Raw genomic sequence first — 115,343 nt, 5'->3', positions numbered from 1 at the left:
AGAGGAGATAGGTAGAGGCCGGATAAGAACCAGGCCCACATCGCAAGCTATTACCAGGGGTCGTCCTGGTGACGAGTCGGGGCCGCCAACAGAATATGCACCACCCGCTGCGACCTGCCCAGACGCCGCTAGCAGCACCTTCTGTTCATAAACAGAACCCCGAAAAGAAGATCGAAAAGAACCCCGAAAAGAAGTCCGAGAAGGCGGGACCCCTACGAGGCCGAGCATTCACCGCGCTCGAGCCGGTTCAGAATCGCGTCGACCCCGTCCCGTAGACCCGCTCATGCGGGCCTGCGGGACGGGGGCTCCGGTACGAGGAGCGTCTTCTACGCTGTCCCTGAGGGGCCAGCCTGCTACCGACAGGCTGGGCCCTCCCTACGACGCCAGCGTCACCTGCTGGCCCGGGCCGTTCTGGGCGGGGCGGCGCAGGTCCATGTCGGCCCACACGGTGAAGCCGTCCTCGGAGCTGCCGTGCACCCCCGTTGCCAGGGCCAGCTTGGAGACGGTGAGCAGGCCGTAGCCGCCCACCCGCGGCTCGCACCCCGGCGTCTCCGACCGGATCGTGGGCACGCAGCCCCCGCCCAGGTCGGTCACCGCGATGTAGGCGATCTCGGACAGCGTGACCTCCAGGCCGAACCAGCCCCGGTCGGTGCCCGACCGCGAGTGCCGGACCGCGTTCGTGGACAGTTCGGCCACCACCACGGCCACGTCCTCCTCTCGCCCGGTCCCCTCGAACAGCGTCGCCGCGAACACCCGCGCCACACGCACCTGATCGAGCCGACCGGGGTAGACACGACGCCACCGCATCGGCTCCGAACCCCGCAGCCATTCACCGGGAGAACGCAAGCCCCAGGTTCCGTTTTCCACTTTCCCCGTTCCCTTCTTCAGCTGCGCCGAATACGGCACGCAACCGAATGACGTGATTGACAGCGCCATTAATGAGCACCTCTCACGCCAGGTCAAGTGTCGACTACCGCCGTTAGTCAGGCGGGGAACAGGGTTCAGTGAAGAAGGGGCGCCTCTTTAGAGGAGCTGGGCAGCTTCGCTCTATGGAGAATTTCTGTCGTAGCGCGCCTACTCTCTTCGGCCGCTGCGGAGAGTTCGGTACTCAGTGGTTCTGGTATGACACCTCGGCCAAGGCCAGCAGACTGCACAGTTGAGGCAAGGTGTGCCTGTTGAGCTGCGGTGAGCCTTCCCTTGAGATCGTGATGCCGTAGGAGGTCTCGCGCAACGTAGCCGTCCTCGACGTCCAGAACCTCACTCACGATCCGACTGACTATTGGTTCACCATGAGTGGGCGCTTCACCGCCACAGAGGCAGACCGCATTAAGGGCCATGCGGACACGGAAGGTCGCAAGTGCCGGATTCGGCTCCAGGTCCAGGTATTCCTCAACCGGAGTCGTGTCTGCGGCCCTCGGCGGGTGTCCGGCAGCATGCAAGCAGAACATGGTCAGGCACGCCGCCACGGCCTGTTCCCACGCCTCGGGGGCCGTGCTTTGTTCGAGGGTCGCCAACGCTGCCTCCGGGTCTCCGCCGAGCGCCTGAGTGATGATGGCGGCCTGCCGTCCGTCTAGGAGTCGACGGCCTACACCCCGATGCTGCTGCGCGAATGCGGCCGCCTGTTCCCACCTGCCCGCCGTGACCAGGGCGCGGATGCCGTCGGCGAGCACGACGCCCCATAACCATTGGCACAGATCGCGGTGCTCGTCCCCCGAACCGGTCAGCTCACCGAGCGGAAGCTCCCGGCCGTCGATCCTTGCGGGTTCCCTCATCCGGACGGCTCGATACAACTCTCCGAGCTGGTTACAGGCCGCCTCCGGATTTCCAGCACGCATCCGGAGCCGTGAGAGATTGACGAGGGGTTCCAGCGCGTATCTTGCCGTTCGTGCGGTCAACGGCCGAGCGCACATGAACAGCTCGAACTGCTGTCGGCACAGGGAGCCGGCCAGTTCGGGCATGCCGCAGTCGCTGGCGATCAAGGCCGCACGGTTCTGTGCTGCCGCAGCCGCCGCGAGCCGATCAGCGGCGTCAGCCGCTCCGGTTGCGGTTCGCGCGAAGCCCGTGACCTCACAGATTCGTTCCTCAAGCGGCTGGCACGCTGGCCTGGGGCGAGCGACGAGAGGGAACGCACGTGCAGCCCGACTCAGCGCGGGTGTCATTGCCAAGTGATGGTGAGGCGCGTGTTCGGACGCTCGAAAACGAACCGGCCCGGTACCGGCTCCACCGCCTGCGCCGCCGCTTCGACCGGCGCGATCTCGAACTCGACGGGACGGGATCGGTAGTCCTGGTTCCAAGTACCGATGGCATCCGCCACACGGTCGGTCAGAGCGCCTCCGGTCGGGCCGTGACCGATGACCCCGACCTCGTACATCCGGCGGTTGCCGCTCGGGGCGTCCGGATCCTGCGGACGGAGGGTGAGATACGCGAGGTCGCCCTTGTCGACCACCGCCATAGCGCCCCAGCCGAACTGGGGGCGAACCAGGCCTTCGTCGATCGCCACCTGCTCGACTGGCATCCGGCTCAACGCGTTGTCCATGACGCAGGTGAGCCAAAGGTCGAGCCACTCGAATGATTCGTCTGCCCTGAACAGCACTCCTGTCCATGCCTCGCTGCGCGAGGTCTCCAGGACGCCGCTCAGCAACGACTCGTCCACGGCCTGCTCACGGTTGGTGTGAAGGCACACCGTTCCGTCAGCGGTCAGCCGAATGATGCGGCGCGCATCGTCGGCGATGCCCCGCAGGGGCATGAACGTGCACAACAGGCTGTTGCGGCTCAGCCAGCGCCCGTCGTCGCTGCCATGATCGAAGGCGATCGAACGGGATACGCCTCCGCGCAGTCGCAGCGGGACGACGAGCCGGCCGCCGGGGGCGAGTTGGTCCAGCCACGGCAGGGGCAGGTCACCCGCTCCGACTGTGGCGATGATCCGCTCGTAGGGTGCCCCTTCGGGATGGCCGAGCGCGCCGTCGGCGAGGAGGACCTGGACGTTCTTGGTTCCGGCGGCGGCGAGGCCGTTCCGGGCGCCAGTGACGATGTCGTCGTCAACGTCGATCGTGGTGACCCGGCCTTCGTCACCTACCAGGTGCGCCAGGAGAGCCGCGTTGTATCCCGTACCGGCTCCGAGCTCGAGGACGCGCTGACCGGGTGCCGGCTGGAGCTGCTCGAGCATCATCGCGACGACCGTCGGCTGGGACGCGGCGCTGATCGAGACGCCGGCGCCGTCCTGCTTGGTGTAGACGGCATCGTCGGCGTAGGCCTGCTCAAGCGGAACGCCGGGAACGAACGCGTGCCGGGGAACGGCGCGGAGAGCGGCCTCGACCCGCTCGCTGCGCACCGTCCCCTCGTCGCGCAGCTTGTCGACGAGGGCGTTCCGCAGACGGGTCGCGGTTTCCTCGCTGAGGTCGGGCGTTCGGCGGGTCTGGGTGTCCACCTCGGGGACACTAGGGTCGCCGCCGTCCGCGCCTGGCGTTGACGCGCCGTCGTGCAGGGTTCCCATGACTACCTCGCTTGTCAGTAGGGCCAGTGTGTGCTGATCGGTGTAGGGCAGGCCAAGGCGGTTCCACTGGAAGATCACGTGGTGGGCCAGGACGGCTCGCAGCCCACGTTCGAGTGCTCCACGCCCGGCGAGTTCGGCCAGCCGTCGTCCTGCCTGCTCGAAGACCGAGATCCAGGGGGCGATGTCGGCGAGAGGACCTCCGCTAACGAGGTCGCTGCCTGGCCCGACGTCGACGGTCATGAGCTTGCGCACGGCTGTCCTCAACTGCGGGGACGGGGAGCGGTCGAGCCGGATGGGACGTTGCCGGGCGACGCGTCTCCAGACGTCTCCTTGCTCGTACCAGTCTTGTCCAGCGGCGCGCATCAGCACGCTGCACAGCAGGACGCCCAACTCCCGGCAGCCCAAGGTCCGGCTGGCCGGCGGTCGCGCCAGGTGCGTGAGGACATGGCGGCTGTCGTGATGGAACAGCTCGTGAGCGACTCGCATGCCGGCCTCGCCGCCGAACGCGACTGATTCAGGCTCGTAGATGCCCGTCCTCCAGCCGGAGAGCCGGCTCTCCGATGTCGCACGATTCAGAACGTCCGTGAAGTAGGTCCGGACGGAATCGTCGGCGGGGAGGTAGCGAACTCGCCAGGACGGTGCTTTGCGGATGAAGAACCAGCGGCGGATCAGGCCGTGTTCTTCTGCACCGGTCAATGCGGGGAGCAGGACGTTCACCGCGGTGTTCTCGGCCGTACGCCAGTCGGGGAAGTCGATGACGACCTGCGGCCAGTCGCCGGTGTCCATGGTCATTCCTTCCTCAATGGTCCTGCTCAGGCGATCAGTAGGCATGAGTCCCAGCCTGAGACGGGCGGCGAGCCGGACGATGCTGCGTGGAGGGCGAGAGCAACGCCTGCGGCCCCTTCGAGGAATCCGAAGCATCCACCTGGTGGCCGGAGGAGTTCCGCGGCGAGTTGTTCCGCATCGGTGTCGCCCTCGATCAGCGCTTGCAGCGGCGACGGTTGGGATCTCGACATGGGGATACTCGCGTCGGCTGCACAACGGCTCGCGATATGTGACAGGCCCGCATGGCCATGGCACAGCGATGCATCGGTTATCGCGGCGAGCTGTAGTGGATCCATTAGGGCGCCGACAATGGCGCGTTCAGCCATCTCCCGGCGCTCCTGGTCACCGACGGCGAGGGCAGCCAACTGCTGTGCACGCGCTACGCCTGCGGTTCCGTAGCACCAGGATGGACGCGACGGCCTCGACGGAGTCGGCTGAGCGCCGCTCAGCTGCGCACGAGTGACCCAGTAGGGCCACCAGGGGCGGGAGGCGTCGTCCTGTCGCCATCGGTCGAGCCAGGTGCAGATGCGGATGATGGCTTCGGCCTGACCGTCCACGGCGTTGCCGTCTCTCATCGTCAGCGCGAGTAACGCGAGTGGGCCGGCGATCCCGTGCGCCATGCCGGTGTTCGCGTGCCCGCCCGGGAACTCGGCGGAGAGGCGTCCCGAGGGCGCGAGGGTGGTCCACCAGCCGGGCAGCGGCTCGGCGGGATCGTGAACGGGTTCCGTGAGCCGAACGAGGTAGGTCAGGATCTCGCCGAGTAGCTGGCCGTTCGTATCGCGCTGTCGCAGGTACCCGCCGATACCTGTCAGACCACGGATGGCGTCGAATTCGGCCAAGGCGGGAAGCTGGCCGGCGTCCATGCGCGCGTGCGCGGCGTCCAGGCGGCGACGCGTCTCAGCGGCGATGTGGCGGTCGAGGGTCTCCAGGGCGCGGGCATACCTGCCGAGTTCACTGCTGGCCGCGTGCAGGGCGAACGCGACCGCCGGTGCTCCGTAGTGCAGGTGGGAGCCGTTGCCCCCGTCGACACCGTCGACCGCCGCGGCGTCGAGCCACTCGTGGGCCCGCTGCCACGGTCCCAGCCCCGCGTAGGCGCGTTCGATGTGCAGCAGCGCGATACCGGCCGCACCGACCGCAAGGGACTGGGGCCACCACCCGCCACGCAGTCCCATAGAGCGGACGACGGAAGGTGAGGAGAGCCGCTCAGCGATGCCGTCGGCTGCGGCTTGGGCCGCCTCCCTATTCAGCGGCGTCATCCTTGTCCCCTCACACGGCGAGCCGTCCACGCTTGGGCGGCAGCGCGGGCAAGCCGAAGGGAAGCGCGTTCATCGTCGGGATCGAGCCCAACAGCCCGCATGTGGTGAGCGTGCAGCAGCGACGCAAGGACGGTGTCAGGATCGACGCTTTCGGTCTCGTGGAGAAGAGCGCCGTACGCCGCCAACGCCCGTTCCCGAGATCTCCATGCGTCCACGATGGCTCGGCCGCCGGGAAGCGCACGCAACCTCGCCCAGTCGTCCGTCGGGTCGGCCAGGCACACGGCTTCGTTCAGGACGTCGCGAGGTATCGGCATAGGGGCCTTGGCCGTCGCGTGCCGCGCCGCCCATGACGCCCCAAGTTCCGCACTGCCCGTGAAAGCGATGGCTATCGCCAGGAACTGGGCAGCCGTGAGGGCTTGAGGGTGGGCTCCGGACCGTTCGGTGAGCTGGGTTATGACAGCGTGCGAGTCGGCGCTGAACACGGCCTCTGCCGCCGCCATCAACGGTCCGGCTCCCCAACGTCCGGTCTCGGGATAGTAGGTGGCGAACTCGACGTCACGCAGAAGGCCAAGGCGTCGAAGTTGCTGCGCCCACGTACCTACGCGGGCGGCAGCCTGCCCGAACTCCGACGCGTCGGACAAGGTGATCCGGAGGCGTACGTGCGGCTCAGGGGCGTGGTAGCGGATGAACCACCAGCCGGGCTGCTCATCCCAAGCGGCAAGAAGGGCGGGAAAGTGCCGGGCTATCAGTTCCGACTGGTGGTCTGGAGACCCGTACAACTTGGCGAGCAGCCAGGCCGATGCTCCAGGCACATGCCCATCGCCGCGTCCGGCCACCTGAACGCCGATGGGCTGGCGCGCCTCCGCGGCGCGGGTGGTCGTCAGTTGGACGACGATTTCGTGGGCGCGTCCGTCGCACCATCCGTAGGCATCGGATTCTGCGGCTTCTTCGAGGACCACCCTCCTCGCCGTCCGCAGGCTGGCACGGAGCAGCGCGAGTTGGCCTCCGTCAGCGAAGTCCAGCGGCAGCCGGCGATCCCCTTGCACCAGCAGAACCGCGCGAGGAAGCCGCCGACGGGCGCTCCACCGCTGGAAGGCGGCTCTCCACTGTGGCCACGGGACGTCTTCCGCAGGGAGATCCGCCGCATCGAGGGTCCAGCGCGCCGGCGAGAGGATCGTGCGTCGGTATCGAATCCGTGGCAGGAACGGCAGGCAACCGGCCGAGCCCCAGTCGAATCCTGTGACCACGGCGGTCTGTGCTCTGCTGATCTCCGCGAGGAAACGGGCGATCGGTGGTGTGTGCGCTCGTAGGTCGAGAGCATGCGGCACCACCGGTTCAACACGCCGCCCCAGACTCCTGGAGGTCAAGTAGAGCCGTTTACCGTCGCAGCCGACCGCAAGGTCGTCCAAGGGAACGTGTGTGCTGGCTCCCGTCGGGTGCTCGGCCAGGCTGACGACGTACGGCAGCAACTCGGGGACGCGGCTGACGTTTCCAGCGCTTTCGTTGAGCGGGGCGAACGAGAGCTGGACAGGCAGCGCATCGGCCTCTTGCGTTGGAAGCTTCTCGAACGCGCGCCTGACAGGTGCTCGGTCGGCGTAGCAGAGCGTGCCGATGAACCGGCCAGTCATGGTGGCCGCGCCTCGGGAGATTCCGGTGACGGCGAGGGAGAAGTCACCGTCGTTTGCCGCTATCACCGATGCCGCACGCAACTGAAAGGACATCTCCAGGTGGGCCGGCCATTGAGGCGTTTCGTCCGACGCAAGCTGTTCGAGCGCCCGCTCGTCGAGGACGACCTCGTCATGTCCGTCGAGGACGGCGGCCTGCGCCAGCGCCACCATTCGCTCATCCCGCTCGGACACTCGCGGACGAGGCTGGGTCGCAGCGCCCAGATATCCGGCCGGGAGCCCGAGCCCGACGTCGGGATTCACCAATTCCAGGACGGGCACGAGCGTGCCGATGCCATAACGCTCGAAGAAGCGGGTGTGGTAGGTCTGCCATGCCCGTGTTCCGTGCGGATGGGCGGTCAACCGGGCGAGCACGGAAGCTGCGGCTTCAGCCTCGCGTGCGACGTGGCGAGGCAGAACGAGGCGGCTGTCGAGATGCAGGTCCAAGGCAATCGGCGGGGCGGGCTCGGCGCTGAGATCCCTCATCCGGGACGTGACATCGGTCCGCGTGCGTCGCCTGGTCGCAGGTTCGGCAGTGGCGTTGTGCCGCGTGAGTTCATCCTGGATTTGGCGTAGCCGAGCCAGTTGGTCCCTTGCCTGCGGAATGTCGTCCACCGGGGCGGCGTCGAGCTGTCCGATCACATGCCCGAGCACGTCGACGACCGTGGAAGCCGGACGGAGGCTGGTGATCAGGACGCGCTGTTTCACAAGGTCAGCCAGCATCCCGGCGATCGACGGCAACGACACCGAAGGAAACTCCGCGGCGAGTTTCGCGGCGAGTTCGTCGCACCGAATCGGCGACCGGGCAGCTTCGACGGCCAACTGGACTGCTGTCGTGTGTCGAACTGAGACCTCGGCTGTAGGAGGGCGATCCCGGTCATGGTTCCCAGACGGATAAGGCACGATCAATCGATCGCCGCGTTGAACGCAAGGGGCGTTGGTCACTAAGTGGAGTCGTAGGAAGAGTTCCGGGCACGATTCCAACTGCATGATCACGTCCGCCAGCCAGGCCCCGGTGGGGCGCGCGACAACGCGGTGGTGATCGCCCCAGCGCCAGGTCAGCCTCTTGCCGAACGATGCCGGGGCCACCCCGGCGAACAGGCCGAAGGGGGTGGCCCGGCCCGTCATCCGCAGGAGATATCGAGCCACAGACGACGCTGCCCGCCGTATCCGTCGGGCATCGGGGGCCTCCGCTGCAAATATCGTTTGCACTTCCTGTGCGAGCGCGGGGCTGGCATGGCCGATCGCGTCGGTGACCGCGTCGATCGTCCAGACATTCCGCAGCCACGTGAGCCAGTGGGCGACGTGTTTCGGAGAGTCCACGGAGAGATCAGGGCACGCTGGCACCGGTAGTTCCGTCAACGCGGCGGCACGCAGGAACGCAGAGTCGTCGCATCGATACAACCGGCCATCCACGGTGCCCCTCCTCGCCCGAACATCCATGCCTTCGCCCAGGTATCGCCGAGAGCCTGAACTCCCCGGCGCCGGTGCGCCGGCTTCAGCCGACGTTGGTGGCGCAGGCCTTGGGGCACGAGCTGCCGCAGTTGTCGTCCGTCAGGTTGATCAGGGAGGCGGCGGCGTCGCTGGACTCGAGGATCCGGATGTCCAGGTCGAACGGGTCCTCGTGCGCCGTCTGCCCGGCGGACGGGAGGGGCTCCATCGTGCTGTGGCTCATCTGCTGGTCCTTCCGTTCGGTGGAACGCTCGGTAGTTACACGCGCCCGATGCCGCTGACGACCGGTGACGGCCGCTGCTCAGTAGCCGCTGGGCAACGCAGTGCGACGTTAAGCGCGGTGGATCCGGCGAGGCGATGAGTGTGACCAGATGTGACAGGTCACTTTTCGTCATCCAGGAATTCGACGGCGTCTTGGAGGAGCCTCCGGGCGTGTGCCCCGTAGACGGCTTCGTCCGCCAGCGAGCCGAAGACCTGCCCGTACATAGCGATCTCGCGCGGGTTGGTGATGCTCAGGTAGCCGGAGACGAGCTCGACGCTGACCTGCTCGCCGTCGTAGATCCAGAAGTCCTCGACCGGGCGGGTCTCGCGGCCCGGCCTCATCGGGACGATCCCCAGCGACACCGCCGGTTGGGAGGCCGCTTCAGCGAGGTGGGCAAGCTGTTCCCGCATCACGTCCATGCCGCCGTTCCCCGTCCGCAGAACCGACTCCTCGACCAGGAACGCGAACGTACGTCCGGGCCGGTGGAGGAGCTGCTTGCGTTCCATGCGGACGGCGACAGCGGCCTCGACATCGTCAATCAGCCCGCGGCGCCGCCGCACCGCCCGCAACACGGCCCGGGTGTAGTCCTCGGTCTGGAGGAGGCCGGGAAGCAACCACGACGAGTAAGACCGGAAGGCGCGGGTCCGCTCGAACAACGGGAGGACGGACTCCTGCGCCCGCTTCAGCCCGCTGCGCTCCATACGACGCCACTCGACCCACATGCCCTCGGCGGTCCGCAGCGACGCGACCAGGTCGGCGGCCTGGTCGTCGACCCGGCACACGCGACACCACGTCCTGATGTCCTCGGCGGACGGCGGGCGGCGAGCGTGCTCGATCTGGGAGACCTTCGTCCGATCCCACCCGGCTTCCGCGGCGAGCGCCTTTGCGGTCAGCCGGGCATCGGTGCGGATCTCCTTCAGCTGATCGGCGAGCACTTGCCGGGCGGCCTGTGCTGACGACGAAGGCGAGCTGGGCACGATGGCGGGTCCAGTGGTATCGGTCAGGCCGGCCTGTAGTCCTCGTGTGGGATCGCCCGTTCCCACACGGCTTCGAACGCCGTCAGGCACAGCGACACCAGCGCCGGCTCGTCGCGATTCTCAGGCTGCTTCAGCGACGAGCCGTCCCCGGCGAAATGGTTGAACTGCACCACCCGGTCGTCGAACACCCAGTAGTCGTTCAGCGGCACGGCCAGATCGAGCGCCCGGCGGCGGGGCAGCCACCGCACCTGCTCACCGGCGGCCACGTTCATCGGCGTGACGCCGTGCTCGAACCAGATGTAGTCGGTGACCGGCTCGGAGACAATCCGGGCACGGCGAACAGACACGCCACGCGCAACCAGCGGCGCCACGAGGTCGATCCAGTCTCGTCCCCACTCGATCGGGTCGAAGCGATCGCCGTCCCGCCACCTCAGGAAGTCGGGATTGGCCGGGGTGTAGACATCCCGCTGTTCCAAGTGCACGGCGGAGAACCGGCACCCGGTCAGCAGGGAGGTGAACGACTCGGGAACCGGCGCCCCGGTCTCCTCATTCGCCGTGGCGGCCTGGCCCGCGCCTCCCTCGCTCGTACGTGCCATTGATCGCCTCCAGGATGATGTCCTTCATCACCGGCGGCAGCTTCACCACCACCTCGTGCTCGCCGATCGGGCTGTGCCCGTCGACTTCGGCCAGCGCCTGCGGGTCGGTGACCTGCTCGCCCTGGAACCAGACGTCGCCGGTGTCCTCATCGACGTAGACGGCCGGGCACTCATTGGTCGGGGTGTCCGGCGTGATACCAACGAAACTTAGTCGCACGACAGCCTCCAGCGTCGCGAGTGTGACCAAGGGTGACGCCCGCCTGCTCGACTTTCACCCGCACCCCGAACACCGTCAAGTCTCGAGACGGACGGACTCTGCAACCGTCGTGGAACACTCGTAAGGCAATCGGGCAGTGCGGAAGATGAGGTCTTCGAGCCACGTAACCCCAGGTCGTATGGACTATTACGGCGAGAGATCGGGGACAAGGCGAACGGCTGCGATGAGATGCGCAGCAGCCCCCGGGATGTCAGCGATGGGGCACAACGGCTCGCACCAACCGCCGACTACGACGCCACCACGGGACGCTGTTCGCCTCCACTGCCAGTACAGGACGTGCCGTCCAGGCCACGGCAGGCACCAGACGGTCCGGTTAGACCGCGGATCGGCGCCGACGAGGCGGGCCGACACCGAAACGGTGGGCGGCGCCCATTCCCATGTGCTGGCCGCGCACAGGCCCGCATCGCTGAGGTTGTCGACGAGATCGCGCGCCAAGTCGAACCGGTCGGGCGGACCGTACCGTGGCTCGCGGACCGGCGGCGCACCACCGGCTCCCAGGTCGTAATGCCTTCCCACAGCGGTCAACTCCCCGGCAGCGCGAAGGCCACGGCCTTGCCCGGTTGCCCGGTTGAGGAGACGACCGTGGGATACGCCTTGCACCGGCCGCCTGAAATCCGGTGGACGATGGCCAGGCCATGGCCGCTCTCCTGCGGCACCTCGTCGGGAACGCAGTCCGACGTCTCGGTCCGGTGGAGCTTCTCGAAGATCTCCGGAATGCCGAACAGTCCGGCATCACCATCAACGACCTCGCACCAGGCCGGACGTCCGGCGATGAGCACAAAGCGGATCTCGTAAGGCCCGCCGGCGTAGGAGACAGCGTTGGCGGCGAGCTCACCAACGGCCAGCTCGGCGTCACCGACATCGCCTTCGTCCGCGCCGACCTTCCGCAGGACCTCCCGGACCGCCGCCCTAGCGTGACGCGCGGTCCGTTCGTCCGGAAGACCATGGGTCTCCAGACGGAGACCGGCGCACTCCGTCTCTTCGATGACGGGCTCGTCGGCCTGTTCGGATATCACCTCCCGCTCGGGCCCGGGGGACTCCGCCACAACCACACCTCCTGAACGGTTCTGGCTGCGCCTCGCAGCCCGCTGACCATGTCTGAGTGCCAGAACAGTGACGCAGAGTCAGCAGGCCGCCAATCGCGGGTAATCCACGAATCCGCAGAAACCGTGGAGCAAACACGGAAACCGACTTCGAACCCGTGGAGGATCCGCCGGACCACGATGCGGGCCGGTCAGGCAGCAGTTCGGGTCGATCAGCGCGGTCTACGCTGAGGGCACTGGCACCCGGGCCTCAGCGGAACAGCATGGGGAGAAGCGAATGGCGCGAGGAGAGCATGCACCGTCCTGCGCACGCCGGTGGCGCGAACGGGCCCAGGCCGAGGAATGGCGGACGTGGGAACTGGTGCAGGCCATCCACCGCTGCTGTGGAGTGAGCCTGCTCAAGGCCCATCGCCTCGCCCATGGCTGGACGGCCCAAGCCGCCATCGACCACCTGACCGAGCTGTGCGAACACGAGCACCTCGGGGAGCCGCACGCCAACATCGACCTGCTGAACGTGTGGGAGAACGGCCGAGGCCGTCCACGGCCGGACACCGTCGACCGGCTCTCCAGGCTGTACCGGGCCAACCCCATCCGCCTCGGCCTGGCCGCCGACTATTCAGACGATGCCGTCACCGACGCGGCCGCGATCGTCCCTGCCCCACGCACTCCACCTCCCTCACCTCTCACCCCGCACGTGCCGGTGCTCACGCCCAGCGCCCTGCACAATCCCTGGCCGGCACACGAGTCCAAAGACGAGACCACCAGGCGAGCTCTGTTCAACGACGTCATGATCGGGAACGCCCGGATCTCCCGCGGTCGCCTGATGGCGGAAGTGGACACGCTTCGGCAGCAGATGGACCGGACCCTGGCTTCCGGCACGGTCACCGAGGACCAGATGGACCGTCTGGAGCAGACGGTCTTGCACTGCCGCCGCGACTACCTGGCCACACCGCCCTTGCCGATGCTGTGCCAGCTCATGCTGGAGTTCAGTGATGTCCGCAGCCTCGCCTCCCAGCGGCAATCGGGCCCGATCCAATGTCGGCTCTCACGAGTCGCCGCCACATTGGCGATCCTCAGCGCGGACGCCCTGATGAAGCTCGGAGACATCCGCCAAGCACGCGCCTGGTACGGGACCGCCAAAACGGCCGCCGACGACACCGGCGACCCCCAGCTCCGCGCGTTAGTCCGTGCGCAGGAGGCGATGCTGCCTTACTACTACGGCGATCCAGCCGAGACGGTGAGCCTCGCGCGAGAGGCCCAAGCCTTCGGCCGCGCCAAGCCCTCGTCGCCCACGGCACTCGCCGCAGCCGCCGAAGGGCGTGCCCTGGCCCGCATCGGCGACCGACAGGGCGCCATCGCCGCGCTCACCCAAGCCCAACGGCTCTTCTCCCAAATCAAAGGCCGCAACACCGGGGCGCTGGCTTTCGACTTCACCGAGCAGCGCCTCTACCTGTACATGAGCGGCGCTCACGCGCACCTACCAGACCTGCAGCGCGCTCAAGCAGTACACGACACGGCCTCGGCACTGTGCCGTCCGACCAGCCCGGGCATCGACCCCGCACTGATCAGACTCGACCGGGCGACGACGCTCGCCCGTAGTGCTCGGGAGGCCGAGGCATGCGAACTCGCAACGCAGACCCTCCTGGCACTGCCGCCGGAACAGCGAACGACCATAGTGTTCGTCCGTGCCCGAGACGTCCGCTCCGCCATCCCCGCCAGCCGCCGACGCGACAAGGCCCTGCACACCTTTGAAGAGGCCCTGGCCCTGGACACTGCCACGGGCCCCGGTCACTGAGATGCCGAACCAACTCACCGGCGCGACCAACCTCCGCCAACGCGCCCACCAGATACTCGACGACGCCTGCAACCGAGCCGACCTCGACCCGACCGGCGCCGAACTCCTACGGCTGCGCAGCAACGCGGTATTCAAACTCCGCGCGCCGATCATCGCTCGGATCGCCACGGCCCCCACCGCCAGCGAGCGGCTCCCCACCGTCCTAGCGGTCACCCGCTGGCTCGCCGACCGCGGATTCCCGACCGTACGGCCAGCCGACGGAATCACCGGTCAACCGATGAAGGTCGACGGCGCCACCGTCACCTTCTGGCACTACATCCCCACCGCACCGGCCCCCGCCACCACAACCGACCTCGGCCGACTACTCCGTACCCTCCACACCGGCCCAACGCCACCGTTTCCGCTCCGGGAACTGACAGATCCGCTGGCGAGCATCCGCACAACAGTCCAGCACCAACCCGGCGTCCTCGACCACGACGATCGAGCCTGGCTCACCGACCGCATAACCGACCTCACCAACGCCTGGCTCGCCCTGCCGTTCCGCGAGCCTCCGGCACTCCTCCACGGCGATGCATGGATAGACAACCTGCTCCGCCACGAGGACGGCCACGTAATCCTCGGCGACTGGGACAGCGTCGCCCTCGGCCCCCGCGAGTGGGACCTGATCCACAGCTACCACGGCGAACGCCGTTTCGGCCTCTCACCCGCAGACGTGAACGACTTCGCCGCCGCCTACGGCGACGACCTCCGCGAATGGGACGGCTACGAAACCCTCATGCAGATCCGCGACACCTACGCCATCGGCATCCACATCCGCAACGCCCCCGGCGACCCCTTCTCCCGCCAAGAGCTAACCCACCGCCTCACTTGCCTAAGAGCCAGCGACACCCGCACCCGCTGGCACATGAAAGACAGCAGCAACCTGTGAAGCACAAGGGACTGTGTGAGCCTCGATGGTCGGCGTACAAGCCGAACAGCGCTCGCCTACGATGGCAGGTCAAGCCCGCGCATCCTCATATGAGACGAGTTAGTTCGGCCGCACCCGGACACTTGGGGAGCCGTGATCACGGTGTGTGGGTCGCTACGCTTAAGCGGTAAGGGGACGTAGTTCAGCCGCCGCAGCCGGAGGTGACGACGTGGGACTGTTCGGAAAGCCCCCAGCACCACTTGATCCAGACTTCGAAGCCTCCCTACGCGAGCCCACTAAGTACATGCGGAAGATAATCTCGAAGTCACAGGATATCATTCGCGCTAACCTAGAGTCCGGCGAAGAGCTTCGACTCATAGTTCCCAGCGACCTCCTCAGTAGCGACCATACGTTCGTGGTGACCACTCGACGGCTCCTTATCTTCGAGAGCCCACCGTTCAAAGGTGCCTGCACCAAGTTGAAGTACGTCATTCGAGTGACCGACTCCTATCACCTCACGGTCGACGAAGTGAACAGAGAGCGCTATTACATAAGGCTGGAAGGACCGGACTTCACCGCCACCATGGAGACCAGCAACGGCGCAAGTGCTTCGGTGCTCGCATCGGCCGTTGAAGCTATGGGCAAATAGGGCCAAGCCGTATGACCTAAAAGCTGAGGCGCGGCTGAACCGGATCTCCCGGTGTCACGCAGATGCGAGAAGTGCCCTACTCTGCATTTTATTAACCATGCGGCAAACCACCGCTACTTATCCTATTCCGAATCCAACTCAACGGCGCGTTCACTGCACTGTAGGGTTGCTCGAACTCCACTGGTTCGCCGATGTTCTTGAGGGCCCTGCTGACCTGAACAGGCTCAGTGGCCATGCCAGGGCCCCGGTCCCCGGCCGCGAAAGTCAGCCAGTCGATGAGCCAACGTGCATGATGATCCGCCGCCCCTCACCGAGCCGGAACAGGTGCATGAGCAGCACCGACGAGTAGTCGTGCACGAGCCTTCTGCCGACGAGCAGATCCTCTCCGGGCAGCGCGGCAGCGTAGGTGACGTCGTCGAATGGGTAGGTGCTGTCCGCGATCGCCTCAGCCGCATCCATCCGGGTGCATCTGCCGGACAAGGTTCTCGCCAGCAGTCCGGTCCGAGCGCGATGCTCCAGCCTGAGAACTCTGTGGAGATCCCCCGTCATCGCCCGTCGGCGGGAGGGCTTGGAGTAGGCGGGACGGGTGTCCGCCGCTCCTCACCCGCCTCTCAGCCAGGTTTGCCATGCCCATAACGAGGTTCCGACACCGGGAGAGTGACCAGGTCAGGCGGCTTTTGAGCACGGAGGGTGGCTTTACCTTCGAAGCTGCAACTGAAGCTCGATCCGGAGCTTTCGCAGGTCAGGGCGATTCTGAGCAGTCCATGAGCACTCCGTAAGCACGCTCGGGTGCATACGAAGTGCTCGTGAAGTGCTCATGGCGAGGCGGACAACTGACGCCATCGATCCGTCACGGCCTTCGGGGGCGTCATGAACAACCACCAGAGCAACCACCAGCGTCCGATCCGCGCGACCGCCGGCGAGTACGGCCAGAACGCGCTGAGCATCGCCGAGCGATCCTTCCAGTTGCTGACCACCGGTCCGAGTCCGTTGGCAGTCGACGGAGAAGCCGTCGGACACGGCCTGCCCGCTCGGGCCATCGATCTGAGCGAACTCCGCGTGCTGCTGCTAGAGAAGTCCGCATCGGACGAACTCAAGGACGCCGCGTGGCGGGAGCTCGTTCGCAGGGCGCGGGCCGGTGATCCCGCGTGGGTGGTGGGCTGCGTCGGTGTGGCGATGCCGGGTCTGAAGAGCACCGCCGCGCGGGTGATCCGGTCGAGCCCGAGCCGGCTCGTCGACGACATCGTGTCGGAGCTGCTGACGGAGTTCGTCGCGCAGCTGGCGCGCATCGACATCGACCGTCCGCACATCGCAGCGCGGCTGATGCTGTGGGCTCGCAAGGGAGCGCTGCGGGCTCGCGGACGGGACGCCCGCCAGGTCCCGTGCGACCCGAGCGAGTTGCCCGCTCGTCCACTGGTCTCCGACGTCGACCCGGTCGTCCTGCTGCTGGAAGCCGCGCGGCAGGAGATCATCACCTCGGCCGCCGCTGAGCTCATCATCGCGACGCGGCTGGACGGCCTGTCCGTCCAGTGCCTGGCCAAGGACAGCGGGGTGCCGGCGAGCCGCTTGTACAAGCAGCGGCAGGTTGCAGAGGACCGTCTCTTGGCTGCAATTCGGGATGGTCGAATCTCGGCGATGTCCGTCGCTCCTGACGCGAACATGTGAACTCCAACGAGGACCTGTTCCGGTGCCGGTTCGTTGGCACACGGATCGCATTTCGGCCATATGGGGCAGATAGTCAAGCCGACCAATGTCTCTTGGCCTCGCATGTGCGGGGATTTACCCTCATCGCGGCGTGACTCGGAGTCAGAATGCTTCGCTTGCGCCTACGATCGCTCGACGTCGCCTTGCCGGTGCTGTCGCTATGAAGATCGCGGCAGCGTCGGCGGGTGACCCAAATCATGGAGGTGTGACGTTGACCGGGATCGATCGACAGGCAGCACATCGGCTCTGCTGGATCGGCGCCGCATGCGCTGTGCTGGTGCTGGCCGGTTGTAAGAGCGGTAGCGAGGCCGTCGCCCTGCCATCGCCGAGCAACGTGCCCACCTCGCCGCAGTCTTCCGTTTCGGAAGACGAGGTGGTCAGGCGCGTCTACACATCATTCATCGCCATGCTCGACCATGCCGACTCCCTTCCCGAGAGCTCCCGGAAGCAGCAATTGTCCACGCTGATGGTCGAGCCTCAGCTTTCGCGCGTTCTGAAGCGAGCCGAGGAACTGGAAAGCAAGAACCTCACCTCATACGGGAAGGTCGTCGTTCACATCACGAGCGTGGATGTCGCCGGGAATGACGCGACCCTGCGCGACTGCCAGGACTCCAGCAAGGCCGGCGTCATGAACAGGAACACGCACAAGAAGAGCAACCGAGGCGTCGAGAAGGGGAACACCAAGGCGTACCTGGTCAAGTCCGCCGATGGGAAGTGGCGCGTCAGCAAGTACGTTGTCCTGGGCGAGGGCTGCTGACATGGCATCCGTTTCCTCTGTCGTGCTGACCAGTGGCGCACTCCTGATGCAGCCTATTTCGGCTCCCCCTCCCCGCGACCCGATTCCTCCTGAGGCCAACCTGAACGGATATGGCTTCGGGGCGCAGGATGACGGGCGCCCTGGGAGCGTCAAACCCGGCTCGCAGCCGACCGGGGCAAGTGCTCCCGTCGACGATTCGCACGACATCGGTCCGCACGATTGTCGGACGTTGAGCGATGACGTGGAGGTATGCACACCGGTCCGCAAGAAGTCCGCAAAGGTGTCCCCGGCGGAGTTGGCATTGAGCAGATGGACACGGATGCCGATCCCCACGCCGGTGGTACGGACGGCGCCACCTCGCCGATCGGCCGGTCTCGTGGGTCTGCCGGAGTGGTTCTGGGTGACGAATTCCCGGCCGATCAGCGGCCGGACCACAGCGCGCGATGTATGGGTTGAAGTGACGGCCAGGCCGCAGGGCCTGACGATCGATCCCGGCTACGGACATCGCGTCGTGCGCTGCGCAGGAGTGGGCACCGCGTATGACAAGTCTCGTCCGGCATCAGCGCAGCGCACCGATTGCTCGTACACGTTCCAGCGGTCATCGGCGCATGAGCCGGGTGGCGCGTATCGGGTGCGGGTGACGGTGACGTGGGGTGGTACGTGGCGGGGTTCCGACGGGTCCGGCGGGGCGCTGCCGCCGTTGACGCGTTCAACCAGTTTCCGGTTGCGGGTGGCCGAGGCGCAGGGCCTGTACGGATGAGGAGCGCGATGAGATTCAGCGGCGGCACGCTGCCCAAACCGGCGGTTCCGAAGCTGACCGGCGGACCACTGCCCGCGTCGTCGAAGCGGCTGGCGCGGCAACGGAGGTCCGGCTGGATCGCGACCGGGGTGATGCTGCTGGTGTTCGCCATGGCGGCGAATGTCTACCTGTTCCGTTCAGCCGGAGAGCGGATGCCGGTGGTACGGGTGGCACGCGACGTCCCGGTAGGGCACAGGATCGTCCAAGCCGATCTGGACGTGGTACGGGTGGCGACGGATTCGCCCGGCGCGACGATTCCGCAGCGTCAACTGCGCGAGGTGATCGGGCAGCACGCCGCCGTGGGGTTGCGGAAGGGGACGTTCCTCGCGGCCTCACAGCTGACAGCCCAGCAGAGTCCGCAGCGCGGGCAGGCGCTGGTGACGGTGCCGCTGAAGGCCGGCGCCGTACCGCCGGGCCTGGCGCCTGGGTGGCGTGTCCGCGTGGTCTTCGCCTCCGGCGAGCAGAGCGCTGATGCCGGTTCGGTGCGGAGCCGTGCCCAGGCCGGTGTGCTGCGGGACGTCACGGGCGTTGTCGACCAGGTGGAGAGCCCGGACGCCGAGGGGGCCGTGGCGGTATCGCTGCTGGTGGCCGATTCGGACAGCAGCACGGTGGCTCGGCAGGCAGCGGCCGGATCGGTCGTGCTCGTGGTGACTGAAAGGAGAGGTTGAGCCGATGGGGCTGTGCTGCCTGATCTCTCCCGGTGGTGCTCCCGGGGTATCCACCACGGCCCTCGGTCTGTCGTTGCTGTGGCCGGGGCGGGTGCTGTTGGCCGAATGCGACCCGATGGGACGCCGTGTACTTCCGGGATTCATGGCGGACCGTATGCGTGGCTCAGCCGGTCCGGGGCTGCTCGGGCTGGCGATGGCGGTGGAAGCCGGCCAAGAAGCGGCGGTACCGCTGAAGGAGTACGTGGTGCCGATCGTGGACGACGGGCACGTGGAGCTGCTGCATGGTGTCCGTGATCCGCGGCATGGAACGCGGTTGGCTCCGGTGTGGCCCAAGCTGGCCGAGGCGCTGACGGCTTGGGACGGCGATGTGATCGCCGACCTGGGCCGAGTCGGCGGCGCTGACACCCCCACCGAGCTGCTGAAGGCGGCTGACGCCGTGGTCATGATCCTCAAGCCGACGTTGCCGCAGGTTGATGCTGCCAAACCGCGGCTGGACACGCTCAAGGGGTTGGTCGGTGAGCACGCGACACTCGGGTTGGGTCTGATCGTCGATGGGCCCTACAGGGCAGCCGAGGTCGAACGTGCCCTGGACGTCCGGGTACTGGCCGAGCTTCCGTCCTCGCCGGTGGACGCCAGGGTGCTGTCGGATGGTGCGCGTCCTCGGCTGACGTTCAGAACCTCGCTGCTGGTCCGTTCGCTCGAACACCTGGGACGACGACTCCACACGGCAGTCGTCTCCTCGGACTCGACGGGCTCCTCTAGGAGCCGAGCAGCGCGGTCGAAGCCGCTGGCAAAAGCGGGAGCTCACGAGTGACCGCGCCCGGCTGGAACCCCACCGGAATGGACACCCCGGCACCGTTCGCCCTTCCTCTGCAGCGGAACGGCGAAGCGAACGTGTGGGCCGCGGTCCGGGAGGTATCGGCGCAGCTCGTCGACGTCCTGGGCGACGGGGTCGACCGGGTTCGATCGCGGCAGTTGATTGATACCCAAGTCCAGGCATGGGCCCATGAGCAGATGACCGCCGGGCGGGTCATATCGGCGTCCGAGCAGCAGCAGGTTGCGCGACTGGTGTTCGACCGCCGTTTCGGGCTCGGCGCCCTGCAGCCCTACCTGGAACGTTCCGACGTAGAGAACATCGTGGTCAACGGCTGCCGCCAGACCTGGATCAGCTACACCAACGGCGCGAAAGAGCCGGGCCCGCCAGTCGCGGAAACCGACGAGGACCTGATCGAGTGGGTGCAGTTGCTGGCGCGGCGCGGCAACACCGGCCGCGAGTTCTCCCATGCGTCCCCCTTGCTGGACGTCGCACTCAACGACGGGCTTCGGCTTGCCGTGGTCGGTTGGGTCTCTCGGCAGCCGCATCTGGCGATCCGAGTGCACCGCCTCGTCGACATTGCCTTGCGGCAGCTCACCGAACTCGGCACCCTCACACCGCCGCTGGAGCAATTTCTGCGAGCCGCGATCGCCGCGCGCCGCAACATCATCGTGTGCGGAGAGGTCAACACCGGCAAGACCACCCTGGTCCGGGCTCTGGCCGGCGAGATCGCCCCGCGGGAGCGAATCATCACCCTGGAAAGCGACTTCGAGTTGTTCCTGGACGACCCGAGACTGGCCCACCGGCACCACGACGTAGTCGCCCTGGAAGCGCGCCAGGCCAACTCCGAAGGCGCGGGCGAGGTGCGATTGCAGGACCTTGTGCCGGCTTGCCTACGTCTCAACCCGGACCGCGTCATCGTCGGTGAAGCCCGGCACGGGGAACTCGCTCCGATGCTGGAGGTGATGTACTCCGGGGCGCGCGGCTCCATGTGCACGCTGCACGTCCACCGCCCAGAGCACGTCTTCAGCCGCGTCATCCAGCTCGGCCGCCGCGCCGACCTCGGCTTGAGCGCTGACGACGTGCATCTGATGTTCGGACTGGCTGAACCCCTCATCGTGTACCTGGAGCGCGACCAAGCCACCAACGGCAGGTACGTGTCCCAGGTGATGGAGATCGGGCCGCCCGCGGACTCCGCCGAACCCACTCGCAACTTCGTGTTCACTCCCGGCCCGGACGGACGTGCCGCACCAGCAGGCGGGCACATCAGCTCCCGCTTGCTGGACGAACTCCTCGAGCAAGGCTTCGACCCCGAGCTCCTGACACCCTCACCAGCGGATGGGGGTTGGGCATGACGGGGCTGCTGGCCGCATTCGCCGGCCTGTGCACCGCTGGAAGCGTCCTTGTGCTCGTGGGTGCAGTCCGGGGCGTCGGGTTCGGCGAGCGAGACGATCGTCCGCCGTCCCGGTTTCACACGATGCTGCGGTCACCGGCATGGCCTGGGCGTCGCAACCGGCTGCTCGGCGCTATCGCCGGTGCAGCGGCGGTCCTGCTGCTGTCGGGATGGCCGGTGGCGGCGCTGGCGGTCGGAGCCGCGGTGTACGCGCTACCGCCGATGCTGTCGGGCCGCGCGCCGCAGCGACGCATCGCGCGGCTGGAAGCCCTCGCACAGTGGTCACGGCGGCTGGCGGAGATGATCGGGGCCAGCCGGGGCCTGGAGCAGGCATTGGCCGACAGCGCGCGAGTCGCCCCCGCCGCGATCCGCGAACCGGTCGCGCTGCTGGCCGGACGCCTGAACAACCACGCCAACACCGAGCAGGCGCTGCGGGCGTTCGCCGATCAGCTCGACGACCCCATTGCCGACCTGATCGCCTGTGCTCTGCTTCTGGCCACCCGCCGCCGTGGCCCAGGGACGCGGGAGGCGTTGGGGTTGCTGGCCGACGCGGTCGAGCACGAGGTGATCGTGCGCCGCGACGTCGAGGCCGAACGGGCCGGACTGCGGACGACGCTGTCCGTGATCGTCGCCTCTGTCGGGGCGCTGAGTGTGCTGTTCGCGTCCTCGCAAACACTTGCCGGCCCCTATGACACCCCGCTGGGTCAGACCGTCCTGGCGGTCGTCGCCGGCATCTACGCGGCCGGGCTGTGGTGGATGCGGCGGCTGGCCGTCCTGTCGACCGGCTCCAGATTCCTGCACGTCACCCGCCGCACCGTCGAACAGGGGGCGGCACGGTGACGCTCCTAGCCGCTTTCGCCGCATGCCTGGGCGCCACCGGACTCATCGTGCTCGCCCGGGAGTTGCGGCCTGCGCCCCCGCGCCTAGACACGGCGTTGGCCCGTCTCCAGGCCGTATCGCTCCCGCCTTCCGCTGCCTCGGCCGGCACCGCGACGCCGGGCGAGCGGGTGGGACGGTGGCTGGCCGAACGGGTTGCGCGGCCGACCGGCATGGTGGCCGTCCCCAGAGCCGATCTCGCCCTGCTGGGACGGTCGGTCGAGCGGTTCATGCTCGACAAACTGGCTCTGTTCATCACCGGTCTGGCCGCCCCTGCGGTGCTCGGCGCCCTGGTAGCTCTCAGCGGAAGTTCGTTGCCATGGTCATTCCCGATGCTGGCCGGGCTGATGCTTGCGGCGGTGCTGTCCTTGATCCCGGACTGGAGCGTTCGGTCCCAGGCCCGGCAGCGGCGCCGGGACTTCCGCTACGCCTTCACCTCCTACCTGCAACTGGTCGTCCTGGAACGGCAGGCGGGCGCCGCCCTCAACTCCGCCCTGGAGAACCCCGCGAAGATCACTGACGGGTGGCCGTTCCAGCGCATCCACCAGGCCCTTACCCGTGCTCGGCACGCGCAGCAGCAGCCCTGGCGTGCGCTCGCTGACCTCGGCGCCGACATCGACGTCCGGGACCTGACCGACCTGGCCCACACCGCCGAGATCGCCGGAGCCGAGGGCGCCAAGATGCACGATGTGCTCATCGCCAAGATCACTTCGATGCGGCATGAGGCGTCCGCCGCCGCGCGGTCCGAGGCCAACGCCCGCACCACTGCGATGTGGGTGCCGACCTCTCTGCTGATGCTCGGCTTCGTGATCCTGATCGGCTTCCCGTTCTTCTCCAAGCTCCTTTCATCTGGCTGAGGCCCACTTCGCATCATCGACTCGGGGGACCATGAACGCGCTCAACACCGCTGCAGCACGCTTGGCGATCGCCCTTCTCAACCGACTCGCAGATCTCGACGTCCGGCGCGACCGGGGGTCGGGTGTGGTGGAGACGATCATCATCGTGGCTGGATTCGCCGGCCTGGCCTTCACCGTCTACCTCGCCGTCGCCGGGAAGGTGAACGGCTGGATCAGCAAGATCCCCGGTTCCAGCGGCCCATGACCCGGCGCAACCCGACCAAGGGCGCCGGGCGGGACACGGGATCGGCGACCGTCACGGCCGCCATTGTCTTCCCCGCCGTCGGCGTGCTGTTCCTAGCGCTGCTGCAGACGGTCATGGTCTCGGTCGCCCGAGACGTTGCCTTGTCGTCCGCTGAGGAAGGACTTCGTGCAGCTCGCGCCCGTCATGGCAGCGCGGCCGACGGCCGATCCGCCGCCATCGCCTTCGCCCGTGCCGAGCCTGTTCTGCGTGCACCGGAGGTGACCGTGTCCGGGGGGACGACCATCGCCGTCCAGGTGTCCGGACGCGCCCCCTCGATTCTGCCCGGCGTCGACATCGCCGTCAGCCGCACGGCGCGGGGGGCCAGAGAACGCTTCACCACCGAGCAGCCATGAGGAACCGCCTCAGACGGAGGACGCTGCTGCGCACCGAGGACGGGGGGAACGCAGCCGTGGAGGTGGCGATCCTCGCCCCAGTGTTCATCACGTTCCTGGCCGGATTACTGCTGGTGATGCGCGTCCAGCACGGCAGCGCCGTCGTCGCCCAGGCCGCCGCCGACGCGGCCAGGCATGCCTCCATCGCACGCACCGCCACCCAAGCCCGCGCGGACGCAACAGCCAGCGTCATGGCAACGCTGGGTGACCGCGGACTGCACTGCCGCCCGACCATCCAGCTCGACCTATCCGGCTTCCGCCGCCCGGTGGGTCAGGTCGGGACGGTATCGGCGCGGGTCACCTGCGTCATCAGGCTCGCCGACGTGGCGCTACCGGGCATGCCCGGAACACGCACCGTGACCAAGACTCACCGGTCTCCCATCGATCCCTACCGAGGAAAAGGCCAGTGACCGGCTTGGGCTCATGGATCGGCCGCCGCCGGCAGTGCCTCACCGACGCGGGCAGCGTGAGCATCTTCGCCGTCATCCTCACCCTGGTCGTGGTGGTGCTCTTCGGTGCCGTCGTCGATTTCGAGCAGAAGCTCGAAGCCCGCCAGGACGCCAACACCGCGGCCCAAGAAGCCGCCCGCGCCGGAGCCGGACGTGTTGACCTCAACCGCGCCTACAGCGACGGCAAGTTCACCGTTGACCGCCGTGCCGCGGTCCGCGCTGCTCGGGACTACCTGCGGGCGGGCGGTTACACCGGCACGGTGACGACGTCCGGAACGCACGCCATCCACGTCCACGTCACCATCACCCGGCCCGCAGTGTTCCTGCCCGTCATCGGCATCAGCCACTTGCGCGCGGACGGCGACGCGACCGCGAACCTGACCACCGGAGTGGAAGGACCTAACCAGCCGTGATCTACACCGGTCGCAGCCGCCTCGACGACTTCGTGCGAGGGCTCATCGCTCTCGTGATCTTCCTGTTCTTCCTGGTCGGGTGCCCGGTCGCGATGTACGCCATGGGCGGCTCGCCCATCCCGGACCGGATTCCGTCGTGGGAGGAGATCAGCGCGACCTTGATGCGGCAGGACAGCGACCAGAGCGTGTTCCTGGCCACGATCTTCCTGATCGGCTGGGGCGCGTGGTGCCTGTTCATGATCACCGTCTGCTCCGAGGCGGTGAACTATCTGACCGGACGATCCAGGTCCGCCGCGCCGCGTCCGGTCCGTCCGCTCCAAGAACTGGTCCGAACCCTGGTCGCCACAGCCACCCTCACCTTCAGCGCCGCCGCTTCTCTGGCCAGTTCGGCCTCCGCCGCGACCACCATGCACGCCGCGACCGGAGTCCATGCCGCTGCCGGTCCCGAATCCGGCGAACAAGGGCATCTATCTCCCGCGCAAGACGCACCACCGCAGGGGTCAGCCGAATCCGAGTGGACTCCGCTCCTTGCCGACGAGCCCCCGGCTCGGCCGAAGTCCGATCATCACGAGGCGCGAACTCACGTCGTCAAGCGAGGCGAAACCCTCTGGGGCCTCGCCCGCCGTACCTACGGCTCCGGCGACCGCTACCCCGAGATCTTCGAGAACAGCCGGAACATCGACCAACCCAACGGAATCCCCGCCCTCACCGATCCCGACGTTATCCACCCCGGCCAGTTCGTCCGGCTTCCGCGCCTCAGCACGCCGGAGGAGGCGTCTTCACCGTCGCCAGCAGCCTCACCGCGGCCGAAGGCGCACAAAGCCCCGCCCGAACAAGAGACGCAAAGCAGTACTCGCACGCCCGCTCCGCCCAGCTCGACGTCCGGCAGAACGACCACGTCGCCGGTGCCTAGCCCAGTCGTGGCACCGCCCGCCGACCACTCCGCCAGCCCGGCGCCCTCAGCCCCGAACGACCAGGACGATGCGGGCTCACCCCTGGCAATCTCCCTGCCGTCCGGCTCGCTCATCGGCCTCGGTCTCGCCGCCGCGCTCAGCGTGGCCGTAGCCGCCACCCGCCTGCACCGACGCCGCCGGCGTCCGCTGCCAAGCGATCCCGATGCCGCCGAGTACGTTCCCGAGCCCCCGATCCCGACCCCCGTCCTCAAAGCCCACAAGGCGCACCTGGACATCTACGCCGACCGTGAGGCGTCTGTCCCATCCGACCCGGAACTCGTCCGCAAGGACCTGCTCACTCCTGAACCCGACCACCTAGTCGTAGGCACCCGCGACGGCCAAGCCGTCACCATCCCACTGGCAGGACTCAGCCTTGGCCTATCCGGAGATGGCGCGCACGCTGCCGCCCGAGCCATCACCACCGAACTCCTGCCCAAGTCCCGCCGCTACCGCGCCGAGATCGTCATCCCCGGGGCTGACGCCGATGCACTCTTCCCTGGCACCGACATCACCGGCTTGGCCCGGGCAGTTGAGGGCCTGATCATCACGCCGTCCCCGAACGAAGCCGTCGAACACCTCGAAGCCGAACTCCTGCGCCGCAGCCGAATGCGCCAGACGGCCGAATTGCCCGACGTAGCCGCTCTACGCATCGACGACCCCGCCGAACCGCTGCCGACGATGCTTCTGGTCGCAGCAGCCCCCACGCACGACGCGACGGCGGTGTACAACTCCGCTACCGTGCACGCCCTCGCCATGCTCGGCCGCCGCTACAGCATCGGCGTACTACTCCTCGGCACCTGGGAAGTCGGTACCGGCCTGGCACTCGCCGACGACGGAACCGTCACCGTCGCCAACGGCCCCTGCGCCGACCAGTTCACCGGAGCGCGCCTGTTCCACCTGACTGTCGACGACGCCTCCGACATGCTGCAGACCATTCAGACCGCCACCGGTAGCGAACCCATCATTCCCGCGCCCGTAGGGAGCGCCAGCACCACGCCTGAACCCGCCCCAGAGAGTGCTCACTCCCTCGTCCCGCCGCCCCGCCCCTCCACCGAAGGCCGACAGGCTCCCGCCCGACTTCAGGTACTCGGACCGGTCCTCCTCCATACCGCGGACGGCCCCATCACTTCTGGCATGCGCAAGTGCGCCAAACAGTTGCTCGCCTACCTTGCGTTGCATCCCAAGGGCGCCACCCGCGACCAAGCCATCGGCGCTCTATGGCCCGATCTCGTCCCCGAGTCCGCGGTCATCCAGTTCAACACCGCCACCACCAACATCCGCAAAGCCCTGCGCACCGCAACCGGGCTCACCGAACCCAAGTACGTTCTCCACACCGCCGGCCACTACCGCATCGACCCCGACCTCATCGATGTCGACCTCTGGCAACTGACCACCACCCTCATGGACGCCGAACAGGCCGACGACGAATCCGAGCGCGTCAACGCTCTCGCGCCGGTCAGCGACCTCTACACCGGGGAGTTCGCCAGTGGTCTCGAGTACGAGTGGGCCAATGCCCACCGCGAATATCTTCGCCGCGCCGTCATCGACGCCCTCGGGCACTTCGTCCAACTCACGCAGCAAGAGCAGCCGGGCCGAGCGCTCGCCACCCTTGAACGAGCAATCACTTACGACCCGTACTCCGAGCCTCTTTACCGTGAGGTCATGCGCCTCCAAGCCCGGCTCGGCCGCCCTGACGCCGTTCGGCGCACCTACCAACTCCTGGAAAGCCGCCTCGACGAGATCGACGCGGAGCCCGGCGGGGACACCCACCAACTCATGGCCACTCTCAGCCGCCCAAAGCCCAACGCCCGGATTGTCGGGACGCCACCGCGACGGCAGCAGTGAAGGGCAGCCCTCCCGGGAGGTGATCATGCGATCATTCCCTAGGCGCCACACGGTGGACGGATCGATCCAGACGAGGTCAAGAGTGCCTCACCGACGGTCCATGTTGATCGTGGTGCTGGCGCGGGCGACAACCAACCCGACGGGTCGATGCAGTGCGAGCTAAAGCCCTCGAAGTCTGCTAATCAGGGTACGTTTGCAACGTGCCGAAGAGTTTCAGCTACAGCAAGCCGTTCTTTTTCTCTGAAGACGATGAACCGCCGGTGTGCCCACACTGCAAAGAGCCCATTCAGGTGGGTGACAACGTCCACTGGTATGAAGACAAGCTCTGGCATACCAAGCCCTGCCCCAGTTAATTGGACTCCATGGTCGGTCGTGGGGACGGGCCTACGGGGGTGGTCGGCTTGTTGGTCGTCACTCACGTGGAGCGGGACCGCTCGTCCACCAAGGCCGTGATGAGCAGAGTGGTGGGGTGACCGGTGGGCAGCCGGTCGGCGAGCCTGATGGCGGCCGCCAGGGCCTGGTGGGCGGCCTGGTGGTCGCCGGTGCGGCCGTGCAGGTCGGCGCGCAAGTATTGAAGGTAGGCGTCGTGGGGAGCTGGCCTTTGAGGGAGAATCTCTTCAGCCCGGTCCAGGTGGGCCAGTGCTTCGGCCAAGCGACCGGTTCTGGCTGCTGCTTCGGCACGGTTGATGGCGAGGCGCGAGCGGGGGTAGGGCTCGCCGAGGTCGTTGAAGACGGCTTCGGCTGCGGAGAATTCGGTTTCGGCTTCGTCGTGGTGTCCGAGTTGGCTTAGGGCAATACCGAGCTGGCGCCGCAGCAGGGCCTCCCCTCGCGGGTGAGACGGGACGGCTTGGTAAAGGGCCAACCCGTCCCGCAGGACCTGGAGGGCATCTTCGTTGTGTCCCATCCGCATCAGGGTGGCGCCGTGGTGCTCAGCAGCGGACGCCTCGGTCAGGGTGTCACCGGCCTGCCGGGCCAGGCGTGCGGTCTCGGCGTGATGGCGCGCCGCGTCATCGAAGCGTCCTAGCCATCGGTCCAGCAGCCCGACCAGGCAATGCACGCGCGCCATGGCGCCAGGGTCATCGGCGCGGGTCGCGGAGTCCAGCGCGACGTTACAGAGTTGCCGCCAAGCGGCGTAGTCCTGGCGGTGGGTCACATAGCCCCAGAGCGCCTCGGCGTACTGCCAGGCCAGGCCGTGCAGACCCGCTTGAGCAGCCGCCGCCTGGGCCGCGAGCAGCGTCGGGACCCAGGTCTGCATCAAGGCGATCGCGTCCTGAGGCCCGGAGACCGCGGCAGAGCGCTCAGGGAGCCACCCGAAGACGGCGGCGTAGCGCCGACGGCCGGGCACGATGATGGTGTCGAGATGTGCAGCCCACATCAGGTAGTGGCGCGCGATACGGGCCACCGCGGCGATCCGCTCGTTGGTGGGCAGGTCTTCGGTGAGGTTGGTGGCGTGGGTGAGGACCGGGGTAGGCATCTGCCACTGGTCATGCTCTCGTTCGTACCGCAGCATGTGCGCCTGACGGAGATCAGCCAGCACCGTGTCGGTGGCCTCGTCGCCGAGTTGGAGGAGTGTGGCTGCTGCGGCGGTGCTGAACGGGCTCGGCATCAGCGCCAGGCGCCGGTAAGCATCCCGTAGGTCCGGCGGGAACCCGCTGTAGACGGCACCGAGTGTTGTGTTCACGATGGTCTCCTCGTCGGTGGTGACGGCCGGGTGCTGGCTGGTGGTGGAGGGGCGGAGCAGCTGCCGTGCTGGGGGCCGGGTCAGCCGGGAGGCCAGTTCGTGGATCGGACGGTGAGGGCGGGCGGCCACGTAGGCCGCGCCGGCGACGACCGCACCGGGGAGCGCGCCGCATGCGGCCACCAGCGCGCGTACTCCACCGGGCTCGTCGGACGCGCGCTCACCGATCACGTCGGCGGCCAGGTCCATCGCCGCCTCCTCGGGCAGCGGCGGAACATCGAGGTGTTCCGCGCCGTCGGCTATCAGGTCCACGAGCCGGAACCTGCTGGTCACCACGACCAGACCTGCAGCGGGCAGCAGCGCCCGCACCTGCACGGCCGTGGCGGCGCACTCGATCACCGCGACAACCGGCCGGGACGCCGTCACCGACCGCAGCAGCGCGGCGGCCTCGTCAGGATGATCGGGCACCCAGGGCGCCCCCAGGGCCCGCAGCCAGCACGACAGCACAGCGGCGACACGGCTACAGCGCTCGTCGGCCTGGCCCCGGTTCCGGCCGGTGGCTGGGCCCTGGGTCAGGTCCGCCCACAATGCGCCGCCTGGAGCGGCACCGGCACGCATGGCGCGGTGCGCGGTATCCAGTGCCAGTGCGGTGGCTCCTGCACCGGCCGGGCCGCTGATGACCAGCAGGCTCGGCCGTGCCGATCGACGCTGGGAGCCGACGATCCGGTTCAGCACGGCGCGTTCTGCCACCCGGTCAATGATCCGGTGGGGCGGCGCGGGCAGCATCATCACCGGCCGTCCTACGCTGAGCACGGGGGCGTGCAGGTGTACGTCGCCGTGCACGGCGGCGGCCTGCACGACGGTTCCTATCTGCCCGGGGCTGTCGACCCGGTTCCCGATCCGCTCGGCATTCTCGTTCATCCGGCGTCCGGGCAAGGCTGGGACCGCAGTGACGCGACGGTGGGATGGGGCTGGCAAAACGGCCCGCCCAAACTCGCTACAGGACCTTGCTGGCCTCGGCGGTAGCGAGACGTGACAGTGCTGGGACGGTGTGGGGTCACGGCCGTTCACCGCCGAACTCGCGTCTGCGGGGCAGCAGGGTGTCGAAGGCGGGAGTGTGGGCAGCGCGTTCGAGAAGACGCGGGGCCGTGGCCAGGCATTGCTGATGCCCAGCACGGTTGGGGAACGTCAGGTAGACGCTGGGGACGACGACTTGAACGTGGTCCTCGGCCAGCCAGTCGACCAGCGGGACGTAGTCGGGATCGCCGGTGATCAGTACCGCCATGTCGAGCGGTACCTCGGCGGCCGCTTCGTGACACGTGAGCGCGAGCTCCACGGCCAGGCCCTCGGGTCCGCCACCGTTCTTGCCGTGGTCGAAGGGCAGTTCGTGGCGTTGGATCTTCAGCCGGTCCAGCACGGCGGTGAACGCGGCCGGGGCGGGCTGGCCAAGCCCTTGGAAGTGGTGGGCTTCGGTGACCTCTATCTCATCGATGTGCCGGCGGAACACCGTGGACGCGTATCGGCAGAGTTGTTCGTGGAATCCCTCCAACTCGATGCGCCGACGCGTCTGGTGGTGTTGCTGGTAGTAGTGCGCCAGCGGAGCAAAGAATGCGCCGTCGTAGAAGACACCGATACGGATTGGGGCCTGGGGCATGCGTGGAACGTCTTCCTCACGGAGGGCTCCGGCGGGTGTGGCACCGGACGGATGGGCCGAGTGGTTGGACGGGGTCAGCACGTTCTAGCCACTGCGCATCGTGCGTCGGTGTTGACGCTCTTCGACGGGGGCTGGCCCGGCCTCCAGAGTGCGGGTGGCACCAGGCCCGGTTGGACGGGGTTCAGGCCGGCGAAGAATTCGGCTATCTGGGTGGGGGTGCGGAGCCGGTAGGGCGCAGCGCCGGTGCCGTTGTAGGTCTCTTGTGCCCAGGTGAGTGCGGTTCTTGTGGTGGTGGCGTCGCTGAGTGCCAAGTAGCTGCCCGGTGCCAGGCCGTCCACCAAGCGGCGCACCATCGCGTACGCGTCGTCGGTGTCGTCGATGTGGCCCATCACGCCGATGAGCAGGACTGCGACGGGTTGATTGAGGTCCAGGTGGCGGGCGGCGCCTGCCAGGACGGTTTCGGTGTCGGCGACGTCAGCGTGGACGAGGGCAGCCCGGCAGCCCGGCTCGCCGTTCAGCAACTCCTGGATGCGGATGGTCACGAGCGGGTCGTTGTCGACGTAGACGGTCCGGGTGTCGGAGGCTCCCGATCTCGCGACGATGTGGGTGTCGGTGAGGACTTTCGGGGACGGGAGGCCGGGGCCGATTTCGATGAACTGCCGCACGTCCTGCTTGGCGAGGTATTCGATCGCCTGGCGCTTGAAGCCGCGCTGACTCACCACCAGGTGTGCAAGGTCGGGATAGACCTCCTGGAAGGTGTCGGCGGCCTGCCGGTCGGCCTCGTAGTGGTCGCTGCCGCCCAGGATGTAGTTCCAGACCCGAGCCGACTGGGGCACCAGCCGGTCGACATCGTCCAACATGAGGGCCGGTACGCCAGCGGCCAACAAGTCTTGCTCCGCGTGCGCTGTGGTGCCGGACGTTGCGCTAAGCACCGCGACGCTGCCCTCGGTGGCCTGGCTCTCTCGGTCTGCAATTGCCGGTGACGGTAGTTCGAGGCCGGTCATGTCCGGAAGGGGGATGCCTGCGGCGCCCAACACCTTGGAGGCGTAGTCGAGCAGTTGGCCGGCGCAGGCCTGATGAAGCTCGCGGCTGAAGTCACCGAGTTGTGCAGCGATTTGTTTCCACTCGAGGTCGGTGAGGTCACGTTGCGTGAAGCGGGTGAACCAGGCGCGGTCCAGGACGGTGACGGCGAGGCCGTACCGGTCTGCCAGGTCCAGCAGCACGCCGGTGGGGTCGGCGCCGTAGTAGTCGTCGACCAGCGTCTCCAGTTGGGTGTACCGGTTGGAGCGGCGCTCGGCGTTCAGCAGTTCGTAGACCTCGGAGGCCCCGTAGCGGCGGTGACCACCCATCGTCCGGATCGAAGAGAGCTTGTTTCCCTTTGCCCATCGGGTGACCGTTTTCGGGTCGACGCGGAACAGCGCCGCCACCTCGGCCGGCGTGAGCAGATCAGGTGCAGTCATAGGAGCTATTGGTTTTCGACGGAGGGAAGGGGGATGCGGTGCGGCCTCGGGAACGGGGCCTTCGACAGTCCCAGAGGCCGCATCGCAGGTCAGGCAGCAGGCTCTTGCGCAGCTTCGGAGGGGACGGGCAAAGAGGACAGGGCTGTCACGTGGACCAGGCGACGCGACCACTGGCCCTTGCCCTGGCCCAGCGCGGACTCGCCCAAGCGGCGCAACTGGATGTCACCGGTACCGGCGGGTGCATCGATGTGGAAGGCGTCCCGGACCAGACGCTCGATGCAGCGGTCGCGCCGGAGTCCGGCCGCCGCGTGGATCTTCATCGTGGCCAGAACGGACTCCATCAGCGATTCCACGCCCCGGTACTTGGCGCTGATCAGCTCGTCGTCGCAGGCCTGGCCGTGGTCGAGCATGTGCGCGGCCTGGTAGGCCAGCGTGCGGGCGGTCATCAACCGCTCGTTGATCTGCCCGATCCGCTGCTCGATGGTGGGCAGCTTGGCCAGCGGCTCGTCCCGGCGACGGCGCTCTTTGGCGAACCGAACGGTCTCCTCCAGCAAGGTCTGGTGGATGCCCAGCGCGACGGCGGTCAGGTTGGGGCGGCCGTACAGGATGGACGAACTGTAGGCGACGGCGAGTCCGTCGCCCTCTCTGCCGATCATGTTGTCGGCCGGGATCCGTACGTCGTCCATGACCAGGTCACCGAAGCTGAAACCGTGCAGCCCCAGCGACGGCTGATGCGGAACCACCTGGAAGCCGACCCGATTGTCCTCGACCAGGAACGCCGACAGCGAGCGGGACCCCGCCGCCTCGGCCCCGGTGTGAACGACTACGCCATGCGGACCCCCGAGGTGGGAGTTGCCGACGTACTTCTTGCGGCCGTTCAGGACCCAGTAGTCGCCGTCGCGGCGGGCGCTGGCCTGCATGTCCAGCACATTGCCGCCCGACTCCTCCTCGGTCACCGCGATCGTCGGCAGGCAGTCACCCGACGCGATTCGCGGCAGCCACAGGCGTTTCTGCTCCTCGGTCCCGTAGTGGATGATCTTGGCGGCGCCGAGTTGGGACGCCTGGACCATGGCGCCCATCGCGCCCGACACTCTCGCCAGCTCCTCGATCACGATCGTCTTGGCGAGGTGGCCGGCGCCCATGCCGCCGTACTCGGAAGGGATGGTCACCCCGAGCCACCCCTGCCGGGCGATCAGGGCGGAGGATTGGACATCAACGGTTTGCGCGGACTCCATCCAGGCCACGCGGGGAGCGATCTCTCCCTCGGCGAAGGTGCGAACCCTTTCCCGCAGGCTCTTGTGGTCGTCGGTCTCGAACACGAACACCATCCCTTCCACTTGGACCCACCACTGCCGGACGGTCGGGTCCGGCAGAAGTCATCGCCGCGGGCTGATATCAGCCGTTTCTGTCACCGGGGCTGTGGCGGCCGCTGGTGTCGGCTCGCTGCGCGAGCGCGTCCATGAGTGCGTCGCGGTGCCGCTTGATGAGCGTGAGCGAGGTTTGCCCGGTCTCCCTGGGGAGCGGGTCGGTGCCGATGACGCACACGGTGCCCAACACGGTCCCGGTGGGCTCGTGGACGAGCGGCGCGCCAGCGTAGGTGCGGACGCCCAACTTGTCGACCACCGGGTTGGACGCGAAGTGCGGGTTGGCGCACACGTCAGACAGAACGAGCGCCTTGGTGCGGTCGAGCATCTCGGGACAGAACCCGTGATCGGGCCGCATGGTCCGGTCCACCGCCCGCATGCCGGGCGGTATGTGCAGCCCGACGAACGTCTGCTCCTGCTCGGTGAACAGGTTCACCATCGCGTACAGGTTCTGACCGTGTTCGCCGAGTTCGGCGGCGAAGGTGCCGGAGATCCGGGCGGCGAGCCGGTCGAACTCGGCGTCCGGGGTCACGCCGAGGCCGAGTTCGGCGAGCAGTTTCATGCGTTGCTCGGCGGTGTCGTGCCAGGTGGGCACCTGCAGGCCGGAGTCGGGGTCGTACTTCATGCGGAGGCTCCCTGGACGATGGGCTGGTGCGGCTGCTCAGGTTGGTGCGGGCGGGAGAGCGCGCGGTCGACCAGGGTCAGCTGCACGGTGATGGCCGAGCGCGCGTCGCGGGCGTCGCAGTGCACGATCGGCACGTCGTCGGGGATGTCGAGAGCGTGGCGGACCTCGGCCGGGGTGTAGCGGTGCGGGGCGTCGGCGAACTCGTTGATCGCGACCACGAACGGGATGCCGCGCTGCTCGAAGTAGCCGACCGGGCCGAAGCTGTCGGTCAGCCGGCGGGTGTCGATCAGCACCACGGCGCCGACCGCGCCGTAGGTGAGGTCGTCCCAGGTGAACCAGTAGCGGTCCTGGCCGGGTGTGCCGAACAGGTACAGCACCATCTGCTGCTGGTCGAAGGTCAGGCGGCCGAAGTCCAATGCGACGGTGGTGGTGGTCTTGTCCTCCACCCCCGCTAGGGAGTCGACGCCGTCGCTGACCACCGTGAGATGTTCCTCCGTGGTCAGCGGGTCGATTTCGCTGACGGCGCCGATCATGGTGGTCTTACCGACACCGAACCCGCCACTGACGATGATCTTCGTGGTTAAGGGTGCGAGATCGCATCGACCAGGTCCGGTCGTCTCAAGGCGGTCAGGCGACATCGGACAGCCTCGTTTCCAGGCCGGAACGCAGCGCCTCTAGAACTTGCAGGTGATCGGAAACTCCGGGGTCGGGCAGAGCGATGACCAGTGCGCCGCAGTCGATCAGGTCGCTGATGATGATCTTGGCTGCCTGGACGGGGAGACCAAGGCGAGCTGCGATTTCGGCGACCGGGCACGGCTGCTTGCGGCATAGCTCGACCACTTGGGACGACTCGGGGCCGAGCCCTTGGACAGGTGCACTGTCCGCGGTCTCCAGCAGGGTCACCAGCCGCATCGTGTGCTGCGGGCGGGTCCGGCCGCCGGTGATCGCGTAGGGACGCACGTGTTCGGCGTCGTAGGTCTCCCACGCCTGGTCCCACTCGACAGCGCCGGCCGGTCCGGTTACGGCCGCCATGGTGTAGGGGCCCGGAGGGCGGCGCGAGCCGTGGCCTGCTAGTCCGGGCATGGTCACTGCCCTCCTGCGGTGTGCCGGCCACCGCGGGTCGGGGTGGTCATGTGCTCGGCCACGCTCTTGACCAGCAGAGTTATCTCGTAGCCGACCACGCCGGGGTCTGCGTCCGGCTCGGCCAGGACGCCGAGCACGCAGCCGACCAGGCCGGGTTCGGCACCCGGCGTGCTTGTGATGGCGAAATCGGCACTCACGACGAACACCAAGACGCTGGCGTCCTCGATGATGACCTGCCGAAATCCGCTGTCCCGGGCTCCGATCAGGGTGGCTGCAGACCGTGCCAGGGAGTGCAGGCTGGACATCCATGCGGCTGCTCGGTCCGCCCCGGCGGTCTCCAAGCCCGATACCGCCATCTTCAGCCCGTCCCGTGAGACCAGCAACGCGCCGGTGACACCCGCAACCCGGCCGACGAACTCCTGCAGAAGCCAACTCGAGCCATCAGCCGCCGGTATCGATGAAACCTGAAGGGGTGAGGCTGCGGTCGCAGTGGTGGGTGGAGGCGTGGGGGGTGTCATTCGCGAATCTCTCCGTAGGTGTGAGGCGGCCGATGTCCCGCGAGGGGAATCAGCCGATCTCCGGCTGTTGGAGGTGGCGATGCTGCTGCTCGCCCTGGCCGCGCCGGACCCCTGTGGCGAAGCGCGCCATCAGCTCCGGTGATGGAGGCTGCGCAGCTTCCGGCGCCCGAGTGGGGTCGGTGGAAGGCTGTGGCAGGGCACCCAAAGCGGGACGGTTCTTGCGACGTCGCGGAAGTGGGGGGCGGCCATTCGGCGTCGCTGGCTGGGCGGATGGCACAGGACGCTCCCTCGCCGGTGACGCCTGCTTGACGGCCCCGGGCGGGGCGGGGCCGGCCGGTGGCGGGTGTGCCGGCAGGGATGCCGGGGGGTTGGCCGGGGCGGGGATGCGGTGGCGGAGGGACACCCGCGGCAGCCCGGCGGCGCGGGTTGAGGAGGTCAGCAGGGTGTGAGGCAGGAGCACCAGTGCGTGCATTCCGGGCGACTGCGGACGCAGTTCGATCCGGATGCCGTGCCGGGCTGCCAGCCGGGCCGCGACCAGAAGACCGACCTGCCCTTGCCGGACCTGCTCACGCAGGCTGACCTGGAACGGGGCGTCCAGAATCCGACGCAGTCCAGCAAGTCGCTCGGGCGACAACGCCAGCTCGCCCTCGTCGCGGACCTCCACGCCCATGCCAGCCGGCGTCTGCTCCGTCGTCATCCGTACCGTGGCGCTAGAGAACCGGGTGGCGTTCTCCACCAGCTCCGCCAGAATGTGAATTACGTCTGGGCCCGCGTACCCAGGAATCTCCATATCGTCGTCGGGCAGCGTCAGCCGGACTCGTTGGAACGCCTCAACCTCGGCCATCGCCTGACGGAGCACCGTCGAGATCGGCATCGGCGCGGAAGCGCGCCGTGCGGTCCTGCCTCCCAGCACCGCCGACCGCGCGGCGGCGCGGCGTAGCTGGGTCGCCAGGTGATCGATCCCGTACAGATCCGCGAGGAGATCGGGATCCTCCAGATCGTTCTCGATGGCCTTGAGGCGCTCCAGCATCCGGCTCACCAGTGCGTGTACGCGATGCCCGACGTAGACCAGAACCTCGCCGTCAGGTTCCTCCGCCGCATCCAGCCGCGCGGCCGACGCGTGGAGCAGACGGGCACGGGCACGCAGATCAGCTGCGATCACCGCGGCGATCCGGTCCGCCGTTTCGTCGTAGGCGCCAGCCGGGCTGAACGGCTGGAACCAGCGAGCCCCCACCTGCGGATGGCTGGAGAAGGGCCGCTGCCAATGCCAGTACAAGTCGCCGAAATCGCCGGGGCCGGGCAGCAGCACCACCAGCCGGCCCACGTACGGATGGACGTCCACACGCTGCGCGGCGACCGTCATCGCGCCCGCGGGGCTGCCCACGAGCGGCGCCACCGAAGCGCACAACCCCCGCAAGGTGAGGCGATCGGCCAGTTCGCGGGCATGCTTGCGCGCCTGCTCAGACGGTCCCGCGGGCACCTGGCTGTTGCTGGCCTGGGCACGGAAGTCCACGTCACCGATCACCGGACTTTCCTTCCGACTCCGGCGCGGGCCTCTACGTCGATCACGCGCTCGACGGAGGCGAGCTCCGGGCGCCAAAGGTGCGGGGCCACCATGCCGGTGCCGTGCTCGCCGGGGTCGACCAACTCCAGCCCGTCCAGGAACCTGGCGATCTGGTTGGAGGTGCGCAGTGTGTAAGGGGCGGCACCAGACTCGTTGTAGAGGCCGTGCGCCTGTGCCCGCGCGGCACTGGTGACGATGCCGTCGCAGACAGCCAGATAGGAACCGGGCACTAGCGGTGCCATCGCGCGCTGCACCAGCAGGTGGGCCTCGTCATCGCCGATGTGTCCCAAGATGCCCAGCATCAGGACCGCGACCGGCCGCTGCAGGTCCAGCAGTGTGGCCGCTGCCTGTTCCACGATGACGTCCGGGGCGCAGACGTCGGCGTCGATGAAGTCGGTGGCCCCCTCCGGCATCGAGGTCAGGAGGGCGCGTCCATGGGCTAGGACGAGCGGGTCGTTGTCGACATAGACCACCCGCGCATCCGGGGCGACCCGCTGGGCTACTTCATGAGTGTTGTCGGAGGCGGGCAAGCCGGTGCCGATGTCCAGGAACTGACGCACGCCCATCTCGCCGGCCAAGAACCGCACGACACGGCAGAGGAAAAGCCTCTGGGCACGAGCGATGTCGACGATGCCTGGGAAGACCTTCCGGTAAGCGTCGCCAACGGCCCGGTCCACCACATAGTTGTCCTTGCCACCCAGCCAGTAGTCCCAGATCCTGGCCGAATGGGGCGCGGCGGTGTCGATCTGCGGGGATGCGACGTACGCACGCGAGGCGGTCATATCAGCCTCGGCTCCGCCGTCGGGCCCAGGCCGCCGCGGAACACGTCGTACATGACCGCTGGCGCCACGACGCCGAGCCGAGGCTTTAGGAGCGTGCTCACGAGACCACCGCCGCCAACTCCTCGAGCCTGCAGCGCAGTTGCTCAGCGGTGTCGGCCTCGACCGTGTCCACGTCGTTGATCCGCTCTGGAGGCATCGGTCCGCGCAGGGCCCACCAGCGGCGCTGATCGGTCACAAGAATCCGCCACGGCGGAAAGGCCTTCTCCAGCTCGGACTTGACGGCGTCCACGCGCCGCGGACTCGATGCGGACATGGCGATGATGTTCGCCATTCGCGAGAGGCACGATTGCCACATCTCGTGGCACCCCGGTTGGGGCGGGCTAGATCGCGCGCGCCCACTCCGCGAACGCCACCAGCGCGTGCGGTGGCGAAGCATGGAGGCGCAGCAGCCTCACCAGCACATCCCGCACGTAAGGATGCTCACGGGTGTGCTGAGGAGCGATGCGCCTGGCCGCCTGCAACGACCGGAACGCCTCGTCCCGCCGTCCCAGCCACAACTGCGCCCGCGCCACGTCGATGTAGTAGTGGGACCGCCGTTCCTCCGGCACCCTCTCCAAGGAGCTTGACAGCCCAGCCCCGCCTCCGGCGATCTCCACAGCACGCGCCGCATCACCGCGCTCCACTGAGAGCGCGACCTCGTGCACATGCAGAGACACCGGGCCGAACGCGGTCCCGTTGTAGACGCCCTCGGGCACAGCCTCCGCAAGCCGGCGAGCATCCTGGAAGTGCTCGTCTGCTGCCGCCAAGTCCTTGGTCATCCGGGCGGCGACCACCGCAGCTCGCATGTGCAGAGCGCCCACGGCTGCTCGCAGCTCCGAGCTGTTGAGTGTCGGTGCGTCATCCAGTGCCTTCTCCAGCAATCGAAGGCCTGGCGCAAGGTTGTCGCTGGCGAAGAACACCTCGGTCCGCACGTAGGCGGCCGTCGCGAGTAATGCCGGGTCCTCCACTGCCTCGGCGGATGCCCGCATCAGCTCTACCAACCGAGCCGATAGGTCGTAGTACCCGTACTTGTAGGCAACAGCGTCAGCCGCCCGGTACGCCGAGACCAGAAGCCGTGCTGCGGCCACCTGCTGGTCAACGTCCTCGGCGAGCCGACAACGCGTCAGCTCCACCAGCAGCGCGGGCAACGATTCCGCCAGCCGCGTGTACTGCGACGATAACCGCCACCGAGTCGCCTCACCGGCCGCCCGCCGAAGCTGCGTCAACGGCCGGACAGGCCCATCCTCGGGAAGGTCATAGGCGTTGATCGCCGTCCGGAGATCCGGCACCGCCGCATGTACCCGGCTGTCGGTCGAGCGCCTCTGGCCCGCCAAGACGTCCGGCTCCGTACCAAGCGCTTCAGCAATCGCGGTCATCGTCCGATCGGTCACCGGACGATCACCCTGCTCGACCTTCCGCAGCAGGCTCAACGACACATGCGCCGCCTCGGCCAGTTGGCGCTGCGTAAACCGCCGCGCCGTACGGGAAGCGGCGATACGGTCGCCGACCGAGTTCTCCGGCCTCATTAGCGCTCTCCGACGGTCCATCGTGTCGGCACGGTAACCCGAGACCGTCGAGGAGCGCGGCCTTCAGGACGAAGTCAACAACCTTGGAAGCTCAGCCAGGCCATCCACAACCCAGTCCGCGACACCACGGAACTCGTCCGCCCACAGGTGCCCCCATGGCCCCCGCCTCACCAGCGCCGTCCGCAGCCCGGCGGCCCGCGCCGGCACCACATCGTTGGCGGGGTGGTCACCCACGTAGACGATCTCGTCCGGCTCCCCCGGAGCCCACTCGATCAGCTGACCGAAGAAACCCCGATCCGGCTTCGCAACACCCCACTCCTCCGACGTGGCAATCTCGTCCGCAGGAAGTTCAAGCTCACGCAGTCGAGCTCCGACACGTGCCGTCTGATTCCCCGCAACACCGACCCACAGCCCAAGCCCCCGAAGCTCCGCCAAAACCAATCGGACATCCGGATAGAGATCAGCCTCAACCAACTCCAGGGCCTGTCCAGCCGCAACGCGGGCCCGGCGCTCCTCAACGACGTCCAACCCGGGCCGTACCAACCGCAGCGCATCAGCGTTGTCACGCCCCTGCGCCGTCACCGCACCCACAAGCGCCGACATCGTGTGCGCCGAGACCCCCAACCAGTCCGCCCACCCCCGCCACTCACGAGTGTCATCCACCAGCGTCTCGCCCACATCGAACACCACACACCGGATCACCTGCCCAGCGTACGTAGTTGGAACTAGGCATCCGAGACACTCCCCCGATCAGTGACCTTTGCAGTGAAGGGTTCCCCAGTGATTTCAGTGCTGCCGTAAACCGGTGCCTACGGGGGTCTGAGGCAACCGCTTCCCCATCCGGGATGCCCATCACTACGCTGTGTCGGAGGTTTCTACGGCGCACGATACGTGGGCCGGGCGAGGCCGTGGTGTCGTTGGGGGAGCAAGGGGGTATTTGGTGAGCGACGCGGCCCTACCTTCGCGCATCGGTCCGTATCTCGTCGAACGGCGGCTCGGCGCGGGCGGGATGGGGGAGGTGTATCTCGCGTACTCCGTCGCGGGTGAGCCGGTCGCCGTAAAAGTGATCCGACCTGATCGCACGGATCCGCATACCCGCGCCCGGTTCGAACGTGAGGCTGCGATCGCACGGACGATCTCGGGAACGGGCCGTGTAGCCCGCTTTATTGACGCCGACCCGTTCGCTGAGCAGCCCTGGTTGGCGATGGACTATATCCCAGGCCGTCCCCTCTCCGACGTGGTGAAGGGCGAGGGTCCGTTGCCCACGCCGCTTGTGGCGAGCCTTGGTGCTCTGCTGGCCGAGGGACTTGCCGCAGTGCACGCCGCAGGCTTGGTGCACCGTGACCTCAAGGCACAGAACGTCATCCTCGGCGATTTCGGCCCCGTCATCATCGACTTTGGCCTCGGGGCTTTCGTTGGCGCGTCTAAGGGGTCACTCACAAAGGCCGGCATGGTCATCGGGACGATCCGCTGCATGCCGCCCGAGCAGGCGCTCGGCGAGTTGGACGTGACCCAGGCCGCCGACGTGTACGGCCTGGGCACCGTTCTCCTGTACGCGGCGACCGGGCACTACCCGTACGACGGTGCCCGGTGGGAGGCAATTGCCGCACAGGTGGCCAACCCCGAGATCGGTCCCGACTTGTCAGGGCTGCCCATTGAGTTGACCCCCGTCGTGTCGGCGATGCTGGCGCACAGCGCAACTGACCGTCCCTTTCTGAAAGAGGTGACCTCGCAGTGCGCCGATGTCATGCGCCTGCTGGGTACGAGTCCGGCCCGTGCACGGCGTGCTCTGATAGAGAAGACGACGGCCGAGGACCATCCCTCAATGGTGCTGCCCCAGCCTGATGCGCCGATGCTGGACCGGCTCGACTCGCTAGAGAGGTTGCTGCGCGACGAGGCGGCGACCGCGACCGAGCTCATCCCTAAGACGCCGTCGGAGACGGAATCGGCTCCAGCCGGTCAGCCTGGGAGCAGCAGCCCGGCCGAGCCCGTCCCGCAGGGGACCCGTCCGTCCGCTTCCGGACGGGTCGCCGAGGAACTGCGCAGGCGCTACGCGGTGGCGCCAACGCTCGCGTGGTCGAAGCGCTGAACCGCTTCTATCCTTTCGGCGAGGTGGGCGGCGCAGAAGGGCAGGATGATCACCTGCCCTGTGGTCGTCGGCTTCTCCCACTACCGATCAGCTGCCTTAGGCCCCCGACGAGCCCGGCACACCACGAGCACAGTCCGCGGAGGAACACCAGGTGAACACGGCGATGCAGCCCGAGGCTCCCGATGCGCGCGACGCGGATGCGGACCAGCCGGCGCCCCCGGCCGGCGCCAGGCCTGCCTTCGCCCCTGGCTCCCAGGTGCTCATTCGCGACGAACAGTGGCTCGTCAGGTCGGTCGCGCAGTCCTGTGACGGCCTCATGGTCGAGGTCAGCGGGGTTTCCTCGTTCGTCCGCGGCACGGACGCGGTGTTCTACGAGAACCTGGACCAGATCGACGTGCTCGATCCGCGCAAGACCCGGCTCGTGCCCGACGACACCCCCAAGCACGCCAAGGCCCGCCTCTACCTGGAAGCGGTCATTCGCAAGACCGCGCTGCCGCAGACCGAGCATGGCATCGCGCTCGCCGACTCCTTCCTCATGGAGCGGCAGGAGCATCAGTTGCGTCCGGCCGAACTGGCGTTGTCCATGCGCAACCCGCAGCCCCGCCTCCTGATCGGGGACGTGGTCGGTCTCGGCAAGACGCTGGAGATCGGCATCATCCTCGCTGAGCTGATCCGGCGAGGGCGCGGCGAACGCATCCTTGTGGTCACGCCCGCTCACGTGCTGGAGCAGTTTCAGCGTGAGCTGTGGACTCGCTTCGGTCTGCCGCTTGTGCGTCTGGACTCCACAGGCATCCAGCGCATCCAGCAGGAGATCCCGGCGGGCCGCAATCCGTTCGCTCATTTCAAGCGTGTCGTCGTTTCGGTCGACACCCTCAAATCGGCGACCTACGCGCACCACCTGCAGAACATCACCTGGGACGCGGTGGTCATCGATGAATCGCACAACCTCGTGAACAAGGGCACCCGTAATAACCGCCTTGCCCGCCGCCTTGCCGAGCAGACCGATGCCCTGATCCTGGCCTCTGCCACGCCGCACAACGGCGACGCCCAATCGTTCGCCGAGCTGATCGGGATGCTCGATCCGGCGGCGATCGCCGACCCCACGAACTACAAGGTCTCCGACCTCGACCACCTTTACATCAGACGCACCAAGACCGACCGCGAGGTGCGCGATGGTCTCAAGGGCAGGCCCTGGGCCGAACGCGGAGCCTCGCTGCCGGTGGCCGCTCCGGCGACGCCGAAGGAGGTGGCCGTCCTGAGGAAGCTGGCGAGCGAATGGACCCCGGGCGACCCCGGCCGTTCGTCGGTCTGTGCCGACCCACTGGTGGGCTACAACTTCCTCAAGGCGTTTCTCTCCTCTCATGTCGCCCTGCGCAAGTCCCTCGCCAATCGCCGTACCTACCTGGACGGCCGGAAGGGCGGATCGGTGCAGGGCAAGGCGAAGGCCGCGGCGAACACGCCCGAGCGGCGCGCCGCTCTCGCCGCCGAGCGCGATGCCCTTGCGGAGCTGGAGACGCTGGTCGCGGACTTCACCGACGACGACTCCGCCAAGCTCGACACGTTGATCCGCACCTTGCGGGACGATCTGCACGTCGGCCCGCGCTCCGAGCGCCGCGTCGTGATCTTCTCCGAGCGGGTCGAGACCCTGAACTGGCTGGCCGAGCAGGTCCCGGCACGGCTCGGCTTTACGAAGAAGCGGCAGGACGAACCGGACAAGACGCGCCCGTGGAAGGTCTACGGCGGCGTCGTCGAGGTCATGCACGGCGACACGACCAATGACCAGCAGCAGCAGGAGATCGTCGACCGCTTCGGCCGGCTCGAAGAACCGGTGCGGATCCTGTTCACCGGTGACATCGCCTCGGAGGGTGTCAACCTACACCATCAGTGCCACGACCTCATCCACTATGACCTGCCCTGGTCGCTCATCCGCATCGAGCAGCGCAACGGACGTATCGACCGCTACGGACAGGCGGTCAGCCCCGAGTTCCGTGCCCTAATCCTCACCGCCGACGTGCCCTGGCGGCACGACGAGGAGAGCGGTGAAACGCTCACGCTCGATGACCGGCTCGTCGGCACCCGCCTGCTGCGCCGCGAGGCTCAAGCACACGAGATCGAGACCGGAGAAGGCAGCGCCGACGCCGTCACCGGCCTCTACAACCACGACAGGGAAGAAGACCGCCTCACTCGCGACCTCATCAAGGGCGGCACCGTCGAACGCTCCATCAAGCAGTCCCGGAAGGAGTCGGGCGGGGTCCTCGCCGGGCTCCTCGCCAATGCCAACGCCCGGCTCGCCGATCCGTCGGCGGCTCCCGTCGCTGTTGGTGCGCCCGCGGTGCGCGAGGCCGACGTCCCCCACGTGTTCGCCGACACCAAGGCGTATTTCCACGCCGCAGTGGACCTGATCTACCCGCAGGCCGACCGCGAAGCCCTCAACTGGCGGCCCGAAACGGATCATGGCCGCATCGAGTTCACTCCGCCCGACGACCTGCAATACCGCTTCCGGGAGCTACCGAAGTCGTACCTGGAGCAAGAGAAGGTCCTCACGACCCCCAGGTACGACGGCACGCTGAGCATCACCTTCAACAAGCAGTACGCGGCCGACCGTCTGGAGGCGGCCCGCAACGCCAGGCAGGGCAAGACCGGTCAGGCCACCTCCCAGTGGCCCAACGTCTCCTACGTCTCCGACATCCATCCCGTGCTCGACTGGGTGACGGACAAGGTCCTGGCCAAGCTCCGGTACGACGAGGCTTTCGTTCTCGCCTACCGGCCCGACACCGCCAAGGCCGAACGGATCGACGCCGCACTGCCCAAGGCCCTCACCGGCCCGGTCTACCTCCTCCAGGGCGCCTACTCCAACAAGGCGGGCCGGCCGACGATCGTGGAGTGGATGGCCGTCACCGGCCTGGCGACGGACGCTCCTCGCGTTTGGTGCATGGACTCGGCATTCCTCGCCGCCTGCGGTGTTGACCCCGACATGCCCGGACGCGCCCAGCCCGTCGCGCTCGACCTGCTCCAAGGGCTCGTCCCCGCAGCCGTCGACGCCGCCCAGGCCCATCTGCATGGCCGCCGCGCCGACTACGACAAGCAGGTCGACTCCTACCTGGCCCCGTATGAGAACCGGGTGCAGACGTGGGAGCAGGACGCCCTGATCGCCGCCGGCAGCCAGCAGCGCCGCCTTCAGGTGAACAACACCGCCGACCGCCGCCGCAAACTGGTAGATCGCCTTCGGACCGATGGCGACCCGATGCTGCGACTTCTCGCCGTCCTCGAACCCCTGCACGCCACCACCGCGCACGATGAGGAGTCCGCACGATGAGCTACACCTACGACTCCTTCGCCAACCGCGGCGAATACCTCTCCGCCCACTACTTCAGCGAGGAACTGGAGAACACCCTCAAGAAGAAGAAAGCGGGCGACGAGGGCCTGTTCACTCTGTGGACCGACCGCGAGACCGATCCCCACGACCCCCGCCCCACCCCGCGCGAACTCCTGCCACGGCTCCGCGGCGAGTACCTGGCCACCGCGCGCCCTTTCCTGGCCTCCCGCGCCCAGCAGGAAGGACTCGGCAGCACCTACGACGACCCCACAGGCGAGTGGCCCGAACGCATCGCGGCATGGCACGCAACCGTCCTTGAAGCCCTCGGCTACGGTGAGCGGTCCGGCCCAATCACCGTGCACAATGCAGGCGCAAAGTACGAACTCCAGGTCGCCTGGCACGGAGACGGCATCGTCGCGATCGACTGCGGCTGGACCGCCACCCTCGACGACGCCCTGGAACCCGATGGCGCAGGACGTCTCCTGCACCGCCTCAAGACAACGGGTGGCCGCCTCGAGATCGGCGAGAAGCTGGCGGGTTGGCTCTTCCAGAGCGAACTACACGAGCCCGACGGCGACGCGCCCCGCTTCGTCCTGCTGCTCTGCGGCGGCGTGCTCGTCCTCGCCGACCGCAACGCCTGGGCTGAAGGCCGTTACCTCGCCGCGAACCTGGACACGGCTCTGGCCCGCAACGACACGGCGAAGGCTGGCGAGCTCTCCCTCCTCGCCGCCCTGTTCTCCCATGACATGCTCGCGCCCCGCCCCGACGGCAAGGGCCGCCGCATCGACGACCTGCTGAAGGCGTCACGTGACAACGCCGTCGGTGTCAACTCCGAACTCCGCACGGGGCTCCAGCACTCGGTTGAGATCATCGCGAACGAGGTACTGGCCCGGCTGCGGGAGGCGCGGGTCGAGCCACGGGAGATCGAGGACCTCAAGAAGGGCCCGTTCGCCAGGCAGCTCACCCGCGAGTCGCTGCGCTACCTCTACCGCATCTTGTTCCTCCTGTACGCGGAGGCCCGCCCGGAGTTGGGCATCCTGCCCGCCGACGACTCCACCTACGAGGCCGGCTACTCGGTCGCCCGGCTGCGCGAACTGGTGGCGCGCGACCGAAAGCTGGTCGACGAGGAGAGCCGAAACGGCTTCCACCTCTACGCCTCACTCGACGTCCTGTTCAACAAGGTCAACTTCGGCAACCGTCCGTACGGCACCGAAGCGTGCGACGACAAGCCCGCCGAGGAGCGCAGCGAGCAGCGCGGCCTGCGCTTCGAGCGGCTCCGCAGTGAGCTGTTCGCCCCGGACGCGGTCAACCTCATCGGTAGACGCGTCAGGGATCCCCGGTGGGACGAGGACGCGAACGAATGTCCACGGTGGCTGGATCTGCGGCTGCGCAACGAGGCGTTGCACCAGGTGCTGCGCCTGCTCACGATGAAGGAAGCCGGCCAGAAGGGCCGGCAAGGGGGCTTCATTTCCTACCGCAACCTCGGCATCAACCAGCTCGGCGCCGTCTATGAGGGCCTGATGTCCTACACCGGCATCATCGCCGAGGAAGAACTCGCCGAGGTCGCCAAGCCGGGTGACAAGAAGGGCGGCAAGCAGTACGGCAACCCGGAGAAGGGGTCGTGGCTCATCCCCGTCGACCGACTGAACGACTACCCGGAGAACACGCACGTTGTCTACTCCGCGCAGGACGCCGAACAGCACGGTCTGCGGGGCCCCAAGAAGTACGCGCCGGGCACGTTCGTCTACCGGCTGGCCGGCCGCGACCGCCAGACGTCCGCCTCGTACTACACCCCCGAATCCCTCACCAAGGTCACCGTCGAGCTAGCCCTCAAGCACCGCCTCGACCAGCAGAAGGACGCCGACGGCAACACGGTCCCAACCCGCGCGAGCGAACTTCTGCGCTACACGATCTGCGAACCGGCCCTGGGCTCGGGTGCGTTCCTCAACGAGGCGATCAACCAGGTCGCCGAGGAGTACCTCAAGCGCCGCCAGGAGGAGTTGAGGGTCAGCCTCGAAACATCGAAGGCACTCGAGGCCAAGCAGAGGGTGAAGGCCTACATCGCCCTCCACAACGCCTACGGGATCGACCTGAACGCGACCGGTGTGGAGCTCGCCGAGGTATCGCTGTGGCTCAACACCATGCACCCCGGCATGCGCGCACCATGGTTCGGCTTGCACCTGCGACGCGGCAACTCCCTGATCGGCGCCCGGCGCTGGGTCTACGAGGCCGACCGCATCAAGAAGGAACGGACCATCGGCGCGCAAATCCCGACCAAGCTGCCTTTCCGGGCGGCAGCCGACGGCGCGGAGCAACCGTTGCCGGCGGGGGCCGTTCACCAATTCCTCCTGCCTACGCCTGGTTGGGGTGCAATCGCAGCGGCGAAGGGCGACGCGAAGAAGCTGGTCGAACGGCTCGCCGAGCCACAGATGGAGCAGTTGAAGGCGTGGAAAAAGCTCGTCCAGACCAAGCCCAAGACGACGGGCGGCAAGCACAGCCAACTCGCACGGCTACAGGCAGCGGCTCGCCGTGTCGAGTATCTGTGGACACTGGTCGCCAATCGCATGGAACTGAGCGAGCAAGAGATCGCCCGCACCATCGACGTTTGGGGCACCGATCGTAAGGAGGACGCCAAGGAATACGCCTTCCTCCGCCACGACAAACAGAACCCGGATCAACGCCTGCCGCTGACCAAGGAAAAGGTCTTCCAGGACCTCTTCGAGGCCGAAGGATCCCCGTACTGGCGGCTCAAGCAGATCATGGACGCATGGTGTGCGCTGTGGTTCTGGCCTCTAGACAAGGTAGGGCTCCTGGACGGCACGGATCCCGAGTACGCCACACCACCGGTGGTGACGGCGCAGACCGGAGCCGATCTGGATGCCCTGTTGTCGTCGGCGGCCGGCCAGACCGCCGTGATCAAGATGCGTGTTCCCGATCCGACCCCGGCGCCGCAGTTCATCGAAAGCCGGCCGCTGTTCTCGATGGACGGCGACCAGTTGTCTTTGGGCGCGGACGGGGATGCGCCCAGAAAGAAGAAGAAGGAGGTCAAGAAGGCGCGCACCTCCTCCGCCCCCAAGAAGACCAGCGGACCGGTACGCCGCCGCGGCATAATTCCGCTCGCGAACCTCGACGATTGGATCGACTTCCTTGAATCCATGGTGGGCATAGGTTCAGTCCCGGAGAACACCCTCGCTGCGTCTTTCGACTCCCTTGATGAATTGAAGGAACTCGAGGAATGGGTCGAGCGCGAGATGGGCATGGACGATGCCCGTAAGGCGGTCGAGACGCGGTATCCCTGGATGCGAACGGTCCGCGACATCGCAGCTGAACAAGGCTTCCTGCACTGGGAACTGGACTTCGCAGGTGTCTTCACCAGCGAGGCGGGAGGCTTCGACCTCCAGGTGGGCAACCCCCCGTGGGTGCGGCCGGAGTGGAAAGAGGACCCGGTCCTCGCGGAATTCGAGCCGTGGTTCATGCTTACGGAGAAGCCGAAGGCCAAAGACAAGAACCGCCGACGGGAGCGGGAACTCGCACGGGAGGAAGTACAAGATTACCTGCTCCGCGAGGTGACGAATACGGTCACGACGGCCACCTACCTCTCGACAGCGCCCATCTATCCGCTGATTTCGGGAAGCCAGCCAGATCTGTACCGCGCCTTCATGTGTGAGATCTGGGACCACGCTCGGCACGGTGGGACCGCTGGGATGGTGCACCCCGATACTCACTTCGCCGGGGACAAGGAGGCCGCGCTGCGAGCAGCGGCGTACCGCCGGCTGCGCGTGCACGGCGACTTCGTCAACGCGGGCAACCGCTTCTTCCCTCCCCCGGTGGGGAGGTCCAGCCACTTCGGCGTACACATCTACGGGGACGAAGGGGAGATTTCCTTCAACTCGTTGTCATGGCTCTTCACTGTCGACTCGCTCCGGCTTTCTGCCTCCGCTGAAAACGCGGGTGCGGATCCCGGCGTCAGGTACGACGGCGGCTGGGACGAGCGCCCTCACCCGAAACGGATCGTGCGTGTGACCGCCCCCACCCTTAAGCGGTGGCGTCGATTGGCAGGCGATGAAGGCCCCCTAGAACACACGCGTCTACTCACCCCGGTGAGCACAGCAGAAGACCCGGCAATTGATGCGCTGGGCACCTATGCCTTGCACCTCAGTGCCCTGGATCCGGATATCACCCGTGGATACGACGAGAGCGGAGCCAAGAAGGCGCAGTACGGCCCGGACGGTGATCAGCGGCTCATCGACTACAACACCGGGGTCGATGGTCAGGAGGACTACTACACTCAGGCGTGGGGTGACGTCATCCTCAAGAATCCGCAGATCGGCGTTGCTAACCCGATGTTCAAGCAGCCCAGTCAGGGCAGCGGCGAGATTCACGGCCTTGACCCGAGGTCGCTTCCGGACGACGCGGTGCCCGAGTCCGAGTATCGGTGCGTGGCTCCGCGCGACGTGTTCCTAGGTGAGCAGAAGAGGTGGATCGACTGGGAGAAGTACGAGACTCTGCTCGCTTCGCGGGAGGAGCGACTGCAAGCGCAGATCCGGATTGCGGAGAAGCGCAAGATGAAGCCCGAAAAGGTCGATGACGGGCAGGTCAAGAAATTCCTGCTTGCCAAGGCGAGCCGTCCGTACAGCGATTACTATCGCGTTGCATGGCGCGAAAGAGTTGCGCCTGATACCGAGCGTGCGCTCTATGCCGCGCTGTTCCCGCCTGAAGCAACTCACGTTCACGCAGTACGTTCCGCACGCCTGGCAACGAGGAGTCTCACTGCTCTGACTGCGGGCTTTCTAGCCTCGCTACCTATCGACTACCTGCTCCGCACCGCAGGCGTCGGTCACCTCGACGTTGCCCAAGCGAAGCGACTTCCGGCGCCACAGAGCGAACACCCTCTCGCTTCTGCCCTCCTCCTGCGCACGCTCCGCTTGAACGCCCTGACCACTGCCTACGCCGACCTCTGGGCGGAGCTCTACGACCCCAAGTGGCAGGCCTACGAGCCTTGGGCGATCAAGTGGCCCAACCTCAAGACCGAACTGCACAACGTCGCCCCCACCTGGCAGCGCAACACCCCGCTCCGGACCGAGTACGCCCGCCGTGCCGCCCTCGTCGAGATCGACGCACTCGTGGCCGTATGGCTCGGCATCGACGCCAAGACGCTCATCGCCATGTACCGGGCCCGTTTCCCGATCATGCAGGACTTCGACCGGGTGACGTGGTTTGACGCCAACGAGCGGAAAATCGCCGGCGACCGGTACACCTACGGCTTCGATCAGACCAAAGAGCACTGGTTGCAGTTCGAGGCCCACCTGCAGGACCCTAAGACCGCCCCTGTCCCGGACGGCTACACCGCTCCCTTCTACAAGGCCGATCGCGAGCGCGAGATGAGCGAGGCGCACGCCTACTTCAAAAAGCGCCTCGGCGAGGCCGTGGACAAGGGTCTGTGGGACCCGGAGAAGATGGAGGTCCCGACCTCGTGAGGCCGACCCTCGAAGCACAGGGGCTCAAGGAGAGCCTGCTCCAGTACCTGTCCACGACATATGGCCTCGCGGACGAGGGAGCCCGTAAGGCGCTGCATGCCTTTCTCGGGGACGAGATGACGGGCATGTTCCGGGGTCCGTTCCTGCGGTTGCGCACTCCCTTCACCCCGGCCCAGGACGGCTGGCGGCAGCATCTGGACTGGGTGCGCGCCGACGACTGGACGCCGCACGCGCACCAAGCCCGCGCGTTCACGCGGCTCACCTCCAAGGACGGGCATGCACCTCAGCCCACGTTGATCACGACGGGCACGGGCTCCGGCAAGACCGAGGCGTTCCTGTACCCCGTCCTCGATCACTGTGCTCGGGAGCGCGCGGCCGGGAACCTTGGGGTCAAGGCCGTCCTGCTCTATCCCATGAACGCCCTGGCCACCGACCAGGCAGGTCGTATCAGCGAGTTGCTGACTGATCACGCCGAATTGCTCGGCGTCCGCGCCGGCCTGTACATCGGAGACAAGGCGGCGACCCACTACGACCGGGTCTACACGCGCCGCCAGGACATGCAACTGTCCCCGCCGGACATTTTGATCACCAACTACAAGATGCTCGACCTGCTCCTGCAACGTGCGGCCGACGCGGCGCTGTGGGACGGCAGCGACATCCGCTACGTCGTCGTCGACGAGTTCCACACCTACGACGGTGCGCAGGGCACCGACGTCGCCATGCTGCTGCGCCGCCTTTCCATCGCTGTTGGTGCTGACCGGCCTGGCGAGCCGCTCGGCTCGATCACTCCCGTCGCGACCTCTGCGACGCTCGCCTCCGGCACCGGCGCCGACGAAGTGCGACAACTTCTCTCCGTGGCCACCAGAGTCTTCGGCACCGAGTTCACCGAGGACGCGATCATCGGAGAGGACCGGCAGAGCGTCGACGAGTTCATGCTGACCGAGTCGACCCCCGATCCGAGGTTTCTTCCCGGCCAGGCCACGCCGCCCGAGACGCTGGCCGCTCTGCGAGACCCGGCTTCCAGTCTCGAGGCGCTCGCGGACCTCGCCGAGGCCGTCACCGGAAGCCGCACCACCGACCCGTTCGCTCTGGGCGCCGCGCTCAAGCGCAACCGCCTGACGTATGCGGTCCTGAAGGCGTTCGACGGTACGGCGCGCACCTACGACGAGGTGCTCGACGTGATGCGCCGCAGCGGGGCGAAGAGCTGGGACGAGGCGATCACGACCCGGCCGCAGATCGCCGCGTCGGCACTCACCCGCTTCGTCGGGCTGCTGTCGGTGGCGCGTGACCCGGAATCCCCGGCCGCGCGCGAGCGTCCCCTCGTCCAGGTCGAGGTACATCAGTGGGCGCGGTCCGTCACGCGCATGCTGCGCGGTGTGCTGCCCTGGCCGAAGGCGGAGTTCGCCTGGGACACGGCCGGCGCGCAGAACCAGCTGCGCACGACGCCGGACACCACCGCATCCCGCGAAGCCACGGTCTTCTTGCCCGCGGTGTACTGCCGTGACTGCGGGCGATCCGGCTGGTCCATCCTGGCCCCTGAGTCGGATCACGAGGAGCTGAACTTCGAGGCTCACAAGATCCGCAGGGCCACGGTCACCGCCGACAAGGCCAAGGTGCGCACCCTGGTGGCGGCCACCGACAACGAGGCCCGTGAAGGCAATGGCCGCACCGCCATCAATCGGGTGGCGCAGAGGTCGCTGACCACCGGCGGCGCGGGCGTGCTCATGGTGCTCGACGGTCTTTCCCGGCGCCTTCGCCCGCCGAGCCCCCAGGACGACTACGACGACGAGGGCGCCCCTCAACCCGCGAGCCCGGGTTCGGTCTTCGTCCTCGTCCAGCTCGGCGACACCGCGGAACGCGCCGCCAAGGACGACTGGTGCCCCGCGTGCGGCACGCACAACGCGATCCGCTTCCTCGGTACGGGTTCCGCCGCGCTCACCGCCGCGTCCATCACCCAGCTGTTCACCGGCGGGGAGATGGACAAGAAGCAGCGCGAGACCAAGACGCTGATGTTCAACGACTCGGTTCAGGACGCCGCGCACCGGGCCGGTTTCGTCGCCTCCCGCTCCTACACCTTCTCCCTACGGGCCCTGTTCACCAAACATCTGAACGAGCAGCGGCCCAGCGCACTCAACGACCTCGTCGCCGACGTCGTCGCGGCCACCACCGACCGCGAGACGCTCGCCGCCGTCGTCCCGCCGGATCTGCATGACGACACGGGCGTAGCGCGCCTGCTGTCTGGCAGGGGGCGCGGCGGGGACAGGAAGACCTGGGACCTGATCGGTGAACGGTTCGCATTCGAGGCCGTGATGGAGTTCGGCCACCGTTCCCGCAACGGTCGTACCCTGGAGCTGACTCGCACCGTGGCCGCCTGGGTGGGCATCCCCGACGAGCGGGACGCCGTGGCGATCGTGCGTGCGGCCCATGAGGAGGCCACCTACCGCGGGCTCGCACTCACCGAACACGGCGACGCCCGCTACCTGGCGTTCCTCCGCGGTCTCTTGGAGCGGCTGCGCAGGCGCGGGGCGGTCGGGCACCGGTGGCTGGCGAACTTCCTGGACGAGGCGGGCACCAGCCGCTATTTCATCTGGGGCGGCCGGCCGCGCGGCATGAAGGCCTTCCCCAAGGGCGTGTCCGCGCCGAGCTTTCTGCTCGCCCGGCCCAAACCGGGGAGCGAGTTCGACTTTGCCGCCGGGCGTCTGTCCTGGTACCAGGCGTGGGCCCAGCGCTGCTTCGACATGACTCGCGAGCAGGCCGACGAATTCTGGGGGCGGCTGCTGCCCCGGCTCACCGATGCCGGGCTGCTTGCAGCGCGGACACCGCGCGATACCGCCATCCGCGTCTACGGCCTCCAGCCGGGCGCCGTCCTCCTCCAGCGGCTTCCCGACGCCCAGGTCAACGAGTCGTATGTGCGTTGCCCGAAGTGCTTCTGGGAGCAGACCGTCCACCCCTCCCTGCTGGCGCAGTATCACGGACAGCCCTGCCAGGCGTATCGCTGCACGTCCGGGCGCGTTGTCGCAGGCGACCGGTGGTTGGACACTGTCGACCGGCACGACCGCGACCGCGACTACCGCGACGACTACTACCGCACGCTGTACCGGCGGGCCGGCACCTACCAGGTCATCACGGCCGAGCACACCGGCCTGCTCTCCCGCGGAAAGCGCGAGCGCGTCGAGGCGGCGTTCCGCGACGGCAAGGGGTTCAACGACCCCAACGTGCTGTCCTGCACACCCACCCTGGAGATGGGTATCGATATCGGTGATCTGTCCGCCGTCGTCCTCGGCGCCCTTCCGCGCCGGCCGGCCAACTATGCCCAGCAGGCGGGCCGGGCCGGGCGCCGTACTGGGAACGCCTTCCTGCTGACGATCCCCGACCGTTCCCGCCGTGACCTGTACTTCCTCGACCGGCCACGCGACATGATCGACGGGCGGATCGTGCCGCCGGGTTCGTACCTGTCGGCCATCGAGATCCTGCGCCGGCAGTACACCGCCCACCTCCTCGATCTCGCGGCCCGCGGCCGGCTGCTGCGCGAGGACGGCAGGCCGCTGGCCGCCCTGCCGCGCCGGGTCGACGAGCTCTTCGGCCCCTCCGGCTATCTCGCCGACCTCATCGAAGCCGCCTTGGCGCATGGTGCGAAGCTCGTCGCCGACTTCCTCGCGCTGTTCCCGACCGGCGTCAGCGGCACCGCTCAGGACGAGCTGAAACGGTACGCAGTGCGCGGTATCCGCAGCGCGATCGAGAAGGCCGAGCGGGAATGGGAGCGCGAGAACCAGAAGCTGCGCACCCGCATCCGCACGATCCGCTCAGCAATCGACGAGCTCAAAGACGGCGACGATGAACAGGCCCGCACGAAGGCGGAACTGGAAGCCGAACTGGGCGCCACCTCCAAGCGGGGCGCCGCGCGTCAGCGCCAGCCCGCACAAACCGTGCTGTGCGATCTGGGCTTGCTGCCCAACTACGCCCTCATCGACGCCGCAACCACACTCGACGCCACCATCGTCTGGCCCGAGGGCACCACACCCGACGGCCGGGTCCGCTACAAGTCGAAGTCGTTCTCCTATCCACGGCCCCGCAGCTTCGCCCTGTCCGAACTCGCCCCCGGCAACACCTTCTACGCCGAGGGCTACAAGCACCGGATCACCGGCATCGACATCGTTACTGGCAAGGACGAGGACTGGCGCTACTGGCGCTTCTGCCCCTCCTGCGGCTACGTCCGCACCGACAACGCCGAAAACGACATCACGCCCTGCCCCCGCTGCGGGTCAGATGGCATCGCAGACTCCGGCAGCCTACGGAAGATCGTCCAACCCACCGTCGTCACAGCCCGCGACATGCGGGAGGATGCCAGAATCGGCGACGAGAGCGACGACCGCGATCGCCGCTTCTACACCATCGTGGACATGGTCGACATCGACCCCAAGGACTTCGCCGCGGGCAAATCTTGGCGGCACACCAAGGAGATCTTCGGCGTCGACTACACCCGCCGGGCCGTCATCCGACGCGTCAACGTCGGACCACTCAGCATCGGTGCCCAGGAGAACGACCGGATCGCCGGACAGCAGGTGCGCATCGCCCCCTTCCACGTGTGCACCGCTTGCGGGGCCGCGAGCGCCGACGGACGCCCGGTCTTCGACGACGACCGCGACTCCCTCGGCAACTCCGCCAACCGCCGGCGCGAACTCAAGCACCACACCCCCTGGTGCCCGCTGCGGCGCGGCAAGAAGGACGTGCCACAGGAACCCGTCCTGCTCGCTCACGAGCTGGAGACCGAAGCCCTGCGCATTCTGCTGCCCGCCGCGACCGTACTCGTCGAGGAGAAGATCCACTCCTTCCAGGCGGTCTTGCGTCTTGGTGTCGACGAGGCCTTCGGAGGTGACCCGCAGCACCTCGACACCACGCTGGCTACCATGCCGGACCGCGGCACTGCGGAGAAGCGGCACTTCCTGGTCCTGTACGACCGCCTCCCGCATGGGACACGCTACCTCGACCGGCTCACCAAACCCGCGAAGTTCCGTCAGGTACTCGAGGACGCGCGCCGGTTGATCATGGACTGTCCATGCAACGCGGAGGGCAGGCAGGCCTGCCATCTCTGCCTGTACCGCTACGCCGACGACCAGCACATCGAACGCGTCTCCCGCCAAGCCGCCCTGGAGATCCTCGACCAGCTCCTAGGGACCGACGACGCCGTCGCCTGGGAGACCAGGCCGGTCGGCAATACCGACGAGATCGGCTTGGGTCGTCAGGTCGAGTCCGACCTTGAGGCGCGCTTCCTCAAGGCGTTGCGCGGGTGGGCCGGGCAGCGCGGCGATGCCGTTCTGGAAGAGAGCGGCGACAACAGCGCCTACCTGCGTCTCGACGAGGCCGGCACGGTGCACGGTTGGCGTCTGACCGCCCAGCGCAACGAGAGCTACACCCGTACCGACTTCACTTTCGAACGTGTCGACGGCCCCAAGCAGAAGATCACCATCTATCTCGACGGACATCGCTACCACGCGACTCGGCAGCACAACCGGCTCGCCGGCGATGCCGATAAGCGCAACCGACTCCGGGCCGATGGACGCACCGTCTTCCAACTCACCTGGGACGACCTCAACGACTTCGAGCGGCAGACGAATACGGCGGAATCCGTGCAGCGGGATGCCGCCGAGCCGGTGTGGCCGCCCTACCCGCGCAGTGCCCAGGACTTCGCCGCGCAGCTCTACACCGAGCATGGTGGCGATGGCGACAACGGTGGCGACCTTGCCGCCACCGCCTTCACCGACCCGATGACCATGCTCCTCGCCTACCTGCGCAGCCCGGACAACGCAGCCTGGGGCAGGCGGGCATCGGCCGTGGTCGGCGGACTTCTCGGGACCGAGAACGACATCCTCGTCGGGCAGGGCGACCCTGATCAAACCCGCCAGATGCTCGCCCATCTCCTCGACGCCTGGGGCGCCATCGACGGCGGGGATAGGGCTCCCGTCCAGGGCAGCGGCACGCTCAACCTGTTCCAGAGCTGCGACCAGTCCGGTCTCCCCATCGCCGTCCTCGTCGACGGAGCCGTCGGCCACTGGTCCGCCCTGGCCTGCCTCGACGACACCGCACCCGACCAACTCGGCACGCCAGAACACAAGGCACGCTGGCGCTCCTGGCTCCAGTGGTCCAACATTCTGCAGTTCCTCACCCACGACGGCGGCGACGGTGTTCAGCTGACCACTGCCACCGCAGCGGGGTTCGACATCTCGGTTCTCAAGGCCTTCGGCGGCCCCGGCGAACTCGAATCCCTCGTCGAGAGGTACGGCACCGCAGTACCCGCGCCGCGACCTGCGCCCACCGGAACGTCCAACGACTCTCCACTCGAAACTGCGCTGCGGGACCTGTTGTGGGACGAGGACATTCTCAAGTACCTCGACGAAGACGAACCCGACACCCCCCTCACCCGCCTCGCCCACATCGTGGCCGACGAAGGCAAGGCAGCACCCGCCTACGGCTACGAACTCGGCGACCGCGGCTGGATCGCCGACTTCGTCTGGGAACACGGCGACCAGCGGATCGCCGTCATGGCCAAGCCCCACGATCAAGCGGACGTCGAAAGCGACAAGACCTGGCGCGCCTACCGCGAGGCAGGTTTTACCGTACGCTCGGCCGACGAGTGGCTCGCCGACCTCGACGCCCTGCTGGCCGCGCTCCCCGACGCCAACGCCCTTCCCGACTCCGAAGAACAGGGGGTCGCGCGATGACCGCACGCCTCAGCCTGTACCAGAAGGCCGAAAACGAGCTCTACAAGATGGACTCGTCGGTCAAGACGAAGTTCTACGACTTCTGTCACCAGTTCCGCCTCGATCCCGATCACCCCAGCCTCGACCTCAAGCCGCTCAAGGGCGACGGCCGGATCTACCGCGCCAAGATCGACCGTTCGTACCGGGCGCTTCTCGCCCGGGCAGGTGTCGGCCCCGACGGCATCCCGCAGTGGCTGATCGTCGCCATCCGCCACCGCAAGGACGTCTACGACGAACTCACCGTCGCCATCAACCGCATCACCGGCGAGATCGAGTTCGTCGACCTCAGCACCGTCGGCCAGAGCGTCCTCCAGCGTGCGGGCCTCCAGCTCACCCCGGCCCCCGACGAGCAGACCGTGCCGGCCGAGCCCGCACCCACCCCCGCCCCGGAACCGCAACCGGCGGTCCCCACCGAACCGCTCCTCGCCGCCTGCACCCCCGAGGACCTGCGCCGGCTTGGAGTCGCCGAAGCGCTCATCGACCTCGCCCTCACGGTCACGACCGACGAGGAACTCGACCAACTCATCGCCGGTGCCCCACGCCTGACCGCCGAGATCCTCACTGGCCTCGGCTCCGGCATGCCCGTGGACGAGGTCGAACGTGAGATCACCCAGCCCGCCGCCGCCCCGCTCGAGCCGGGATTCGAAGACGACATGGCGGCAGCCCTCACCCGAACCGCGGTCACGACCATCGACGACGACATCCGCAACATCCTGGCCGAGGGCGACTTCCGTGCTTGGAAGGTCTACCTCCACCCGACCCAGCGCAAGATCGTCGAACGAAACTACAACGGCCCCGCCCGTGTCAGTGGCGGCCCCGGCACCGGCAAGACCATCGTCGCCCTGCACCGCGTCGCCCGTCTCGCCGCCACGCTGCCGCCCGGCACCGGCAGGCCGATCCTGCTGACCACCTATACCAAGAACCTCACAGCCGACCTGCGCTCCCGGCTCACCTCGCTCATCGACCCGGAACTGCTCAGCCGAATCGACATCAAGCACATCGACCAACTCGCCCAGAGCGTTCTCAATGAGAACACCACGCCCGGCTCACAGCGCAGCCTGATCACCGACGACCAGGCCCTGGATGTACTCCGCGAAGTGCTCTTCGAACACGACGAGCAGCGCTGGGACGCCGAGTTCCTCTTCGATGAATGGGAACAGATCATCTTGGGCCAGTCTCTCGCCACCCGCCAGGACTACTTCAAAGCCCGCCGCGCTGGCATGGGCCGCGCCCTCACGCGACCCGAACGCGCCGCCATCTGGAAGCTGCTCGACCAGTTCACCCTGCGCCTCAACGGCCTCGGCCGGGAAACCTGGGCCCAGGCCGCCGAACGCGCAGCCCGCTACGAGATGGAGCGCGCCCGCAAGATCCAGCTCCGGAACGAGCACAAGAACGACATCGACGGCGACGCAGCCCACCTTGACGACAACAGCTCCGGAACGCGCTACCTACATCACCGCTACCAGCACATCGTCGTCGACGAAGCCCAGGACCTCAGCCCCGCCCACTGGAAGATGCTGCGCGCCATGGTCGCTCCTGGCCCAAGCGACCTGTTCATCGCGGGTGACACCCACCAGCGGATCTACGACCGGCAGGTCACTCTCTCCACCGTCGGGGTCAACATCCGCGGCCGCTCCTCGAAGCTGACCCTCAGCTACCGCACCACACAGGAGATCCTCGACCAGGCCGCCAAGGTCGTCCGCGGCGGCACCTATGACGACCTCGACGACGGCACCGACACCCTCCACGGCTACCACTCCCTGCTGCACGGCCCAACCCCCGAGTACGTCGCATGCGCCGACTGGACCGACGAGGTCGCCCAGCTCGCCGAAACCCTCAAGCAGTGGCGCGCGGAGATCACCGAGCCTGGCGCGGACGGCACCGTACGCGACCCGAGCGGCACCATCGCCGTCTGCGTCGCCGATGGTGAGATGGCCGGCCGCGTCGCCGCCGACCTGGAGACCAAGCACGGAATCAGCACAGCCACCCTCACCAAGGAGGGGCCGCAGGGAAGCGGCGAGGTCCACATCGGCACGATGCACCGGTTCAAGGGGCTCGAGTACCAGAAACTAGCGATCATCGGCGCAAGCGACGGTATCCTCCCACGCACCGCCCTCATCGAGAAGTACGCAACAACCGACCCCAAGCGGTACGAACGCGAACTCAAGAAGAGCCGCAGCCAACTCTTCGTCGCCGCCACCCGAGCCCGCGACGCGCTGCACATCTCCTGGCACGGCAAGCCCAGCCCATTCCTACCCTCGTAGCTGACGGCTCCGCGCCGCTGCGACCACCGCCACGGTCAGGGTGGCCGACGGCCAGGTTCCCCCGTTCCACGACCAACTCGGCCAGGTAGCCGCGGAACAGGGGAAGATCGACTCAGAGCGTCGACGGTCGCCGCCATGCTCAGAGCCTGTGCACTGCGGAGTCGGAAGGCCTTTCGACTCCGGCTCGATCCCCGTGCCCGGCACGGGCGAGACAGTCCACGTGCAACACTATCTACGTCTTAAAGATCACTTTTCCGCGGTCCGGACCGGCCGCGATCTCCAAGATCAAATCATCTGGATCATCGACTCCGAAGCCAATACTCCAGGCAACTTCGCGTCCCGGCAGCAGCGAGGTATTCGGACTACCGGAAAGCATGTACTTATCCGGTTGACCGGAGTCGAATATTTCTTGCATTTCTCGATTTGCACTCTGCAGTGTAGCAAAGAACGATGACGGACTGAACGGCTTCGAAGTTCGATTGGTCACCGTGATCGCGAACATTACATAATACTTGGTCTTTATGGGCACCGCCGCGAAGGCGGTCGGAGTTATGCGCTCAGGCTTACCTATACGTACACTCAGCTTATCCGGGTATACATAGGTTTCACCGAAGTCAAGGATGAGCCCACTGCTGCTCAAAGGACTGGGTTCCGGCCGGTTCTCGATGTCGGCACCATTGGGGACTATCCCCCTGACTTCCTTGGCGTCCCCATCGGACGCCTTGGCGCTGGCGTCTTTGCCGCTGCCCGCAGGATCAATCACGAAAGCCAGTGGAACGCTCACGGCCGCAACGGCCGCTGCTGCCGTTGCGAGCAAGGCGCGCCGTGACCACCGGCGTCCGGGGTGTTCATTGGCTTGGTCGCCTGCCAAAGAGGGTGATGCCTGAGGAAGTAGTTGGACTGTCGCGCCCATCTGAGCGGACCGGATGGAACTGCGGACCTGCTCCTGCGAAGTTGGCGTATGAAGTCCGATCATTCGATGCAGGCTGGAAAGGACGTCAGCGGCTCGCTCAGGACGCTGGCTCGCCTCCTTTGCCAGTAGGCCCAAGACGAGTTGGTCCATGGCGGCAGGTATTTCCGGCCGGATCGCACTTGGCGGGATTGGCGTCATGTTGAGATGCTGGCCCATCAACGCTGGTGTTGATGGGCCGGGGAAAGGAGGTCGTCCGGTGAGGAGAGCGTATAGAAGGCCACCGAATGCGTACAGGTCCGTGCGTTGGTCGACGGCCTGGCCCAGCCATTGCTCGGGAGCCATGTAGGTGGGGGTGCCGGCAGCCTGTCCGCTGATGGTGTGGGTGGCCGATGCATCGGCGATGTGAGCTATCCCGAAGTCGCAGATCTTGACGCGGTCCCCGTCCAGAAGCATAACGTTAGAGGGTTTGAGGTCTCGATGGACGATTCCGCGCTCATGGGCGGTCGCCAGACCGTCGGCGACCTGCGCTCCCAGCGCGTGCGCTCGCGCGAGCATAAGTCCCCCTGGGTTTTCGGCGATTTCCTGTTCCAGGCTCACGCCTTCTAGGAACTCCATCACCATGTACCATTGGCCTCCGTATTCTCCAAAGTCATCGACGGTGGTTATGCTCGGATGCTTCAACCGGACCGCAATCCGTGCTTCCTGTCGGAATTTGCTCAGCCATACAGGACTGGTAGCCGCGACCTCTGCATGCAGCACCTTGACCGCTACTGGACGATCCCGCAGCAGGTCGACGGCCCGCCACACCCTCCCGAAACCACCTCCACCGAGAACGTGTTCCAGCCGATACCGTCCGGCGATCTCCACTCCAGACTCCACCCGGGCCCCTTCACATGCCACCCCAAGAAGGTGGACGACCAGCGCAAACGATGCGGTTGCGACGAATCGTATCGAAGCTGTTGTTCAATCAAGAAGCCAGGAGCCTCGCATCCCTGGCTCGGCGGCGAACCCGCCTGCAAGCCACACCTCTTCTCCATGTCGCGGTGGACCAAGTACAGTAAGTCACCTCGTGATGTTGTGGTCCGGCCCCCGGCACCCAACTCCATTTCGACACTGTGCTTTCCGATGACGCCGACGCCGCAGTCATGCGCCACGCCGGCCACAAGTCAGCAAAGCGAATCGCTTGGCCCTGCGCATCAACGCCGAACTGGCGTCGGCCCCTGAACTACCGGTGCCCCGGGCGGCAGCGCGTCATGCTCAAGGCGGAAGACCGCTCAGTCCGCCGGTGAGATCTTGCCCTGGCACCGCTCCAGGCGTTTGCGGAGACGCTCCTGCACGCTCGCCTTTTCGGGCGGAACGCGCAAGGCTTGGGTGAGTGCTGCAGCCGCTTCAGAGTAAAGACCTTGCTTGACGAGCCATATACTGAGCCGATCTACAACCTTCGGGGCAGTGCTCCCTGCAGCGACGGCTCTCCGGTAGGAAACAATCGCCTCGTCAATATTTCCAGCCTTCTCCGCCCGAAGCCCGTTGTCAGCTGCCAAGACGGCAACTGTCCCATCGTCGCCCTGGTTTACCGCCAACCTCTCCAACGCCACCCGTAGAGCCGATCCGCTGAACGCGCGAAGCTTGCCGTGGCGGTCTTCTCCGTAGGAGACGCGAAGGAGATGCGCCGCTACGGCCGGTCGGGCAAGAACTGGAACACGCGCGTAAAGATCAAGAAGCATGGGAGCATACGGTGCCGCGCATACATACTCAAACAACTCCACCCAGGCATCGGCGATGCCGCGCTCAACATGCAGGGCGCTCACGTAAGCCCTCAGCGTGTCATCACGCCGACCCTTCTGATAGCGGGTGCAGCGTGCCAGCGCCAGCCACGCACGCGCCACCCACGGGTCCGCCGCCGAACCCAGGCGAGTGACCAGATCGCTTGCCCTGCGTTCGAGGCCGGGCCATACATGAGGAGTCCGCTCCTCAAAACGCTTGTTGGTCTCGGTAGCGCACTCGGCCTCGACGGTTTCAAGGCGCCCCCGCGCTACCCGATCACAACCGGCAAGGACCGGGGTCGGCTGGTCCAGCCAACCGAACAGGCCCGCCACACTCCTGGCTATCTCCGGAACAATGGCCAGCAACTCATGCGGCAGCCCCAACGGCTGGAGGTCGAGCAAGAGCACCACCTGCTGACCGTGTCCGAAGTCGTAGAACTCGGCCGGACACGACGGCAACCGCCCACCGTGAGCACCGGCGAATCCCAGCACCGCCCGATGCACCTGCGCGCTCGCCTCAGCTGACAGATATCCGACCAGGTACGTCTGCACGTATACAACCACCGCCGTCGGATAGCGCGAATGCGAGGGCGCCGGAACCAGTACCGCCATCCGTACCCCATCGCCCCCTGGATCGGTCGCGGCGGCCCGCACCGCCTCCTGATGAAACGACTCCCCGACAACCTCGACCTCAACATGCCCCGGCATCCAGGCCGGAGCGGTGACCAGTCGAGGCAACCGTGCGGGCATCTCAGCAGGCGGATCTACAACTGGCCATCCGTACACGGCACCACCCCACGCACCTCTCACAACCCTGAACCCTTGCCCGGTGAAGACGCGCCACCAGTCCCACCGGTTGTCACACGGACCGCCGGATGACCTGCGCAGATGAAATCTCATCGCGTACCGCCTCGAGGAGGACGGCGTGCAACCGTGTGTCGATCCGGGCTAACAGCCCGCGGCCATCCACCGCGACATACGGAACGGCCCGCGTCTCCACGGACGATTGCGCCCGGCCCAGCTATGGGAGGGACTTGCGTCGCGCCCATGGATATACGACCAGGGCACCAGTGGGCGACCGCCTGGTGGGTCGCGGCCCCGGCCACGGCGCCGTTCGCAACGAACGTGCCTTTTCGCAGGCGCTCAGTGCACGTCCACGTAGTCGGTGGGCTTGTTGGAGGCGAGGTAGGTGGAGCTGCCCTTGTAGACGGCCGTCCAGGTGCCGTCCTCGGACGCCTTGAACGTCTTGCTGAACCACCCGTTGCTCGCGGTCTTCACTACGGCCATCTGCGTCCAGGTGCTGGAGCTCTTCGGCTGGAAGTACAGGTAGACCGACGCGCCCGGCCCGGCAGCATCTTGGCCATGTACCGGAACAGCTTCCCCTTGACCGTGATGATCTTCCCTTTTACCACCGGCTCCGGAGAAGCGTTGAAGCCGGCGATGGACGTCCCAGCCCCGCCGCCGAAGAGGTCCACGCTCAGCACGCCCGTGTCGTCGCCTCGCTGGAGGCCAAGCACCCCAACGCGGCCGAGCATCTGGACGCAGCCCGCGACGACCTTGCCCCTGTCGAAACCTCATCCGTGCAGGTCAAGCGGCCGGTTCGTACTCATTAAGGATCCCGCCCAGAGGTTGCCTTCTTCGGATGTTCAGGTGGGCGATCTGTTCGGAATCGGCGATCAGTGGAGGCAACGGCCCTAACGGGCGGGCGTTGGCTATGCCCTGATGAGGCCGATGCTCGTTGTAGAAGGTCTCGAACTCGCGGAGAGAGTGGAGCACATGCCGCTGGTTCCAGATCAACGTGCGGTCTAGGAGCTCACGGCGGCAGGTCTGCACCCACCGCTCCATCACCGCGTTCATTCTCGGCATCCGCACGCCGGTCAGCACCGTCTGGATGCCGGTATCGGCCAGGACGGTGTCGAACAGCTCAGGGAACTTGCCGTCCCGGTCGCGGATCAAGAACCGTGCCCGGCAACCCGCGTCCTCCAAGTCCATGACCAGATTCCGGGCCGCCTGGGTCACCCACGCTGCGTTCGGGTGGGCGGTGGCGCCCAGAACCCGGACACGGCGGGTGCGATGTTCGATGACCGCCAGCACGTACATGCGGGCGCCGGTGAGCGTTACGGTCTCCAGGAAGTCACACGCCAGCAGCGCCTCGGCCTGCGAGCGCAGGACAGTAGGGGGAGCGTTGCCTGAACCGCGTCGGTGCCGAGGGGCGCTGGGCTTCGGCGACCTCTCGGCCGCTGTGTTGTCAGTCGGTGATAACGGCGTCGCGGTGGATCCATTCCGAGCTGTGCGCGGCCTCGTGCATGAAGGCCGCGACGTCGGCGCGGCTGATTCTGGGGGCGCCGCGCATCTGGAGCCGGTCGTTGACGCGGTAGTTGCCTTTGGCCGGGCCGTTGGTGAGCGCGGTCGGGTAGACCAGGGTCCAGTCCAGGCCGCTGGAGCGGATGCGCTCGTCCGCGATTTTCTTGTTCGCGTAGACACCTCGCAGCAACGTGCTGTACATGATCTTCTGCGTGAGGGTCGCAGACTCGAAGGTGTCCCCCACGCCGAATGACGACATCCAGATCAGGCGGGTGACGCCTTGTTCCTCGGCGGCGCCGAGCACGGCGGCGGACGCGCGGTTGAACAGGTCCTGGTGGTTGAGCGATTTGCCTTGGCCGAGTGCGGAGATGATGGCGTCTTGTCCGAGGGCGGCGGTCGAGACATCGTTCCGGGAGGTGGCGTCTCCGGCGACGACGGTGACCTCGTCGGCGAAGTCGGCGAGGGCGGCCGGGTTGCGGGCGAGGGCGGTGATGGTGTCACCGCACTTGCACGCGGCGTTGAGGAGTTGGCGGCCGGTGGGGCCGGTCGCGCCGAGGATGAGCAGGTTCATGCTGGTAGTCCCCCTTCGGGTGCTGCGAAAGGACGAGTGCTAGACGCCGGCTGGCACCGGTGGCTCGTCGCGGTCGCGGGCCGCGTGGCGTGGCAGGAACAGCGCGGGGACGATGATCAGGGCTGTGAGGCCGAAGGCGAGCCAGAACGCGAAACCGAACGCGTCGGCTAGCAGCGGGCCGACGACCGGCATGGCATCAGGCGGGATGGCGGCGATCTGGTCGGTGCCGCCGCCCGGGGCCTGGACACCGCGCGCGGCGAGTTGACCGGTGAACCGCTGCGTCAGGGCCGTCACCAGCAGGGCGCTGCCGAGTGAGGCGCCGACCTGCTGCATGGCCGACAGCGTCGGTGCGGCCCGCGATACCGCCTCTTTGCTGAGCTTGGTGTAGGAGGCGGCGATGGTCGGCATCATCACCGCGCCCAGGCCCATGCCGCGCACGAACAGGGCCGCGCTCAGCCAGGTGTAGGAGGTGTGGACGCCCACCTGGGTGAAGGGGAAGGTGCCGAGCAGCGCGAGCACGATTCCGACGGGTACGACGTAGCCCGCGCCGATCCGGTCGGTGAGACGGCCTCCGATCACCATGGCCACGATGGCGCCCAGACCCTGGGGGGCCAGCAGCAGGCCGGCGTTCAGCGCCCCCTCCCCGCGGACGGTCTGGTAGTAGAGCGGAAGCAGCAGCATGCCGCCGAACAGCCCGATCGCGACCAGGAAGACCGCCACGGTTCCGAAGGCGAAGCGCCGGTTGCCGAGCAGGCGGACGTCGATGATCGACGCGGCTCCCCTGCGCAGGCTGTGCCAGGCGTACAGGGCGAGGCCGGCGGCGCCGCCCAGGAGCCATCCGAGCACGTCCCATTCGCCGAACCCGCCTTCCGAACTCGCCTGGGACAGTCCGTAGAGCAGGCCGGCGAGGCTGCCAGAGAGCAGGAGGAGTCCGCGCAGGTCGAGGCGGCCGTGTTCGGGCAGGGCGCCGCCTGCGGGCAGTTTCCACACCGCGAGCGCCACGGCGAGGATGCCGACGGGGACGTTGACGATGAAGATCCAGTGCCAGCTGGTGTATTCGACGAGCAGGCCGCCGAGCACGGGGCCGAGTACGGGGCCGAGGAGCATGGGGACGCCGAGGATGCTCATGGCGCGTCCCAGGCGTTGCGGTCCGGCGGCTCGGGTGATGATCGCTTGGCCGCCGGGCAGCAGCATGCCGCCGCCGAGTCCCTGGAGCACGCGGAAGGCGATCAGGCTCTCGATCGACCAGGCGGCCGCGCACAGCGCGGACCCGGCCGCGAACAGGCTCACTGCGGTGATCCAGGTCGCCTTGGGGCCGAACCGGTCCATGGCCCAGCCGGTGACCGGGATGACCAGGGCCACCGAGAGCAGGTAGCCGGTGACGACCCACTGGGTCCTCGACAGCGGAGCGTCGAGTTCGGTGCTCAGCGAGTCCAAGGCCACGTTGACGATCGTGGTGTCGAGCACCACCATGATCATCCCGGCTACGATGACGAGCCCGGTGACGATGACGTTTCGGTCGAGCCCGCCCGACGTTTCAGTGGTGGGCGTTGCCATGCCGGCTCCGTTCAGCCAGAGGTTCCTAAGGACACGGGGCGCCGCGGGTCTACGGGGCGAGGCCGACCATGGAGGCGCTCTGGCGCCAGAGGTCGTCGCGGACCTCGTCGTCGCGGGCGAGCGGCGCGGGCTCGGGATAGGTGATGTCTCCCTTGACCAGGGAGACGTAAACGTGCCCGGCGGGGGGCGTGACGGTGCCGGCGGCGAGTTGGGCGAGGACCTGTCCGGCGCGTTCGGGTGGGCCCATGACGTAGGCGGGCTTGAAGCGACCGACGATGCGGAAGACCGGGAAGACGACCAGGGTCATGAACCGTTTGGCTCCGGGGCCGGCGTCGCCGAGGTTGGTGCCGCCGGTGAGGCCAGGGTTGTAGGCCAGCGCCCTGATCCCGCGTTCGCGTACCTCGGGGAGTTCGGCGAGGGAGCGGACGGTGAGCAGGTTGCACAGCTTGGAGGCGGCGTAGGCGCGCATCCCGGCCCCGAATCCCGACGTGGGCGGGTGCGCGCGGGCCTGGGGGTCGAGCGTCTTGGGGGCCAGGGGCGTGATGGCCGGGTCGTGGGTGTCGCTGGTGGTCAGGATGATGCGGGCGTCGTCGGCCAGGTGCGGTGTGAGGAGGCGGGCCAGCAGGTAGTGGGCGAGGTGGTTGACGGCGAAGGTGGTCTCGAAGCCGTCGGCCGTCCGCCCGTCCAGGCTCCTGGACTGGGTGCCGGCGTTGAGGACCAGCGCGTCGATGGGCGTCCCGCCGAGCCGCCGCAGGACGGCGTCGGCGAACTCGCGGACGCTTCCCAGGGAGGCCAGGTCAAGTGGGAGCGTCTCGACGCCGGCGGGCACGGTCCGCCCGGTGCCGCGGGCGCCCACCAGGACCAGCGTGCCGGGGTCGCGGGCGATCTCCTGGACCGCGGCGGCGCCGATCCCGGACGTGGCGCCGGTCATGACGACCACGCGAGCTATCTGTGGTGTGTCGGTCATCTGCTGTCCCTCGGTCGGTGGTCGGTGTCGCCTGTCATGAGGCAGTGGACGGAGTGGAGCTCAGGGCTCCGGTCTGCAAGCGCCGGCCGCGGCGGGTGAGGCCGCGCGGCTTGTAGATGTTGAGCACCAGCGGAACGGTCACGAGCAGGAGGCCGGCCACGGTGTTGGGGAGGTCGGCCCTGTCGGTGCGGGGGTCCATGCTGGGATCGGCGGCTCTGGCCGTCAGTTCGGCGACCTCGGTCGACATGTGCACGAAGAGCAGGGCGACCGCGACGATGGTCAGCCACAGTGAGGCGACCACCCAGCGGTGCCGCAGCAGTCCCCACCGGGTGACCAGCGCCAGGATCACGCCGGTCACCAGGGAGGCGACGGCCAGCGGCGCGATCGCGAACCTCAGCAGCGGATCCATCAGCAGATACGCCCCGCGTACCTGCGCCAGGTCCGAGCTGGTCAACGCCACGGCGTTGACCACGAGGTAGGCGATGATCGCGCCGATCCAGCCGACCGACACGGTCACGTGCACCGTCAGCAGCGGCATGCGCAGCCGACGCCCGGCGGGCATCACTCGCTTGCGGTGGGCGCCGGCTCGGTGGGCCGGGCCCCGTCGGCGTCGCGGTGCCCGTCGGCCAGGTGCGGTCGGTTGAGGCTTTCGCCTTCGACGTCGATGTTGGGCAGGAGCCGGTCGAGCCATCGGGGGAGCCACCAGGCGTGTTCGCCCATCAGGTACATCAGCGCCGGGATCAGGCACATGCGCACGATGAAGGCGTCGAAGAGCACGGCGACGGCGAGGGCGAAGCCCATCGATCCGATGACGGGCTCGTCCATCAGGATGAATCCGCCGAAGACCGCGGTCATGATCAGTGCGGCCGCGGTGACGACCCGGCTGCTGTTGCGGAACCCGTCGACCACGGCCTCGCGGGCGGAGGCGCCGTGGACGTGGGCCTCGCGGATCCGGGTGACCAGGAAGACCTGGTAGTCCATGGCCAGGCCGAAGACCAGGCCGATCAGGAAGATCGGGATGAAGCTGATGATGGGCTGGGCGGAGAACAGCCCGAACATGCCGTTCTGGACGACGGCGACGGTGGCGCCGAGGGTGGCCATGACCGACAGCAGGAATCCCAGGGTGGCGGTCAGCGGGACCAGGATCGAGCGGAACACCAGCATCAGGATCAGGAACGCCAGGCCGATGACGACGCCGAGGTAGAGCGGCAGCACGTCGGCCAGCCGCTGGGACACGTCGGTCTGGATCGCGGTCAGGCCGGTGATGCCGATGCTGGTGCCGGTCGACTTCTCGATGCCGGGCTGGTCGTCGCGCAGGTCGTCCAGCAGGTCCTCGGTCGCGGTGTCCTCGGGCCCGTGGGCGGGCGTGATCAGGACGAGCGCGCCGGTGCCGTCCTTGTTCATCCCGCCCAGTTGGGCGTTGGCGACCTCCTTGTGGTCTCCGGCCCACTGGACGACCTTCTGGTAGGCGGCGGGACGGTCGGCGGCGGGCACGTCGCGGCCGTCGATGACGGTCAGCATCGGTGCCAGGCGGCCCTCACCGAACGCGCCATTGACCAGGTCGGCGGCCTTGCGCTGGGTGGTGTCGGCCGGCGCGGTGGAGTCCGACGGGAAGGCCAGGTGCAGCTGGGTGGAGGGGACGGCGACCGCGCCGAGCCCCGCGGCGGCGGCGAGGGCGAACACGATCGGCGCGCGGCCCACCAGCCGAGCCCAGCGGACGCCGTTGTTGACCGCCTTGCCGGAGGCGTCACGGGCGGGGGTGTGGCGGCGGAACCGCCCGGCGAACGCCTTGGACTTGAACACCCCCAGCACTGCGGGCAGCAGGGTGAGCGCGACCAGCACCGCGATGATCACGGTCCCGACGGCTCCCCAGCCCATGGCGGCCAGGAACGGGATCCCGGTCAGGGACAGCGCCGCCAGCGCGATCACCACGGTCAGTCCGGCGAACACCACCGCCGATCCGGCCGTGCCGACCGCGCGTCCGATCGCCTCCGCCCGGTCCTGGGTGTGCTCCAGCTCGCTGCGGTAGCGGGCCAGGATGAACAGGGCGTAGTCGATGCCGACCCCGAGACCGATCATGGTGGCCAGCAGCGGAGTGCTGGAGTCCAGGGTGGTGAAGGCGGTCATGGCGGTGATGCCGGTGACGCCGAGCCCGACCCCGATACCGGCCGTCAGGATGGGCAGGCCCGCGGCGACCAGCGAACCGAACGTCAGGGCCAGGATGGCCAGCGCGACCGCGATACCGATCAACTCGACACTGGCGCCGCCTCCGCCGCCGCCCGGGCCGCCCTCCATGCCCGCGCCGGAGACCTCCACCTGCAGCCCGTCGCCGCGGGCGTGGTCCAGCACCTCCAGGACCTTGTCGCGGGTGCCGGCGTCGACATCGGTCGTGGTCGCGACGTCGAAGGCGAACTCGATGGTGCCCACGCGCCCGTCCGGCGACAGCGGCGACACCGCAGCCGCGTTCCGCTCGGCCGTCTTCTGCGCGGCCGCGACGGCCGCCTCACCACCGCCCGAGGCCTTCGCCCCCTGCACGGCCATATCGGTGATCTGCTTCTTCATCGCCGCGGCCGCCTCCACCGGACCCGCCGGCGGCTTGTCCGGCATCTGCGGCACCGAACCCAGCTGCTTGACCAGCGTGGAGACCCGGCCGGCGTAGGGCTGCTCGGCGAGCGTGTGGCCCTGGGGCGCGGCCACCACGATGGACACCGACGCCTCGTCGATCGCGTTGCCGGACCCGGGGAACAGCTCCCGCTGCAGGTCGGTGGCCTTCTCCGACGGGATGCCGGGAATGGAGAACTGGTCCGACATCGGCTGCGACATCGTGGCGGCCACCCCGCCCACCCCGATCAGGGCGACCAGCCAGACGGCCAGCACCAGCGGCCAGCGCCGAAAAGCGCCCTTGCCCAATCGGTACAGCAGCGTCGCCATGGAAGTCTCCAAACAGTCGGGGAGGTGGAACAGGTCGTGGTGGGGCGGGCGGGGGGAGGCGACCGGAGGTCAGTCGAAGAGTGCGGCGGCGCCGTCGAAGACGGCCACGTAGTGCTCGGCGAGGCTCGCGCTCGGGTCGGCGACGAACGCCTCGAGCGCGAGATCGAACAGCGACAAGGTCACCGTCGCGGCCGCCCGCGCCCTGAGCAGGTCGAACCTCGCCCCCTCGCGCTCCACGATCGCCTCGGCCAGGAACTCGGCGAGCCTGCTGAACTTGTCGTGCATCGCCTTGTGCAGCCGCGCCTCCGACGCGATCAGCCGCCGCACCCGCTCGTACTCCTCCGCAGCGGTGTCCTGGCGGTTCAGCACCGCCACGATGGTCGCCTTGACGTCCTCGGCGAGACGACCCGTCGGACCGCCCGCCCGGAACGCCGCGAGGTTCGCCGGGTCGGGCCCCGGCGGAGCACCCAGGACGGCGTCCAGCTTCCCGTCCACGTAGTTGAACAGGGTCCGCCGCGACACCCCGGCGCACTCGGCGAGGTCGTCCATCGTGAACCCGTCCAGACCCCACTCCTCGGCCAGCACCTGCGCGCACTGGGTGATCCGGGCCGCGGTCCGCTTCCGATTCAACGACGTTGCACTCTCCGTCATGCGTGCAATCTATGCACTCCTGACAGGAAAGTGCAAACCAAGGTGTCCATGCAGACCTGACGGCGGCGCGGACCGGCGGATTGGGCCCCGTACCCGCCTACCCCAGGGCTGTACGGGAGGTGACCGGCTGCGCAGTGAGGCCTGGACGCCGCGGCAGGGCGAGTGGATCCGGCCTGGGAATGGGCGGCCGAGTGCGGAAACCGGTCGGGCGGCCACCCGCCCCAGGTCGTCAACGAGGGGAACAGCGCGGTGCATGTCCCACAGGCCAAGGCCGAGCCGACCAAGCGAGCAACGACCTCACCTGGCTGGAAGCAGCTCGTCAGAAACATCGACCGGGTTCCGATATCACGGCCTGCCGCGGCATGCACCGTGCGACCGGGAACCGTGGCCGTGGAGACCGGCCTCGGCGACGTCTGTGGCCGCCGCAGGTCAGGCTAGTGACTCGACTGCCTGCGCGAAGGCTTCCGGGGCGGCGAGCATCGTGAGGTGGCCGGCGTTGCGGATGATGCGGGTCGGCGGTCGGTGCAGATTGACGATCGTCTTGTCGAGAGATCCGCCGTTGCCGTCGTCGCTGCCCCAGATGATCGCCGAAGGGACGGAGATGGCCGAGACCTGCTCAGGCGCAAGGCCGTAGTCGGCGTTGATCATAAGATCCCGCAGGGCGTCTTCGCCGGAGCGCTGGTGCAGCGGCCTGACCCACTGTTTCGTGAGGGCGGTCGACGGGGTCTGGCAGCTCGCCCCGCAGATCCTCTTGATGAACCACTTGTCGGCAGCGGTCCAGCGCGACCCGATCCTCATCACCGTGGTCATGTAGGGGCTGTTCAAGACCACCGAGCGCAGCCATTTGGGCCCGAGGTTCATCTTCAGCCCGTCGCCGTCGGCGAATATGACCTTGCGCACGTCCTGCGGGTGCCTCAGCGCGACCTCGCCGACCACGGCCGCGCCGAGCGAATGGCCGACGAGGGCCGGCCGGTCCAGGCGCAGTGTCCGGACGAAGCCATGGACCAGTTCCGCCTGGTCGCGCAGGAGCATCGGGCCGCTATACCGGGTGTAGCCGTGGCCTGGAAGGTCCAGAGCGTAGACGACGTGGTCCTTGCCGAGAAGCGGACCGACCGTGGACCACACAGTCGACGATTCCAGGAACCCGGGAACCAGCACGATGGGCGTGCCGCCCTTCCCCCACGTCTCGTAATGCACCTCGGAAGCACCGACCTTGACGTAGGCACCGAACCCCGGCTCAATTCGCACCGGCGGCCGAGTCGCCCTGTTGAAGATCAGGCAGACCGCGGTCGCGACCACCACGACCGCAAGCACGCAGACACCGATCCTGCGCAGCCACTTGGTGGCCCGGCGCCGCGCCCGGCCCGGCCGTGTCGGCTGCTCGCCTTCGGTGTCAGCGTCCTGAACGCGCAGCTCGGACATGGGCGTTTCACACCTGCTCCCTAACCCGAGACCGATCATGCAAGGCTCGGAATCGAATCAACGGACCAAGCCCCATGCGCCATTCGGCATGCCAAGCCACCACTCCCATGGGCGACCCGCCTGAACCGACATAACGACTAAACACCGCCGTCCGACCCCCTCGTGGACCCGTCGAGGGCCCCGTTCCTCGGCAAGCTTCTACGCGCATCGAGCGACCGGACGGCGGCCCGCTTCCGATTCAGGACGAGTTGCACTTCTATCCTGAAGTGCAATCTATGCACTCGCAAGTCACAGTGCAAATCAACCCTTCTCTCGAAGAACCTGACGGCGGCAGGCCCCCGGGATGTGAGACATGCTGAGCGCCGCCGGATCTTCGCGGACAAGACGTCCGGCCGCAACGCCGCGCTTGCCGGTTACTCCGTCCGCACAGGTCAGGCGAGGCCTCGCCGAGCAACCCACAAGATCACCAACGCCCCGTGGCGGCTCGTTGTCGGCTCGTTGTCGGCTCGGCGGCTCTGAAACAAATCAGCACGCAGTGACATTGGACGGCAGGAAAATCGGACGGATCACAGACAGATTGGCATGCAATGCCACTGCAAAACCCGTGCCGACACGACGATTTCGGCTTTTAATCCGTAGGTTGTGGGTTCGAGTCCCACGCGACCCACCACCCCTGACCAGGGAAAACACTGCCCACGGCAGTCTCGGTGACATCGACCTGAGGCCACACTGAGGCCGTCCTGGGGCCCGGCGTTTACGGGCACTTTGGACACCAGTCCAGGTGGTAGCGCAAGCAATGGCTCGGGTTCCTCGTCGGGCAGGCCTGATCCCCGCGCCAGCCAGGGTGCCGCCGACGCGGAACTATTCGGTTAGCCCTTCAAGGGTCTCGGCAGTAGAGGTAAGGGAGCCAGGGGCTCTGTAGGTGCGCGATCACGGCCTGACGGCCGGGTCTCCGCTTCGGCGTCGCTGTGGGTGGCCTAGCTGGCGCGCGGGATGTGCCGTCGAAGCACTCGACCGGGATGCCGTCCTCTTGCCGCGGCGGCGTTTCTTGCGGCTGGGTGTTCGGCGGCGGGTCCGGTTGGTGCCCGGGACCACACCTCGCGCCTTCATGACGTGGGCGGCGGTCTTTTCCGCGGCACGGTGGGCGACCTCGGGGAGGACCGAGGTGTAGGTGTCGGCGGTGAGGACGATGCTGGAGTGCCCGAGCATGTCCTGCACCACCTTCAACTCCACTCCGGCCGCCAGTGCGAGGGTGGCGGCGCCGTGCCGCAGGTCGTGCAGCCGGATCGGCGGCAGCCCATGCTCGGCGATCAAAGCCCGGAAGGTACGGCTGAGCCGGTCCGGGACCAGAGGATCGCCGCTGGGGCGGGTGAAGACGTACCCGCTGTCCCGATAGCCCTCGCCAGCTTGTTTCCGTTCTTTTCGCTGGCCGTCACGGTGGGCGCGCAGGGCGGCGACGGAGGTGCGGTCCAGCGCGATGACGCGGGCACTGGCGGCGGTCTTGGGCGGGCACACCGCCAGATGTCCCTGATGCTGCTGGATCTGCTGGGAGATCACCGCGACGCCCTGCTCCAGGTCCACGTCGCACCAGCGCAGCCCGGCTGCTTCCCCGCGCCGCAGCCCGCGTAGCGCGATCAGGTGGTAGGCCGCGTAGAGGGGGTGATCTTTGATGGCGTCGAGGAACTCGGCGGTCTGCGCCGCCGTCCACACCGCGACCGGCGGACGCTCCCCGGTCCGCTGCCAGTGCCGCACGCGTTCGGCGGTCCACACGACCGCGCGTGGGCGCCGGGCCGTCGGTAACTCGATCCGTGCTGCTGGATTGTCGGAGATCAGGCCCCGGCGCAGCGCGGCGTTGAGCGCGGTGCGCAGCGTCGCCCTGATCCGGTTCATCGTGGCCGCCGTCAACGGCATGCCCCGGGCTCGATGTTCGCGGGCGATGCGCGCGAACATCGCCTGCAGGTGCGCGACCGATAGCTCGGCCAGCACCACCGTGCCCAGGTACGGGGCCAGGTAGAGACGGACGTGGCTGGCGTACCCGCTGATCGTGGTCGCCGCGCCTGTTCGGGTGGCCAGCCAGTGGATGAGCCACTCCCCTACCGTCACCAGCCCACACCCTGCATCTGACGGCATCCGCAGCTGAACCAGAGCCTCCTCAGCCGCCTTGCGGGTCGTGAAGCCGCCGCGACGGATCCGCCGGCGCCGCCCGTCGGAGCCAACCGGCAGTTCCAGCCGCAGGTACCAGCTGCCGTGCCGCCGACCAGCCACCAACGCCGGACAGCGATCACCCCACGCCTTCCCCGTCCGCGGATCCACGCACCCGCACCGTCGGCAGATACCACCGACACTCTTGGTAATCACCATGCACGGTTTCGTACACCGGTTGCCCTAGATCGATCCGAGCTTCTTGCTGATCGAGCAACCTCCGGCACCGTGATCATGCGCCTCGGTGGCGGCAGGCTTTCAGGGCCGCCCGCAGTACGGCCCTGGTGGGGACGGCCAGAAAGACGCTTTCGGTGCACTTGTTCCGCGCGCGGCGTCTGGGTCAGGAGGTGGGGCCGTTAGGGAGGAGGACCGCGCGGCCGTGCACGTGGCCTTGTTCGAGGCGTTGCAGTACTTCGGGGGCTGCGTGGAGTGGGAACGCCTGGATGTGTGCGGTGATGCGGCCGGCGGCTGCGAGGGCGATGACCTCGGTGATGTCGCGGCGGGTCGCTCCGTAGGGGCGCTGGACCGATACGCCCCAGGGGAGGCCGGACTGCCGTTTGATCGGGGCGGGCGCGGCGTGGACCTGGAGGGTCCCGCCGCCGAGGCCGACGATGATGATGGCGCCGTAGGTCGCCACCGTCCGGCGGGCGATCTCCAGGGTGCCGTCCGTGCCGACGAAGTCGAAGACGGCGTTGGCGCCGAGGCCGCCGGTCAGGTCGAGCAGGGCTTCGGCCGCCTGTTCGGAGCGCAGCGTCACGTCCGCGCCGTGGTCGAGGGCGGCGGCGAGCCGGTCGTCGTCGATGTCGACGGCGACGATCCGGCATGCCGTCGTGGCGCGGAGGATCTGCACGGCGAGGTGGCCGAGGCCGCCGACGCCGATGACGACCGCTGTTGCGTCGGGCCGGAGCTGCCGGCGGGCGAGGCTGATGGCGTGGGAGGGGGCGATCCCGGCGTCGGCCAGGGGTGCGGCCGTCACGGGGTCGAGGTCTCCGAGCGGTACGAGGCTTCTGGCGGGCGCGACCATGTATTCGGCCATGCCGCCGGGGTGGCCGAGGCCCGGACCGGGCGGGACGGCCGTGCGGGTCGCCCAGAACGAGCAGGCGTTGTCCCGGCCCTCGGCGCAAGCCGGGCAGGTTCCGCAGCTCCAGATTCCGGCGACCAGGACCGCGTCTCCCGCGCTCAGGCCGGTCACGCCTGACCCGAGTTCGACGACGCGTCCGGTGGTCTCGTGGCCGAGGGTCAGCGGTAGCGGCAGTGCTTTCGGAGGGTGGCGGACGAGGTGGACGTCGGAGCCGCACATGCCGGCACCGACCACTTTGAGCAGCACCTGGCCTTCACCGACAACCGGTGTCGCGATTTCGCGGATCTCGAACCGGCCGGGTTCGAGGAGCTGGGCGGCTTGCATGGGTCTTCTCCTGTCGCGGTGTGGTCAGATGCTGATGCCGCTGGCAGTGGTGGCGATGCCGCCGTCGACGGGCAGGACGACGCCGGTGAGGTAGGCGCCGGCGCGTCCGGCGAGGTAGATGACCGCGCCGGCCATGTCGTCGTCGCGGCCGATGCGTCGCAGCGGTGCCCCGGCCGTGATGGCGTCACCGAACCTATCCAGCGTCGGGGCCATCATCTTGGAGGCGAACGGGCCTGGCGCGATCGCGTTGACGGTGATTCCCCGCGGACCGAGTTCCTTGGCCAGGTGACGGGTCAGTTGATGCAGGGCGGCCTTGCTCGCGCTGTAAGAGAAAGTGGGGACCGGCGGCACGTGGATGCCGTCGATGCTTCCGATGTTGATCACCCTGGCCGGGTCGTCGAGGGAACCGGCTCGTTCGAGTGCGGGCAGGAACGCCTGGACGAGGTGGAACGGGGACTTGACGTTGAGGTCGAGGATCTTGTCCCACGCCGATTCCGGGAACGTCTCGATCGCCTCGGCCCAAGCGGCGCCCGCGTTGTTGACCAGGATATGCACCGCATCGGTCTGCGCGGTGACCTCGCGCGCGAGCCGGTGGCATTCGCCGGCCTCGGACAGGTCCGCAGGGATCGCGGTGACCTTTCCGAATGCGGACAGTTCCGCAGCGGCCTGCTCGCAGGCGGCGGCCTTGCGTGAGCTGATCCAGACGCGGGCTCCGGCTTGCAGCAGGCCCCGGGCCGTCATCGTTCCGATGCCGCGGGTACCGCCGGTCACGACGGCGTTCTTGCCCGTCAGATCGAACAACCGCATGACGGCGTCCGAGGGGGTTCCGGGCTTCATCGCCGGCCCTCGAAGAGGCCTGGGCTGATGGCGCGTTTGAGGATCTTGCCGGTCGGGCCCTTGGGGAGCCGGTCGACGATGGTGATCAGGTGCGGGACCTTGTAGGCCGACAGCCGCTGCTTGGCCCAGCGGCGCAGGTCGTCGCCGGTGAGTTCGGCGCCGTCCCGCACCGCGATGGCCGCGGCGACCTCCTCGCCGTAGTGGTCGTCGGGGACGCCGATGACGGCGGCCTCGACGATGTCGGGGTGCTGGTAGAGCACCTCTTCGACCTCGGTCGGGTAGACGTTGTACCCGCCGCGGATGACCAGTTCCTTCTTGCGGGCGACGATGCGGAGGTCGCCGTCGGCGTCCTTGGCGCCGAGGTCGCCGGTCCGCAGCCGGCCGTCGCGGAGCACCTCGGCGGTGGCCTCCGGACGGTTCCAGTAGCCCTTCATGACGACGGGGCCGCTGATGTGGATCTCGCCGACCTCGCCGTCGGGGAGTTCGGCGCCGCTGTCGTCGCGAATGGTGATCGCGCAGCCGGGCAGGGGGCCGCCGACGGTCCCGGGTCTGCGGGGACGGCCGGTGATGTGGGCGGTGCCGGCTCCGGTCGTCTCGGTCAGCCCGTAGCCCTCGAGGACGGCGCAGCCGAAGTGCTCCTGGAAGGCGTGCACGACCTCACCGGGCAGGGACGCGCCGCCTGACGCGGCATGCCGCAGTCCGGTGAGATCGGCGGGCCGCTGACCAGCAGCCGCATGGAGGAGAGCGTTCCACATGGTGGGGACGCCTGCCATGAAGGTCGGCTTGTCGCGGGCCAGCAGTGCCAGCATCCCCTCCGGGGTGAAGCGCGGCAGCAGGGAGAGGCTCGCGCCGGCCTGGATGACGGTGTTCAGCACGCACGCCTGCCCGTAGACGTGGAACAGCGGCAGGGCCGAGAGGCAGCGGTCGGCGGCGGTGACCTCGTGCGCTTGGCGGATCATCGCGGCGCAGGAGGTGAGGTTGCCGTGGGTGAGCTGGGCGCCTTTCGGCCGTCCGGTGGTGCCGGACGTGTAGAGGATCACGGCTGTGTCGTCGGCGCCGGTCGAGTGCGGGTCGTCTGGGCCGGTTCGGGTGGCGAGGTCGGGCATGCCGGTGGTCATCGGCCAGTACGGGACGTTCAGGCGGGCGGCCGTCTCGGCGGGAGCCGGCGCGATCTGGGGCCAGCCGAGCACGAGGGCCACACCGGCGTCCTGGCCGACGTAGTGCAGTTCATGGGCCGTGGACATGGTGTTGGCGGTGACGGCGATCGCACCAGCGGCGTGGATGCCGTAGTAGGCAACGGCGAACTCCGGCACGGACGGGGCGATCAGCAGAACGCGGTCTCCCGGCCCGATGCCTGCTTCGCGCAGGCGGGCGGCGAACGCCGCGACGCGGTCGCGCAGCGTCCGGTAGGTCCAGGAGACGCCCGCGTCGTCGCGGAGCGCGACGCTGTCGGGTGTGTCCTGGGCGTGGCGCCAGAGTGCTTCAGCGGTGTTGTTCATCGGGTTCCTCGTAGCCTCATCGGGCGTCGGGAGAGCGGAACGCCGGCGGCCGCCGCTCCATGTAACTGGCGACGCCCTCGGAGGCGTCCGGATGGTTGAAGGAGGCGACCATCAAGTCGTCGGCCTCGGCAACGGCGGTGGCGAAGTCGGTGTCGAGGGCCCGCATCACCTGCCGTTTGATGACGCTCATCGAGGCGGGCGAGCAGAGCTCGGCAAGTTCGGTGGCGTAGCCGACTGCGGCGTCCAGCAGCGCATCGCGTTCGACGACCTTGTCGACCAGCCCGAACGCCCAGGCCTCCTCACCCTTCACGATGCGACCCGACATGAGCATGTCGAGGGCGCGGCTGGTGCCGATGAGGCGCGGGAGCAGCCAGGCGATCCCGTACTCGGCGATCAGTCCGCGGCGGGCGAACGCGGTGGTGAGCTTGGCGTCCGGGGTGCTGAAGCGGATGTCGCAGTAGAGCGCCTCGACCAGGCCGAGCCCCGCGGCGGCGCCGTTGATCGCGGCGATCAGGGGTTTGCGGACTGTCAGCGGGAAGGTCCGCGGCCGGGGCCGTTCGACCGGCCGGACCTCGTCGGCGGCGCTGACCTGCGCGAGGACGTCGAGGTCCGCGCCGCCGCAGAAGCCACGCCCGGCGCCGGTCACCACGATCGCCCGGACCTCGGGATCGGCCTCGGCCTCGTCGAGGAGGGCGAAGTAGCGCCGCTCCAGTTCGTCGTTCCAGGCGTTGAGGCGCTCGGGCCGGTTCAGCGTGAGGAGCAGCACCGGGCCGCGCCGTTCCCGAAGAACCGTCTCTTCGTTCGGAGTCATCGTCTCTTCCTGTCGTATCGCATCGGGGGTCCCTGGTCGGTTCCGGCGGGCGGGCGCTCGCCGCCGGTGTCCGGTTCCAGGTCGAGGCCGAAGAGTTCGGCGAGGCGGTGGACGGTCGCGGTGCTGTTGAGGTGGTGCAGGCCGCGGATGCCGAGGCGTTCGGCGCCGTCGAGGTTGTGGCGGAGGTCGTCGATCATCACGCAGGCGGCGGGGTCGGCGCCGAGCCGCTCGCAGGCGATCCGGTAGATGCGCCGGGACGGCTTGCGCACGCCGACGTCGCTGGAGATGACGACGGTGTCCGCGATGGCGTCCAGGTCCACGCCCCGGTAGCAGTCGTCGCCGAAGGCGTTGGAGACGATCGCGACCGGGACGCCGTCGGACCGCAGCCGGGCGACGGCGGACAGCATCGCCTCGTCGAGCCGCAGGCCGTCCTGGATCTGCGTGACCAGGCCGGCGGGCACGTCGGCCACGCCGTGGGCGCGGAGCCGTTCGGCGAAGCGGTCCTCGAATCCGGTCTGGTCGAGGCGGCCGCATTCGTGCTCGACCAGCAACCGCCCGGACGGCCCGTCTTCGCGCAGGAGCCGTTCGATGAGGCACGGATCGCCGCTGATCCGGTGTGAGACGGAGCGGAAGGCGTCGAAGACGTCGCTGGTCAGGACGCCGCCGAAGTCGGTGAGCACCGCCTGCGGGGGCCGAGCCACGCCGGAGGCCGTTCCGGGGTTCACAGGTCTTCCTCTCCGGTCAGGCGACGTCGAAGAGGCCGGCCGCGCCCATGCCGCCACCGACGCACATGGTGATCACCACGTGCCGGGCGTCGCGCCGCCGGCCCTCGATCAGCGCGTGCGCGACGAGCCGCGAGCCCGTCATGCCGTAGGGGTGGCCGATGGAGATGCCGCCGCCGTTGACGTTGAAGCGGTCGGGGTCGATGTGCAGTTCGTCGCGGCAGTACACCGCCTGGGACGCGAACGCCTCGTTCAGCTCCCACAGGTCGATGTCGTCGACGGTCAGGCCGTGCTGCTTGAGGAGCTTGGGCACGGCGAGCACAGGGCCGACGCCCATCTCGTCGGGCGCGCACCCGGCGACCGCGATCCCCCGGTAGACGCCGAGAGGTTCGAGACCGCGGCGCTCGGCCTCGCCCGCTTCCATCAGCACGCAGGCCGACGCCCCGTCCGACAACTGCGAGGCGTTGCCGGCGGTCACCGTCGAATGGGCGGTGACCTGCCCGTCGGGCAGTACGGGCCGCAGCCCGGCGAGGTTCTCCAAGGTGGTCGAGGGACGGTTGCCCTCGTCGCGGGCCAGCCTGACCTCTTCCTCGGTGGTCTCGCCGGTCACGCGGTCGGTGGTCTTCTTGACGGTCGTCAGCGGGACGATCTCCGCGTCGAAGCGGCCGTCCGCCTGCGCCCGCGCGGTGCGCTGCTGGGAGGTGAGCGCGAACTCGTCCTGGCGGTCGCGGTCGACGCCGTAGCGGTCGGCGACGATCTCGGCGGTGTGCAGCATCGGCATGTAGATCGAGGGCTTGCCGGCCACCAGCCACGGGTCGCTCGCGCGGTGCAGGTTCAGGTGCTCGTTCTGCACGAGCGAGATCGATTCGACGCCGCCGGCGACCACGGCGTCCATGCCGTCGTGGGTGATCTGCTTGGCGGCGGTGGCGATGGCCATCAGCCCGGACGAGCACTGACGGTCGATCGTCATCCCGGGGACGGTGTCGGGCAGCCCGGCGCGAAGAGCCGCCTGGCGGGCCACGTTGTTGCCCGAGGATCCCTGCTGCAGTGCGCAGCCGAGCACGACGTCCTCGATCTCGGCGGCGTCCAAGCCCGCCCTAGCGATCGCATGGGAGATGGCGTGGCCGGCCAGGTGCTGCGCTTGCGTGTCGTTGAACGCGCCGCGGTAGGCCCTTCCGATCGGAGTCCGCGCCGTGGACACGATGACGGCCTGTTTCATGACTGCTCCTTAAGGGTGTTCACAGAGAAGGAAAAGCGGAAGGCGGCCCTGTCAGTTGGTGGGCCCACCAGCCACGTAGAGGACCTGGCCGGAGACGAAACCCGCCTCCTCGCCGGCCAGGAACGCGGCGGCGTGCGCGATGTCGTCGGGCCGACCGGTGCGGCCGACCGCGATCTGGTCGGCCGCGGCCTTCTTCAGGTCGGCGAAGTCCATGCCCAGGCGCTGGGCGGTGGCCGCCGTCATCTCGGTCTCGATGAAGCCCGGTGCGATCGCGTTGGCCGTGACGCCGTACCGGCCCAGTTCGATCGCCAGCGTCTTGGTGAAGCCCTGCAGCCCTGCCTTGGCCGCGGCGTAGTTGGCCTGGCCCCGATTGCCGAGCGCCGAGGTGCTCGACAGGTTCACGATCCGCCCGAACCCGGCCTCGACCATGTGCCCCTGGACGGCCCTGGACATCAGGAACGATCCCCGCAGGTGCACGTTCACCACCGTGTCCCAATCCTGCGCGGTCATCTTGAACAGCAGGTCGTCGCGGGTGACACCGGCATTGTTGACCAGGACCGTCGGCGGTCCGAGAGCGTCGGCCACCCCGGCGACGGCCTTGTTCACCGCCGCCTCGTCGGCCACGTCCGCCGCCAGGGCCATCGCCGTGCCGCCCGCGTCGTTGATCGACCCGGTGGTGTCCGCGCAGGCGGACTCGTCCAGATCGATAACGGCGACGGCCATGCCGTCGGCGGCCAGCCGCCGCGCGATCGCCGCGCCGATACCGCGTGCCGCGCCGGTGACGATCGCCGTCCTACGCTTGGTGTTCATCATGTCTCCTGGTTCGTGACTGGTAGCGCGCCAGGCGGCTCCGGATGGTGGGGTGGTCGTGGCGGCGGGGTCAGACGCCCGCGTCGTCCGCGATGTGTTCGGCCGCACTGACCAGCGCTTCGATCTGCATCGCGGTGGGGGTTCCGGCCGCGGCCCGGTTGAGGGGGTCCTCCAGGGCGCGGCGCAGCACTCCCTCGGCGATGACCGCCAGCTTCCAGACGGCGAGCGCGTGCCAGAAGCCGAGCGCCGACGGGTCCCTACCGGTCCCGTCGAGATAGGTCCGCACCATGTCGTCGCGGCGCGGAAAGCCCGGCAGTGCGGTGACCGAGAGGGCGTCGACGGCGCTCTCGCCCCGTTCCGGCCAGTAGGCCAGCAGGGTTCCGAGGTCGGCCATCGGGTCGCCGAGCGTCCAGAGCTCCCAGTCCAGGACCGCGGCGATGTCCCCGTTCTCCTGGGACGCGATCACGTTGCGCAGGTGGAAGTCGCCGTGCAGCAGCGCCACCTCCCGCTGCGGCGGGACCGCGTCCATCAACCGCTCGGTGAGCCTCTCCAGCTTCGGCAGCTCGCGGGTCTTCGACCTTTCCCACTGGGAGGACCAGCGCTGCAGCTGGCGCTCGGCGTACGGCCTGGTACCGGCCGCGCCGGCCAGCCCGATCGCGTCGAGATCCACGGCGTGGACGTCGGCCAGCGTGCGGGCCATCGCCAGCCCGACCGCTCGGCGGCGCAGCGGAGGCACGGCACCGGCGGCCTCCGGGCGGTCGAGGACGATCCCGTCCACGAACTCCATCAGCACCAGCGGGGCATCACCATCGAGCCGGACGCCGTGCACCCGCGGCACCGGTACATCGGTGCCCTCCAGCGCCGCCAGCACCCGCGCCTCGCGGACCACGTCGTGCGCCGTCGGCAGCAGCCGGCCGAGCGGCGGGCGCCGCAGCACCCAGCGGCGTCCCCGCTCGTCGTCGACCGCGAAGGTGAGGTTCGACTGCCCCAGCCCGATCCGGTCGAAGCGGAGCGCCCCGTGGAACTCGATGCCCAGCGAGGCGATCCAGGCCGTCACCTCGCCGGCGTCCAGCCCGAGTGCCTCCACGCTAGGCACCGGCGGTCTCGCGTTCGCCGCGGCGGCCCCCGCTCACCACGGCCGGACGTCCCGGACGGTCGGCCGGAACCTCGGGGACCCATGGCCTGTCCGCGGCGTCGCGGTGCTTGCGGAGTTCCTGGATCGCGATGGCGCGCTTGTGGACTTCGTCGGGGCCGTCGGCGAGGCGGAGGGTGCGCAGCTGCGCCCAGGCGTTGGCGAGCGGGAAGTCGTCGGTGACGCCGCCTCCGCCGTGCACCTGGATCGCCCGGTCGACGATCTTCAGCGCCATGCCCGGCGCGGCGACCTTGATCGCGGCGATCTCCATCCGCGCCGCCTTGTTGCCTGCGGTGTCCATCATCCACGCGGCCTTCAACGTCAGCAGCCGGGTGCGTTCGATGTCGACGCGGGCCTCGGCGATCCAGTCGCGGATGTTGGCGCTGTCGCTGAGCCGGTGCCCGAACGCGACCCGCTCGTCCGCGCGCCGGCACATCAGCTCCAGGGCCCGTTCGGCGACGCCGATCGCGCGCATGCAGTGGTGGATCCGGCCCGGCCCGAGCCGCGCCTGGCTGATCGCGAACCCCTCGCCCTCCCCCTTCAGGACGTCGCTCACCGGGACCCGCACGTCCTGGAACAGGATCTCGGCGTGCCCCTCGCGGTCCATGTACCCGAACACAGGGAGGCTGCGGACGATCGTGACACCGGGCGCGTCGATCGGGACGACCATCATCGACTGCCGCCGGTGCGGCGGAGCGTCCGGGTCGGTCCTGCCCATGACGATCAGCACCCGGCAGTTCCGGTGCATCGCGTTGGAGGCGAACCATTTGCGGCCGTTGAGGACGTAGTGGTCGCCGTCGCGTTCCATCCGCAGCTCGATGTTGGTGGCGTCGGAGCTGGCGACGCCCGGCTCGGTCATCGCGAACGCCGACCGGATCGTCCCGTCCAGCAGCGGGCGCAGGTACTTCTCCTTGTGCTCGGCGCTGCCGAACAGCGTGAGCACCTCCATGTTGCCGGTGTCGGGCGCGGCGCAGTTGGTGGCCTCCGGCGCGAGGTGGGCGCTGCGCCCCATGATCTCCGCGAGCGGCGCGTACTCCAGGTTCGTCAGCCCCGGACCCCACTCGGGATGCGGATGGAACAGGTTCCACAGGCCGCGGCGGCGCGCCTCGGACTTCAGCTCCTCGACGATCGGCGGCTGGTGGTGCGGGTCGCCGGACGCGCGCATCTGCTCCTCGTACACCGCCTCGGCCGGGTACACGTGCTCGTCCATGAACTCCAGCAGGTCGTCGCGGTAGCGCTTCGCGCGGTCGGAGACGTCGAACAGCTCCATGGCAGCTCCCCTCGGATGGCGTGCCGCTATATTTACTTGAATCCGCATTCAAGTTCAAGTGACGATCACCACCAGGCCCGCGCTGCTAGCCTTCGACCGACGAGTGCGCGACCGGACAGAGGCGAAGACCGCGGTGGTTCCCGAAGAGACGACTCCCGGACAGGCGGCCGGCGGCGACCGGCAGTCCCGGATCACCCCGCGCAGCAAGCGCGGCATCCGCACCCGGAACGCCCTGATCCAGGCCGCCCGCGAGGTCTTCGAGCGCGACGGCTACCTCGACGCCCGCATCGTCGACATCTCCAAGGCCGCGGGCGCGGCGTCCGGATCCTTCTACACCTACTTCAACGACAAGGAAGAGATCTTCGAGGCCCTCGTCGAGCAGGTGCAGGAGGAGATGCTCCACCCCCACCTGCGCGAACGCACCGGCGCCACCGACCCGCGCGAGATCATCGAGGCCGCCAATCGCGACTACCTGCGGGCCTACGAGCGCAACGCCCGCCTCATGGGCCTGTTCGAGCAGGTCGCCCACATCGACGAGAACTTCGCCCGGCTCCGCCTCGAACGCGGCGTCGCCTTCGCCGAGCGCAACGCGAAGATGATCCGGGAACTCCAGGAACGCGGGCAGGCCGAACCCGACCTCGACCCCCTGATCACCGCGCACGCCCTGTCGGCCATGGTCAGCCGGCTGGCCTACATGGTCTACGTCTGCGACCTGCCCATCGCCTTCGACCAGCTCGTAGACGCCCTGAACACGCTCTGGGCCAACGCGCTGCGCCTGAAGCCCTCCGCCTGACCCGCGTCCGACGGCCGTCCTCGGGCCGGACGGCGGGGCCGGCGGGCGTTCAGCCGAGCATCTTGTCGATCAGCTGGTGCAGGTGGGCCCGGAACTCCTGGCGGGCGGTGAGGTCGTCCGCCCGGCGCACCCCCTGCCCGCGCGCCATCACGCCCGACCCCAAGAAGCCGTGGACGCACCAGATCAGCGTGCCCAGCAGGTAGGAGACGTTCACGTCGGCCGGCACCTCGCCCCTGACCCTCCGGGCGACCGCCTGGAGCTGGGGACGGCTGAACTCATCCTCAAGCCCGCCGATGTCGATGGCGTCGAGCACCCACCGGTGCATCCACAGCGCGTGCCCGATGGGGTGCTCGAGCTGGAAGTCCAGGTAGACGTCGGTCAGGTGATGCAGGCACTCCCGGCCCGGAGGGCAGTCGTCCATCGCGGCCCGCATGACCGCCTGCTCCTCCTCGAACGCGCGCCGCATCGCCGCCAGGTACAGCTCCCGCTTGCCGCCGACCGCCGTCACCTCGTCGACGCCGACGCCCAAGGCGTCCGCAATGAGCTGCAACGACGTGCCGTCGTAGCCAAGTTCGGCGAACAGGCGCGCGGCGACGTCCATAACGGCCGATTGCTCCATGCAACCACGCTATGAGGCCGAACGCTAACAGTGCGCCTTCCGTCCGTTACGACCGAGGCAAGTTCGTTCCAACCGGCGAGGCGGACGGCGCGTCATCCGGCGCGCCCGTGATACATGTACTTGAGGCCAAATTCAAGTATTGCGATGCCGCCCGCCCGGCGGTTTCATTACGGCACCCGGCGCACCGCACCGGGCGGCCGTACGGCCCGCCACCCCATGTGCAGCCCGGATCCGGCGTGACGTCCGCCGCGGACTGCCCGGGCCGACCACCCCGAGGAGAGACATGCAACGTTCGGGCAGCAGACCCGCCCCCTGGCGGCAACTCGCACTGGCCGCGGTCGCCGTCATCGCAGCGGCCGCCCCCTGCCTCGTCCCCGCCATCGCCGAGGCCGACGCGGCGCCCGCGGGCGCCCGGCCGGGAGACCTGATCAGCGCCGACCCGTCGCTGTTCCGCGTGATGCCCGGGATCCCGACGGCCACCAGCGCGTGGAAGATCCTCTACCGCTCCACCGACGTCCACGGGAACCCCGACCAGGTCTCCGGGACCGTCATCGTCCCCAACGACGGCCGCACCGGCACCCGGCCGCTGCTCACCTACGCCGTCGGGACCGTCGGCCTGGCCGACCAGTGCGCGCCCTCGGCCAACTTCCCCAAGGGCACCAGCATCGAGGCCAGTGAGATCAACGCAGCCCTCAACCGCGGCTGGGCGGTCGCCGTCACCGACTACCAGGGCCTCGGCACCCCCGGCGACCACACCTACCTCGTCGGACGCCCCGAAGGCACCGCCGTCCTGGACGCCGCCCGCGCCGCCCAGCGACTGCCCCAGGCACAGAAAGCAGGGGTCACGGCAGACTCGCCGGTCGGTGTCATGGGCTACTCCCAGGGCGGGCACGCCAGCGCCTGGGCGGCCGAACTCGCCCGCACCTACGCCCCCGACCTGCACATCAAGGGCATCGCCAGCGGCGGCGTCCCGGCCGACGAACTGAAAGGCGCCCAGGCCGGCGGAGGCGTCGTCGGCCTGGAAATGATGGTGGCCATCGGCCACGACGCCGCCTACCCCGGGCTGAACCTGGACGGCTACCTCAACGACGAGGGACGCGAAGTCGTCCAGAAGCTGCGCAGCGGCTGCATCCTCGACGACGCGCTCGCCACCATCGGCAAGTCCCTCGACGACCTGACCGTGCGCAACCCGCTCGAATCCCCCGACTGGCAGAAGGCCCTGGCCGCCGACAAGCTCGGCGCCCGCGCCCCCGGCTACCCCGTGTACCTCTACCACGGCACCGCCGACGAGATCGTCTCCTACGACCTCGGCCAGCAACTGCGTTCCGACTGGTGCTCGCGCGGCAACGTCGTCCAGTGGCAACCCATCCCGCTGGCCAGCCACGCCCTGGGCGCCGTCATCGGCGCCACCCCGGCGATGGACTGGCTCGCCGCCCGCATCGCCGGCCAGCCCACCCAGGGCAACTGCGGCTGACCTCTCCTTACGCGCCGACCGGTTCCGGGCGGCGACCCGAGCGCCGCTGACCGGCCGACCACCGGTCAGCGGCGCTCACCGTCCGGCCGACACCCCCGGCGACCGGCACCGCACGTCTTCACTTGACCTCGGCGCCAAGTTCATGTCGCGCGATCCCTCGGTTTTGGCCCGCTCCGCTCCTCCTCCCCCCCCCCCCCCCGCAGCACGCCCCCGCCCCCGCCCCCGAGCACGCAAGGAAAACCCATGAAACCGCGCACGAAATGGACCACGGCGATCACCGGCGGCATCCTCGCCGTCTCCGCGTCCGCCTTGGCCCCCGCCGCCTTCCCCCACCAGCCGTCCGGGAGAGTCAACGGATCCGCCCTTCCGGCGACCTCTTCGGAGAGCACCTCCGGCCCGCGCGGCTCCGCCGCATCCGCCGCCGCTTCACCTGTCCGCCTCCAGCCCCCGCGCCCCGGCGCCCTCGCACGCGCTCTGGCCGGAATCCGCGCCCACAACAGCGAGGTGCGCGACGACCGCGGGCAGAAGTTCCGCGCCACCACCGTGACCGTCGACCCCGACGGCACATCGCACACCCACCTGACCCGCACCTTCGACGGCCTTCCGGTGCTGGGCGGCGACGTCATCGTCCACCAAGCCCGCAACGGCGCGTGGCGGGGATCCAGCCTCACCCTCGCCGGGCCGCCCGCGAAGACGTCCCCGGCACTGTCCTCCGCCAAGGCCCAGAGCAAAGCCGCCGCTACAGGCGGCACGATCCGCGGCGGCGCGCACCTGGTGTACGAGGCCCGCACACCTGACGGCAAGCCGCGCCTGGCATGGCGGTTCCTGACCACGGGGACGCAGCCCGACGGCACTCCCAGCCGCGCCTACGTCACCGTCGACGCCCGGACCGGCGCCATCCTGACGCGCGAGGAGACCGTCCAGACCGACGCCGCCGACGGCCGGTCCCTCTACAGCGGCAAGGTCCCGCTGCGGACGACCCGCTCCGGTGGCGCGTTCCGGCTCAGCGACCCCACCCGCGGCAACACCTACACCGGCGACGCCCGCAACGACACCGACCTCTGCCTGGGCCAACTCTGCTTCCACCGGGCCCCCGCCACGGTGTTCACCGACCCCGACGACCACTGGGGCGACGGCACGACGGGCGACCGCGCCACCGCGGCGGTGGACGCCCAGTACGGCACCGACATGACGTGGGACTTCTACAAGAACGTCCTGGGCCGCAGCGGCATCGCCGGAGACGGCAAGGGATCGTTCAACCGCGTCCACTACGGCACCGGCTACGCCAATGCATTCTGGGACGACTCCTGCTTCTGCATGACCTATGGGGACGGCGACGGCAAGCAGACCGGGCCGATGGTGGGGCTGGACGTCGCGGGCCACGAAATGACCCACGGCGTCACCTCCCGCACCGCGGACCTGACCTACAGCGGAGAATCCGGCGGCCTCAACGAGGCGACCTCCGACATCATCGGCACCGCCGTCGAGTGGTACGCCCGCAACCCCCATGACCCCGGCGACTACCTCATCGGCGAGAAGGTCGTCCGCCCCGGCTTCGGCCAGCCGGCCCTGCGCTACATGGACCGCCCCAGCAAGGACGGGCGATCGGCGGACTACTGGTCGTCCAAGACCGCCGGCCTGGACCCGCACCTGTCCTCCGGCGTCGCCAACCACTTCTTCTACCTGCTCGCCGAAGGCAGCGGCCCCAAGACCATCGACGGCGTCCACTACAAAAGCCCCACCTACGACGACGCCACCATCACCGGAATCGGCCGCGACGCCGCCATCAAGATCTGGTACCGCGCCCTCACCACCTACATGACCTCCAGCACCGACTACGCCGCAGCCCGCACCGCCACCCTCCACGCCGCCAAAGACCTCTACGGCACGCGCAGCAAGCAGTACACCACCGTCGCCGCAGCCTGGACGGCCGTGAATGTCCGCTGATCCGATGTGCCCAACGGTGCGCTTGCCGAAAACTCCATCCATGCTGGTCAGGCAGGGCCTCCGACGGACAAGCCCAAGATCGTCAATGGTCCATGTCGGCTCGTTGTCGGCTCGGCGGTTCCGAACCGGATCGGCCCGCGGCAGCACTGTGCGGCACTCACATGGGGCTGGATGCGGACAGACCGACACAGGGCGACACTGAGAGCACCGATCCGAAACGAGAGCTCCGGACTTTTAATCCGTAGGTTGTGGGTTCGAGTCCCACGCGACCCACCACCCCTGACCAGGGCAAACATCCGCCCTCAGCTGCGCCGGGGATCACGCCTGGGGCGACCTGAGGCCAGGAACAGGGGCGTTCGACACCGCCTCACCGGCTTCCATGCCCGTCGCCGCCCAGCCCGGTGGACGGGCAGCATAGGACGCGCATCCGACTTCATACGGGCGGACGCGGTGGCGATGTTCGGTTGGTGGACCGCTCCGGCGATGTTGGAGGCTCAGATCGTTGGTTCTCAGCCGGCCCGGGTCGCTGTGCCGCGTGACCGGTGGACGCTTCCTCGTACTCGCGCGGGGGACAGTAAAAGCCAGGCCGCGCGGCGTGGCGGTTCCGGCCATGCCGCGCGGCCTGAGAGTTTCTGTCATTCCTTCGGAATCACCAGATCGGGACCGTTGATCGCCTCCCCGGCGACGACATGCAGGGGTTTCGGATACCAGGTCATATCGGCGGGACCGCCGCTGTAACCGAGTTTGATCCACTGGGTGGCCAGCCCGTACAGGGCGTAGTCGACGTCCCCGGTGATCCTCGCGAATGGCGCGGCGATGTCGCCGGTTCGGGCGCTGACGGCGACGACGCTCACATACTCGTTGGGAACCACCGAGCCGATGACCTTGCCGCTCAGCTTGCCGCTCTCCGGCAGCCGGGCATCGGCGGTCGCCGTGCCCCCGGCCTGGACCCTGATCGGCCTGGCGGCGAAGCGGTCGGGGGCCCCACCGGACCATTGCCACGCGTAGCGGCCGCTGAAGTCTGGGTACTGGACACGCCAGTCATAGGGGCCGAGGCCTTCGATGGTGTAGCGCCCGCCGGAAGCGGTGCAGTTTTTGCCCCACGCTGCCGGGCCGGATGGGCCAGCGGGCAGCACCCAGGCGCACACGTCCTCGACAGCCTTGCCGGTGCGGGCGTCGGTGACGGTACCGGCGATGGATCCCGCCCCGTCCAGCCGCACCTCGGTCTTGATGTCCTCACCGCTGGCCACGGTGAACCACACCGCCTTCTCCATGTCCCCGGTGCCGCCGTTCGAGCCGACCCACTGGCGGCCATGCACACCATCGGTGGGCGTTATGAACAGCCGGTACTTGCCTGGCCACAGTTGGGGGATGCGGAGTTTGCCGTCGCTGTCGCTGCACTCCTGGTCGAGCGTCTTGTTTCCGCGCTCGCGGGTGGCCGTCTTGTCCCCGCGCTTGCGGGTGACCGTCTTGGGGAGGGTGGCCGCCTGCTCGAACAGGCTCACACATGCGCCGGCCACCGGCTGTGCCGTCTTGGCGTCGCGGACCGTCGCGACGATCGTCGCCTCCCGCACCAGCTCGGTGGTGACACGAGTGGCCTGACCGGCCTGCACCACCACGTCGTCGATCGATCCGTAGAGGTAACCCTCCGGCGGTGAGATCGAGAACGAATAGGTCCCGGTGAGGACGCCGTCGAACGTCGCCTTGCCCCTGGCGTCGGTCTCGGCGAAGAGCGATCGGGGACCGCCGCGTGTCGCCACGCGGGCGCCGGGCACCGGCTCGCGGCTCTTGGAGTCGAGGACGGTCACTTCGAGGTCCCCGGTGGGCAGGGCGGTCTCGGTGACGGTCGTCTCAAGCCCGGACCGCACCGTGATCGGGTCCGCCTCGTTCTGGTCCAACTTCCCGTGGGCCCACTGGATGTTGCCGTTCGAGTCGAAGGACAGCTTGTAGTCCTCCGCGTTCAGCCCGGTGAACCTGAACGCTCCGTCGGCATCGGTGATCTCGCGGCCACGGGAGTTGCCCGAAGCGTCGTGCACTTCCACCGCGGCGCCGGCGACCCCGGCGCCGGAAGCGGTCACGAACCGGCCGGAGATCGAGCCGTATTCGATCGGTTTCAGGGCCAGCGAGGCGGTGCCGGGAGAGGTCACCGGATCGGCCGAGGCCTGATCGGACTTGTCAAATGCCCACTGGTCTTGGTAATCGGTGGCCGTCACTTTGATCCGGTACTCGCCCGGTGCCAGCCATTGCAGATGGTACTGGCCAGAATCATCGGTGTTCGCACCGCCGGAGACGCCGCCGGAGGCTCCATAGGCCTCGACCCAGGCACCCGCCACAGGTTGACCGGTTTTCGCGTCGGTGATTGTTCCGGTGATTCCATCGCTGTCCGCATATGCGGGTACGGACAGGAAACTTCCCGCCATGATGATGGCGACTGTCGCAATTAACCATAGGCAGCGTCGAATGAACACGGGCCCCCTCCATCCGCTCGCCCAACCACGAGAATCGGCGATATAACGTAGACAACCGACGGCTCTGTTCGGTTTACAGGCGGGCGTAAGAAGCCATTGGCTCTGGCCGTATCCGGCCGCTTGAGGTCCATCAAGTGGCTTGAGCAGCCGATCAGTTCGCACCCGGTCACGCGGTCACCGGCGGTCGGCTGCCTTCGCCCTGCCAGGCCGCGCCCCTCATTGGCGTCGGCCCGGCGACGGACAGATGTCGCGGTCGGCGGTGCGCCTGCCAAAAGGATTCATCCAAGCAGGTCAAGCGGCATGCCGATACTCGTTGAGGATTCCGCCCAGACGTTGGTTCCGTCGTACCTTCATATGAGCGACGTCAGCCGGTTCGACGATCGGCGACGGCAGTGGCTGCTGCGGTCGGACGTTGGCGATGCCCCGGTGGGGACGGTGTTCGTTGTAGAAGGCCTCGAACTCCCGGAGGGCATGCAGGAGGTGCCGCTGGTTCCACATCGGGGTTCGATCGAGCAGTTCATGGCGGCAGGTCCGCACCTACCGCTCCATGTTGGGCGCCCGTCGATACCGGCGTCCTTGAGAATCTCCCACACGGTGGAGGCGGCTACCTTCCCTCCCAGGACCCGCAGCTCGCCATAGACCCGCCAATATCCCCAGCCGGGTTCTCCCAGACCATCCGCAGTACCAGAACCCGGATGAACCGCACGGTCGGCGGCCGGCCTCTAGCAATTCGCGGGCCTAGTAATAGCGGAGGACGGCGTGGCCGACGAGGTCCTTGAGACGACTTCTAATCCGTCGGTTGTGGGTTCGAGTCCCTCCTGACCCGCCGCCCCTGACCAGGACAAACGCGAGATTGCCCGGCTCGTCCGCTGCCCGACACGTCCGGCGGACGGGGCATCTCGTGAGTCAGGCCTTGGCGCGCTGCTCCTTGAGGCGGAGTTCTTCCCTGCGGACTTCGGCTTGGACGGCTTGCTCGCGTTCCAGCCAGTCGGGCCTTTCGGCCTTCAGGTTCTCGATCTCGGCCGTGGTGAGGGGGCCCGTGATGCCGGCGCGGGCCAGACCTGAGATGGAGACGCGCAGCTTGGCGGCGACGACCTGGCGGGGGTGTGGGCCCTCACGGCGCAGGTTCGTCAGCCACGAGGGCGGGTCCGCTTGGAGCGCGTTCAATTCGTCCCGGGAGACAGGACCTTCCTGGAACTCGGCGGGTGCTGCCGACAGCAGGATCCCCAGCTTCTTGGCCGCGGTCGCGGACTTCATGGTCTGCGGGGTCTTTGCTTTGGACGTGCCCATGCCTCAAGGGTAGCCAGCGGAAGAGGACTGTCTGGACGTGACTAGGGTGGCGGAGTGACCGATGGTGAGTTCCGGCTGGCCTACGTGCCGGGCGTGACGCCCGGGAAGTGGGCCGGGGTGTGGGCCGAGCGGGTCCGGGAGGTGCCGCTTCGCCTGCTGCAGATGCCGGCGGCCGAGGTCGTCCCCCTGCTGCGGAACGGTGACGTGGACGCGGCGTTCGTACGCCTGCCCGTCGACCGCGAGGGCCTCCATGTGATCCCGCTGTACCTGGAGACGACCGTGGTCGTGGTGCCAAAGGATCACGTGGTGGCCGCAGTCGAGGAGGTAGAACTCGCCGATCTCGCCGACGAGGACGTATTCGAGCCACTCGATGATGTCTTGCCCTGGGACGAGCGCCCCGGGCAACCTGCCTTCACCCGTCCTGAGAGCACCGCCGGGGCGATCGAGTTGGTGGCGTCGGGAGCGGGCGTCCTGCTGCTCCCGCAGTCTTTGGCCCGCCTCCACCACCGCAGAGACCTCACCTACCGAACCGTGACCGACGCTCCTCAGTCCCAGATCGGCCTGGCCTGGCTCGATGCCGAGACGACCGACCTCATGGAGGAGCTGATCGGCATCGTCCGCGGCCGCACTCCCAACAGCTCCCGTGGCCGCAAGCCCCCGCAACAGCCCACCCGGAAGAAGCCACCGCAGCAGCGCCCTGCCTCCAAGCACCGCCGCCAGAAGCGCCGCCGAAGGTGACGAGAGTCGCGCTCACCGACAACACCCCGCCATCCCCCATCGCACGCCCAGGCGAGTGATCAGGGTGTCCGCGCGACGGAGGGAATCGTCAGAAGACCTCACGAGGACGCGGTCGTAGAGCCCGACACGTCATTTGCTCGGCTGGGGGATCCTGCAATTGGCGGTGGGGTTGAGCCCGATGTAGTTGAGCGGACCAGAGGCCCAGGTGATACCGATCGTGGCGATTTTGGCGCAGCTACCGTCAAACTGGGCGTAGTAGTGGCGCTGCCCCGCGGCGAGCGCACCAATGATCAGCCAGGCGACGAGCATCCACCGTCCGGACCTCATCGCTACCTCCGGTGACCGCTTCGCCGACCCTGGGGTACGACAGTAACGACAAGATCGTGCATAGTTAAGCAAGTCGGGCCGGGTGTGTCACGTCCCCCAACGTCTCGCGCGCCCACTGTGTCCGCGACGACGCTCTGCCCACCACCGGCATGTCTCCCGACAACCCGACTGTGCACAACCGCTCGAATCCCCGACTGGGTGGCGCGTCCCCAGCGTGCAGTTAGCCGTTCCACAGGTCATCAGGGTGGCGGGAGCGGAGGCGTCCAGGCGGCTGGGACCGTGGGTGGGGTCTTGCCGTGGCGGGACGCCCTGCTATCGTCTGGTGCCGCACCAGGGCGGTTTGGGTGTGGGCTCGGGAGGGCGTCGGCGCCGGGGCGGGGCACGGCTGCAGCGTCGGGTGGTGCCCGGCGCCATGCCGACGGCGCGCAGCAGGTGCGTGGTGGACTGGCCCGTCACCACACATGGGGGGTGGTCCGCTGATCGGCGACTGGGTGGGCGTGTTGGTGAAGTGGAGGGTATTCGTGCCTGGATCCATGGATGGAGGCTGGCCCGGGGCCCTTCGTCTGGACGAAAACAGCGGGCTAGATCCTCGACGCGCCTCCGCCTTGTGCCGCAGGCGAATTGCTGACTCAGAACTCTAGTGTTCTGAGTCAATAATTATTTGTTAGTCGGTAGGCTGTGGGGATGCCGAGCCCGAAGCTGGATCCGGTGGTGTTGTCCGATGAGGAGCGGTCGGCGCTGACCGGGTGGGTGCGCCGCCGCAAGACCTCGCAGGCGTTGGCGTTGCGGGCGCGGATCGTGCTGCTGTGCGCCGAGGGCGCCACGATCGCCCGGGTCGCCGAGCAGGCCGGGGCCTCGCGGAACACGGTGTCGAAGTGGCGGTCGCGTTTCCTGGCCGACCGGCTGGAAGGCCTGAGCGACGAGCCGCGCCCGGGCCGGCCCCGCACGATCACCGACGAGCAGGTCGAGCGGGTCGTCACCGCCACGCTGGAGGAGACGCCCGGTGCGGACACGCACTGGTCGACGCGGTCGATGGCGGCGGCGACCGGGATGTCGCAGTCGGCGGTCTCGCGGATCTGGCGGGCGTTCGGCTCAAGCCCCACACCGTGCAGACCTGGAAGCTGTCGACCGACCCGCAGTTCGTCGACAAGGTCCGCGACGTGGTCGGGCTGTACCTGAACCCGCCTGACAACGCCCTGGTGCTCGCGGTGGACGAGAAGAGCCAGATGCAGGCGATCGACCGCACGGCGCCGATTCTGCCGATCATGCCCACCACCCCGGCCCGGATGACCCACGACTACGTCCGGCACGGCACCACCAGCCTGTTCGCCGCCCTGGACCTTTCCTCGGGGTCGGTGATCGCCCAGCACTACCGGCGCCACCGCCACCAGGAGTTCCTGCGGTTCCTCAAGCTCATCGACGCCGCCGTCCCCAAGGATCTAGACCTGCACCTGGTGCTGGACAACTACGCCACCCACAAGACCGAGCAGGTCCACACGTGGCTGCTGCGCCACCCCCGGTTCCACCTGCACTTCACCCCGACCAGCTCGTCCTGGCTCAACCTGGTCGAACGCTGGTTCGCCGAACTCACCAACCGCAAACTCCGCCGCTCGGCCCACCGAAGCGTTGTCGAGCTGGAACGCGACGTCCGTGGCTGGGTCAACGAGTGGAACTCCGACCCCAAGCCGTTCGTGTGGACCAAGACCGCCGACGAGATCCTCGAAACCCTCGCCGCATACTGCCAACGAATTAACGACTCAAGACACTAGCGCCGACCGCTCCAGCGCCTTAGCATGATCATGGTCTCTGCGAGGAGAGACCGAAGCGGAAGGCTAATTCATGATGTCGTGGTCGCGTAGACTCATGTCGGTAACATTTGTGTCAGCAATGACACTGATCGCGGTTGGACAACCGGCACAGGCGGAAATCAGCCAGGACAGTGGATGGGTTTACACGACCGATGGCGCCGGCAAGATCTACTTCGATGCCGACCGGAAGGGCTATCCGGGCCAAGAACTTCTTATAGTATGCGACATCAAGGCGGACGCCCGAGGCGTTACCGGGGCGGCCGAATGGAGGGTCGATCCCGTGAAGTTCGGCAAGCAGATCACTGATTCATCCAGCAGTGGCGGCTGCAGTTCGTATGCTGGAAACTTCATACCAGAGGGTTATTTGCTTCACGTCTGGGTATGCAAGTATCACACTTCGACAAACGATATCGGCAACTTTTCCTACTGCAGAGTCGGTGCGGGAATAGGGTAGCTTCCAACCCGCAGGTCACGGGTTCGATACCGACGCGACCTGCCACGCCTACCAGGGGAAACGCCGTCCACGGTGCTCTTGGTCGCTCCAACTAGAGCGACCAGAACCGTCCTGAGTCCCATAACTCTGCTCCCGCTGCCAGTGCTCGACGCGCGCCGCAGTTCACATCAGCGCACGCGGACGCCGGGCAGATGGCAACTCACCCGCGCGGCCGGACTGCCTGAGGTCAGCCCACGGCGGAGTGCCGTGTTGAAAGTGGTACGCAGCGTCGCCCGGATCTGGTTCAAGGTGGCCGCCGTCATTGGCGTTCCTTGGCTCTCGTGCCGAGTGAACCCTGCGTCAATTGAAGGAGCCACCTTCGCCTGGGTCACGGTCTCCACACGGTGTGGCTATCCAGCTTGCGCATCGCCGGGCGCAGGTAGCTCTTCACCGTCTCGGGCCGCTCCCGTCGAGGGGACGTGGCGTAGGTCGAGCAAGGGGATCGGCGGCTCGTGCTTTGAGCAGTGGCTGGCCAAGGGCTTATGGGCGCGACAGCTCCGCTCGGCGTTGCGCGGCGCGCTGGTAAAAGGGCCCAATCCCCCGAGTGGCTGCGCCCCAGTTGCAAGGTGACGCCCTCTCACAACGCAGATAAGAGGCTGCGTCGGGAGCAAGGGCGGAATTCGAGGAATTGCTCGCGGCCGATCATGTCGGCCCATGCGTCTCCGCAGGGGCGATGAGCGTGGCCTGTTCACTGGACGCTACTGGCCGCCGACTCCGTCGAGCACCATGTCCGGCCGGCGCCGGACCCGGACCCGGCCGGTGGACGGCGCGGGGCTGTGGCCCGCGCCGTCTCGCGGGGTCAGGCTTGGGCGGTCCGCTTGGGGAGTTTCCAGCCGGGGCGGGGGAAATGGCACGTGTAGCCGTTCGGGTACTTCTGGAGGTAGTCCTGATGCTCGGGTTCGGCTTCCCAGAAGTCGCCGGCGGGGGTCACCTCGGTGACGACCTTGCCGGGCCACAGGCCGGAGGCGTCGACGTCGGCGATGGTGTCCTCGGCGACCTTCCGCTGCTCCTCCGAGGTGTAGAAGATCGCGGAGCGGTAGCTCGTGCCGATGTCGTTGCCCTGGCGGTTCACGGTCGTGGGGTCGTGGATCTGGAAGAAGAATTCCAGTAGCGCCCGGAAGTCGGTCTTGTCGGGGTCGTAGATGACCTCGATGGTCTCGGCGTGGGTTCCGTGGTCGCGGTAGGTGGCGTTGGGGACGTCGCCGCCGCTGTAGCCGACCCGCGTGGAGACCACTCCGGGCTCCCGGCGGAACAGCTCTTCCATCCCCCAGAAACAGCCGCCCGCGAGCAGTGCCCTCTCGGTTGCCATGTTCCCCCCTCGTCTCCTTCGTCGACCAGTACAGCGGGCATCGCATCAACGTTATTCCATGGGTCTCCGGAGGCCGCTGGGCCCATCGCGGGGCGCCGGGTCGCTGGCGTAGGTCCAAGCGGCCGGTGCTATTTCGTTGGGACGGGGGTGCGCAGGAGGTCTCGCCAGTCGGCGGGCCAGTTGACCAGTGCGACGACGCCCATGGCGAGGAGGTAGGTCGGTGCGGCCCAGCTCTGCATCGCCGAGTCGTGGTTGACGATGTGGGTGGTGACCGCGCCGGTGAGGACGAGGATCAGCGTCGTGGCGGCGAGGAAGCGCGTCCGCTTGTCGGGGATCACGAGCAGGACGGCGGCGATGCCCTCCAGGGCGCCGACCACGAAGCGCATCCAGGACGGGTAGCCCCAGTCGGCGAACTTCGCCGAGTACGCCGGGCCGAACATCGTGTCGCCCGGCCAGTACTTCGTCACGGCGCCCAGCGCGAACTCCATGGCCAGGAACCAGTACAGGACGGTCGTAAGTCGCTTCGGCATTTTCTTCCTTCCGGGGAATGCGGGCAGGGGGCGTCCTCCGCGCGGCGATCGTGATGCCGTGCGGAAGACGGTTTTCGGGGTTCAGCCGCGCAGGGCGGTGATGGCCTTCTCGATACGGCGGCGGCGTGTCTCGGGCTTCTTCGCGCTTTCGATGGCGCGGACGTGCTCGCGCTTGCGGCTGTCGGTGAGCTTGTCGTAGGCGGCGCGGGCGGCGGGGTCACCGTCCAGGGCCTGGACGAAGTCCGGGGGTTCGGCGACGAGGCGCGGTTCGGTGTCGAGTTCCAGGTCGACCTCGACCTCGTCGCCGATGGCGACGCCCGCGGCCTGCCGGTTGGCGTTGCTGAGGCCGAGCAGGTGGCGGCCGCGCATGATGGCGACCCTGCTGCGCCAGGAGTGCCCGTTGACGGTGATCTTCACTCTCGGACGTGCGCCGCCGCCGAGGTCCTCGACGATCTCGGCGGGGACCTCCAGGCCCCGCATGGGCTCCGGAGGCTCCACCACGGTGCTGAACTTCATGATCTGCCCTTTCTGGGGACGCGGGCCCGGCCGTGCGCCGTGCCGGGCCCGCGCGATGTGCACACGGTCACGAGGCGTAGGTGGTGACCTTCCACAGGTACCCGTCGGGGTCGGCGAAGTAGCCGAAGTAGCCGCCCCACTGGGCGGCGGCGGCCTCCCTGACCACGCTGCCGCCGGCCGCGACCGCCTTGCGGATCGTCTCGTCCACGGCGTCCCGCGAGGCGGGGTTCAGGTGGAAGGACGCCCCGCGGAACCCGGATCCCTCGGACGGGACGCCCGCGTCCTCGGCGGCGGCGTCCCATTCGTAGAGGGCGAGTTGCGGGGCCCCCTCCCCCAGATGGAACGACACGAAGTGGCGGGTGTCCTTGTCGATCTTGCAGCCCAGGGCCTCGGTGTAGAAGCGCTTGGCGCGGTCCATGTCGCGGACGCCGAGCATGATGGCGCTCATCTGCGGTGACACGGTGTTCTCCTCACGGGTCGGGGCGACTGCTACTCGGCGTAGGGCTGGTCTTCGCCCTTGTCGCTGTAGGCGAGGCTCCAGATGTAGCCCTCGGGGTCGGCGAAGGTGCCGCCGTAGCCGCCCCAGGGCAGGGTGCCGGCGGGCTTGAGGATCGTGGCGCCGGCCTTCTCGGCCTCCGCCATGATCTCGTCCACGCGTGCCTGGCTGCGGACGACGTAGGTGAGGACGAGGCCGCTGAAACCGCTGCCGTCCGGGCTGGTGCCGACCTGGTCGGCCAGCCCGTCGCGGCCGTAGAAGCCGACGGGCGAGGCGCCGTCGGACTCGAAGAAGACCGAGATGCCCCAGTCGTCCTTGATCGTCCAGCCGAGCCCCTCGGTGTAGAACCGCTTGGCGCGGTCCATGTCGCGGACGCCGAGGAGGATGGAGCTCACGTGGGCCTTCATGGTTGTCTCCTTGCTGGTGAGCGGTCCGCCGGAGGCGGCGGGGGCGGTCGGCCGGGTCCCGGCCGTCACATCGACGCGATCGCGCCGGTCACTTCGTATGACAGGAAATCTCGCGGGAGTGTGACGGATGGCTGAGGACGACTGGCTGAACGCGCGGTTCGCCGAGCACCAGCGGCACTTGCAGGCGGTGGCGTACCGGATGCTGGGTTCGCGGAGCGAGGCCGAGGACGCGGTGCAGGAGGCGTGGGCCCGGGTCAGCCGCGCCGACACGGGCCAGGTGGAGAACCCCGGCGGGTGGCTGACGACCGTCGTCGCGCGGGTGTGCCTGAACATGATGGAGGCGCGCCGCAGCAGGCCCGAGGATGCCGCCGGGGCACTGCCGCCCGAGCCGGCGGCGCCTCAGGGCGGCGTCCGTCCGGTGGGTCAGGCCGGTCCGGAGGACCAGGCGCTGCTGGCCGACTCGGTGGGCGTCGCGTTGATGGTGGTGCTGGACACGCTCACGCCCGCAGAGCGGCTCGCGTTCGTCCTGCACGACATCTTCGCGGTGTCGTTCGGGGAGATCGGCCGCGTCATCGACCGGTCGCCGGCGGCGGCCCGGCAGCTCGCCAGCCGGGCGCGGCGGCGCGTGCAGGGCGCCGCCGAGGCGTCGGACGCCGCGCGGTCGGCGAAGCGGGAGGTCGTCGCGGCGTTCCTCGCGGCGGCACGCGGCGACGACTTCCAGGGCCTGCTCGACGTCCTCGATCCCGACGCGGTGGCCGTCGGCGAGCTCCACGGCGCCGAGGCCGTGGCGTCCTTCTTCGCCGGACGGGCGCGGGCCGCGCACCTCGCCCTCGTCGACGGCGAGCCCGCGGCCGTCTGGTTCCACCACGGTGTGCCCAAGGCCGTCATCGCCTTCACCGTCGAGGACGGCCGGATCACGCGCATCGCCACCGACACCGACGCGGACCGGCTCCGCGCGCTCGACATCATCGTCCTGCCGCCGGGCCGGAAGAACCGCGATGAACGGTAGCGTTCCGCCGGTTCGCGCCGCGCGCATGAGCCTGCGGGTCGCGTCCTTCTCCCTGGCCGTGGACGACCTCGATCAGGCGCTCGCCTTCTACCGGGACGTGCTCGGCTTCGAGGTGTCCGGCGACGTCCCCTCCCGGGAGGCGCCGTGCGTGGCCCTGGCACCGCCGCTGCAGCCGGACATGCGCCTTCTCCTCGTGGCGCGCCCCGCGGACCCGTCGGCCGGCCGTTGGACGGTCGCGGACGACCTCCTGCACCGCGTCGACTTCACAACCGACGACTGCGACGCCGTCTTCGAACACCTGGAGGCCGCGGGCGCCGAGGTGATACAGGAACCGATCGACCGTCCGGGAGTCCGCGACTGCGCGTTCCTCGACCCGTCCGAGAACGTCCTCCGGTTCACCCAGGCCACAAGCGCGGGGCCCCGCCACCGTTGCCGGTGACGGGGCCCGTCCTCCCTGCTAGGAGCCGATCTGCGGGGCGCGGTCGGCGACCGACACCTTGAGCTGGGCCGTGGACGTCAGGACGCTCCCGACCGGGGCCTTGGCCAGGGCGGCGTTGACGACGACCTCGCGCTGGCCGAGGTACTGGTAGGTGCGCCGGTCGAAGATGTACTCCCGCCGGACGCCGCCGATGGTCTTCGCCGCGGCGATGCCCTTGCGGCCCGCCGCGTCCACCGCCTTGTCGACGGTGGCGACCCCTGGGATCGCCGCGGCGGCGCGGTACAGCGCGACCCGTTGCGCCGAGGGGAGGTATGCCTCCGTCAGCAGGCCGCCGACCCGCAGCCACGCCTCCGTGTCCGCCTGGGGGCCGGTGCCGAGACGGGTGTAGAGGTGCTCGTACATCTTCCGCGGCTCGGTGGGCAGGCGGCTGACGTAGGCGTAGTCGTTGCGCAGGAACTCGGCCCTGTTGTCGAAGTCCGCGAGCTTCTCGGGGCCGCCGGCCGGGTCGGGCTTGAGCGCGGACGGCGGGATCGGCCATCCCGGGTAGGGCTTGGGCGGGAGCGCCCTTCCCTCGATGACGCCCCGCGTCGAGTCGCCGTCCACGGGCAGCCACACCTTGCGGACGCTGCGGGCCAGGTACCGGGAGTGCCCCTTGGCGGTGTTCACCTCGGCGGGATCCATCGTCTGGGACTCGTACACCAGGTACTGCCCCGGCTTGGGACGCAGTTCGGGGAACCGGGTGGAGGCGTCGGCGGCGCGGGTGAGCACCTGGGACGCGGCGACGGGCATGACGTGCGTGATCGTGTCCTGCTTCGGCTGGTCCGCGGTGGCCACCACGACCCCGGCCAGCGTCGCGGCGGCCAGCCCCCCGGTCAGGCCGATCGCCAGACGGCCCCGGCGGGCAGGCCGGGGCGGACGGACGCGACGGGCGGCGGGCGCAGGGTCCGCCCCGCCGATGGCGGCCATGAGCCGGGCCTCCTCGGCGCGCAGGTCGGCCGCGTCCGTATGCGGGACCTCCGCCCGGAACCGGTCCAGCACGGTCATCTCATCCATGGACCGTCTCCTCCTTGAGGAACATCGTGGGGTTGATCTCGCCGAGCTCCCGGCGCAGCTTCTTTCGCGCCCGGTTGATGCGCGACCGCACCGTGCCGACGCGCACGTTCAGCGCGTGCGCGGCCTCCGGGTAGGTGAGGCCGCCCCAGGCGACCAGGAGCAGCGCGTCACGGTGCCCCTTGGGCAGGGACGCCAGCGCCCCCGCCAGGCGCGGGCCGTGCGCCTGCGCGCTGACCCGCTCGTCGCTGCGGTCGGTGAACGGCTCGGTGACGGGATCGGCGCCCGTGCGCTGGACGGCGCGCAGGTGGCGCACCTCGTCGCGGACGTGGCGGCCGATCAGGTTGGTCGCGATCCCGTACAGCCACGGCCGCGCGTTGCGCCGCGCCAGGTCGTAGCGGTCGCGCTGCCGGAACGCGGCCAGGAACGTCTCGGCCACCACGTCCTCGGCGGCGTCGCGTCCCAGCCTGCGGGTGACGTACCGCTTCAGCTCGGGGGCGTGGTGCCGGAACACCTCGGCGAACGCCTCCGGATGGTGCCGCGACCGTTCGATCGCGGCGGCATCGTCGGCCTCCGACGGGCTCGTTTCGCTCATTGTGCAGGCCTCTCGGGCTTCCGATCAGGTCATCCCCTCTTGCCGAACGGCCCGCGAACGGTTCCCGTCACCCCGGATGATCCGGATGATCAGGAGGACCCGCACGGCCGCGGTGACCGTGGGCGGTCACCGCGGCCGTGGAGGAGCTGCCTACGCGGCGGGCAGCACGTCCAGCCGCCGCAGCAGTTCGCGCGCGACCGTGGCGCGCTTGGCGGCGTCGCCGCTCTCGACGATGTCGATGTTCAGCGCGAAGGGGTGCACGCGCCCGCCGCGCTCGACCCAGCCGGTCCACCAGCCGGTGCCGGGGCCGGGGGCGTTCTGCCAGCCCGACTTGGCGAACAGCGCGTACCCGTCCTGCTCCTCCTGCTTGATCAGTTCGCGGACGGTGCGCTGGTGCTCGCGCGAGGCGGGCAGGCGCGCGGCCGCCAGCCGCTCCATGAACCGGGTCTGCCCCACCGCCGAGATCTTCAGCGGACCGTCCAGCCAGAAGCGGTCCACCGCCGTCCCGGTCTCGCGGTTGCCGTAGCCGAGCCGGTGCAGCCACTGCCGTTCGCGCTTCAGGCCGATGCGGCGGGCGATGACCTGGAACGCCGCGGCGTTGGAGACGCGGACGGCCTCCCGCATCGTCATGTCCTGCTCCCATTCCGGGAACGGCTGCGGCGTCCCGTCCCAGGGGATCACCTCGTCGGGGCTCTTGACCGCGCCGGTCTCCAGGGCGACGAGCGCGTGCGGGACCTTGAAGCTGGAAGCGGGGACCAGCGGCGTCTGCGCGCGCCGCCCGTCCACCACGGTCGTGGTCCGGGTCTTCACGTCCAGAAGGGCGAACGAGCCGCGCACGCCCGCCGCGTCGAAGACGGACCGCAGGTCGTCGCGCTCGACGACGCCGGGCCGGATCTGGTCGGCCGCCGCGACGGCGACGGCACCCCGCGGGACGGAGCCTTGGGCGCCCGCGCCGCACGCGGCGGTGCCGAAGAGGGTGAGCGCGCCGAGCGCGGCGGCGCCCAGCCGGATGCGCAGATGTCGGGAAGAAAGCTTGATCATGCGGTCACTCGACCACTGCCCACTGCTTTCTGTCCAATACTGATATCGATTAGTCAATGATATGAGAAATAGTATCTTCGCAGCTCAGCGCAGTTCATTCATCCGATCGGGCTGTTAGCGCGAATCTGCGCGGCCGTCTCCAGGGCGGCCTCGGACTCATTCGCGGGCTCCGATGGCGTCGGCGGGTGGGCGGCGCAAGGCCAGGCGGGCCGGGAGGGTGGTGGCCAGGACGGCCAGGGCTCCCATGCCGCCGATGATCGCGAGGAGTCCGACGATCGGGACGTGCGGTTCGGCTGACCCGGTCATCCCGGTGCTGAAGGCGTTCAGCGTCGCGTAGGCGATCGCGGTGCCGAGGACGGCCGCGACCAGGACGGCGGTCAGGGTCTCCCAGCGGAGCATCCGCAGCACCTGCCGGCGGGTGCCGCCGGCGAGCCGGAACATGGCCAGTTCGCGGACGCGGCCGGCGGTCGCCATGGCCAGGGCGTTGGCGGCGGAGAGGGCGGCGAAGGCGACGATCATGGCGAGGGACAGGTAGTTGACCGCGCTGCCGCTCGGCCTGGCGGGGGCGTCCGTCCGGGCGTGCAGGCCGAGGCCGGGGTAGGCCGCCACCGCGCTCTTCAGGGCGTCGCCGCGCACGCCGGGGGCGGAGATGAGCGCGGTGCCCATCGGGACGTCGACGTGGGCGGCCACCAGGGAGTGCGGCAGGGTGAGGTCGCCGAATCCGAGGCCGCGGTGGTAGACGGCGACGACGCGGAGCGTCACGTGCGTTCCGTCGGCCATGGCGAAGGACGCCTTGTCGCCGACCTTCATGCCGAGGCCCTCCCGGGCGGCCATGGTGCCGTCGCCGAAGTCGTTCAGGGAGCCGGAGCGCACGTCGAGGTCCATGGTGTTCGCCAGGCCGCCGGGGGTGACGCCCTGGGCGCTGTAGGGAGTGTTGGCGGCGCGGACGCGGGTGTGCAGGACCTCGGTGACCGTCCGGACCCCGGGCACCTTGCGCAGCGCGTCGGCGGCCGGACCGGGCACCGCGGGGCCGGCGGCGTAGTCGGCGACGTTGCCCGCGCCGGCCTGGGACGCGGCGGCCTCGTCGATGGTCGTCTCGGCGAACAGCAGCGTCGAGCCGAGCGCGACCATCAGGGTGAGCGGGGCGATGACGGCGGCGAGGCGGCGCGCGCCGGCGCGCAGGTTGGCGGCCGCCAGGCCGGCGACCGCTCCGGAGAACCGCAGCGGCAGGGTGACCGGAGGGATCGCCAGCCGGGTCAGGACGGGTCCGAGGAGGCCGACGGCGGTCGCGAACGCCAGCGCGGTCAAGGGCGTGAGGGGTCCCGAGCCGCGCTCGGAGTGGACGGACGCCAGCACGAAGGTGAGCACGACGGCGCCGGCCAGGACGACCAGCCCGGCGGCGAGCCGGAACCACGGTGTGCGGGGCGGTGCGAGCGCGGCCTCGCCGAGGGCCTCGACAGGGCGGAGCCGGGTGATGCGGCGGGCCGCGATCCGGGCGGCCAGCCAGGCGGCCGCGACGGTGACGGCGACGGCGACGAGCGGCGGGACCGGCCCGGTGACCGGCGGCAGGTTGCCGGGGATGGCGTCCAGGTCGGCGAAGGCGGCGTGCAGCCGGGAGCCCAGGAACAGGCCGGCGGCTGCGCCCGGGACCGTCGCGCCGAGGCCGAGCAGGGCGGCCTCGCGGCCGATCATCCGGCGCAGTTGCCGGGGCGTCGCGGCGATGGCGCGCAGCAGGGCGAGTTCCCGCTCGCGCTGCTGGAGCATGAGCCCGAAGGTGCCGACGACGGCGAGCAGCGCCACGATCAGGGACGTGCCGCCGAGTGCGGCGCCCATGCTGACCAGCTTGACGCGGGCGCTGCCGCTGTCGGGGAACTCGGCGCGCCCGCGGTCGGTGCCGGTGTGGACGGTGGCGCCGGTTCCGCGGACGGCCGCGCGCACCGCGTCGGCGGTGTCGTCGACGGACGCGCCGGGCGCGGGCCAGACGCCGATCACGGTGAGGCCGGGCCGCGCGGCGGTCAGGCGGCGGGCCTCCTCGGAGCTGAAGAAGACGGACGGGTTGCCCGGCGCTTGCCCGGTGACCCCGACGACGCGGTACGTGCCCGTTCCGAGCGGGTTCAGGACGGTCACGTCCGTCCCGACGGCATGGCCCGCGGTGGCGCCCACGACGATCTCGCCTGCGGCGGCGGGAGCCCGGCCCTCCTTGAGGACGGTCCGGGCCAGCCCTGCCGACTCCCAGCCGTGCCCGTCCACGGGGCTCCCGCCGATGACAGCGGGGACGGTCACTTCCGGCACCACGGAACGGACGCCCGGCACCGCCTGCACCCGTCCGGTGAGCGACGCGGCGATCCGGCCCCGCGCGGTGTTGGGCTTGCTCTTGCGGTCGCCGTCGTCCTTGACGAGGTGCGCGTCCGGGTCACCCGACACGATGATCGGGGCAGCCGCATAGCGTTCGGGGGCGACGTGGCTGCGCAGACCGGTGTCCATCAGCATGCCGCAGGCCGTGATCAGTGCGGCGGCGAAGAACAGCGCGATGAAACCGCCGGCGAACGCGGCACGACGGTGCCGCAAGGTGCTCAAGGAGAGAGAGAACATCAGACGTACGCCCCCAGCCGGGTCATCCGCTCGGCGATGTCGCTCGCGGTGGGCGCGGTGACCGAGTCGACGATCTGACCGTCCGCCAGGAACAGGACGCTGTCGGCGTAGGACGCGGCCACCGGGTCGTGGGTGACCATCACCACCGTCTGCCCGAGGTCGTCCACGATCTCCCGGAACGCGGCCAGCACCTCCTTGGCGGTCATGGTGTCCAGCGCGCCGGTCGGCTCGTCGCCGAACACGACGTCCGGCCGCGCGACCAGGGCCCGCGCGATCGCGACGCGCTGCTGCTGCCCGCCCGACAGCTCGGCGGGCCGGTGCCCGGCCCGGTCCGCCAGCCCGACCCGTTCCAGGATCTCCGCCAGCCGGGCGCGGTCGGCGCGGCGCCCGGCCAGCCGCAGCGGCAGCGTCACGTTCTGCTCCACCGTCAGGGACGGGAGCAGGTTGAACGCCTGGAAGACGAACCCGACCCGCTCGCGCCGCAGGACGGTCAGCTCGGTCTCGTTCATCCCGGTCAGCTCCGTACCGCCGAGCCGCACCGATCCGGCCGTGGGCCGGTCGAGTCCGGCCGCGCACTGCAGGAAGGTGCTCTTGCCCGACCCCGAGGGGCCCATCACGGCGGTGAAGCCGCCCTTCGGCAGCGAGACCGAGACCTGCCGGAGGGCCGCGACCGCGCCCGCCCCCTTGCCGTACACCCTGCTCACCGTGTCCATCACCACTGCTTCGTCCATGGACACCACTCTGCTGACCTGCGGCTTCGCCCGACAGAGCGTCCGTCATCGATCACCCATGAGATCGTCACGGGTAGGCTCGGCGGCGTGATCAAGGTGCTCATCGCCGAGGATCAGCACGTGATCCGGACCGCGCTGGCGACGCTGCTCGGTCTGGAGCCCGACCTGGAGGTGGTCGCGGACGTCGGCGACGGCGGCGCCGTCGTCCCGGCGGCGCTGGTGCACCTGCCCGACGTGGCCGTCCTCGACATCGACATGCCCGGGACGGACGGCCTGACCGCGGCCGGGCTGCTGCGCGCCGAGCTCCCGGGGTGCCGCACCCTCATGCTCACCGGGCACGGCAAGCCGGGGCTGCTGCGCCGCGCCCTGCGCGAGAAGGTGGACGGCTTCGTCCTGAAGTCCGCGCCGCCGGACCAGGTGATCGACGCGATCCGCAAGGTCCACGCGGGCGAGCGGGTGCTGGACGCGACCCTCGCGGTGACCGCCTGGGACCTGGCCGACGACCCGCTCACGCCGCGCGAGAAGGACGTCCTGCGGCTGCTGTCGGACGGCGCCGAGGTCCCCGAGATCGCGGGCCGGCTACACCTGTCGGCGGGGACCGTCCGCAACCATCTCACCGCGGTCGTCGCCAAGCTCGACGCCCGGGGGCGCACCGACGCCGTCCGCATCGCCCGCGAGGCCGGCTGGCTCTAGGTACGCGGCGAGCCGGAAGCGTCCGCCTGCGGCCGGGCGCGCCTCCAGCCGGCCGCCCGCCTCGGCGAGCCGCGTGGCGAGGTTGCCGATCCCCGCGCCCGGCGGGGTGACCTCGTCCGGACGTCCGTCGTTCACCACCGTCAGCCGCGCCGCCCCGACGGTGATCTCGCAATGGCGGGCGGCGCTGTGCCGCAGGATGTTGGTGACCGCCTCCCGCAGCACGACGCTCAGCACCCCTTCGGCGTCGCCCGGCGGGGTGCCGTCGCGGACGACCCGCACCTCGATGCCCGCCGCGGCGAGCACCGACCGCGCCGACGCCAGCTCCGGTTCGAGTTCCAGCCGCCCGGCCGCGCCGGTCACCACCCCCATGTCCCGGCGCGCGTGCTCGGCGATGCGGACCAGGTCGTCGAACTCCGCCCGCGCCCGGTCCGGGTCCGACGCCAGCAGCCGGCGCGCGATCTCGGCCTTCAGCTGGACGGCCGCGAGGCTGTGCCCGAGCAGGTCGTGCAGGTCGCGGGCGGCGCGCAGCCGCTCCTGGACGACCGCCGCCCGCGCGAGCCCGGCCGCCGCCGCCCGCAGCTCGTCCGCGAGCTGGGCGAGCCGGACCAGCCCCCACACCACCAGCCCGGTCACCAGCACGCTGATCACCGAGTTCACCACCACGTCGGCGGCCTCGCCGAGCCGCCACGCGACCACCCCCATGGCGGCCATGACCGCGCCGGTCAGCGGCCAGGCCACGGCGGCGGGCAGCGCCAGCAGCAGCGTCCCCACCAGGAAGCCAGGCACGCCGCCCCACGCCTTGCCGAGCCACAGCAGCGGCACGAAGCTCAGCAGCGCCTGCGCCGCCAGCGCCCACCACGACCCCTCCGGCCGGCGCGCCCACCCGAGTTGCAGGACGGACACGGCCGCGAGGCACGGCACCGCGATGAGCAACTCCACCGGCGATGCCAGCAGCAGCAGTCCCTTGACGCAGAAGCCGGCGAGGACCGCCGCCAGCAACACCACCGACAGCCGGTGCTCGGCGCTGGAGACCTCGGCCCGCGGCTCCGGCGCCGCCCGCACCGCCGCCTCGACGACGCAGCGGCCGTCCGGCTCCAGCGTCGTGCGCAGGTGCCCGCCGACCCGCTCGACCTGCGCGGCCAGCGGCGCCAGGGCCTCGGCGGCCCAGCCGGCCGCGGCGGCTCCGTCGTCGGTGACCCGCAGCACGAGCAGCCCGCCCCGCTCACCGGTCTCGATGGCGCAGTGCCGCGCCCGGCGGCGCCGCACCACGTCGGTGACCGCCTCCCGCAGGACGGTCGCCAGCAGCGCCCCGGCCCGGCCGAGCGGCTCCCGGTGGCCCACCCGCACCGTCACCTCGACGTCGGCCGCCGCCAGCATCCCGCGCGCCGCCGCGATCTCCGGGGTCAGCGAGAGGCTGCGCAGGTCCACGGCGGCCGTCCGGGCGGCGGTCAGCGACCGGCGCGCCACCCGCGACACCCGGTCGAGATCCGCGACGCCCCGCGCGGCGGCGATCGCGTCCAGCCCGCGGCCGACCCCCGCGTTCAGCTCGGCCGCCACCCGCAGCCGCTCCTCCTCGACGGCCGCCACCGCCAGCGACAGCCGGGCCGCGAACACCTCCTCGATCCGGCCGACCAGCCGCGACAGCCCGTACACGACCGTCGTCATCAGGCCCGCCGTGATCGCGGCGTCCACCGAACCGCCGACCCCGTCCCCGCGGACCACCGCCAGGACGAGCACCGCGACCGCCGCCACCGCGGCCGTCACCCGGTTGCGGGCGAGCAGGAGCCCGCCCACCCACACGCCCAGCACCGCCACGGAGAACCCCAGGCACAGCACCGCGACGAAGGACAGGACTCCCTGCGCCGCCGTCCAGGCAGGGGTCTGGAGGCGGCGCAGGGGCGCCAGCACGAACCGGAACTGCAGCAGCAGGATCGCTCCGGCCACGGGAACGGCGGCGGCCGCGTCGGCCGGCCGGTCGATCGCGCCCACCGTGTAGACGCCGACCAGCGCGACCAGGGCCGCGACCGCCACCGCCCGCGCCGTGCGCTGCGGCACGTCGACCGCCTGCCTTCGTTCCACCCCGCCCCTCGATCAGCCCCCGAAACCGGGTCAGATCGTATCCGCCGCGGTCCCCCGGCCCACCTCCCGGCCGTCGAGCGGGATCGGCTCCGCCACAGGCCGGCCGGTGCTCGTCGGGGACCGGCTCTCGCTCAGGTGGCGGGCTGGTCGCCCGGTGCGGCACCGGGCCAGTAGTGGGCGTCCGAGAGGGGCCGGGCGCCGAAGATCGCCTGGCCGACGCGGACGACCGTGGCGCCCTCCTCGACGGCGGTCTCGTAGTCGCCGGACATCCCCATCGACAGCTCTCCCGGACCGGCGAGCCCGAGGTCGCGGGCCTGGTCGCGGAGGCCGCGCAGCAGGCGGAAGCACTCCCGGACCCGCTCGGTGTCCCGGGTGAAGACGGCCAGCGTCATCAAACCCTGGACGCGCAATGCCCCGTAGTCCGGCAGCCGCTTCAGGAAACCGATCAGCTCGTCCGGCGGCAGGCCGTACTTGGACTCCTCGGCAGAGGTGTTCACCTGCACGAAGACGTCCAGGCCCCGGCCGGCGGCCTGGAGCCGGCGGTCCAGGGCCTCGGCGGCGCGCAGGCTGTCGAGGGCCTGGAACTCGGCGGCGAAGGCCGCGACGTCCTTGGCCTTGTTGGTCTGCAGGTGGCCGATCACCGACCAGGACACGTCCAGGTCGGCGAGGTTCCGCCACTTGCGCTTGGCCTCCTGGACCTTGTTCTCGCCGAGGACGCGACAGCCCGCCTCGACGGCCAGGCGGATCCGCTCCTCGGGGACGGTCTTGCTGACCGGCAGCAGCCGCACCTCCGCGCCGCTGCGGCCGGCGCGTTCCGCCGCCGCGTCGATGCGTGCGCGCACTTCGGCGATGTTGCGGGCGAAGTCCGCGACGCTCTCCGCCTGCGGGTACTGGGCTGGACTGCTCATCGGGCCTTCCTCTGCTCGATCTCCGCTGGTGCACCGGGGCGCGGCGATGCTTCCACTCCGGCACTCCCACCTCCTGCTCATGGTCCACTACGACCCGGACGCGCCCGGAACGCCCCACCCGCACGCCCCGTGAAGGCCGCGGGGAACCACCAGTTGGCGCGTCCGGTCAGGCGCATGAGGGCCGGCACCACGACGATGCGGATGAGCGTGGCGTCCACGGCGACCGCGACGGCCAGGGCGAAGCCCATCTGCTTGACCTCGACCACATTGGTGATCATGAAGGCGGCGAAGACGACGATCATGATCGCCGCGGCGGCGGTGATGACGCCGGCGGTGTGCACGAGGCCGGCGGTCACCGCGGCCCGGTTGTCGCGGGTGCGGGCCCACTCCTCCTTCATCCGGGAGATGAGGAAGACCTCGTAGTCCATGGACAGGCCGAACAGCACGACGAAGGTGAGCAGTGGCAGGTACGCCTGGATGAAGCCCCGGCTGGAGAAGTCGAGCAGAGACTCGCCGGCACCGTCCTGGAAGACCCAGGTGAGCAGGCCGAACGCGGCGCCCACCGACAGCAGGTTCATCACGATCGCGCTGAGCGGCAGCAGCAGGCTGCGGAAGGCGAGCAGGAGCAGCACGAACGACAGGCCGAGCACGGTGCCGAGGACCCACGGCGTGGCGCGGTCGACCTCGTCGACGACGTCGACGGTCTGCGCGGTGAGCCCGCCGACGACGACCTCGGGCCCGCCCGGCGGCGTCGCTTCGGGGACGGCCGTCCCGCGGATCCAGCGGACCAGTTCGATGGCCGCCGGGGAGTCGGCGGCGTCCTCGGCGAACACCGTGAGGACGGCGTCGTTCTCCTGGACGACCTGGGCGACGCGGGGGTGCGCGCTCAGCCGCTCGCCCAGGCGCTTGAGCCCGGCCCCGTCCGGCGCGGCCGGGCGCTGGGTCGCCACCACCTGGATCGGGGTGGCGGCGCCCGGCGCGAACTTCCCGGAGACGAGCTCGTAGCCGCGTCCTGCCGGGGAGTCGGCGACGGCCGACGCGCCGACGTCGAAGCCGAGCTTCAGCCCGGTCATCGGCGCGGCGGCCAGCAGCAGGACCAGCGTGGCGGCGCCGCCGATGAGCACCGGGCGGCGCATGACGAGGTCCGTCCAGCGCCGCCAGAGCGCACCGGTGCCCCCGCCGGCGGATCGGCGCATCCCGGGGACGGCCAGCCGGTTGATCCGCTCGCCCAGCAGGGCCAGGACGGCGGGCAGCAGGGTGACGGTGATCGCGAGCATCACCGCGACCGCGACCATGACGCCGAGCGCCATGGTGCGGAACACCGGGGCCCGCACCAGCAGCAGCCCGGCCACCGAGATCAGGACGGTCGAGCCGGAGAACAGCACGGCCTTGCCCGCGGTCGCCATGGTCGCGCCGACGGTGTCGGCGATCGGGCGGCCGGGATGCGCGGCGAGTTCGGCGCGCTGGCGGGTGACGGCGAACAGGCAGTAGTCGATGCCGAGCGCCAGCCCGATCATGGTGACGACGGCCTGGACGAACACATCGAAGCTGGTCAGGTAACTGGCCGCGCCGAGCACACCGAACGCGGTCACCAGCGCCGCGATTCCGGCCAGGAGCGGCAGCCCGGCCGCCACCAGCGAGCCGAACGCGATGATCAGCACCAGCAGCGCGATGGGCAGCCCGATCGACTCGGCGCGGGCCAGGTCGCGGTCCTCCTGCTCGACGACCGCGGCGTTCAGCGGGCTGGAGCCGGTCACGTAGACGGCGACGTCGCCGGCGGCGGCGGCGTCCATCGCGTCCTGGAGCGCGGGGGCGGTCTTCTGCCGCTCGCGCTCGTCGCCCGTCAGCCCGGCGACGGCCAGCGCGGTGCGCCCGTCGGCGGAGACCAGCCCGGCGGCGTCCCCGCCGTCATAGGGGCCCTGGACCCGCGCGACGCCGGGCTGCCGGCGCAGTTCCGCCAGCCCGCGCTCGACCGCGCCGCGCACCCGCGGGTCGGTCACCGGGCGGGACGCCGAGTCGAAGACGACCACCAGGTCCTCGGTCACCCCGCCGCCGAACCGCTCGCTCAGCAGCCGCTCGGCGCGCGCCGACTGCGACCCGTCCACCGCCAGCGACGACCCGGTCAGGGTGTCGGTGAAGCGCGGCACCAGCGCCCCGGCGACGCCGAGGACCAGGACCCAGACGGCGATCACCCGCCACGCCCGGCGCCCGCACCATCGGCCCAGGCGGTACAGCGGTGTGCGCTCCAGCGCGCCTTCTCGGGGGGTCGCCACCACGGATCCTCTCTCTAGACTGACTGGTCGGTCGAGTGCACCGTACTGTAAACCGACTGGCCGGTCTAGAGCTAGAGTGAGGGCTCTCCGGAGAGGGAGGACCATGGCCGACACGAACGTCCAGCCGCCGCGCGACAAGGCCGGGGGCGGCGCGGGCCGCGAGAGCGAGCGGCGGCGGCAGATCCTGGCCGCGGCCGGAACGGTGTTCGCCCGGCAGGGCTACCACGGGGCCCGGATGGACGACGTCGTGGCCGAGTCTGGGCTGAGCAAGGGCACCCTGTACTGGTACTTCAAGAGCAAGGAAGAGCTGGCGACGGCGCTGGTCCACCAGATCCTGGACGCCGAGCACGCCGGCCTGTCGGCCGCCGGCGACCCGGAACGCCCCGCCGCCGAGCGGCTCGAAGAGCTGGCACGGGGGTTCGCGCGCGGCCTCACCGCCGACGCCGACCGGGCGCTCCTGACCCTGGAGCTGCTCACGCTCGCCCAGCGCGTCCCGCAGATCAAGGTGTGCTTCACCGCGCACCACGCGCGTTTCGCCGAGCAGCTGCGCGCGCTGCTCCTGGAGATCGCCGGGGACGGCGAGGACGCCGAGCGCCGGGCCGCTTCCGCCGCCACCGGGCTGGCCGCCCTGGTCGACGGCCTGGTCCTGCACTGGACGCTGTCCGACACGGACTTCGACCTGGAATCCCGCCTCGTGGACGCGGTCTCGGCCCTGGTCCGCGGCCTGCACTGAGCGGGGCGACACACGTCAGGCGGCCTGACCTCCGCAAACGACCGCGGGCCCGCCGCCCAAGTGACGGCGAGCCCGCGACAACGAAACCCTCTCCGATCAGGCGTCCTGACCGGCCTTGTCCCCGCCCTCGGTCACCGCGGGGCGCGCCGCGCGGGTGGGGTCAGGAGTTGGTGGTGATCTGCGGGTCGCCGAGCGGGGGGCCGAAGCCGCGTCCCCAGACGGTGCCGGTGCCGGGGACGGCGACCAGCTGGTAGACCCCGCTGATGGCCGGCCCGTACTGCTTGGTCCAGGTCGTGCCGTCGAGGGAGTACACCGAGTACTCGTTGGAGATGGCGCCGGCCGCCCACAGCCTTCCGGTCGCGTCCTGGGTGATGGTGCGCGCGAGGAGCCCCGCGGGGACCGGGACCTCCGACCAGCCTCCGGCCGTCTTGCGCCAGACGCGGGCGGCGATGTCGTCGAGCGGGTCGAGGTCGGCCAGGGCGTAGAGCCCGGACGGGCCGTTCGCCGCGGCGCGGACGGGCTCGGCGGCCGGAGGATCGACCGTCTCGTAGGCGTCACCCGTCCACAGGGCGTCCGGGGGCAGGGGCGAGGGGTCCCAGCCGGAGCCGTTCCACTTGTAGGCCGTCCCGTCCGACCATGCCGTGGCATAGACGCCGCCGGCGCCCGCCTCGATGTCGGAGACGTGCGGAGGCGGTGCGACCTTCTGGAACGCGGCCCCGTCGAAGCGCGCCATGTAGCCGCCGCCCATCACCCAGACCTCGCCGTGGGCCGCGGCGACCTCGTAGATCGAGCCCTGGCCGGTCCAGCCGTTCAGCGGGTACTCCTTCCAGCCCGACCCGTCCCACCGCCGGACGACCGGGTTGCCGTAGCTGACGGGCAGCGGCAGGCCGGGGATGTAGCCCTGGACGCCGGCGATCCAGACGCTGCCGGGTCCTGCGGCGGCGATGTCCTCGATGCGGTTCTGCCACCACAGGAACGGCAGCGGCACCGAATGCCACGCGGCGGCATGAGCGGTTCCCGGAGTGAACAGGCTGAGGCCGAGGACGGCGGACACCAGGAGCCCGCCGATGCGCCTTGGGGGGATTCTCATGGACGACCATCATCCTGACCCGACCCACTTTCCGCCAGTGTTCACTGGCATGGACGCCGTCCGGAACCGGCTGCAACGGGGCCGGCCGTGATCTAGGCGGTCTTGCGGCGGTAGACGAGCATGGCGAGGGCGTACGCGGTGACGAGGATGCCGGCACACCAGGCGAGGGCGGTCCAGATGTCGCCGCTGACCGGCTGCTGCGCGAGCAGGGCGCGGATCGTGTCGACGATGGACGTCACCGGCTGGTTGTCGGCGAAGGCGCGCACCGGGGCGGGCATGGTGCCGGTCGGCACGAAGGCCGAGCTGATGAACG

95 protein-coding genes and 2 pseudogenes (1 of these 97 only partly in view) are annotated in these 115,343 nt (G+C 68.9%); 31 read left to right on the top strand and 66 right to left on the bottom strand.

Annotation, left to right across the window (positions count from 1 at the left end; translation table 11 throughout):
* Positions 1 to 375: 375 nt before the first annotated feature.
* From AB0K34_RS04505 to AB0K34_RS04460, 10 genes are all read right to left on the bottom strand, one after another.
* Positions 376 to 768, bottom strand: a complete 393-nt coding sequence (locus AB0K34_RS04505) for an ATP-binding protein (protein WP_364545440.1) — start codon at positions 766 to 768, stop codon at positions 376 to 378.
* A 233-nt stretch (positions 769 to 1,001) separates the two neighbouring features.
* Positions 1,002 to 1,979: a hypothetical protein gene (locus tag AB0K34_RS04500; protein ID WP_364545437.1), complete on the bottom strand. Its 978-nt coding sequence runs from the start codon at positions 1,977 to 1,979 to the stop codon at positions 1,002 to 1,004.
* A gap of 176 nt (positions 1,980 to 2,155) precedes the next feature.
* Positions 2,156 to 4,279: a methyltransferase, FxLD system gene (gene fxlM, locus AB0K34_RS04495; RefSeq protein WP_364545434.1), complete on the bottom strand. Its 2,124-nt coding sequence runs from the start codon at positions 4,277 to 4,279 to the stop codon at positions 2,156 to 2,158.
* Positions 4,280 to 4,305: 26 nt separating this feature from the next.
* On the bottom strand, positions 4,306 to 5,574 hold the full coding sequence (locus AB0K34_RS04490) for a lanthionine synthetase C family protein (protein WP_364545431.1): 1,269 nt from the start codon (positions 5,572 to 5,574) through the stop codon (positions 4,306 to 4,308).
* Entirely contained in the window at positions 5,571 to 8,654 is a 3,084-nt protein-coding gene (locus tag AB0K34_RS04485) for a lantibiotic dehydratase (RefSeq protein WP_364545428.1), read from the bottom strand. The genes AB0K34_RS04490 and AB0K34_RS04485 overlap by 4 nt, the downstream gene beginning before the upstream one ends.
* 82 nt (positions 8,655 to 8,736) lie before the next feature.
* Complete coding sequence (locus AB0K34_RS04480; RefSeq protein WP_364545425.1) at positions 8,737 to 8,913, bottom strand: FxLD family lanthipeptide; 177 nt, start codon at positions 8,911 to 8,913, stop codon at positions 8,737 to 8,739.
* A gap of 158 nt (positions 8,914 to 9,071) precedes the next feature.
* A complete protein-coding gene (locus tag AB0K34_RS04475) occupies positions 9,072 to 9,995 on the bottom strand; it encodes a helix-turn-helix transcriptional regulator (RefSeq protein ID WP_364545422.1) in 924 nt (307 codons plus the stop codon).
* Positions 9,953 to 10,525 (bottom strand): DUF6879 family protein, encoded by a 573-nt coding sequence (locus AB0K34_RS04470; RefSeq protein WP_364545419.1) that lies wholly within the window; start codon positions 10,523 to 10,525, stop codon positions 9,953 to 9,955. The genes AB0K34_RS04475 and AB0K34_RS04470 overlap by 43 nt, the downstream gene beginning before the upstream one ends.
* A complete protein-coding gene (locus AB0K34_RS04465; RefSeq protein ID WP_364545416.1) occupies positions 10,476 to 10,772 on the bottom strand; it encodes a hypothetical protein in 297 nt (98 codons plus the stop codon). Before AB0K34_RS04465 ends, AB0K34_RS04470 begins: the two co-directional genes overlap by 50 nt.
* 551 nt (positions 10,773 to 11,323) lie before the next feature.
* The gene (locus tag AB0K34_RS04460; protein ID WP_364545413.1) at positions 11,324 to 11,848 is read right to left on the bottom strand and encodes an ATP-binding protein; all 525 of its coding nucleotides are present in this window, start codon (positions 11,846 to 11,848) and stop codon (positions 11,324 to 11,326) included.
* A gap of 274 nt (positions 11,849 to 12,122) precedes the next feature.
* Here AB0K34_RS04460 and AB0K34_RS04455 point away from each other — a divergent pair, with 274 nt between their 5' ends.
* The 3 genes from AB0K34_RS04455 (at position 12,123) to AB0K34_RS04445 (ending at position 15,196) form a co-directional block, all read left to right on the top strand.
* Positions 12,123 to 13,640 carry an XRE family transcriptional regulator gene (locus AB0K34_RS04455; protein ID WP_364545410.1) on the top strand — a complete coding sequence of 506 codons (1,518 nt, stop codon included), beginning with the start codon at positions 12,123 to 12,125 and terminating at the stop codon, positions 13,638 to 13,640.
* A 1-nt stretch (position 13,641) separates the two neighbouring features.
* Positions 13,642 to 14,568 carry an aminoglycoside phosphotransferase family protein gene (locus tag AB0K34_RS04450; RefSeq protein ID WP_364545407.1) on the top strand — a complete coding sequence of 309 codons (927 nt, stop codon included), beginning with the start codon at positions 13,642 to 13,644 and terminating at the stop codon, positions 14,566 to 14,568.
* Positions 14,569 to 14,776: 208 nt separating this feature from the next.
* Positions 14,777 to 15,196 carry a hypothetical protein gene (locus AB0K34_RS04445; protein ID WP_364545404.1) on the top strand — a complete coding sequence of 140 codons (420 nt, stop codon included), beginning with the start codon at positions 14,777 to 14,779 and terminating at the stop codon, positions 15,194 to 15,196.
* Positions 15,197 to 15,460: 264 nt separating this feature from the next.
* Here the strand turns inward: AB0K34_RS04445 and AB0K34_RS04440 are convergent, their stop codons facing one another.
* A complete protein-coding gene (locus AB0K34_RS04440; RefSeq protein WP_364545402.1) occupies positions 15,461 to 15,655 on the bottom strand; it encodes a hypothetical protein in 195 nt (64 codons plus the stop codon).
* Between the two features lie 411 nt (positions 15,656 to 16,066).
* Here AB0K34_RS04440 and AB0K34_RS04435 point away from each other — a divergent pair, with 411 nt between their 5' ends.
* The 13 genes from AB0K34_RS04435 to AB0K34_RS04375 all read left to right on the top strand — a co-directional run bounded on the left by AB0K34_RS04435 (position 16,067) and on the right by AB0K34_RS04375 (position 27,399).
* Positions 16,067 to 16,861, top strand: coding sequence for a hypothetical protein (locus tag AB0K34_RS04435; RefSeq protein ID WP_364545399.1), 795 nt, complete (start codon positions 16,067 to 16,069; stop codon positions 16,859 to 16,861).
* 250 nt (positions 16,862 to 17,111) lie between these two features.
* Entirely contained in the window at positions 17,112 to 17,657 is a 546-nt protein-coding gene (locus tag AB0K34_RS04430; protein ID WP_364545396.1) for a hypothetical protein, read from the top strand.
* A gap of 376 nt (positions 17,658 to 18,033) precedes the next feature.
* Positions 18,034 to 18,417: a hypothetical protein gene (locus tag AB0K34_RS04425; protein WP_364545393.1), complete on the top strand. Its 384-nt coding sequence runs from the start codon at positions 18,034 to 18,036 to the stop codon at positions 18,415 to 18,417.
* A gap of 8 nt (positions 18,418 to 18,425) precedes the next feature.
* Positions 18,426 to 19,124 (top strand): SAF domain-containing protein, encoded by a 699-nt coding sequence (locus tag AB0K34_RS04420; protein WP_364545391.1) that lies wholly within the window; start codon positions 18,426 to 18,428, stop codon positions 19,122 to 19,124.
* A gap of 4 nt (positions 19,125 to 19,128) precedes the next feature.
* Positions 19,129 to 19,938: a hypothetical protein gene (locus AB0K34_RS04415; RefSeq protein WP_364545389.1), complete on the top strand. Its 810-nt coding sequence runs from the start codon at positions 19,129 to 19,131 to the stop codon at positions 19,936 to 19,938.
* A complete protein-coding gene (locus AB0K34_RS04410) occupies positions 19,935 to 21,293 on the top strand; it encodes an ATPase, T2SS/T4P/T4SS family (protein ID WP_364545387.1) in 1,359 nt (452 codons plus the stop codon). The genes AB0K34_RS04415 and AB0K34_RS04410 overlap by 4 nt, the downstream gene beginning before the upstream one ends.
* Positions 21,290 to 22,171 (top strand): type II secretion system F family protein, encoded by an 882-nt coding sequence (locus tag AB0K34_RS04405; RefSeq protein WP_364545385.1) that lies wholly within the window; start codon positions 21,290 to 21,292, stop codon positions 22,169 to 22,171. The genes AB0K34_RS04410 and AB0K34_RS04405 overlap by 4 nt, the downstream gene beginning before the upstream one ends.
* Entirely contained in the window at positions 22,168 to 23,064 is an 897-nt protein-coding gene (locus AB0K34_RS04400; protein ID WP_364545383.1) for a type II secretion system F family protein, read from the top strand. Before AB0K34_RS04405 ends, AB0K34_RS04400 begins: the two co-directional genes overlap by 4 nt.
* A gap of 31 nt (positions 23,065 to 23,095) precedes the next feature.
* The gene (locus tag AB0K34_RS04395; protein WP_364545381.1) at positions 23,096 to 23,308 is read left to right on the top strand and encodes a hypothetical protein; all 213 of its coding nucleotides are present in this window, start codon (positions 23,096 to 23,098) and stop codon (positions 23,306 to 23,308) included.
* The gene (locus tag AB0K34_RS04390; RefSeq protein WP_364545378.1) at positions 23,305 to 23,700 is read left to right on the top strand and encodes a pilus assembly protein; all 396 of its coding nucleotides are present in this window, start codon (positions 23,305 to 23,307) and stop codon (positions 23,698 to 23,700) included. Before AB0K34_RS04395 ends, AB0K34_RS04390 begins: the two co-directional genes overlap by 4 nt.
* 56 nt (positions 23,701 to 23,756) lie before the next feature.
* Positions 23,757 to 24,149, top strand: coding sequence for a TadE/TadG family type IV pilus assembly protein (locus AB0K34_RS04385; RefSeq protein WP_364545375.1), 393 nt, complete (start codon positions 23,757 to 23,759; stop codon positions 24,147 to 24,149).
* Complete coding sequence (locus tag AB0K34_RS04380) at positions 24,146 to 24,601, top strand: pilus assembly protein TadG-related protein (protein WP_364545372.1); 456 nt, start codon at positions 24,146 to 24,148, stop codon at positions 24,599 to 24,601. The genes AB0K34_RS04385 and AB0K34_RS04380 overlap by 4 nt, the downstream gene beginning before the upstream one ends.
* A complete protein-coding gene (locus tag AB0K34_RS04375) occupies positions 24,598 to 27,399 on the top strand; it encodes a BTAD domain-containing putative transcriptional regulator (RefSeq protein ID WP_364545369.1) in 2,802 nt (933 codons plus the stop codon). The genes AB0K34_RS04380 and AB0K34_RS04375 overlap by 4 nt, the downstream gene beginning before the upstream one ends.
* Before the next feature lie 415 nt (positions 27,400 to 27,814).
* Here the strand turns inward: AB0K34_RS04375 and AB0K34_RS04370 are convergent, their stop codons facing one another.
* From AB0K34_RS04370 to AB0K34_RS04305, 14 genes and pseudogenes are all read right to left on the bottom strand, one after another.
* Positions 27,815 to 29,998: a tetratricopeptide repeat protein gene (locus tag AB0K34_RS04370; protein WP_364545366.1), complete on the bottom strand. Its 2,184-nt coding sequence runs from the start codon at positions 29,996 to 29,998 to the stop codon at positions 27,815 to 27,817.
* Positions 29,999 to 30,134: 136 nt separating this feature from the next.
* Positions 30,135 to 30,731, bottom strand: coding sequence for an NYN domain-containing protein (locus tag AB0K34_RS04365; protein WP_364545363.1), 597 nt, complete (start codon positions 30,729 to 30,731; stop codon positions 30,135 to 30,137).
* 74 nt (positions 30,732 to 30,805) lie between these two features.
* Positions 30,806 to 31,735 (bottom strand): SAM-dependent methyltransferase, encoded by a 930-nt coding sequence (locus tag AB0K34_RS04360; protein WP_364545535.1) that lies wholly within the window; start codon positions 31,733 to 31,735, stop codon positions 30,806 to 30,808.
* Positions 31,736 to 32,032: 297 nt separating this feature from the next.
* A pseudogene (locus tag AB0K34_RS04355) lies at positions 32,033 to 32,191 on the bottom strand (BldC family transcriptional regulator); the annotation flags it as partial.
* A gap of 89 nt (positions 32,192 to 32,280) precedes the next feature.
* Entirely contained in the window at positions 32,281 to 33,519 is a 1,239-nt protein-coding gene (locus AB0K34_RS04350; RefSeq protein ID WP_364545360.1) for an acyl-CoA dehydrogenase family protein, read from the bottom strand.
* A 67-nt stretch (positions 33,520 to 33,586) separates the two neighbouring features.
* A complete protein-coding gene (locus AB0K34_RS04345) occupies positions 33,587 to 34,180 on the bottom strand; it encodes a GAF domain-containing protein (RefSeq protein WP_364545357.1) in 594 nt (197 codons plus the stop codon).
* Complete coding sequence (locus AB0K34_RS04340) at positions 34,177 to 34,818, bottom strand: ATP/GTP-binding protein (RefSeq protein WP_364545354.1); 642 nt, start codon at positions 34,816 to 34,818, stop codon at positions 34,177 to 34,179. Before AB0K34_RS04340 ends, AB0K34_RS04345 begins: the two co-directional genes overlap by 4 nt.
* Positions 34,808 to 35,263, bottom strand: coding sequence for a DUF742 domain-containing protein (locus AB0K34_RS04335; protein ID WP_364545532.1), 456 nt, complete (start codon positions 35,261 to 35,263; stop codon positions 34,808 to 34,810). The genes AB0K34_RS04340 and AB0K34_RS04335 overlap by 11 nt, the downstream gene beginning before the upstream one ends.
* Before the next feature lie 2 nt (positions 35,264 to 35,265).
* The gene (locus tag AB0K34_RS04330; protein WP_364545351.1) at positions 35,266 to 35,781 is read right to left on the bottom strand and encodes a roadblock/LC7 domain-containing protein; all 516 of its coding nucleotides are present in this window, start codon (positions 35,779 to 35,781) and stop codon (positions 35,266 to 35,268) included.
* 49 nt (positions 35,782 to 35,830) lie between these two features.
* Complete coding sequence (locus tag AB0K34_RS04325; RefSeq protein WP_364545348.1) at positions 35,831 to 37,306, bottom strand: ATP-binding protein; 1,476 nt, start codon at positions 37,304 to 37,306, stop codon at positions 35,831 to 35,833.
* Positions 37,303 to 38,127, bottom strand: coding sequence for an SAM-dependent methyltransferase (locus tag AB0K34_RS04320; protein ID WP_364545345.1), 825 nt, complete (start codon positions 38,125 to 38,127; stop codon positions 37,303 to 37,305). The genes AB0K34_RS04325 and AB0K34_RS04320 overlap by 4 nt, the downstream gene beginning before the upstream one ends.
* Before the next feature lie 97 nt (positions 38,128 to 38,224).
* Positions 38,225 to 38,458, bottom strand: coding sequence for a hypothetical protein (locus tag AB0K34_RS04315; RefSeq protein WP_364545342.1), 234 nt, complete (start codon positions 38,456 to 38,458; stop codon positions 38,225 to 38,227).
* Between the two features lie 49 nt (positions 38,459 to 38,507).
* Positions 38,508 to 39,692, bottom strand: coding sequence for a helix-turn-helix transcriptional regulator (locus AB0K34_RS04310; protein ID WP_364545339.1), 1,185 nt, complete (start codon positions 39,690 to 39,692; stop codon positions 38,508 to 38,510).
* A gap of 63 nt (positions 39,693 to 39,755) precedes the next feature.
* Complete coding sequence (locus tag AB0K34_RS04305) at positions 39,756 to 40,382, bottom strand: HAD family hydrolase (RefSeq protein ID WP_364545336.1); 627 nt, start codon at positions 40,380 to 40,382, stop codon at positions 39,756 to 39,758.
* A gap of 250 nt (positions 40,383 to 40,632) precedes the next feature.
* Here AB0K34_RS04305 and AB0K34_RS04300 point away from each other — a divergent pair, with 250 nt between their 5' ends.
* The 5 genes from AB0K34_RS04300 (at position 40,633) to AB0K34_RS04280 (ending at position 59,596) form a co-directional block, all read left to right on the top strand.
* Positions 40,633 to 41,781 carry a serine/threonine-protein kinase gene (locus AB0K34_RS04300; protein WP_364545333.1) on the top strand — a complete coding sequence of 383 codons (1,149 nt, stop codon included), beginning with the start codon at positions 40,633 to 40,635 and terminating at the stop codon, positions 41,779 to 41,781.
* Positions 41,782 to 41,932: 151 nt separating this feature from the next.
* Positions 41,933 to 45,097, top strand: coding sequence for a DEAD/DEAH box helicase (locus AB0K34_RS04295; RefSeq protein ID WP_364545330.1), 3,165 nt, complete (start codon positions 41,933 to 41,935; stop codon positions 45,095 to 45,097).
* Positions 45,094 to 50,574, top strand: coding sequence for a class I SAM-dependent DNA methyltransferase (locus AB0K34_RS04290; protein ID WP_364545327.1), 5,481 nt, complete (start codon positions 45,094 to 45,096; stop codon positions 50,572 to 50,574). The genes AB0K34_RS04295 and AB0K34_RS04290 overlap by 4 nt, the downstream gene beginning before the upstream one ends.
* Positions 50,571 to 57,293, top strand: a complete 6,723-nt coding sequence (locus AB0K34_RS04285; protein WP_364545324.1) for a DEAD/DEAH box helicase — start codon at positions 50,571 to 50,573, stop codon at positions 57,291 to 57,293. Before AB0K34_RS04290 ends, AB0K34_RS04285 begins: the two co-directional genes overlap by 4 nt.
* Positions 57,290 to 59,596, top strand: a complete 2,307-nt coding sequence (locus AB0K34_RS04280) for a UvrD-helicase domain-containing protein (protein ID WP_364545321.1) — start codon at positions 57,290 to 57,292, stop codon at positions 59,594 to 59,596. Before AB0K34_RS04285 ends, AB0K34_RS04280 begins: the two co-directional genes overlap by 4 nt.
* 232 nt (positions 59,597 to 59,828) lie before the next feature.
* Here the strand turns inward: AB0K34_RS04280 and AB0K34_RS04275 are convergent, their stop codons facing one another.
* The 21 genes from AB0K34_RS04275 to AB0K34_RS04175 form a co-directional block, all read right to left on the bottom strand.
* A complete protein-coding gene (locus AB0K34_RS04275; protein WP_364545318.1) occupies positions 59,829 to 61,376 on the bottom strand; it encodes a serine/threonine-protein kinase in 1,548 nt (515 codons plus the stop codon).
* Between the two features lie 407 nt (positions 61,377 to 61,783).
* Positions 61,784 to 63,022, bottom strand: coding sequence for a hypothetical protein (locus tag AB0K34_RS04270; protein ID WP_364545315.1), 1,239 nt, complete (start codon positions 63,020 to 63,022; stop codon positions 61,784 to 61,786).
* Positions 63,023 to 63,415: 393 nt separating this feature from the next.
* Complete coding sequence (locus AB0K34_RS04265) at positions 63,416 to 63,559, bottom strand: hypothetical protein (protein WP_364545312.1); 144 nt, start codon at positions 63,557 to 63,559, stop codon at positions 63,416 to 63,418.
* Between the two features lie 300 nt (positions 63,560 to 63,859).
* Positions 63,860 to 64,372: an integrase core domain-containing protein gene (locus tag AB0K34_RS04260; protein WP_364545309.1), complete on the bottom strand. Its 513-nt coding sequence runs from the start codon at positions 64,370 to 64,372 to the stop codon at positions 63,860 to 63,862.
* Between the two features lie 148 nt (positions 64,373 to 64,520).
* Positions 64,521 to 65,147, bottom strand: a complete 627-nt coding sequence (locus AB0K34_RS04255; RefSeq protein WP_364545306.1) for an NAD(P)H-binding protein — start codon at positions 65,145 to 65,147, stop codon at positions 64,521 to 64,523.
* A 39-nt stretch (positions 65,148 to 65,186) separates the two neighbouring features.
* Entirely contained in the window at positions 65,187 to 66,704 is a 1,518-nt protein-coding gene (locus tag AB0K34_RS04250) for an MDR family MFS transporter (protein ID WP_364545303.1), read from the bottom strand.
* 49 nt (positions 66,705 to 66,753) lie between these two features.
* On the bottom strand, positions 66,754 to 67,671 hold the full coding sequence (locus AB0K34_RS04245; RefSeq protein WP_364545300.1) for an SDR family NAD(P)-dependent oxidoreductase: 918 nt from the start codon (positions 67,669 to 67,671) through the stop codon (positions 66,754 to 66,756).
* Between the two features lie 34 nt (positions 67,672 to 67,705).
* Positions 67,706 to 68,233, bottom strand: coding sequence for a hypothetical protein (locus tag AB0K34_RS04240; RefSeq protein ID WP_364545297.1), 528 nt, complete (start codon positions 68,231 to 68,233; stop codon positions 67,706 to 67,708).
* The gene (locus tag AB0K34_RS04235; RefSeq protein WP_364545294.1) at positions 68,233 to 70,602 is read right to left on the bottom strand and encodes an MMPL family transporter; all 2,370 of its coding nucleotides are present in this window, start codon (positions 70,600 to 70,602) and stop codon (positions 68,233 to 68,235) included. The genes AB0K34_RS04240 and AB0K34_RS04235 overlap by 1 nt, the downstream gene beginning before the upstream one ends.
* 69 nt (positions 70,603 to 70,671) lie before the next feature.
* Positions 70,672 to 71,253: a hypothetical protein gene (locus AB0K34_RS04230; protein WP_364545291.1), complete on the bottom strand. Its 582-nt coding sequence runs from the start codon at positions 71,251 to 71,253 to the stop codon at positions 70,672 to 70,674.
* Between the two features lie 429 nt (positions 71,254 to 71,682).
* Positions 71,683 to 72,675, bottom strand: a complete 993-nt coding sequence (locus AB0K34_RS04225) for an alpha/beta hydrolase (RefSeq protein ID WP_364545288.1) — start codon at positions 72,673 to 72,675, stop codon at positions 71,683 to 71,685.
* A gap of 930 nt (positions 72,676 to 73,605) precedes the next feature.
* Positions 73,606 to 74,988, bottom strand: a complete 1,383-nt coding sequence (locus tag AB0K34_RS04220; protein WP_364545285.1) for a tyrosine-type recombinase/integrase — start codon at positions 74,986 to 74,988, stop codon at positions 73,606 to 73,608.
* A 229-nt stretch (positions 74,989 to 75,217) separates the two neighbouring features.
* Complete coding sequence (locus AB0K34_RS04215; protein ID WP_364545282.1) at positions 75,218 to 76,282, bottom strand: NAD(P)-dependent alcohol dehydrogenase; 1,065 nt, start codon at positions 76,280 to 76,282, stop codon at positions 75,218 to 75,220.
* A 24-nt stretch (positions 76,283 to 76,306) separates the two neighbouring features.
* Positions 76,307 to 77,089, bottom strand: a complete 783-nt coding sequence (locus AB0K34_RS04210; RefSeq protein ID WP_364545279.1) for an SDR family oxidoreductase — start codon at positions 77,087 to 77,089, stop codon at positions 76,307 to 76,309.
* Positions 77,090 to 77,115: 26 nt separating this feature from the next.
* On the bottom strand, positions 77,116 to 78,618 hold the full coding sequence (locus AB0K34_RS04205) for a long-chain fatty acid--CoA ligase (RefSeq protein WP_364545276.1): 1,503 nt from the start codon (positions 78,616 to 78,618) through the stop codon (positions 77,116 to 77,118).
* Positions 78,619 to 78,634: 16 nt separating this feature from the next.
* Entirely contained in the window at positions 78,635 to 79,429 is a 795-nt protein-coding gene (locus tag AB0K34_RS04200; RefSeq protein WP_364545273.1) for an enoyl-CoA hydratase-related protein, read from the bottom strand.
* The gene (locus AB0K34_RS04195) at positions 79,426 to 80,154 is read right to left on the bottom strand and encodes an HAD-IA family hydrolase (RefSeq protein ID WP_364545270.1); all 729 of its coding nucleotides are present in this window, start codon (positions 80,152 to 80,154) and stop codon (positions 79,426 to 79,428) included. The genes AB0K34_RS04200 and AB0K34_RS04195 overlap by 4 nt, the downstream gene beginning before the upstream one ends.
* A gap of 16 nt (positions 80,155 to 80,170) precedes the next feature.
* Entirely contained in the window at positions 80,171 to 81,370 is a 1,200-nt protein-coding gene (locus AB0K34_RS04190; RefSeq protein ID WP_364545267.1) for an acetyl-CoA C-acyltransferase, read from the bottom strand.
* A 51-nt stretch (positions 81,371 to 81,421) separates the two neighbouring features.
* On the bottom strand, positions 81,422 to 82,180 hold the full coding sequence (gene fabG / locus AB0K34_RS04185) for a 3-oxoacyl-ACP reductase FabG (protein WP_364545529.1): 759 nt from the start codon (positions 82,178 to 82,180) through the stop codon (positions 81,422 to 81,424).
* 70 nt (positions 82,181 to 82,250) lie between these two features.
* A complete protein-coding gene (locus AB0K34_RS04180) occupies positions 82,251 to 83,267 on the bottom strand; it encodes a phosphotransferase family protein (RefSeq protein ID WP_364545264.1) in 1,017 nt (338 codons plus the stop codon).
* Position 83,268: 1 nt separating this feature from the next.
* Positions 83,269 to 84,582, bottom strand: a complete 1,314-nt coding sequence (locus AB0K34_RS04175; protein WP_364545261.1) for an acyl-CoA dehydrogenase family protein — start codon at positions 84,580 to 84,582, stop codon at positions 83,269 to 83,271.
* Positions 84,583 to 84,685: 103 nt separating this feature from the next.
* Between AB0K34_RS04175 and AB0K34_RS04170 the strand changes: the two genes are divergently transcribed.
* The gene (locus AB0K34_RS04170; RefSeq protein WP_364545258.1) at positions 84,686 to 85,375 is read left to right on the top strand and encodes a TetR/AcrR family transcriptional regulator; all 690 of its coding nucleotides are present in this window, start codon (positions 84,686 to 84,688) and stop codon (positions 85,373 to 85,375) included.
* Between the two features lie 49 nt (positions 85,376 to 85,424).
* Here the strand turns inward: AB0K34_RS04170 and AB0K34_RS04165 are convergent, their stop codons facing one another.
* Positions 85,425 to 85,994 carry a TetR/AcrR family transcriptional regulator gene (locus AB0K34_RS04165; RefSeq protein WP_364545255.1) on the bottom strand — a complete coding sequence of 190 codons (570 nt, stop codon included), beginning with the start codon at positions 85,992 to 85,994 and terminating at the stop codon, positions 85,425 to 85,427.
* Positions 85,995 to 86,277: 283 nt separating this feature from the next.
* Here AB0K34_RS04165 and AB0K34_RS04160 point away from each other — a divergent pair, with 283 nt between their 5' ends.
* Together AB0K34_RS04160 and AB0K34_RS04155 are read left to right on the top strand one after the other, a co-directional pair.
* Positions 86,278 to 87,468: a lipase family protein gene (locus AB0K34_RS04160; RefSeq protein WP_364545252.1), complete on the top strand. Its 1,191-nt coding sequence runs from the start codon at positions 86,278 to 86,280 to the stop codon at positions 87,466 to 87,468.
* Between the two features lie 243 nt (positions 87,469 to 87,711).
* A complete protein-coding gene (locus AB0K34_RS04155; RefSeq protein ID WP_364545249.1) occupies positions 87,712 to 89,415 on the top strand; it encodes a M4 family metallopeptidase in 1,704 nt (567 codons plus the stop codon).
* Positions 89,416 to 90,050: 635 nt separating this feature from the next.
* Here AB0K34_RS04155 and AB0K34_RS04150 read toward each other — a convergent pair.
* The 3 genes from AB0K34_RS04150 to AB0K34_RS04140 all read right to left on the bottom strand — a co-directional run bounded on the left by AB0K34_RS04150 (position 90,051) and on the right by AB0K34_RS04140 (position 93,173).
* The gene (locus tag AB0K34_RS04150; protein WP_364545246.1) at positions 90,051 to 91,883 is read right to left on the bottom strand and encodes a carboxypeptidase regulatory-like domain-containing protein; all 1,833 of its coding nucleotides are present in this window, start codon (positions 91,881 to 91,883) and stop codon (positions 90,051 to 90,053) included.
* 291 nt (positions 91,884 to 92,174) lie between these two features.
* Positions 92,175 to 92,420 (bottom strand): hypothetical protein, encoded by a 246-nt coding sequence (locus tag AB0K34_RS04145; RefSeq protein WP_364545243.1) that lies wholly within the window; start codon positions 92,418 to 92,420, stop codon positions 92,175 to 92,177.
* Positions 92,421 to 92,789: 369 nt separating this feature from the next.
* The gene (locus tag AB0K34_RS04140) at positions 92,790 to 93,173 is read right to left on the bottom strand and encodes a DUF5997 family protein (RefSeq protein WP_364545240.1); all 384 of its coding nucleotides are present in this window, start codon (positions 93,171 to 93,173) and stop codon (positions 92,790 to 92,792) included.
* A gap of 54 nt (positions 93,174 to 93,227) precedes the next feature.
* Here AB0K34_RS04140 and AB0K34_RS04135 point away from each other — a divergent pair, with 54 nt between their 5' ends.
* Positions 93,228 to 93,911 carry a LysR substrate-binding domain-containing protein gene (locus AB0K34_RS04135; RefSeq protein WP_364545237.1) on the top strand — a complete coding sequence of 228 codons (684 nt, stop codon included), beginning with the start codon at positions 93,228 to 93,230 and terminating at the stop codon, positions 93,909 to 93,911.
* 129 nt (positions 93,912 to 94,040) lie between these two features.
* Here the strand turns inward: AB0K34_RS04135 and AB0K34_RS04130 are convergent, their stop codons facing one another.
* Positions 94,041 to 94,220 (bottom strand): hypothetical protein, encoded by a 180-nt coding sequence (locus AB0K34_RS04130; RefSeq protein WP_240807735.1) that lies wholly within the window; start codon positions 94,218 to 94,220, stop codon positions 94,041 to 94,043.
* Between the two features lie 702 nt (positions 94,221 to 94,922).
* Between AB0K34_RS04130 and AB0K34_RS04125 the strand changes: the two are divergent.
* Together AB0K34_RS04125 and AB0K34_RS04120 are read left to right on the top strand one after the other, a co-directional pair.
* Positions 94,923 to 96,007, top strand: a pseudogene (locus AB0K34_RS04125) (IS630 family transposase).
* A 118-nt stretch (positions 96,008 to 96,125) separates the two neighbouring features.
* A complete protein-coding gene (locus AB0K34_RS04120) occupies positions 96,126 to 96,500 on the top strand; it encodes a hypothetical protein (protein ID WP_364545234.1) in 375 nt (124 codons plus the stop codon).
* An 838-nt stretch (positions 96,501 to 97,338) separates the two neighbouring features.
* Here AB0K34_RS04120 and msrA read toward each other — a convergent pair.
* From msrA to AB0K34_RS04095, 5 genes are all read right to left on the bottom strand, one after another.
* Entirely contained in the window at positions 97,339 to 97,848 is a 510-nt protein-coding gene (gene msrA / locus AB0K34_RS04115) for a peptide-methionine (S)-S-oxide reductase MsrA (RefSeq protein WP_364545231.1), read from the bottom strand.
* 128 nt (positions 97,849 to 97,976) lie between these two features.
* The gene (locus AB0K34_RS04110) at positions 97,977 to 98,378 is read right to left on the bottom strand and encodes a DoxX family protein (protein ID WP_364545228.1); all 402 of its coding nucleotides are present in this window, start codon (positions 98,376 to 98,378) and stop codon (positions 97,977 to 97,979) included.
* 81 nt (positions 98,379 to 98,459) lie between these two features.
* A complete protein-coding gene (locus tag AB0K34_RS04105) occupies positions 98,460 to 98,894 on the bottom strand; it encodes a YdeI/OmpD-associated family protein (RefSeq protein ID WP_364545225.1) in 435 nt (144 codons plus the stop codon).
* 67 nt (positions 98,895 to 98,961) lie between these two features.
* Positions 98,962 to 99,354 (bottom strand): VOC family protein, encoded by a 393-nt coding sequence (locus AB0K34_RS04100; RefSeq protein ID WP_364545221.1) that lies wholly within the window; start codon positions 99,352 to 99,354, stop codon positions 98,962 to 98,964.
* 29 nt (positions 99,355 to 99,383) lie between these two features.
* Positions 99,384 to 99,797, bottom strand: a complete 414-nt coding sequence (locus tag AB0K34_RS04095) for a VOC family protein (protein ID WP_364545218.1) — start codon at positions 99,795 to 99,797, stop codon at positions 99,384 to 99,386.
* A 127-nt stretch (positions 99,798 to 99,924) separates the two neighbouring features.
* Between AB0K34_RS04095 and AB0K34_RS04090 the strand changes: the two genes are divergently transcribed.
* Positions 99,925 to 100,806, top strand: a complete 882-nt coding sequence (locus AB0K34_RS04090; protein WP_138640399.1) for a sigma-70 family RNA polymerase sigma factor — start codon at positions 99,925 to 99,927, stop codon at positions 100,804 to 100,806.
* A 25-nt stretch (positions 100,807 to 100,831) separates the two neighbouring features.
* Positions 100,832 to 101,245 (top strand): VOC family protein, encoded by a 414-nt coding sequence (locus AB0K34_RS04085; RefSeq protein WP_364545215.1) that lies wholly within the window; start codon positions 100,832 to 100,834, stop codon positions 101,243 to 101,245.
* An 18-nt stretch (positions 101,246 to 101,263) separates the two neighbouring features.
* Here the strand turns inward: AB0K34_RS04085 and AB0K34_RS04080 are convergent, their stop codons facing one another.
* From AB0K34_RS04080 to AB0K34_RS04060, 5 genes are all read right to left on the bottom strand, one after another.
* Complete coding sequence (locus AB0K34_RS04080) at positions 101,264 to 102,298, bottom strand: CU044_5270 family protein (protein WP_364545212.1); 1,035 nt, start codon at positions 102,296 to 102,298, stop codon at positions 101,264 to 101,266.
* The gene (locus tag AB0K34_RS04075; RefSeq protein WP_364545209.1) at positions 102,291 to 102,890 is read right to left on the bottom strand and encodes an RNA polymerase sigma factor; all 600 of its coding nucleotides are present in this window, start codon (positions 102,888 to 102,890) and stop codon (positions 102,291 to 102,293) included. The genes AB0K34_RS04080 and AB0K34_RS04075 overlap by 8 nt, the downstream gene beginning before the upstream one ends.
* A gap of 150 nt (positions 102,891 to 103,040) precedes the next feature.
* Positions 103,041 to 103,931, bottom strand: a complete 891-nt coding sequence (blaOXA, locus tag AB0K34_RS04070; RefSeq protein WP_364545206.1) for a class D beta-lactamase — start codon at positions 103,929 to 103,931, stop codon at positions 103,041 to 103,043.
* A 156-nt stretch (positions 103,932 to 104,087) separates the two neighbouring features.
* On the bottom strand, positions 104,088 to 106,508 hold the full coding sequence (locus AB0K34_RS04065; protein WP_364545204.1) for an ABC transporter permease: 2,421 nt from the start codon (positions 106,506 to 106,508) through the stop codon (positions 104,088 to 104,090).
* Between the two features lie 14 nt (positions 106,509 to 106,522).
* The gene (locus AB0K34_RS04060; protein ID WP_364545201.1) at positions 106,523 to 107,254 is read right to left on the bottom strand and encodes an ABC transporter ATP-binding protein; all 732 of its coding nucleotides are present in this window, start codon (positions 107,252 to 107,254) and stop codon (positions 106,523 to 106,525) included.
* An 87-nt stretch (positions 107,255 to 107,341) separates the two neighbouring features.
* Between AB0K34_RS04060 and AB0K34_RS04055 the strand changes: the two genes are divergently transcribed.
* The gene (locus AB0K34_RS04055) at positions 107,342 to 107,947 is read left to right on the top strand and encodes a response regulator transcription factor (RefSeq protein WP_364545198.1); all 606 of its coding nucleotides are present in this window, start codon (positions 107,342 to 107,344) and stop codon (positions 107,945 to 107,947) included.
* On the opposite strand, the gene AB0K34_RS04050 is transcribed toward AB0K34_RS04055, so the two are convergent.
* The 3 genes from AB0K34_RS04050 to AB0K34_RS04040 form a co-directional block, all read right to left on the bottom strand.
* Positions 107,834 to 110,026, bottom strand: coding sequence for a histidine kinase (locus AB0K34_RS04050; protein WP_364545195.1), 2,193 nt, complete (start codon positions 110,024 to 110,026; stop codon positions 107,834 to 107,836). The two genes, AB0K34_RS04055 and AB0K34_RS04050, sit on opposite strands and share 114 nt — an antisense overlap.
* A gap of 131 nt (positions 110,027 to 110,157) precedes the next feature.
* Complete coding sequence (locus tag AB0K34_RS04045; protein WP_301176140.1) at positions 110,158 to 110,934, bottom strand: YggS family pyridoxal phosphate-dependent enzyme; 777 nt, start codon at positions 110,932 to 110,934, stop codon at positions 110,158 to 110,160.
* 77 nt (positions 110,935 to 111,011) lie between these two features.
* On the bottom strand, positions 111,012 to 113,207 hold the full coding sequence (locus tag AB0K34_RS04040) for an MMPL family transporter (protein ID WP_364545192.1): 2,196 nt from the start codon (positions 113,205 to 113,207) through the stop codon (positions 111,012 to 111,014).
* Between the two features lie 103 nt (positions 113,208 to 113,310).
* Here AB0K34_RS04040 and AB0K34_RS04035 point away from each other — a divergent pair, with 103 nt between their 5' ends.
* Positions 113,311 to 113,940 carry a TetR/AcrR family transcriptional regulator gene (locus AB0K34_RS04035; protein ID WP_364545189.1) on the top strand — a complete coding sequence of 210 codons (630 nt, stop codon included), beginning with the start codon at positions 113,311 to 113,313 and terminating at the stop codon, positions 113,938 to 113,940.
* 160 nt (positions 113,941 to 114,100) lie between these two features.
* Here AB0K34_RS04035 and AB0K34_RS04030 read toward each other — a convergent pair whose 3' ends face one another.
* Both AB0K34_RS04030 and AB0K34_RS04025 read right to left on the bottom strand, forming a co-directional pair.
* Positions 114,101 to 115,030, bottom strand: a complete 930-nt coding sequence (locus AB0K34_RS04030; protein ID WP_364545186.1) for a hypothetical protein — start codon at positions 115,028 to 115,030, stop codon at positions 114,101 to 114,103.
* 92 nt (positions 115,031 to 115,122) lie between these two features.
* Positions 115,123 to 115,343, bottom strand: partial view of an ABC transporter permease gene (locus AB0K34_RS04025; protein WP_364545183.1) — the 3' end only. 373 nt of this gene lie beyond the right edge of the window; the window shows 221 of its 594 coding nt (coding positions 374-594); its start codon lies off the right edge, out of view — the gene reads right to left on this strand; the stop codon is at positions 115,123 to 115,125.

The organism is Actinomadura sp. NPDC049382 (genome assembly GCF_040677125.1).
GTDB lineage: Bacteria > Actinomycetota > Actinomycetes > Streptosporangiales > Streptosporangiaceae > Spirillospora > Spirillospora geliboluensis.
This window is presented reverse-complemented; position numbering and strand designations above follow the sequence as displayed.

Coding starts and splice junctions, on each gene's coding strand:
- AB0K34_RS04450 (WP_364545407.1), top strand. CDS start 13,642: ATGCCGAACCAACTCACCGGCGCGACCAACCTCCGCCAACGCGCCCAC.
- AB0K34_RS04340 (WP_364545354.1), bottom strand. CDS start 34,818: ATGTCGCCTGACCGCCTTGAGACGACCGGACCTGGTCGATGCGATCTC.
- AB0K34_RS04140 (WP_364545240.1), bottom strand. CDS start 93,173: ATGGGCACGTCCAAAGCAAAGACCCCGCAGACCATGAAGTCCGCGACC.
- AB0K34_RS04310 (WP_364545339.1), bottom strand. CDS start 39,692: ATGAGGCCGGAGAACTCGGTCGGCGACCGTATCGCCGCTTCCCGTACG.
- AB0K34_RS04490 (WP_364545431.1), bottom strand. CDS start 5,574: ATGACGCCGCTGAATAGGGAGGCGGCCCAAGCCGCAGCCGACGGCATC.
- fabG (WP_364545529.1), bottom strand. CDS start 82,180: ATGAACACCAAGCGTAGGACGGCGATCGTCACCGGCGCGGCACGCGGT.
- AB0K34_RS04290 (WP_364545327.1), top strand. CDS start 45,094: ATGAGCTACACCTACGACTCCTTCGCCAACCGCGGCGAATACCTCTCC.
- AB0K34_RS04060 (WP_364545201.1), bottom strand. CDS start 107,254: ATGGACGAAGCAGTGGTGATGGACACGGTGAGCAGGGTGTACGGCAAG.
- AB0K34_RS04370 (WP_364545366.1), bottom strand. CDS start 29,998: ATGAACGAGAATGCCGAGCGGATCGGGAACCGGGTCGACAGCCCCGGG.
- AB0K34_RS04435 (WP_364545399.1), top strand. CDS start 16,067: ATGAACAACCACCAGAGCAACCACCAGCGTCCGATCCGCGCGACCGCC.
- AB0K34_RS04420 (WP_364545391.1), top strand. CDS start 18,426: ATGAGATTCAGCGGCGGCACGCTGCCCAAACCGGCGGTTCCGAAGCTG.
- AB0K34_RS04395 (WP_364545381.1), top strand. CDS start 23,096: ATGAACGCGCTCAACACCGCTGCAGCACGCTTGGCGATCGCCCTTCTC.
- AB0K34_RS04350 (WP_364545360.1), bottom strand. CDS start 33,519: ATGGTGTTCGTGTTCGAGACCGACGACCACAAGAGCCTGCGGGAAAGG.
- AB0K34_RS04205 (WP_364545276.1), bottom strand. CDS start 78,618: ATGAACAACACCGCTGAAGCACTCTGGCGCCACGCCCAGGACACACCC.
- AB0K34_RS04335 (WP_364545532.1), bottom strand. CDS start 35,263: ATGCCCGGACTAGCAGGCCACGGCTCGCGCCGCCCTCCGGGCCCCTAC.
- AB0K34_RS04130 (WP_240807735.1), bottom strand. CDS start 94,220: ATGCTCGTCGCCTGGCTGATCATTGGTGCGCTCGCCGCGGGGCAGCGC.
- AB0K34_RS04390 (WP_364545378.1), top strand. CDS start 23,305: ATGACCCGGCGCAACCCGACCAAGGGCGCCGGGCGGGACACGGGATCG.
- AB0K34_RS04160 (WP_364545252.1), top strand. CDS start 86,278: ATGCAACGTTCGGGCAGCAGACCCGCCCCCTGGCGGCAACTCGCACTG.
- AB0K34_RS04095 (WP_364545218.1), bottom strand. CDS start 99,797: ATGAAGGCCCACGTGAGCTCCATCCTCCTCGGCGTCCGCGACATGGAC.
- AB0K34_RS04080 (WP_364545212.1), bottom strand. CDS start 102,298: ATGGATGAGATGACCGTGCTGGACCGGTTCCGGGCGGAGGTCCCGCAT.
- AB0K34_RS04250 (WP_364545303.1), bottom strand. CDS start 66,704: ATGGCAACGCCCACCACTGAAACGTCGGGCGGGCTCGACCGAAACGTC.
- AB0K34_RS04315 (WP_364545342.1), bottom strand. CDS start 38,458: ATGGCGAACATCATCGCCATGTCCGCATCGAGTCCGCGGCGCGTGGAC.
- AB0K34_RS04235 (WP_364545294.1), bottom strand. CDS start 70,602: ATGGCGACGCTGCTGTACCGATTGGGCAAGGGCGCTTTTCGGCGCTGG.
- AB0K34_RS04365 (WP_364545363.1), bottom strand. CDS start 30,731: ATGCCCCAGGCCCCAATCCGTATCGGTGTCTTCTACGACGGCGCATTC.
- AB0K34_RS04090 (WP_138640399.1), top strand. CDS start 99,925: ATGGCTGAGGACGACTGGCTGAACGCGCGGTTCGCCGAGCACCAGCGG.
- blaOXA (WP_364545206.1), bottom strand. CDS start 103,931: ATGATCAAGCTTTCTTCCCGACATCTGCGCATCCGGCTGGGCGCCGCC.
- AB0K34_RS04045 (WP_301176140.1), bottom strand. CDS start 110,934: ATGAGCAGTCCAGCCCAGTACCCGCAGGCGGAGAGCGTCGCGGACTTC.
- AB0K34_RS04265 (WP_364545312.1), bottom strand. CDS start 63,559: ATGGCCGTAGTGAAGACCGCGAGCAACGGGTGGTTCAGCAAGACGTTC.
- AB0K34_RS04200 (WP_364545273.1), bottom strand. CDS start 79,429: ATGACTCCGAACGAAGAGACGGTTCTTCGGGAACGGCGCGGCCCGGTG.
- AB0K34_RS04210 (WP_364545279.1), bottom strand. CDS start 77,089: ATGCGGTTGTTCGATCTGACGGGCAAGAACGCCGTCGTGACCGGCGGT.
- AB0K34_RS04105 (WP_364545225.1), bottom strand. CDS start 98,894: ATGAAGTTCAGCACCGTGGTGGAGCCTCCGGAGCCCATGCGGGGCCTG.
- AB0K34_RS04030 (WP_364545186.1), bottom strand. CDS start 115,030: ATGAGAATCCCCCCAAGGCGCATCGGCGGGCTCCTGGTGTCCGCCGTC.
- AB0K34_RS04035 (WP_364545189.1), top strand. CDS start 113,311: ATGGCCGACACGAACGTCCAGCCGCCGCGCGACAAGGCCGGGGGCGGC.
- AB0K34_RS04110 (WP_364545228.1), bottom strand. CDS start 98,378: ATGCCGAAGCGACTTACGACCGTCCTGTACTGGTTCCTGGCCATGGAG.
- AB0K34_RS04245 (WP_364545300.1), bottom strand. CDS start 67,671: ATGACCGACACACCACAGATAGCTCGCGTGGTCGTCATGACCGGCGCC.
- AB0K34_RS04330 (WP_364545351.1), bottom strand. CDS start 35,781: ATGACACCCCCCACGCCTCCACCCACCACTGCGACCGCAGCCTCACCC.
- fxlM (WP_364545434.1), bottom strand. CDS start 4,279: ATGGACACCGGCGACTGGCCGCAGGTCGTCATCGACTTCCCCGACTGG.
- AB0K34_RS04225 (WP_364545288.1), bottom strand. CDS start 72,675: ATGTCCGAGCTGCGCGTTCAGGACGCTGACACCGAAGGCGAGCAGCCG.
- AB0K34_RS04270 (WP_364545315.1), bottom strand. CDS start 63,022: ATGCCCGCACGGTTGCCTCGACTGGTCACCGCTCCGGCCTGGATGCCG.
- AB0K34_RS04470 (WP_364545419.1), bottom strand. CDS start 10,525: ATGGCACGTACGAGCGAGGGAGGCGCGGGCCAGGCCGCCACGGCGAAT.
- AB0K34_RS04405 (WP_364545385.1), top strand. CDS start 21,290: ATGACGGGGCTGCTGGCCGCATTCGCCGGCCTGTGCACCGCTGGAAGC.
- AB0K34_RS04440 (WP_364545402.1), bottom strand. CDS start 15,655: ATGGATGCGGCTGAGGCGATCGCGGACAGCACCTACCCATTCGACGAC.
- AB0K34_RS04075 (WP_364545209.1), bottom strand. CDS start 102,890: ATGAGCGAAACGAGCCCGTCGGAGGCCGACGATGCCGCCGCGATCGAA.
- AB0K34_RS04480 (WP_364545425.1), bottom strand. CDS start 8,913: ATGAGCCACAGCACGATGGAGCCCCTCCCGTCCGCCGGGCAGACGGCG.
- AB0K34_RS04455 (WP_364545410.1), top strand. CDS start 12,123: ATGGCGCGAGGAGAGCATGCACCGTCCTGCGCACGCCGGTGGCGCGAA.
- AB0K34_RS04320 (WP_364545345.1), bottom strand. CDS start 38,127: ATGACCGCCTCGCGTGCGTACGTCGCATCCCCGCAGATCGACACCGCC.
- AB0K34_RS04155 (WP_364545249.1), top strand. CDS start 87,712: ATGAAACCGCGCACGAAATGGACCACGGCGATCACCGGCGGCATCCTC.
- AB0K34_RS04215 (WP_364545282.1), bottom strand. CDS start 76,282: ATGCAAGCCGCCCAGCTCCTCGAACCCGGCCGGTTCGAGATCCGCGAA.
- AB0K34_RS04345 (WP_364545357.1), bottom strand. CDS start 34,180: ATGAAGTACGACCCCGACTCCGGCCTGCAGGTGCCCACCTGGCACGAC.
- AB0K34_RS04120 (WP_364545234.1), top strand. CDS start 96,126: ATGACACTGATCGCGGTTGGACAACCGGCACAGGCGGAAATCAGCCAG.
- msrA (WP_364545231.1), bottom strand. CDS start 97,848: ATGGCAACCGAGAGGGCACTGCTCGCGGGCGGCTGTTTCTGGGGGATG.
- AB0K34_RS04085 (WP_364545215.1), top strand. CDS start 100,832: ATGAGCCTGCGGGTCGCGTCCTTCTCCCTGGCCGTGGACGACCTCGAT.
- AB0K34_RS04175 (WP_364545261.1), bottom strand. CDS start 84,582: ATGGAGCTGTTCGACGTCTCCGACCGCGCGAAGCGCTACCGCGACGAC.
- AB0K34_RS04255 (WP_364545306.1), bottom strand. CDS start 65,147: ATGAACCTGCTCATCCTCGGCGCGACCGGCCCCACCGGCCGCCAACTC.
- AB0K34_RS04260 (WP_364545309.1), bottom strand. CDS start 64,372: ATGTACGTGCTGGCGGTCATCGAACATCGCACCCGCCGTGTCCGGGTT.
- AB0K34_RS04415 (WP_364545389.1), top strand. CDS start 19,129: ATGGGGCTGTGCTGCCTGATCTCTCCCGGTGGTGCTCCCGGGGTATCC.
- AB0K34_RS04165 (WP_364545255.1), bottom strand. CDS start 85,994: ATGGAGCAATCGGCCGTTATGGACGTCGCCGCGCGCCTGTTCGCCGAA.
- AB0K34_RS04190 (WP_364545267.1), bottom strand. CDS start 81,370: ATGAAACAGGCCGTCATCGTGTCCACGGCGCGGACTCCGATCGGAAGG.
- AB0K34_RS04230 (WP_364545291.1), bottom strand. CDS start 71,253: ATGACGGAGAGTGCAACGTCGTTGAATCGGAAGCGGACCGCGGCCCGG.
- AB0K34_RS04280 (WP_364545321.1), top strand. CDS start 57,290: ATGACCGCACGCCTCAGCCTGTACCAGAAGGCCGAAAACGAGCTCTAC.
- AB0K34_RS04240 (WP_364545297.1), bottom strand. CDS start 68,233: ATGCCCGCCGGGCGTCGGCTGCGCATGCCGCTGCTGACGGTGCACGTG.
- AB0K34_RS04360 (WP_364545535.1), bottom strand. CDS start 31,735: ATGACCGGCCTCGAACTACCGTCACCGGCAATTGCAGACCGAGAGAGC.